100 protein-coding genes, 1 tRNA gene, 1 other RNA gene, 1 pseudogene and 1 riboswitch (2 of these 104 only partly in view) are annotated in these 115,343 nt (G+C 71.4%); of the genes and pseudogenes, 63 read left to right on the top strand and 40 right to left on the bottom strand.

All coding sequences use genetic code 11. The annotated features are described in order from the left end of the window. Positions 1-145 carry the 3' end of a DUF3145 domain-containing protein gene (locus AB5G72_RS06630; protein ID WP_067714234.1) on the top strand. It extends 365 nt beyond the left edge of the window, so the window shows 145 of its 510 coding nt (coding positions 366-510); its start codon lies off the left edge, out of view; it ends in the stop codon at positions 143-145. Positions 146-364: 219 nt separating this feature from the next. Here AB5G72_RS06630 and AB5G72_RS06635 read toward each other — a convergent pair whose 3' ends face one another. The 5 genes from AB5G72_RS06635 to aceE all read right to left on the bottom strand — a co-directional run bounded on the left by AB5G72_RS06635 (position 365) and on the right by aceE (position 7,538). Further along, the gene (locus AB5G72_RS06635) at positions 365-1,801 is read right to left on the bottom strand and encodes an acyl-CoA carboxylase subunit beta (protein ID WP_096905695.1); all 1,437 of its coding nucleotides are present in this window, start codon (positions 1,799-1,801) and stop codon (positions 365-367) included. Positions 1,802-2,056: 255 nt separating this feature from the next. After that, positions 2,057-2,308 carry a meromycolate extension acyl carrier protein AcpM gene (gene acpM / locus AB5G72_RS06640; RefSeq protein WP_067714230.1) on the bottom strand — a complete coding sequence of 84 codons (252 nt, stop codon included), beginning with the start codon at positions 2,306-2,308 and terminating at the stop codon, positions 2,057-2,059. Positions 2,309-2,410: 102 nt separating this feature from the next. Next, positions 2,411-3,337: an ACP S-malonyltransferase gene (locus AB5G72_RS06645; protein ID WP_440221272.1), complete on the bottom strand. Its 927-nt coding sequence runs from the start codon at positions 3,335-3,337 to the stop codon at positions 2,411-2,413. Between the two features lie 155 nt (positions 3,338-3,492). Further along, positions 3,493-4,737, bottom strand: a complete 1,245-nt coding sequence (locus AB5G72_RS06650) for a PucR family transcriptional regulator (RefSeq protein WP_159148116.1) — start codon at positions 4,735-4,737, stop codon at positions 3,493-3,495. Between the two features lie 5 nt (positions 4,738-4,742). Then, positions 4,743-7,538: a pyruvate dehydrogenase (acetyl-transferring), homodimeric type gene (gene aceE, locus AB5G72_RS06655; protein WP_132061884.1), complete on the bottom strand. Its 2,796-nt coding sequence runs from the start codon at positions 7,536-7,538 to the stop codon at positions 4,743-4,745. Between the two features lie 306 nt (positions 7,539-7,844). On the opposite strand from aceE, the gene AB5G72_RS06660 reads away from it, so the two are divergent. Together AB5G72_RS06660 and AB5G72_RS06665 are read left to right on the top strand one after the other, a co-directional pair. After that, complete coding sequence (locus tag AB5G72_RS06660) at positions 7,845-8,279, top strand: DUF3052 domain-containing protein (RefSeq protein WP_096905691.1); 435 nt, start codon at positions 7,845-7,847, stop codon at positions 8,277-8,279. Between the two features lie 97 nt (positions 8,280-8,376). After that, positions 8,377-8,449, top strand: a tRNA-Val gene (locus AB5G72_RS06665). 75 nt (positions 8,450-8,524) lie between these two features. Here AB5G72_RS06665 and AB5G72_RS06670 read toward each other — a convergent pair. The 3 genes from AB5G72_RS06670 to AB5G72_RS06680 are packed head-to-tail and all read right to left on the bottom strand — an operon-like array spanning position 8,525 to position 10,751. Continuing rightward, positions 8,525-9,550 carry an SURF1 family cytochrome oxidase biogenesis protein gene (locus AB5G72_RS06670; protein ID WP_154830960.1) on the bottom strand — a complete coding sequence of 342 codons (1,026 nt, stop codon included), beginning with the start codon at positions 9,548-9,550 and terminating at the stop codon, positions 8,525-8,527. A gap of 51 nt (positions 9,551-9,601) precedes the next feature. Beyond that, a complete protein-coding gene (locus AB5G72_RS06675) occupies positions 9,602-10,093 on the bottom strand; it encodes a low molecular weight protein-tyrosine-phosphatase (protein WP_256821474.1) in 492 nt (163 codons plus the stop codon). Beyond that, positions 10,083-10,751, bottom strand: coding sequence for an HAD hydrolase-like protein (locus AB5G72_RS06680; protein WP_301162368.1), 669 nt, complete (start codon positions 10,749-10,751; stop codon positions 10,083-10,085). The genes AB5G72_RS06675 and AB5G72_RS06680 overlap by 11 nt, the downstream gene beginning before the upstream one ends. Positions 10,752-10,837: 86 nt before the next feature. Between AB5G72_RS06680 and cobC the strand changes: the two genes are divergently transcribed. The 6 genes and pseudogenes from cobC to AB5G72_RS06710 all read left to right on the top strand — a co-directional run bounded on the left by cobC (position 10,838) and on the right by AB5G72_RS06710 (position 15,287). Further along, positions 10,838-11,962 carry an Rv2231c family pyridoxal phosphate-dependent protein CobC gene (gene cobC / locus AB5G72_RS06685; protein ID WP_440221273.1) on the top strand — a complete coding sequence of 375 codons (1,125 nt, stop codon included), beginning with the start codon at positions 10,838-10,840 and terminating at the stop codon, positions 11,960-11,962. Then, positions 11,959-13,116, top strand: coding sequence for a Nif3-like dinuclear metal center hexameric protein (locus AB5G72_RS06690; RefSeq protein ID WP_440221274.1), 1,158 nt, complete (start codon positions 11,959-11,961; stop codon positions 13,114-13,116). The genes cobC and AB5G72_RS06690 overlap by 4 nt, the downstream gene beginning before the upstream one ends. Before the next feature lie 11 nt (positions 13,117-13,127). After that, the gene (locus tag AB5G72_RS06695) at positions 13,128-13,859 is read left to right on the top strand and encodes a zinc ribbon domain-containing protein (RefSeq protein WP_440221275.1); all 732 of its coding nucleotides are present in this window, start codon (positions 13,128-13,130) and stop codon (positions 13,857-13,859) included. Positions 13,860-13,903: 44 nt separating this feature from the next. Next, a pseudogene (locus AB5G72_RS06700) lies at positions 13,904-14,539 on the top strand (histidine phosphatase family protein); the annotation flags it as partial. Between the two features lie 49 nt (positions 14,540-14,588). After that, an RNA gene (gene rnpB / locus AB5G72_RS06705) (RNase P RNA component class A) lies at positions 14,589-15,015 on the top strand. A 104-nt stretch (positions 15,016-15,119) separates the two neighbouring features. After that, a complete protein-coding gene (locus AB5G72_RS06710) occupies positions 15,120-15,287 on the top strand; it encodes an SPOR domain-containing protein (protein WP_132061872.1) in 168 nt (55 codons plus the stop codon). A 30-nt stretch (positions 15,288-15,317) separates the two neighbouring features. Here AB5G72_RS06710 and AB5G72_RS06715 read toward each other — a convergent pair whose 3' ends face one another. Further along, the gene (locus tag AB5G72_RS06715) at positions 15,318-16,982 is read right to left on the bottom strand and encodes a CYTH and CHAD domain-containing protein (RefSeq protein ID WP_440221276.1); all 1,665 of its coding nucleotides are present in this window, start codon (positions 16,980-16,982) and stop codon (positions 15,318-15,320) included. Positions 16,983-17,095: 113 nt separating this feature from the next. Between AB5G72_RS06715 and AB5G72_RS06720 the strand changes: the two genes are divergently transcribed. After that, the gene (locus AB5G72_RS06720; RefSeq protein ID WP_440221277.1) at positions 17,096-18,604 is read left to right on the top strand and encodes a flavin-containing monooxygenase; all 1,509 of its coding nucleotides are present in this window, start codon (positions 17,096-17,098) and stop codon (positions 18,602-18,604) included. A 62-nt stretch (positions 18,605-18,666) separates the two neighbouring features. After that, the gene (locus AB5G72_RS06725; RefSeq protein ID WP_440221475.1) at positions 18,667-19,485 is read left to right on the top strand and encodes an SDR family NAD(P)-dependent oxidoreductase; all 819 of its coding nucleotides are present in this window, start codon (positions 18,667-18,669) and stop codon (positions 19,483-19,485) included. Between the two features lie 27 nt (positions 19,486-19,512). On the opposite strand, the gene pip is transcribed toward AB5G72_RS06725, so the two are convergent. Both pip and panB read right to left on the bottom strand, forming a co-directional pair. Continuing rightward, on the bottom strand, positions 19,513-20,523 hold the full coding sequence (gene pip / locus AB5G72_RS06730) for a prolyl aminopeptidase (protein ID WP_440221278.1): 1,011 nt from the start codon (positions 20,521-20,523) through the stop codon (positions 19,513-19,515). A gap of 5 nt (positions 20,524-20,528) precedes the next feature. After that, positions 20,529-21,407, bottom strand: a complete 879-nt coding sequence (gene panB, locus AB5G72_RS06735) for a 3-methyl-2-oxobutanoate hydroxymethyltransferase (protein ID WP_067714199.1) — start codon at positions 21,405-21,407, stop codon at positions 20,529-20,531. Positions 21,408-21,606: 199 nt separating this feature from the next. Between panB and glnA (AB5G72_RS06740) the strand changes: the two genes are divergently transcribed. The 5 genes from glnA (AB5G72_RS06740) to AB5G72_RS06760 all read left to right on the top strand — a co-directional run bounded on the left by glnA (AB5G72_RS06740) (position 21,607) and on the right by AB5G72_RS06760 (position 28,028). Next, positions 21,607-22,947, top strand: a complete 1,341-nt coding sequence (gene glnA / locus AB5G72_RS06740) for a type I glutamate--ammonia ligase (RefSeq protein WP_067714196.1) — start codon at positions 21,607-21,609, stop codon at positions 22,945-22,947. Between the two features lie 11 nt (positions 22,948-22,958). Further along, positions 22,959-26,048, top strand: coding sequence for a bifunctional [glutamine synthetase] adenylyltransferase/[glutamine synthetase]-adenylyl-L-tyrosine phosphorylase (locus AB5G72_RS06745; protein ID WP_440221476.1), 3,090 nt, complete (start codon positions 22,959-22,961; stop codon positions 26,046-26,048). Between the two features lie 82 nt (positions 26,049-26,130). Further along, positions 26,131-26,502 carry a hypothetical protein gene (locus AB5G72_RS06750; RefSeq protein WP_241504659.1) on the top strand — a complete coding sequence of 124 codons (372 nt, stop codon included), beginning with the start codon at positions 26,131-26,133 and terminating at the stop codon, positions 26,500-26,502. After that, on the top strand, positions 26,499-27,464 hold the full coding sequence (locus tag AB5G72_RS06755; protein WP_154830951.1) for an endonuclease/exonuclease/phosphatase family protein: 966 nt from the start codon (positions 26,499-26,501) through the stop codon (positions 27,462-27,464). Before AB5G72_RS06750 ends, AB5G72_RS06755 begins: the two co-directional genes overlap by 4 nt. A 15-nt stretch (positions 27,465-27,479) precedes the next feature. Next, positions 27,480-28,028: a DUF732 domain-containing protein gene (locus AB5G72_RS06760; protein ID WP_440221279.1), complete on the top strand. Its 549-nt coding sequence runs from the start codon at positions 27,480-27,482 to the stop codon at positions 28,026-28,028. A 96-nt stretch (positions 28,029-28,124) separates the two neighbouring features. On the opposite strand, the gene AB5G72_RS06765 is transcribed toward AB5G72_RS06760, so the two are convergent. Next, positions 28,125-28,934, bottom strand: a complete 810-nt coding sequence (locus tag AB5G72_RS06765) for a DUF1206 domain-containing protein (RefSeq protein ID WP_317470778.1) — start codon at positions 28,932-28,934, stop codon at positions 28,125-28,127. Between the two features lie 45 nt (positions 28,935-28,979). Beyond that, positions 28,980-29,396: a hypothetical protein gene (locus tag AB5G72_RS06770; RefSeq protein ID WP_067714187.1), complete on the bottom strand. Its 417-nt coding sequence runs from the start codon at positions 29,394-29,396 to the stop codon at positions 28,980-28,982. 189 nt (positions 29,397-29,585) lie between these two features. On the opposite strand from AB5G72_RS06770, the gene AB5G72_RS06775 reads away from it, so the two are divergent. Beyond that, positions 29,586-29,990, top strand: coding sequence for a hypothetical protein (locus AB5G72_RS06775; protein WP_317470779.1), 405 nt, complete (start codon positions 29,586-29,588; stop codon positions 29,988-29,990). A 117-nt stretch (positions 29,991-30,107) separates the two neighbouring features. On the opposite strand, the gene glnA (AB5G72_RS06780) is transcribed toward AB5G72_RS06775, so the two are convergent. Beyond that, positions 30,108-31,541 carry a type I glutamate--ammonia ligase gene (gene glnA, locus AB5G72_RS06780; RefSeq protein ID WP_067714185.1) on the bottom strand — a complete coding sequence of 478 codons (1,434 nt, stop codon included), beginning with the start codon at positions 31,539-31,541 and terminating at the stop codon, positions 30,108-30,110. 219 nt (positions 31,542-31,760) lie between these two features. Here glnA (AB5G72_RS06780) and AB5G72_RS06785 point away from each other — a divergent pair, with 219 nt between their 5' ends. After that, positions 31,761-32,246, top strand: coding sequence for an RDD family protein (locus AB5G72_RS06785; RefSeq protein WP_069389424.1), 486 nt, complete (start codon positions 31,761-31,763; stop codon positions 32,244-32,246). A gap of 91 nt (positions 32,247-32,337) precedes the next feature. Here AB5G72_RS06785 and AB5G72_RS06790 read toward each other — a convergent pair whose 3' ends face one another. The 4 genes from AB5G72_RS06790 to sucB form a co-directional block, all read right to left on the bottom strand. Further along, positions 32,338-33,093: a DUF4191 domain-containing protein gene (locus AB5G72_RS06790; RefSeq protein ID WP_067714310.1), complete on the bottom strand. Its 756-nt coding sequence runs from the start codon at positions 33,091-33,093 to the stop codon at positions 32,338-32,340. Positions 33,094-33,178: 85 nt separating this feature from the next. Then, positions 33,179-34,195, bottom strand: coding sequence for a lipoyl synthase (lipA, locus tag AB5G72_RS06795; protein ID WP_440221280.1), 1,017 nt, complete (start codon positions 34,193-34,195; stop codon positions 33,179-33,181). 21 nt (positions 34,196-34,216) lie between these two features. After that, a complete protein-coding gene (gene lipB / locus AB5G72_RS06800) occupies positions 34,217-34,894 on the bottom strand; it encodes a lipoyl(octanoyl) transferase LipB (RefSeq protein ID WP_067714178.1) in 678 nt (225 codons plus the stop codon). A gap of 101 nt (positions 34,895-34,995) precedes the next feature. Continuing rightward, entirely contained in the window at positions 34,996-37,314 is a 2,319-nt protein-coding gene (gene sucB, locus AB5G72_RS06805) for a 2-oxoglutarate dehydrogenase, E2 component, dihydrolipoamide succinyltransferase (RefSeq protein ID WP_440221281.1), read from the bottom strand. A gap of 312 nt (positions 37,315-37,626) precedes the next feature. Here sucB and AB5G72_RS06810 point away from each other — a divergent pair, with 312 nt between their 5' ends. Continuing rightward, positions 37,627-37,992, top strand: coding sequence for an oxidoreductase (locus tag AB5G72_RS06810; RefSeq protein WP_317470782.1), 366 nt, complete (start codon positions 37,627-37,629; stop codon positions 37,990-37,992). Between the two features lie 29 nt (positions 37,993-38,021). Here AB5G72_RS06810 and AB5G72_RS06815 read toward each other — a convergent pair whose 3' ends face one another. After that, positions 38,022-39,536, bottom strand: coding sequence for a leucyl aminopeptidase (locus AB5G72_RS06815; protein ID WP_317470783.1), 1,515 nt, complete (start codon positions 39,534-39,536; stop codon positions 38,022-38,024). 142 nt (positions 39,537-39,678) lie between these two features. On the opposite strand from AB5G72_RS06815, the gene gcvT reads away from it, so the two are divergent. Continuing rightward, the gene (gcvT, locus tag AB5G72_RS06820; protein WP_061229909.1) at positions 39,679-40,791 is read left to right on the top strand and encodes a glycine cleavage system aminomethyltransferase GcvT; all 1,113 of its coding nucleotides are present in this window, start codon (positions 39,679-39,681) and stop codon (positions 40,789-40,791) included. A gap of 32 nt (positions 40,792-40,823) precedes the next feature. Beyond that, entirely contained in the window at positions 40,824-41,915 is a 1,092-nt protein-coding gene (locus AB5G72_RS06825) for a branched-chain amino acid aminotransferase (protein ID WP_096905672.1), read from the top strand. An 11-nt stretch (positions 41,916-41,926) separates the two neighbouring features. Here AB5G72_RS06825 and AB5G72_RS06830 read toward each other — a convergent pair whose 3' ends face one another. From AB5G72_RS06830 to AB5G72_RS06840, 3 genes are read right to left on the bottom strand one after another with little or no spacing between them, the layout of a single operon-like run. Further along, positions 41,927-42,703, bottom strand: coding sequence for an adenosylcobinamide-GDP ribazoletransferase (locus AB5G72_RS06830; RefSeq protein WP_120285787.1), 777 nt, complete (start codon positions 42,701-42,703; stop codon positions 41,927-41,929). A gap of 6 nt (positions 42,704-42,709) precedes the next feature. After that, positions 42,710-44,452 carry a nicotinate-nucleotide--dimethylbenzimidazole phosphoribosyltransferase gene (gene cobT, locus AB5G72_RS06835; RefSeq protein WP_313314648.1) on the bottom strand — a complete coding sequence of 581 codons (1,743 nt, stop codon included), beginning with the start codon at positions 44,450-44,452 and terminating at the stop codon, positions 42,710-42,712. 40 nt (positions 44,453-44,492) lie between these two features. Next, positions 44,493-45,194, bottom strand: a complete 702-nt coding sequence (locus AB5G72_RS06840) for a DUF3043 domain-containing protein (RefSeq protein WP_096905669.1) — start codon at positions 45,192-45,194, stop codon at positions 44,493-44,495. Positions 45,195-45,360: 166 nt separating this feature from the next. Here AB5G72_RS06840 and AB5G72_RS06845 point away from each other — a divergent pair, with 166 nt between their 5' ends. Beyond that, positions 45,361-45,708, top strand: coding sequence for a HesB/IscA family protein (locus AB5G72_RS06845; RefSeq protein ID WP_067714160.1), 348 nt, complete (start codon positions 45,361-45,363; stop codon positions 45,706-45,708). Between the two features lie 73 nt (positions 45,709-45,781). After that, a complete protein-coding gene (locus AB5G72_RS06850) occupies positions 45,782-46,759 on the top strand; it encodes a carbohydrate kinase family protein (RefSeq protein ID WP_069389661.1) in 978 nt (325 codons plus the stop codon). Between the two features lie 18 nt (positions 46,760-46,777). Here the strand turns inward: AB5G72_RS06850 and asnB are convergent, their stop codons facing one another. Next, on the bottom strand, positions 46,778-48,703 hold the full coding sequence (asnB, locus tag AB5G72_RS06855; RefSeq protein WP_067714154.1) for an asparagine synthase (glutamine-hydrolyzing): 1,926 nt from the start codon (positions 48,701-48,703) through the stop codon (positions 46,778-46,780). A 280-nt stretch (positions 48,704-48,983) separates the two neighbouring features. Here asnB and ctaC point away from each other — a divergent pair, with 280 nt between their 5' ends. Together ctaC and AB5G72_RS06865 are read left to right on the top strand one after the other, a co-directional pair. Then, the gene (ctaC, locus tag AB5G72_RS06860) at positions 48,984-50,051 is read left to right on the top strand and encodes an aa3-type cytochrome oxidase subunit II (RefSeq protein WP_335673110.1); all 1,068 of its coding nucleotides are present in this window, start codon (positions 48,984-48,986) and stop codon (positions 50,049-50,051) included. Positions 50,052-50,087: 36 nt separating this feature from the next. Beyond that, a complete protein-coding gene (locus tag AB5G72_RS06865; RefSeq protein WP_067714151.1) occupies positions 50,088-50,504 on the top strand; it encodes a cytochrome c oxidase subunit 4 in 417 nt (138 codons plus the stop codon). A gap of 101 nt (positions 50,505-50,605) precedes the next feature. Here the strand turns inward: AB5G72_RS06865 and AB5G72_RS06870 are convergent, their stop codons facing one another. After that, positions 50,606-52,228, bottom strand: a complete 1,623-nt coding sequence (locus AB5G72_RS06870) for an HNH endonuclease signature motif containing protein (protein ID WP_396444052.1) — start codon at positions 52,226-52,228, stop codon at positions 50,606-50,608. Positions 52,229-52,370: 142 nt separating this feature from the next. Here AB5G72_RS06870 and AB5G72_RS06875 point away from each other — a divergent pair, with 142 nt between their 5' ends. After that, positions 52,371-52,943 (top strand): DUF6512 family protein, encoded by a 573-nt coding sequence (locus AB5G72_RS06875; protein ID WP_268091937.1) that lies wholly within the window; start codon positions 52,371-52,373, stop codon positions 52,941-52,943. A gap of 84 nt (positions 52,944-53,027) precedes the next feature. Here the strand turns inward: AB5G72_RS06875 and AB5G72_RS06880 are convergent, their stop codons facing one another. Together AB5G72_RS06880 and AB5G72_RS06885 are read right to left on the bottom strand one after the other, a co-directional pair. After that, a complete protein-coding gene (locus AB5G72_RS06880; RefSeq protein ID WP_119192991.1) occupies positions 53,028-54,185 on the bottom strand; it encodes an acyl-CoA dehydrogenase family protein in 1,158 nt (385 codons plus the stop codon). A 148-nt stretch (positions 54,186-54,333) separates the two neighbouring features. Next, on the bottom strand, positions 54,334-54,858 hold the full coding sequence (locus tag AB5G72_RS06885; RefSeq protein ID WP_271799589.1) for a DUF3253 domain-containing protein: 525 nt from the start codon (positions 54,856-54,858) through the stop codon (positions 54,334-54,336). Between the two features lie 135 nt (positions 54,859-54,993). Between AB5G72_RS06885 and AB5G72_RS06890 the strand changes: the two genes are divergently transcribed. Continuing rightward, entirely contained in the window at positions 54,994-56,562 is a 1,569-nt protein-coding gene (locus AB5G72_RS06890) for an FAD-binding protein (protein ID WP_271799588.1), read from the top strand. 34 nt (positions 56,563-56,596) lie between these two features. Here AB5G72_RS06890 and AB5G72_RS06895 read toward each other — a convergent pair whose 3' ends face one another. The 5 genes from AB5G72_RS06895 to ctaE form a co-directional block, all read right to left on the bottom strand. Beyond that, positions 56,597-59,047, bottom strand: a complete 2,451-nt coding sequence (locus AB5G72_RS06895; RefSeq protein WP_440221282.1) for an AAA family ATPase — start codon at positions 59,045-59,047, stop codon at positions 56,597-56,599. Positions 59,048-59,142: 95 nt separating this feature from the next. Next, a complete protein-coding gene (gene qcrB, locus AB5G72_RS06900; protein WP_120285795.1) occupies positions 59,143-60,765 on the bottom strand; it encodes a cytochrome bc1 complex cytochrome b subunit in 1,623 nt (540 codons plus the stop codon). Further along, the gene (gene qcrA / locus AB5G72_RS06905; RefSeq protein WP_154830749.1) at positions 60,762-61,952 is read right to left on the bottom strand and encodes a cytochrome bc1 complex Rieske iron-sulfur subunit; all 1,191 of its coding nucleotides are present in this window, start codon (positions 61,950-61,952) and stop codon (positions 60,762-60,764) included. Before qcrA ends, qcrB begins: the two co-directional genes overlap by 4 nt. Then, entirely contained in the window at positions 61,949-62,833 is an 885-nt protein-coding gene (qcrC, locus tag AB5G72_RS06910) for a cytochrome bc1 complex diheme cytochrome c subunit (protein ID WP_440221283.1), read from the bottom strand. The genes qcrA and qcrC overlap by 4 nt, the downstream gene beginning before the upstream one ends. Before the next feature lie 56 nt (positions 62,834-62,889). Next, positions 62,890-63,501 (bottom strand): aa3-type cytochrome oxidase subunit III, encoded by a 612-nt coding sequence (gene ctaE, locus AB5G72_RS06915; RefSeq protein ID WP_067713706.1) that lies wholly within the window; start codon positions 63,499-63,501, stop codon positions 62,890-62,892. Positions 63,502-63,792: 291 nt separating this feature from the next. Between ctaE and trpD the strand changes: the two genes are divergently transcribed. Then, positions 63,793-64,851, top strand: coding sequence for an anthranilate phosphoribosyltransferase (trpD, locus tag AB5G72_RS06920; RefSeq protein WP_440221284.1), 1,059 nt, complete (start codon positions 63,793-63,795; stop codon positions 64,849-64,851). Here trpD and AB5G72_RS06925 read toward each other — a convergent pair. Then, entirely contained in the window at positions 64,838-66,469 is a 1,632-nt protein-coding gene (locus tag AB5G72_RS06925) for a DEDD exonuclease domain-containing protein (protein ID WP_440221285.1), read from the bottom strand. The genes trpD and AB5G72_RS06925 overlap by 14 nt on opposite strands. Positions 66,470-66,713: 244 nt before the next feature. On the opposite strand from AB5G72_RS06925, the gene AB5G72_RS06930 reads away from it, so the two are divergent. The 4 genes from AB5G72_RS06930 to AB5G72_RS06945 all read left to right on the top strand — a co-directional run bounded on the left by AB5G72_RS06930 (position 66,714) and on the right by AB5G72_RS06945 (position 70,335). Next, positions 66,714-66,842 carry a hypothetical protein gene (locus AB5G72_RS06930; protein WP_271799586.1) on the top strand — a complete coding sequence of 43 codons (129 nt, stop codon included), beginning with the start codon at positions 66,714-66,716 and terminating at the stop codon, positions 66,840-66,842. Between the two features lie 79 nt (positions 66,843-66,921). Then, a riboswitch (cyclic di-AMP (ydaO/yuaA leader) is annotated at positions 66,922-67,070 on the top strand. Between the two features lie 12 nt (positions 67,071-67,082). Then, positions 67,083-67,694: a C40 family peptidase gene (locus tag AB5G72_RS06935; RefSeq protein ID WP_271799585.1), complete on the top strand. Its 612-nt coding sequence runs from the start codon at positions 67,083-67,085 to the stop codon at positions 67,692-67,694. Positions 67,695-68,141: 447 nt separating this feature from the next. Beyond that, positions 68,142-69,065 carry an NlpC/P60 family protein gene (locus tag AB5G72_RS06940; protein WP_440221286.1) on the top strand — a complete coding sequence of 308 codons (924 nt, stop codon included), beginning with the start codon at positions 68,142-68,144 and terminating at the stop codon, positions 69,063-69,065. A gap of 136 nt (positions 69,066-69,201) precedes the next feature. After that, positions 69,202-70,335 carry a glycosyltransferase family 4 protein gene (locus tag AB5G72_RS06945; protein WP_271799583.1) on the top strand — a complete coding sequence of 378 codons (1,134 nt, stop codon included), beginning with the start codon at positions 69,202-69,204 and terminating at the stop codon, positions 70,333-70,335. Positions 70,336-70,369: 34 nt separating this feature from the next. Here AB5G72_RS06945 and AB5G72_RS06950 read toward each other — a convergent pair whose 3' ends face one another. Continuing rightward, positions 70,370-72,169: an AMP-dependent synthetase/ligase gene (locus tag AB5G72_RS06950; protein ID WP_271799582.1), complete on the bottom strand. Its 1,800-nt coding sequence runs from the start codon at positions 72,167-72,169 to the stop codon at positions 70,370-70,372. Between the two features lie 143 nt (positions 72,170-72,312). Here AB5G72_RS06950 and AB5G72_RS06955 point away from each other — a divergent pair, with 143 nt between their 5' ends. From AB5G72_RS06955 to AB5G72_RS06975, 5 genes are read left to right on the top strand one after another with little or no spacing between them, the layout of a single operon-like run. Continuing rightward, positions 72,313-72,774 carry an SRPBCC family protein gene (locus AB5G72_RS06955; protein ID WP_154830756.1) on the top strand — a complete coding sequence of 154 codons (462 nt, stop codon included), beginning with the start codon at positions 72,313-72,315 and terminating at the stop codon, positions 72,772-72,774. Beyond that, the gene (locus AB5G72_RS06960; protein WP_317470800.1) at positions 72,771-73,658 is read left to right on the top strand and encodes a hypothetical protein; all 888 of its coding nucleotides are present in this window, start codon (positions 72,771-72,773) and stop codon (positions 73,656-73,658) included. The genes AB5G72_RS06955 and AB5G72_RS06960 overlap by 4 nt, the downstream gene beginning before the upstream one ends. Positions 73,659-73,702: 44 nt before the next feature. After that, positions 73,703-74,443 (top strand): lysophospholipid acyltransferase family protein, encoded by a 741-nt coding sequence (locus AB5G72_RS06965; RefSeq protein ID WP_154830758.1) that lies wholly within the window; start codon positions 73,703-73,705, stop codon positions 74,441-74,443. Between the two features lie 6 nt (positions 74,444-74,449). Continuing rightward, complete coding sequence (locus AB5G72_RS06970; RefSeq protein ID WP_067713732.1) at positions 74,450-74,947, top strand: polyadenylate-specific 3'-exoribonuclease AS; 498 nt, start codon at positions 74,450-74,452, stop codon at positions 74,945-74,947. A gap of 36 nt (positions 74,948-74,983) precedes the next feature. Continuing rightward, positions 74,984-76,390 carry a class II 3-deoxy-7-phosphoheptulonate synthase gene (locus AB5G72_RS06975; RefSeq protein ID WP_154830759.1) on the top strand — a complete coding sequence of 469 codons (1,407 nt, stop codon included), beginning with the start codon at positions 74,984-74,986 and terminating at the stop codon, positions 76,388-76,390. A 42-nt stretch (positions 76,391-76,432) separates the two neighbouring features. Here AB5G72_RS06975 and pknB read toward each other — a convergent pair whose 3' ends face one another. Next, entirely contained in the window at positions 76,433-78,655 is a 2,223-nt protein-coding gene (pknB, locus tag AB5G72_RS06980; protein WP_440221287.1) for a Stk1 family PASTA domain-containing Ser/Thr kinase, read from the bottom strand. 131 nt (positions 78,656-78,786) lie between these two features. On the opposite strand from pknB, the gene AB5G72_RS06985 reads away from it, so the two are divergent. Next, positions 78,787-79,155, top strand: coding sequence for an Rv2175c family DNA-binding protein (locus AB5G72_RS06985; protein ID WP_067713740.1), 369 nt, complete (start codon positions 78,787-78,789; stop codon positions 79,153-79,155). Here the strand turns inward: AB5G72_RS06985 and mptB are convergent. Both mptB and AB5G72_RS06995 read right to left on the bottom strand, forming a co-directional pair. Then, positions 79,124-80,713, bottom strand: coding sequence for a polyprenol phosphomannose-dependent alpha 1,6 mannosyltransferase MptB (gene mptB / locus AB5G72_RS06990; protein ID WP_440221288.1), 1,590 nt, complete (start codon positions 80,711-80,713; stop codon positions 79,124-79,126). The genes AB5G72_RS06985 and mptB overlap by 32 nt on opposite strands. Positions 80,714-80,716: 3 nt before the next feature. Continuing rightward, a complete protein-coding gene (locus tag AB5G72_RS06995; RefSeq protein ID WP_440221289.1) occupies positions 80,717-81,796 on the bottom strand; it encodes a polyprenyl synthetase family protein in 1,080 nt (359 codons plus the stop codon). Positions 81,797-81,892: 96 nt separating this feature from the next. Here AB5G72_RS06995 and metF point away from each other — a divergent pair, with 96 nt between their 5' ends. After that, positions 81,893-82,870, top strand: coding sequence for a methylenetetrahydrofolate reductase [NAD(P)H] (gene metF / locus AB5G72_RS07000; protein ID WP_182635419.1), 978 nt, complete (start codon positions 81,893-81,895; stop codon positions 82,868-82,870). 27 nt (positions 82,871-82,897) lie between these two features. On the opposite strand, the gene AB5G72_RS07005 is transcribed toward metF, so the two are convergent. From AB5G72_RS07005 to AB5G72_RS07015, 3 genes are read right to left on the bottom strand one after another with little or no spacing between them, the layout of a single operon-like run. Beyond that, positions 82,898-83,626: an LppM family (lipo)protein gene (locus AB5G72_RS07005; protein ID WP_096905652.1), complete on the bottom strand. Its 729-nt coding sequence runs from the start codon at positions 83,624-83,626 to the stop codon at positions 82,898-82,900. Continuing rightward, positions 83,623-85,209 carry a phytoene desaturase family protein gene (locus AB5G72_RS07010; RefSeq protein ID WP_440221290.1) on the bottom strand — a complete coding sequence of 529 codons (1,587 nt, stop codon included), beginning with the start codon at positions 85,207-85,209 and terminating at the stop codon, positions 83,623-83,625. Before AB5G72_RS07010 ends, AB5G72_RS07005 begins: the two co-directional genes overlap by 4 nt. After that, entirely contained in the window at positions 85,206-85,793 is a 588-nt protein-coding gene (locus tag AB5G72_RS07015) for a GNAT family N-acetyltransferase (RefSeq protein ID WP_440221291.1), read from the bottom strand. Before AB5G72_RS07015 ends, AB5G72_RS07010 begins: the two co-directional genes overlap by 4 nt. Before the next feature lie 92 nt (positions 85,794-85,885). Between AB5G72_RS07015 and AB5G72_RS07020 the strand changes: the two genes are divergently transcribed. The 23 genes from AB5G72_RS07020 to AB5G72_RS07130 all read left to right on the top strand — a co-directional run bounded on the left by AB5G72_RS07020 (position 85,886) and on the right by AB5G72_RS07130 (position 113,370). Then, entirely contained in the window at positions 85,886-86,290 is a 405-nt protein-coding gene (locus AB5G72_RS07020) for an SAV_6107 family HEPN domain-containing protein (RefSeq protein WP_067713753.1), read from the top strand. A 177-nt stretch (positions 86,291-86,467) separates the two neighbouring features. Next, entirely contained in the window at positions 86,468-86,884 is a 417-nt protein-coding gene (locus tag AB5G72_RS07025; protein ID WP_096905650.1) for a DUF3040 domain-containing protein, read from the top strand. 437 nt (positions 86,885-87,321) lie between these two features. Continuing rightward, entirely contained in the window at positions 87,322-87,798 is a 477-nt protein-coding gene (mraZ, locus tag AB5G72_RS07030; protein WP_067713759.1) for a division/cell wall cluster transcriptional repressor MraZ, read from the top strand. Between the two features lie 170 nt (positions 87,799-87,968). Further along, on the top strand, positions 87,969-88,991 hold the full coding sequence (gene rsmH, locus AB5G72_RS07035) for a 16S rRNA (cytosine(1402)-N(4))-methyltransferase RsmH (protein ID WP_440221292.1): 1,023 nt from the start codon (positions 87,969-87,971) through the stop codon (positions 88,989-88,991). Beyond that, positions 88,988-89,791, top strand: coding sequence for a hypothetical protein (locus AB5G72_RS07040; RefSeq protein WP_259821351.1), 804 nt, complete (start codon positions 88,988-88,990; stop codon positions 89,789-89,791). The genes rsmH and AB5G72_RS07040 overlap by 4 nt, the downstream gene beginning before the upstream one ends. A 29-nt stretch (positions 89,792-89,820) precedes the next feature. Next, complete coding sequence (locus AB5G72_RS07045) at positions 89,821-91,719, top strand: peptidoglycan D,D-transpeptidase FtsI family protein (protein ID WP_440221293.1); 1,899 nt, start codon at positions 89,821-89,823, stop codon at positions 91,717-91,719. Between the two features lie 75 nt (positions 91,720-91,794). Beyond that, positions 91,795-93,354 (top strand): UDP-N-acetylmuramoyl-L-alanyl-D-glutamate--2,6-diaminopimelate ligase, encoded by a 1,560-nt coding sequence (locus AB5G72_RS07050; protein WP_269529423.1) that lies wholly within the window; start codon positions 91,795-91,797, stop codon positions 93,352-93,354. After that, complete coding sequence (locus AB5G72_RS07055) at positions 93,351-94,856, top strand: UDP-N-acetylmuramoyl-tripeptide--D-alanyl-D-alanine ligase (protein ID WP_317470809.1); 1,506 nt, start codon at positions 93,351-93,353, stop codon at positions 94,854-94,856. Before AB5G72_RS07050 ends, AB5G72_RS07055 begins: the two co-directional genes overlap by 4 nt. Next, positions 94,853-95,947: a phospho-N-acetylmuramoyl-pentapeptide-transferase gene (mraY, locus tag AB5G72_RS07060; RefSeq protein WP_259821346.1), complete on the top strand. Its 1,095-nt coding sequence runs from the start codon at positions 94,853-94,855 to the stop codon at positions 95,945-95,947. Before AB5G72_RS07055 ends, mraY begins: the two co-directional genes overlap by 4 nt. 5 nt (positions 95,948-95,952) lie before the next feature. Further along, the gene (gene murD / locus AB5G72_RS07065; RefSeq protein ID WP_440221294.1) at positions 95,953-97,461 is read left to right on the top strand and encodes a UDP-N-acetylmuramoyl-L-alanine--D-glutamate ligase; all 1,509 of its coding nucleotides are present in this window, start codon (positions 95,953-95,955) and stop codon (positions 97,459-97,461) included. 4 nt (positions 97,462-97,465) lie between these two features. After that, positions 97,466-99,196: a putative lipid II flippase FtsW gene (ftsW, locus tag AB5G72_RS07070; RefSeq protein ID WP_440221295.1), complete on the top strand. Its 1,731-nt coding sequence runs from the start codon at positions 97,466-97,468 to the stop codon at positions 99,194-99,196. Beyond that, positions 99,193-100,335, top strand: a complete 1,143-nt coding sequence (murG, locus tag AB5G72_RS07075; protein ID WP_317470812.1) for an undecaprenyldiphospho-muramoylpentapeptide beta-N-acetylglucosaminyltransferase — start codon at positions 99,193-99,195, stop codon at positions 100,333-100,335. Before ftsW ends, murG begins: the two co-directional genes overlap by 4 nt. A gap of 65 nt (positions 100,336-100,400) precedes the next feature. Beyond that, a complete protein-coding gene (gene murC, locus AB5G72_RS07080) occupies positions 100,401-101,852 on the top strand; it encodes a UDP-N-acetylmuramate--L-alanine ligase (RefSeq protein WP_440221477.1) in 1,452 nt (483 codons plus the stop codon). A 13-nt stretch (positions 101,853-101,865) separates the two neighbouring features. Beyond that, positions 101,866-102,792 (top strand): cell division protein FtsQ/DivIB, encoded by a 927-nt coding sequence (locus AB5G72_RS07085; protein WP_440221296.1) that lies wholly within the window; start codon positions 101,866-101,868, stop codon positions 102,790-102,792. A 206-nt stretch (positions 102,793-102,998) separates the two neighbouring features. Beyond that, entirely contained in the window at positions 102,999-104,207 is a 1,209-nt protein-coding gene (ftsZ, locus tag AB5G72_RS07090) for a cell division protein FtsZ (RefSeq protein ID WP_440221297.1), read from the top strand. Positions 104,208-104,218: 11 nt separating this feature from the next. After that, on the top strand, positions 104,219-104,941 hold the full coding sequence (gene pgeF / locus AB5G72_RS07095) for a peptidoglycan editing factor PgeF (protein WP_301162977.1): 723 nt from the start codon (positions 104,219-104,221) through the stop codon (positions 104,939-104,941). A gap of 47 nt (positions 104,942-104,988) precedes the next feature. After that, positions 104,989-105,717 (top strand): YggS family pyridoxal phosphate-dependent enzyme, encoded by a 729-nt coding sequence (locus tag AB5G72_RS07100; RefSeq protein ID WP_440221298.1) that lies wholly within the window; start codon positions 104,989-104,991, stop codon positions 105,715-105,717. A gap of 77 nt (positions 105,718-105,794) precedes the next feature. After that, complete coding sequence (locus AB5G72_RS07105; RefSeq protein WP_185951763.1) at positions 105,795-106,490, top strand: cell division protein SepF; 696 nt, start codon at positions 105,795-105,797, stop codon at positions 106,488-106,490. Between the two features lie 75 nt (positions 106,491-106,565). Further along, the gene (locus AB5G72_RS07110) at positions 106,566-106,865 is read left to right on the top strand and encodes a YggT family protein (protein WP_082923774.1); all 300 of its coding nucleotides are present in this window, start codon (positions 106,566-106,568) and stop codon (positions 106,863-106,865) included. 132 nt (positions 106,866-106,997) lie between these two features. Beyond that, on the top strand, positions 106,998-108,029 hold the full coding sequence (locus tag AB5G72_RS07115; protein ID WP_206474311.1) for a DivIVA domain-containing protein: 1,032 nt from the start codon (positions 106,998-107,000) through the stop codon (positions 108,027-108,029). Between the two features lie 163 nt (positions 108,030-108,192). Then, the gene (locus AB5G72_RS07120) at positions 108,193-108,405 is read left to right on the top strand and encodes a hypothetical protein (RefSeq protein ID WP_132063168.1); all 213 of its coding nucleotides are present in this window, start codon (positions 108,193-108,195) and stop codon (positions 108,403-108,405) included. Between the two features lie 284 nt (positions 108,406-108,689). After that, on the top strand, positions 108,690-111,899 hold the full coding sequence (gene ileS, locus AB5G72_RS07125) for an isoleucine--tRNA ligase (RefSeq protein WP_440221299.1): 3,210 nt from the start codon (positions 108,690-108,692) through the stop codon (positions 111,897-111,899). A gap of 13 nt (positions 111,900-111,912) precedes the next feature. Further along, positions 111,913-113,370 carry a DNA polymerase IV gene (locus AB5G72_RS07130; RefSeq protein WP_440221300.1) on the top strand — a complete coding sequence of 486 codons (1,458 nt, stop codon included), beginning with the start codon at positions 111,913-111,915 and terminating at the stop codon, positions 113,368-113,370. A 299-nt stretch (positions 113,371-113,669) separates the two neighbouring features. Here the strand turns inward: AB5G72_RS07130 and AB5G72_RS07135 are convergent, their stop codons facing one another. Next, complete coding sequence (locus AB5G72_RS07135; RefSeq protein WP_440221301.1) at positions 113,670-114,713, bottom strand: asparaginase; 1,044 nt, start codon at positions 114,711-114,713, stop codon at positions 113,670-113,672. A 162-nt stretch (positions 114,714-114,875) separates the two neighbouring features. Between AB5G72_RS07135 and AB5G72_RS07140 the strand changes: the two genes are divergently transcribed. Then, positions 114,876-115,343: the 5' portion of a hypothetical protein gene (locus AB5G72_RS07140; RefSeq protein WP_069389284.1), read on the top strand. It continues 33 nt past the right edge of the window; the window shows 468 of its 501 coding nt (coding positions 1-468); its start codon is at positions 114,876-114,878; its stop codon lies off the right edge, out of view.

Below are 115,343 nucleotides of genomic sequence, written 5' to 3' on the forward strand. Positions count from 1 at the left end.
GCTCCGGCATCTCATGAAGGCCGGCCCCGCCGCCTTCCATGCCGCGGTGGAGGACGAGCTCGGCACCGCCTGGGACCGCGCCCTCGAACCGCTGCGCGGCCACCCGGCCGCCGCCGAGGTCACCTGGCTCTCCCGGGTCGGCTGACCCACCGCACCACCGCACTCCCGCACTCCGGACAGCGCCCGCCCCAGTTCTCGGGGCGGGCGCTGACTCGTGTGCGCGACACGCTGGCGGCACCCGACACCGGCTGCGGGTGGCCACCGCGCCCTCCCGGGACACGACTGCGCCCCCTCCCGTCAGATCGGGGAGAGGGCGCAGCCGTCGGGTGCGGATCCTGCCCGAGGGGTTCCGGCCGGGGTCAGGTCACAGCGGGATGTTCTTGTGCTGGCCGCGGGTGTGCGCGGCCGCGTCCAGCGCCTCGGCGATGCGTCGGCGGGTGTCGGTGGGCTCGATGACCTCGTCGACCACACCGATGGAGACCGCGCGACCCACGCCACCGGCGATGGCCGCGTGCTCATCGGCCAGGCGGTCGTGCAGGGCCTCCCGCTCGTCCTCGGGTGCCGCCGCGAGGGTCCGCTTGTGGAGGATGCCGACGGCGGCCTTGGCGCCCATCACCGCGACCTCGGCGTCGGGCCAGGCGAACACGGCGGAGGCTCCGAGAGCGCGCGAGTTCATCGCGATGTAGGCACCGCCGTAGATCTTGCGGGTGACGAGCGTGACCCGGGCGACCGAGGCCTCGGCGAACGCGTGCAGCAGCTTGGCGCCGCGGCGCACCACGCCGTCCCACTCCTGCGAGACGCCGGGCAGGTAACCGGGGACGTCCACGATCACGACCAGCGGCACGCCGAAGGCGTTGCAGAGCCGGACGAACCGCGAGGCCTTCTCCGCGGACTCCGAGTTGAGGCAACCGCCCAACCGCAGCGGATTGTTGGCGATGACACCCACGGTGCGGCCGGACATCCGGCCGAAGCCCACCACGATGCTGGGCGCCCACTTGGCCTGCAGCTCCTCGAAGGTGGTGCTGCCATCGAGCTCCGAGGAGTCGAGCAGCCCGTGGACGAGAGGACGGACGTCATACGCGCGCTTCGGTGAGTCGGGGAGCAGGCCCGCAAGATCGGTGTGATCGCCCTCGAGGGCACGCGGGTCGAACTCGCCCTGCGCGGACAGCAGGGTCACCAGACGACGCGCCCGGTGCAGGGCATCACGCTCGTCGGTCGCGGCGATGTGACACACCCCCGACTTGCGGTGGTGCACGTCCTGGCCGCCCAGGCCCTCCATGTCGACCTGCTCGCCGGTGACGGAGCGGACCACGTCGGGACCGGTGACGAAGATCTTGCCGGCCGGCGCCATGATGACGACGTCGGTCAGCGCGGGGCCGTAGGCGGCGCCGCCGGCGGCGGGCCCGAGCACGACGGAGATCTGGGGCACGTGGCCCGACGCGCGGACCATGGCCTCGAATACGAGGCCGACCGCGTGCAGCGCCTCGACGCCCTCCGCGAGTCGCGCCCCACCCGAGTGCCAGACGCCGACGACGGGCAGATGCTCGTCGATCGCCACGTCGATGGCACGCACGATGTGCCGGCACCCGTCCAGGCCCATGGCACCACCCATGACGGTGGCGTCCGTCGCGTACGCGATGGTGGGTTCGCCGTCGATCAGGCCGCGCGCGGCCATGGCGCCGGAGGCGTCGGGCTCGGTGATGAACTCGAGCGAAGCCGGGTCGAAGAGGTTCTCGAGCCGGACGACGGGATCTCGAGGGTCGATCTGGGTGTTCTGGTCAACAGGGCTGGTGATGGTCATATGTGCAGTCCTTTCCTCGGCGCGTGTCCCTGGAAGGGAGAGCGCGCCTGCGATGGACCCCCGGACTGGCTTGTGGGCGATCGGCGTTCGGATCGGGACCCCCGTCCCGGTCCGGACCTCTCGCCCGGCACCCCGCGGTGAGCGGGGTGATCATTGTTGGGCCCTGTGTGGGGGAGGGGACGCGGGCTCGACGTGGTGCACCGACCGCACCTTCGGCCCTGACTGCGTCCCCGCCCCGGCACACGGGGCCGAGTGTCAGCTCTGGTCGAGCTTCTGGATGTAGTCGACCGCATCCTGAACAGTACGCAACTTGGCGAGGTCCTCGTCGGGGATCTCCACCCCGTAGCGGTCCTCGGTCTGCACGGCGATCTCCACCATGGAGAGCGAATCGATGTCGAGATCGTCGACGAAGGACTTCTCCGGGGTCACCTCGGAGGGTTCGATCCCGGTGACCTCCTCGACGATCTCCGCCAGTCCTGCGATGATCTCGGCCTCGGTGCGTGCCATGTGGTGTCCCTTTCTGATGGGTGGTGCCGTGCCCGGCGGGCGCGACGGATGGTCTGGTCGCGATCGCCGGCCGGGGCCGACGATCGGGGGTGGGAGGAGCGGTCAGGCGCCGCTGAGTGCGGGGACCGACTCGAGGGCGAGTTCGAGGTCCTCGGGGGTGGTCACGCCGTACCGGGGAACGTCACGCATCATGCGCTTGGCCAACCCGACGAGTGAGCCGGAGGGCGGCAGCTCGATGAACGCATCGACGCCCAACTTGAGCATCGTCTGCATACAGAGGTCCCACCGGACGGGATGGGTGATCTGGGAGACGACCCTGTCGAGGGCGTCGCGACCGGAGGTGACGACCATGCCGTCGGCGTTGGAGACCAGCGTCAGCTCCGGGTCGTTGACCTCTATCGTGTCGGCCAGGTCGCGGACCTCGTCGACGGCGGAGGCCATGTGGTGGGTGTGGAACGCCCCGGCGACCTCCAGTCGACGCAGGCGGGCCCGGCTCGGTGGATTCTGCTCCAGGGCGTCGCAGGCCTCGAGCGGGCCGGCGGCCACGATCTGGCCCGCGCCGTTACGGTTGGCCGGCTGCAGCCCGGCGGTGTCCAGCGACAGCAGGACATCGGCCTCGACCCCGCCCAGCACCGCGATCATGCCGGTGGGGCGCTCGGCACACGCCCGGGACATCGCGGCACCGCGGACGGACGCCAGACGCAGGGCGTCGGCTTCCGACACCACCCCGGCGATCGCCAGCGCGGCGATCTCGCCGATCGAATGGCCGGCCACCATCGTGTCGCAGGGCACCTGGCCGCGACGGCGCAACTCGGCGGCACCGAGCAGGGCCGAGGCGACGACGAGTGGCTGGGTCACCGCGGTGTCGGTGATCTCCTGCAGGGTCGCGGTCGTGCCGAGACGCTCGAGGTCGAGTCCGCTCGATGCGGACCACTCGTCGAGACGGTCCGAGGCACCGGGCAACTCGAGCCAGGGCGCGAGCATCCCGGCTTTCTGAGACCCTTGTCCAGGGGCAGTAAGGCAAAGCACGGGTATCAGAGAACACGCCCCGCCCCTCTTAGGATGATGTTCCCCAAGCCAGAAACACAGCCGGGATTTTGTACGATTCCCACAAATGACGAGCTGGCTGGTCGTCCATCTCCGGTCGGTTCGATTTCGTTACACCTTGTTACGGGAGTGATTGATTACGACTCCTGAGTGCTTCGGTCGGCGAACTTCCCGAGGACGAGGGCGATTCTCAGGACAAAAGCGTCCCTCGCGTTAAGCGGGTCGAATTTGGTGATTTGACTCACTCTCTTGAGGCGGTACCGCACGGTGTTGGGATGGACGTACAACTCGCGGGCACACGCCTCGACGTGCCCGCCGGAGTCCAGATAGGCCCGGAGGGTGTTCTCGACCGAGGTGTCTGCGCCCCTCAGCGGTGTGACGACTCGGTCGACCAACATCGTCGCCGCGCCCCGGTCGCCGGCGAGGACCCGCTCGGGCAGGAGGTCGATCGCCGCGACCGGTCGGGGGGCGCCGGGCCAGCCACAGACCGCCGCCACGCCGGAGAGCGCCTCGGTCGCGCTGTCCGGGGCCTCGGCGAGGGAGCTCACCGTGTGCCCGACGACGACCGGCGCGTCGGGTGAGAAGGAGTCGAGGACCTCGGCCGGGACGGCGGAGGAGGACTCGAGCTCCCCGGAGAGGATGACGACGAGGCGCGCGCCCTGTACCACGGCCAGTGCGTGGCGGCCGGCCGCGACCGCGGCTTTGTGCGCGGCGGGCACCGACGCCAGTCCGAGTTCCTCACGGGGCCTGCCGACGATCACCGTCGCCGCGGTGGTCGGGTCCCAGTTCAGGGCCGAGGCACCGGAGGCGAGGTCGGCATGACGATCACCGCGGACCACGGCGTCGACCAGCATCGCCTCCATACGGGTGTCCCAGGCTCCCCGGTTCTCCGCGGCGGCGGCGTAGACCGCCGCCGCGGTGAAGCCGAGTTCACGGCCGAACTTGAGCACCGCGGTGATCATGAGTCCGCGTTGGCGCTCGTTGTGGGTGATCCGTGGCATCACCAGCTCGAAGTACTCACACGTCGACCGGACGAGCTGGACCGTCTGCTGCAGGGTCAGCCCCTGGCCGAGCCCCTTGGGGAGCAACTTGAACCCCGCGATGGTGTCCGTGTGCGGGGCCTCGGGGTTGCGCATCCAGGTGACGAAGTCGCGCACCGCGCTCTGGATGATCAGCTGGATCTCGGCCCGCTGGTCGGCGGACAACTCGGCGAAGAACGCCAGATCCTGTTCCAACGCGCGGACCGCCTCGGTCGACAGGGTCCCCGAGTACCGGGTGATGCGCTTGAGCAGGGCATCGGAGACGGGACGATCGTCCGGCGGCGTCGCGGAGCGCCGCCGGACGGGTTGTGCGTCCCTCTCCCCGGTCCCGGGGTCGGCCATGTCTGTCACGCCACTCCGGGGTCCGTCGTCGGCTCGGGGGCGGCCATGACGTCGTCTATCCGGTACAGACGCGCCGCCTCGAGCAGGGTGGTCTTGTCGATGGTCCCCTCGCGGGCCAGGCCCGCGAGGACGGCCACGACGATCGACTCGGCGTCCGTGTTGAAGAAGCGGCGGGCCGCGGGCCGGGTGTCGGAGAACCCGAAGCCGTCACATCCGAGGACGGTGAAGTCCCCGGGGACCCAGGCGCGGATCTGGTCCGGAACCGCCTTCTGGAAGTCGCTCACCGCGACCTTCGGCCCCTCGGCCGACGCCAGTGCCGCGGTGACGAACGGGATGCGCGGCTGCTGATCGGGGTGACGGAGCTCGTGGCGCTCGCACTCGAAGCCGTCACGGGCGAGCTCCGTCCACGAGGTCGCCGACCACAGGTCGGCCGCGACGTCCCACTTGTCGGCGAGCATCTTCTGCGCCTCCACCGCCGCATACATCGCCACGCCGGACGCGAGGATGGAGGCCTTGTGGCTCCCGGCCTCCGCCGCGCGGAAGCGGTACAGACCGCGCAGGAGGGCGTCGACGTCCAGGTCCTCGGGCTCCGCCGGCTGCGGAACGGGCTCGTTGTACAGGGTGATGTAGTACGACACGTTGCGGTCGATGCCGTCGGTCTCGGTCTCGTGGGCCGCGCCGGGGCCGTACATGCGCTCGATGCCCGCGCGCATGATGTGGGCGACCTCGTACGCCCACGCCGGGTCGTAGGAGATGATCCCCGGGTTGGTCGCGGCCAACAGCGGGGAGTGGCCGTCCATGTGCTGCAGACCCTCGCCGGTGAGCGTCGTGCGGCCGGCGGTGGCGCCCAGCAGGAAGCCGCGGGCGAGCTGGTCGGCGGCGGCCCAGATGCCGTCGCCGGTGCGCTGGAACCCGAACATGGAATAGAAGATGTACAGAGGGATCATCGGCTGGCCGTGGGTCGCGTACGCGGTCCCGGCGGCGGTGAACTCGGCGACGGACCCCGCCTCGCTGATGCCCTCGTGCATGATCTGGCCGTCCTTGGCCTCCTTGTAGCTCAGCATGAGGTCGTGGTCCACCGAGGTGTAGTTCTGCCCGTGCGGGTTGTAGATCTTCAGGGTGGGGAACCACGAGTCCATGCCGAAGGTGCGGGCCTCGTCGGGGATGATCGGCACGAAACGGTCGCGCAGGGACTCGTCGCGCATGAGCTCCTTGGCCGTCCGCACGAGCGCCATGGTGGTGGCGACGGCCTGCTTACCCGACCCCTTGCGGAGTGACTTCAGGGCGTCGATGCCCGGCACGGCCAGGGGTGTGAAGGTCTGGCGCCGCTCGGGGACGTGCCCGCCGAGGGCGGACCTGCGGTCCAGCATGTAGCGGATCTCCGGCGAGTTCGGCCCCGGGTTGTAGTAGGGCGGCTGGGTCGGATCGGCCTCCAGCTCCTCGTCGGTGATGGGGATCTGCTGCTTGTCGCGGAACAGTTTGAGGTCGTCGAGCGTCAACTTCTTCATCTGGTGGGTCGCGTTGCGCCCCTCGAAGTTCTGGCCCAGCCCGAAGCCCTTGATGGTGTGGGCCAGGATGACCGTCGGCCGGCCGGTGTGCTCGAGCGACGCCTTGTACGCGGCGTGGATCTTGCGGTAGTCGTGCCCGCCGCGGCGCAGCGCCCAGATCTCGTCGTCCGTCATATCCTCGACGAGCTTGGCGGTGCGGGGGTCGCGGCCGAAGAAGTGCTCGCGGATCCAGGCGCCGTCGTTGGCGCGGAAGGTCTGGTAGTCGCCGTCGGAGACCGAGTTCATCAGCGAGACGAGTGCGCCCTCGGTGTCCTTGTCGAACAGGGCGTCCCATTCGCGACCCCAGACCACCTTGATGACGTTCCAGCCGGCGCCGCTGAAGTACGACTCCAGTTCCTGGACGATCTGGCCGTTCCCGCGGACCGGCCCGTCGAGACGCTGGAGGTTGCAGTTGATGACGAAGGTGAGGTTGTCGAGGGCGTCGTTCGCGGCGATCTGCAGCGCGCCGCGCGACTCGACCTCGTCCATCTCACCATCACCGAGGAACGCCCACACGTGCTGCTGCGACGTGTCCTTGATGCCGCGGTTGTGGAGGTAGCGGTTGAACCGTGCCTGGTAGATGGCGTTGATCGGCCCCAGACCCATCGAGACCGTGGGGAACTCCCAGAACTCGGGCAGCGAGCGGGGGTGGGGGTAGGAGGGGAGTGAGCGCCCCGGATGGCTCTTCTCCTGCCGGAACCCGTCGAGGTCCTGCTCCCGCAACCGGCCCTCGAGGTAGGCCCGGGCGTACATGCCGGGGGAGGCGTGGCCCTGGAAGTAGATGTGGTCGCCGCCGCCGGGATGGTCCTTGCCGCGGAAGAAATGGTTGTACCCCACCTCGTAGAGCGGGGCCGCCCCGGCGTAGGTGGAGATGTGACCGCCCACGCCGATCCCGGGCCGCTGGGCGCGGTGGACCATGATGGCGGCGTTCCACCGGATCCATCGACGGTAGGTCCGCTCCACCGCCTCGTCGCCGGGGAACTCCGGCTCGAGGCTCGTGGGGATGGTGTTGACATAGTCGGTGGACGTGAGGGCGGGCAGCGGAACACGCTGCTTGGAGGCTCGCTCGAGGAGACGCAGCATGAGGTAACGGGCGCGCTCGGGCCCGGCCTCGGCGAGCAGGCCGTCGAGCGAGTCCATCCACTCCTGGGTCTCCTCGGGGTCGGAGTCCGCCAGGTAGGAGGCCACCCCTTCCCGGAGAATCGGCACGTTGGTGGGTGCGGTCCCGTCCCGTGGGCCTTCGTTTCCGCTCATGCGTATCGTCCTCACTTCTGTGATTCGTACCGTGGTCGCCCGGTGGGGCCACCACATGTCGTGGTACATCGTCGGGCCCGGGCCGCGGCCCGCAGGTGTGGGCGGATCGCGTCGGGCTCGGGGCGGGCCACCGTAGGCCCACCGGTTCCGATTGTGCCCCAAAGCGTGACGCGCGACACCGTCGCCTGAGCCGACACACCGACAAATGGGCGGTAGTCGTTTCCCCGGCGGGTGTGCGCGGGTAGTGTTCCTGGTCAGCGAAAGACCCGAGAAGTAGCACGACGGAGTAGAGGGAGGAACACCACGGTGGTCGCCGCGGCGAACCAGCAGGACGGAGCGGACCAGGTAGCTGGTCAGCTCGAACTGACGGAGGGCATGCTCGTTCAGGAGGTCGGATGGGATTCCGACTGTGACGAGTCGATCAGCGAGGCCGTCGAGGACGCCGTCGGATCAGAGCTGCTGGAGGAGGACACCGATGAGGTGGTCGACGCGGTACTGCTCTGGTGGAGGGACGGTGACGGCGACCTGGTCGACCGACTCATGGACGTCATGACCCCCCTGGCGGACGACGGCTCGGTGTGGGTCCTCACCCCCAAGACGGGGCTCGACGGGCATGTGGTGCCCGCAGTGATCGCGGAGTCCGCCCAGACCGCGGGGATGCTGCAGACGCGCACCGCCGCGCTCGGGGACTGGGCCGGAAGCCGGCTCGCCCTGCGGAAGAACAGCATGCCCCGCAAGTGATCGCGGCACCCCGGACCCCTCGTGCGCCCCGGGGTGGGGCGCTGTCCCGGGTGGGATAATCTGACCGCACCGGCGCGATCGACGCGTCGGTGCGCACGCGCGCGTAGCTCAGCGGTTAGAGCTCTGGTCTTACACACCAGCGGTCGGGGGTTCGATTCCCTCCGCGCGCACCGATGACGAAGACCGACCGATGACAACCGGCCGATGACGACCGGCCGCACCCGGTGCCGAGGGCTCGGCGCGGGTCAGGTCCGGAGGCGGTCCGCTCGGCGGAAGGCCCTGCGCTGCTCGGCGTCGTTGCGGTCGCCGTAACGGGCCCGCATCGCGCGTTCACGGGCGGACGCCTCGTCGAGCTCGGTGGCTCCCCGGCCGCCGCCGTCCGAGCCGCCGCCCGACGCGTCACCGTTCGCGGGATCGCCGCCGCCGTCGCGGCCGAGGTCATCGGTGTCGCCACCCCGGGCGTCGGTCCCCGCGGTGGGCGTGGTGCCGTCATCCGGTGTCCCCGCCCCCTGATCGGCGTCGGCGGCCGCGACCTCGGCGTCGCGACGCCGGGCCCGGATCTCCGCCCAGGCGAAGTAGATGAGCGCGGCCGGGGCGAGCACGCCGAAGGCCAGCCACTGCAGTCCGTAGGACAGGTACGGGCCGTTCTCGATGCCGGGGATCGGGGCGGGGGAGAGCGATCCGGGCTGGCCCCCGGCCAGCTGCAGGTAGCCCTCCGACACGAGGTCGTGTCCGAGGGTGTCGCCGATGACGACCGGGTCCACCACGCGCACGGCGGGCAGTCCGGCCATCGGGACGGGCTCGGCCTCGCCGGGCTCGGTGACCCGCAGCCGGGCGGTGATCTCGACCTCGCCGGCGGGGGCGGCGGGATAGTCCGGTACCGCGTTGTTCTCCCCGACGAGCACGTATCCGCGGTTGACCAGCATGTCCGCGCCGTCCACGGGGTCGAACACCGTGAGAACCTGGTAGACCAGCTCGCCGTCCACCGACCGGAGTCGCAGCAGTGCCTCGGAGTCCGGTCGCCACTCCCCGGTGAGGGTGACCAGGCGCCATTCGCGCTCGGCGTAGGCCTGCGGGCCGTCCACCACCTGCGCCAGCGGCGCGGGTTCGGCCTCGACGGATTCGGCCAGGCGGGCGTTGCGGGCGTCGAGATCGTCGCTCTTGCCCAGCTGCCACGGGGCGAGCAGCGCGAAGCACGCCCAGGCGAACAGGGCCGCGGCGAGGACGCCGATCACCCATCCCGGGGTCAGGAAACGCCGCAGTATCCGCATGCTCCCAGGGTATCCGTCCCGGCGCGGCGGGTCCCGGGGCAGGTGTGCCCGCTACCCCGTGAGCTCGCGCACCTCGGCGACCAGCCCGGGCAGGGCCGCGGTGATCTGCAGGCGGGTGCGGGTGAAGCCGCTGTCGTCTCCGTAGTAGGGGTCGGCCACGTCCGCGCCGTCGGCGCCGTGCTCGTGTGCGCGGGGGTCGTACGACCGCAGCAGCCGGATCCGGGCCGGGTCGACCCCTGCCCGGTGCAGGTGGTCGCGGTGGCCGGTGTCGAGGGCCACCACCAGGTCGGCGTCGTGGTCGCCGGGGGACAGCTGCGAGGCCACGTGCCCGGTGTCGTAGCCGTGGGCTGCGAGCTCTGCCGCGGCGCGCGCGTCCATGCCGTTGCCGACGTGCCAGTCGCCGGTGCCGACGCTGGAGACGGTCACCCGGTCGCCGAGCCCGGCGTCGTGGAACGCCCGGCGGGCCATGACCTCGGCCATGGGGGAGCGGCAGATGTTCCCGGTGCAGACGAACACCACCCGCACCCGCGACTCACCACCCACGGATGATCTCCTCGAGCGCCGCGGTGTCGACGGCCGACCAGTGGGCGCGGTCCCACTCCTCGGGCCGCCCGTAGCCCCAGCGCACGATCGCGGTCGGGACGCCGTAGCGGGCGGCGCCCTCGATGTCGTGTTCGCGGTCGCCGATCATGAGTACCTGCCCGGTCCCGCCGCCGTCGACGGGCGTGGGGTCGACGCCCATCGCGGAGAGCGAGTGCGCGATGACGTCGGCCTTGGCCATCCGGCCGACGGAGATGTCCGCCCCACCGATGAACTCGAAGGGGGCGGCCAGGTCGAAGTGCCCGAGGATCCGGCGCGCGGCGACCTGGTCCTTGCTCGTGGCGACCGCCATCCGGTAACCGTCGACGGCGAGTCGGTCGAGCAGCGCGTCCATCCCCGTGAAGACGGCGTTCTCCAGCCACCCCACCTCGTCGTAGCGCTCACGGTAGGCCGCCACCGCCCGGTCCAGGTCGGCCCCGGCGAGGCCGAGCGAGGTCAACGTGTCGACCATGGGCGGGCCGGCGATGGAACGGATGTCGCGGGAGTCGTCCCAGCGCGCGCCCACCACGCCGAGCGCGTGGTGGAGGGACTTGGCGATGCCGTCGAGGGAGTCGGTGATGGTGCCGTCGAGGTCCACGAGGAGGATCGGGCGGTCGGTCATGCCGCCATCCTCCCAGAGTCCGCCGCGCGGGTTCCCCCGCCGGTCCGCGGCCGTGCGCCGCGCGTGGTCGTCCTACGCTTCCGGGAATGAGCGAGAATCCCGGACAGCGCCCCGACCCGGCGTCGTGGGCGGCGCTGCGGCACCACGGTGACGCCGAGCTGGTCCCCGGCGCCCTGGACTTCGCCGTCAACGTGCGCGGGTCGGGGCCGCCGGGCTGGCTCCGCGACAGGTTGGCGGCCCGCCTCGCCGACCTGGGGGGATACCCCGGGGTCGACGACGACGAGGCCGCCCTCTCCGCCGTGGCCGCCCGTCACGGGGTCGGACGCGACCGCGTCCTGCTGCTGGGCGGCGCCTCGGAGGGGTTCCACCTGCTCGCCGCGCACGCGGCCCGGAACCTGCTGCGAGCGGCGGTGGTACACCCGTCCTTCACCGAACCGGAGCTCGAACTGCGACGGGCCGGCGTGCCGGTGGAGCGGGTCCTCCTGCCGGTTCCGTTCGACCTCGATCCCGGTCTCGTTCCCGAGGAGGCGGACCTCGTCGTCGTCGGCAATCCCACCAACCCCACCTCGGTGCTGCACCCCCGGTCCGCCGTGGCGGCGCTGTGCCGGCCCGGACGGGTGACGGTCGTCGACGAGGCGTTCTGCGACATCCTCGCGGACGAGGCGGCCCACACCCTGGCCGGCGCCGACCTGCCGGGCCTCGTGGTGCTGCGGTCGCTGACCAAGACGTGGGCGCTGGCCGGCCTGCGTGTGGGGTACGCCGTCGGAGACTCGTCGGTGCTGGCCGATCTCGCCGCGCACCGTCCGCACTGGCCCCTGGGCACTCTCCAACTGGAGGCCATCCGGGCGTGCGTCGGTCCGGCGGCCGATCCGGAACTCCAGGCCGCGCGGGCGCAGGTCGTCTCCGAGCGCGACGCGATGGTCCGCGCCCTCGACGCCGCCGGGATCGAGGTGGCGGTGCCCCCGTCCGCACCGTTCGTCCTGGTCCGCACCCCGGCCGGGATCGACCCGGTCGCGTTCCGGACCGGGCTCGTGCGCCGGGGGATCGTCACCCGCCGCTGCGACACGTTCCCCGGCCTCGACGCCACCTACCTGCGACTGGCGGTGCGGCCGGGCACGATGGTGGACGAACTCGTCGGAGCCTGGCTCGGACAGGTCGCGGCACGGACAGGTCGCGCCGCGGCGGGTGAACAGGAAGGGGAGCGACCATGACCACCGGCAGGCCCACCCTGGCCGACGTGATCGACCTGTTGGAGCACGCCTACCCGCCGCGGCTGGCCGAGTCGTGGGACCGCGTGGGGCTGGTCGCCGGGGACCCGGCGGCCGAGGTGGAGCGGGTCGTGGTGGCGGTGGACGCCACCGACGCCGTGGTCGACCACGCGCTCGCCGAGGGCGCCGACCTGCTCCTCGTTCACCATCCCCCGCTGCTGAGGGGGGTGCATTCGATCGCCGCCGACACCCCCAAAGGGCGCCTGCTGCACAAGCTCATCGCCGGTGGATGCGCCCTGTACGCCGCCCACACCAACGCCGATTCGGCGCGACCCGGGGTCAACGACGCCCTCGCCGACGTGCTCGGCCTGACCCCCGGTCGCCCCCTGGCCCCCACCGGTGACGGCACCGTCGACCGGTGGGTGGTGACCGTGCCCGATGAGGACCTCGACGACCTGCTGAACGCGGTGTTCGCCGCCGGCGCGGGACGGATGAGCGGCTACACCGAGTGCTCGTTCTCCGTTCAGGGCACCGGCCGGTTCCGCCCCGGCGACGGCACCGACCCGGCCATCGGCACCATCGGCGAGCCCGAGCGGGTCTCCGAGACGCGGGTGGAGTTCGTGGCGCCGCCCGAGCTGCGATCCGCGGTGCGGCGAGCCGTCCTGGCCGGGCACCCCTACGAGGTGCCCGCCATGGACGTGTTCGTCAACCACGCCGGACCCGGGCCGGGGCCCGAGGACACCGGGCTCGGGCGGATCTGCGAACTCGACGCACCGATGACGCTTGCGCAGTTCACCGAGCTCGTGGCCGAACGTCTGCCCACCACCGAGTGGGGGGTCCGCGCCGCGGGCGACCCCGACGCCGAGATCCGGCGCGTCGCGCTGTGTGGCGGATCCGGCGACTCACTGTTGGGCGCGGCCCGCGCGGCGGGCGCCGACGTCTACCTCACCGGGGACCTGCGCCACCACGTCGTGGACGAGCACCTTCGCTGGGGCGGGCCCATGCTCGTCGACGCCGCGCACTGGGCGCTGGAGTTCCCGTGGTGCGCCCAGGCCGCTGCCCTGCTCGAGGAGGGGGCGGACCTCACGGCGACGGTGTGCGAGCAGCGGACGGACCCCTGGACGGTGGCCGCCGGGGGAGGGCGCGTACAGCGGTAGTCTTGGCACCCATGAAGGCCGATCCCCACGACCAGCGTCGACTCGTCGACATCGCCGACCTCGACCTGCGCCTGGCGAGTCTCGAGCACCGGCGGTCGCAGCTACCCGAGCAGACGACCCTGGACGAGCTGGAGGCCGAGCGGCGGGCCGCCACCGAGTCCGTCGCCCGGGCCCGGATCCACCTGGAGGATCTCGACCGCGCCCTCGCCAAGCTGCGGTCCGATCTGGAGGCCGTGCGCCGGCGCCGGGCCGCCGACTCTGATCGGCTGGCCAAAGGCGGCCTGTCCGAGCGACAGGCCACCGAACTGGACTACGAGCTGCGTTCGCTGGCCCGCCGCCAGGAGGCCCTCGAGGGCGAGCTGGGTGAGCTGGGCGAACGTCACGAGGCCATGGAGGCCGACGTCCGCCACTCCGGGGCGATCGTCACCGACCTGGACGCGCGGATCGGGATGGCCGCGACGCTGCGGGACACCGCTCTCGCCGAGCTCGAGGACGCGGTCACCGAGACGATGGCCGAACGGGCCCGCGACGCGGAGACCGTCCCCGCCGACCTCCTCGATCACTACACCCGTAGCGCCGCGAAGGCGGGCCGAGGGGCGGCGATCCTCAACGGAGGCCGCTGCTCGGCCTGCGCCATGGACCTCGACCGGAGTACCGTCTCGGCGTTCCGTTCCGCTCCCGCGGACGAGGTGCTGAACTGCCCCGAGTGCGGTGTGATCGTGGTCCGCACCGACAACTCGTGAGCGGCGGGCCGGGCTCCACCGGCGGGCCGGGCTCCACCGGCGGGCCGGGCTGGACCGGCGCCACCGGGCGTCCCACCCGGATCGTCCTGGCCCGTCACGGCCAGACCCCGCTGTCGGTGGACCGGCGCTATTCCGGGCAGGGCGACCCCGAGCTCACCGAGTTGGGCGTCACCCAGGCCGAGCGCACCGCCGCCCGGCTCGCGGCACTGCCGGATCTCGCGGCGGTGGTCTCCTCCCCGCTGCGCCGGTGTCTGGGCACCGCCGAGCGGGCCGCCGACGCCACCGGCGTGCCCCTGGTGGTGGACGAGGACCTCATCGAGACCGACTTCGGGGGGTGGGAGGGGCTCACCTTCCGGGAGGCCGCCGAGCAGGATCCAGACCTCCACTCGCAGTGGCTGAGCGACACCGCCGTCGCGCCCCCGGGCGGCGAGAGCTTCGCCGTGGTGCGGGCGCGCGTCGAGCGGGGACTGCGGCGCATCGTCGCCGACCGCCCCGGCGGCGTGGTCGCCGTCGTCAGCCACGTCACCCCCATCAAACTGGCGATCCGGGCGGGCCTGGGTGCCGGGGACGAACTGCTGTTCCGGCTGCACCTGGATCTCGCCTCCGTCTCCGACGTGCGTTTCTACTCCGACGGGCCCACCTCGGTGCATCTGGTCAACGACACCTCCCACCTCGTCTGAGCCCGCACCCCGACCGACCCGCGCGGGCGACTAGACTCCCTGGAGCGAACGAGTCGGCCGGACGGCCGCGGACAGGGGAACCGGCGCCACAGGCGACCAGGCCCCGGCCCGAGGAAAGTCCGGACTCCACAGAGCAGGGCGGTTGCTAACGGCAACCCGGGGTGACCCGCGGGACAGTGCCACAGAAAACAGACCGCCGCGCCTGCGGGCGCGGTAAGGGTGAAACGGTGCGGTAAGAGCGCACCAGCGCCCCGGGTGACCGGGGCGGCTAGGTAAACCCCGCCCGGAGCAAGGTCGAAGGTCGCACCGCTCGCGGTGCGGCTGCGCGGATTGTGTGCAGCGATGCACGGGAGGGCTGCTCGCCCGAGTCCGCGGGTGGACCGCTCGAGGTACCCGGTGACGGAGTGCCCAGATGGATGGTCGTCGCCCTCCGCCCGCGGAGGGCACAGGATCCGGCTTACAGGCCGACTCGTTCGCCCCATCCCCGGCAGGCGCCACCGCGGCGCGCGGTGGCGGGTCCGGACCCGGATAGTAGTGTCCGAGGTGACAAGCCCGTCCCGTCGAACCGAGGAGGCCCACCGTGTCGGACGAACAGTGGTACTACGACATCGCCACAGGTCAGGCGCAGCAAGGCAAGGTGACCAACTGGGACAACCGGATGGGCCCCTATGCCACGCGCGGCGAGGCCGAGGCGGCGCTGGCCAAGGCGAAGGCCCGCAACGAGGCCTGGGACGCCCAGGACGACTAGTACGAGCCCGGGAGGTCGAGCCGGGCCGTCCTACTTCTTCCCGCCCTTCTTCTTGTTCTTCTTGTCCTTTTTCTTCCGGCGCCGCCGTGCCGCACGCCGTGACTCGGACAGTTCGCGATAGGCGGCCGTGACCGCCGCGGCGTCGCTCTCGAACCCCTCGAGGGTGCGCTCGGAGAACGCCCGCTCGTGCTCGAAGAGCACGCCGAGGCCGAACGTCGACTCACCGGCGAACTCGGCCCGCCGCGCGATGCGCCGGATCCACTGCCGGGTGGTGACGCTGTCCTGGACCTCCCCGAGCACCGTGTGCAGCCGGTCGCAGGCCGTACGCAGCGGGGCCACCGTGAGGTCCTCCGTGTTCGGAACCGCACTGACGTTGCGGCGCAGTGCCTTGGCGCGCTTGCGCACGACGTGGGTGAGTTCCTCCCGCTGGGCCAGCGTCAGATCGAGGGAGTCCAGGTCGCGCTCGGTGCGAGTGCGGACCTTGGTGAACTTGGAGAACTGCCGGTCCACCCCGCGCAGCAGAGTCTCCTCGGCCTCGCGCCGCTTCCTACCGCCCTTCGACGGAGCACCGCCCTTCGACGACGCCCCGCCCCCCGCTGCGGCGGAGCTTGTTCCCGCGACGCGGACCAGCTCGTGGAGTCGGTCGACCACGTCGAGGTACCGGTCGGAGAGCAGCGCCGCGGTGACGCGTTCGCCCGCGCGCTGCTCCTCGAAGTCCAACTCGGTGCGCAGGAGATGCCGGGTCCGTGCGGTCACCACGTCCTCGGGGTAGTCGGCTGCCAGCGCCCCGAGTCGCTGGTCGACCACCTGGATGTCCCGGGCCTTGCCCAGCACCGCGGCGAGTTCCTTGAGTTCGGCGAGGAGCGCGGCCGGGTCGATGTCGGTGCCGGCGGTCTCCGCCCCGAGCTCGTCGGCGTACGAGCTGATGGTGCTCCGCAGGCCACGGACCGCGACGCGCATCTGGTGGACGCCCACCACGGTGACGCGCCGGGCCGCCGGATCGTGGTCGAGGAGTTGCTGCAGGTCCTGGACAAGGGCGTCGCGCACGGGCGAGACGCCGCGCTCGTAGAGGTCGGGGAGTGGGCCGATGGTGCGGGCGAGTTTGGACGACGACGACGAGGCGTGAGCCCCGGCGTCCGCGCAGGCGGCGGCGACGGTCGCGAGAAGATCGTGTGCATCGGGTCGCGCCGGATCGACCAGTTCGGTCTCCCATTCCCGCCATCCCGCCGTTGATCCGCCGGCGACGAACGACTCGGTGGAGACACGGTCGTCGCAGAACTCGATCACCGCGGCCCCGTCGGGGTCCCGCAGCGTGAGGACCTGCCGGCGGTTGTCGATGCGGGCGACGGGCTCGAGGGGCCGACGGCGGACCAGCCCGGCGACGGCCGTGACGAGCTCCGCGGGGACGACGTCGTCACGGGGGTCGCCGTCGCCGAGCGGGGCCTGCAGTTCGACGCGTCCCGCCCGGTCGGGCAGTTTGAGGTGCCAACCCTCGTCGTCCCCGCCGGTGCGGCGCCGGAGTGTGACCTTGTGCCGGGTGAGCGAGAGGTCGGCGGTGTCGTAGTAGGTGGCGGAGAGCTGGTGCTCCACCGGGACGTCCGCGACGAGAGGCGCCAGGGCGTCGACCGTGGGCAGCGGGGTGTGCTCGTCGACCTCGAACTTGCTCTCGACCTCGACGGTCTCGTTGATCGTCATGGTCCGGTTGTATCAGTAAAGGATGAACACCGGCAGTGAGCGCCGCCCCTTCCGGACTTACCGGCGGGTAAGGTCAGTGGCTACGGTCACACGTTCGTCGTAAGGGAGAGACTGTGGATCAGCCGAAGATCGTCGACGTCCTGGTGGTGGGGGCGGGGTTCTCCGGACTCGGTGCCGCCATCCGGCTCGCGCAGGAGGGCTTCGACGACCTCGTCGTCCTCGAACGCGGCCCCGACGTCGGCGGGACGTGGCGCGACAACAGCTATCCGGGCGCGGCGTGCGACGTCCCGTCCCACCTGTACTCGTACTCGTTCGCCCTCAACCCCGACTGGTCACGGGCCTTCTCGCCGCAGGGCGAGATCTACGACTACATCCGGAAGGTCACCCACGAGGCCGGCGTGCGCGAGAAGATTCGCTTCGGCGTCGACGTCACCTCGGTGGACTACGACGAGTCCCGCGGCCGGTGGACGGTGCGCACCAGCGAGGGTGAGTACGACGCCCGCGTGGTGGTGCTGGGCGTCGGCGCACTGTGCGAGCCCAGGCTCCCGGAGATCGACGGCATCGGCGACTTCGCCGGGCCCGTCTTCCACACCGCCCGCTGGGACCACTCGGTGACGCTGGCCGACAAGCGAGTCGCGGTGATCGGCACGGGCGCCTCGGCGATCCAGGTGGTTCCGTCCATCGCCCCGACCGTGGCGCACCTCGACGTCTACCAGCGCACCGCGCCCTGGGTCCTGCCCCGGATGGACCGGCAGTACCCCCGGTTCGAGCGGTCGCTGTACCGCCGGGTGCCCGGGCTGCAGCGCGCGGTGCGGGCCCTGCAGTACGCCAGCCGCGAGTTCCAGGTGGTGGGCCTGACCCGCACCCGCGCGGCGCTGGCACCCATCAAGGCGCTCGGACGGGCACACCTGGCGATGCAGGTGCGCGACCGTGCCCTGCGCGCGCGGCTCACCCCGCACTTCGAGATCGGGTGCAAGCGCATCCTGCTGTCCAACACCTGGTACCCGGCACTGTCCCGGGACAACGTCGACGTGGTCATCGAGCCGATCACCCGCGTCACCGAGGGCGGGATCGTCACCGGTGACGGAACCGAGCACCCCGCCGACGTCCTGGTGGTGGCCACGGGCTTCCACGTCACCGATTCACCGTTCTTCGAGCGCGTCCGCGGAACGGACGGGCGCACCCTGGCGGACAAGTGGCAGAGCGAAGGGATGGAGGCCTACAAGGGGACCACGGTCGCCGGCTACCCCAACCTGTTCGTCCTGGTGGGCCCCGCGACCGGACTCGGGCACTCGTCGATGATCTACATGATCGAGTCCCAGCTCAACTACCTCGTGGACGCGCTGCGCACCATGCGGGACCGCGGCCTGCAGACCGTCGAGGTGCGTGCGGCCGTCCAGCACGCGTACAACCGCGAACTGCGCGACAGCACCGGCGAGACCGTGTGGGTGACCGGTTGCCGGAGCTGGTACCTCGACGACAAGGGCAACGCGCCGGCCGTGTGGCCGGACTACACCTTCACTTTCCGCAACCAGACCCGGGAGTTCGACCTGAGCGCCTACCGGCGGACCGCGACCGACGCCACGGCCGCGACGCGTACCGGGCAGGAGGCCCTCCGGTGAGCGCCCCGATCGGCAGACTGTTCGGCACAGTCGGATCGCTGGCCCGCCGCCCCCGCTGGCGGATGGACGGCAAGGTCGTCGTCGTCACCGGCGCCGGCTCGGGGATCGGGCGCGAACTGGCGCGCGAGGCCGCGCGGCGCGGCGCCCGGTTGGCACTGAGCGACATCGACGCAGACGGACTGGCCCGGACCGTCGAACTCGCGCGCGGTGACGGCGCCACCGACGTGCACTCGCAGCGTCTCGACGTCACAGAACAGGCGATGGTCGCCGAGTACGCGGGGGCGGTCGCCGAGCACTTCGGCGTGGTCCACCTCGTCGTCAACAACGCCGGCATCGCGTTCACCGGGGCGGTCGAGCAGTCCGGCTACAAGGACATCGCCCGCGTGATGGACGTCGACTACTGGGGCGTCGTGCACGGCACCAAGGAGTTCCTCCCGCACCTCATCGCCTCCGGCGACGGCCACCTGGTCAACATCTCCAGCATCTTCGCGTTCCTGTCCGTGCCCACCCAGAACGCCTACAACGCGGCCAAGGCGGCGGTCCAGCAGTTCACCGAGTCCCTGCGGATGGAGATGATGGCGGCCGGGCACCCCGTCGACGTCACCTGCGTCCACCCGGGCGGGATCAAGACCGCCGTCGCCCGGAGCGCCGGCGCGGCCGAGGGGCTGGACAGCGCGAACTTCGCCGCGATCTTCGACGCGAAGTTCGCGCGCACCGAGCCGTCGACGGCCGCGCGGGTGATCCTCGACGGCGTCGAGCGACGTAGGGCGCGCGTGCTGGTGGGGGTCGACGCCCACCTGCTCGACGCCCTGGTCCGGCTGTTCCCGACCGGCTACCAGAAGGGCACGGTCGCGATGACGCGCCGCTTCGGGGTGGTCTGAGACGGGTGCGCGCCCGGCCCGGGCGCCTCAGGGCCGGAAGCGGTCCGTGGCCTCCAGCAGGTGGTGCGTCGTGCCGGGTTCGGCCATCGCGTGCCCCGCGTCGGGGACGATGTGCAGCTCCGAACCCGGCCACGCGGCGTGCAGCTCCCACGCGCTGGCGACCGGGCACACCACGTCGTAGCGGCCGTGGACGATCACGGCGGGCAGGTGGGCGATCCGGTCCATGCGGTCCAGGATCGCCCGGCCCCGCAGGAACGCGTCGTGGACGAAGTAGTGGTTCTCGATCCGGGCGAAGGCCAGGGCGAAGCGATCGAGGTCGCCGCCGGCGCCGGCGGGTCGGGGGAGCAGGGTCGAGGTGGACGTCTCCCACGTGGTCCACGCGCGGGCCGCCTCGAGTTCGACCTGCGGATCCCCGCAGTGCAGGAGCCGGTGGTAGGTCGCGACGTGGTCGTAGCCCGGCTGATGGACGGCGTCGGGGCCGTCCGCGGCGAGCAACGGCGCGAGGTAGCCCTCCCACACGTCCGGGAACAGGTGCGCGGCCCCACCGCGATAGAACCAGTCGATCTCGCTCGGGCGGCACAGGAAGACGCCGCGCAGGATCAGACCGCGGACCCTGGAGGGATGCTCCTGGGCGTACGCCAACGCCAGGGTGGAGCCCCACGAGCCGCCGAAGACCAGCCACTCCTCGACCCCGAGGTGCTCCCGCAGCCGCTCGAGATCGTCGACAAGGTGCCAGGTGGTGTTGACCGTCAGGTCCGCGCCGTCGGCGACGTGCGGGGTGCTCCGTCCGCACCCCCGCTGGTCGAGCAGGATGATCCGGTAGGCGGCCGGGTCGAACATGCGTCGGTGCTCGGGCGTCGTCCCGCCACCGGGTCCACCGTGGACGAACAGGACGGGGGCGCCGTCCGGGTTGCCGGAGCACTCCCAGTACACGTGCTGCCCGTCGCCCACGTCGAGCATCCCGCTGTCGTGGGGTTCGATGGCGGGGTAGGGGGCGCGGCGGGCGGCGCCGCGCCCGGGGTCGGTCGTCGGTGCCATCACGGTCAGAAGGAGTGCTCGGCGCCGGGGAAGGCCCGCGAGCGGACCTCGGTGCCGTACTCGCGGGCGGCGTCCCGCAGCGTGTCGGCCAGCTCGGCGTACCGCTTGACGAACTTCGCGGTGCGGCCCGTGCTGTGCCCGGCCATGTCCTGCCAGACCAGCACCTGGGCGTCGCACCCGTTGCCGGCCCCGATGCCCACGGTGGAGATCTCCAGTTCCGCGGTCACCTCCCGCGCCAGGTCGGCGGGCACCATCTCCATCACCACGGAGAACGCCCCGGCCTCCTGGACGGCGCGGGCGTCGGCGCGCAGCTGATCCGCCGCGTCGCCGCGACCCTGGACCCGGAACCCGCCCAGCCCGTTGACCGACTGCGGCGTGAAGCCGATGTGCGCCATCACGGGGATCCCGGCGTCGACGATCGCCTTGATCTGCGGGACCATCCGCACGCCCCCCTCGAGCTTGACGGCCTGGGCGCCGCCCTCCTTCATCATGCGGGTGGCCGCGGCCACGGCCTGCGTCGGCGAGGCCTCGTAGCTGCCGAACACCAGATCCGCCACGACCAGCGCCTTCGGGGCGCCGCGGGTGACGGCCCGCACCAGCGGGATCATCTCGTCCTCGGTCACCGGGACCGTCGTGTCGTAGCCGTAGACCACGTTGGCGGCCGAGTCGCCGACGAGCAGCACCGGGATCCCGGCCTCCTGGAACAACCGCGCGGAGACGAAGTCGTAGGCGGTGAGCATCGGCCACGGCTCGCCGGCGGCCTTGAGCTCGGCGAGGTGGTGCAGACGGGTGACCCGGGTCAGGCCCTGCGGCCCGTCGCCCTTCGGCGTCTGGTCCGGTGCGCCGCCGGCGCCGTAGACCGGGGAGTCGGGGGTGTCGCTCATGGGAGTGTGGCCTTCCTTCGATGACCTCGAGGCCGGCTGGAGCGCCGGTACCCGGGTGGACAGGGGGCGGTGACGTGCGCGGCGGGATCCGTGCGCTGTCGCGGACGAGTCTGCCACGACCGGCACGGAGGGGTCCGGTGGGCGTCGGGGCGGGCGGATGTCACACGCTCGTAACACGACAGGCACTAGGTTGGACCGCATGAACCGCCAGCAGGAGTACGTTCTCAGGACCTTGGAAGAGCGCGACATCCGGTTCGTCCGGCTCTGGTTCACCGACGTCCTCGGCACCCTCAAGTCGGTCGCCGTGGCGCCGGCCGAACTCGAGGGCGCCTTCGGGGAGGGGATCGGCTTCGACGGCTCCGCCATCGAGGGCTTCTCCCGGGTGTCGGAGGCGGACACCGTCGCCAAGCCCGACCCGTCGACCTTCCAGGTGCTCCCGTGGGCCCACGCCGACGGCAAGCAGCACTCCGCGCGCATCTTCTGTGACATCTTCAACCCGGACGGCAGCCCCAGCTGGGCGGACCCGCGGCACGTCCTGCGCCGCCAGCTCAGCAAGGCCGCCGACCTCGGGTTCTCGTGCTATGTCCACCCCGAGATCGAGTTCTTCCTGTTCAAGGACCTGGACACGGACGGCGCGGAGCCGGTGCCCACCGACAACGGCGGTTACTTCGACCAGGCCGTGCACGACTCCGCCCCGCACTTCCGGCGCCACGCGATCGAGGCGCTCGAGGCGATGGGCATCTCGGTGGAGTTCTCCCACCACGAGGGCGCCCCGGGCCAGCAGGAGATCGACCTCCGCTACGCCGACGCCCTGAGCATGGCGGACAACATCATGACGTTCCGCTACGTGGTCAAGGAGGTGGCCATGAACAACGGGGTGTGGGCGTCGTTCATGCCCAAGCCCCTGCGTGACCACCCGGGCTCGGCCATGCACACCCACATGAGCCTGTTCGAGGGCGACGCCAACGCGTTCCACGACCCGGACGACGAGTACCAGCTGTCCGATACCGCGAAGTCGTTCGTCGCGGGCATCCTCACCCACGCGCCCGAGTTCTCGGCGGTGACCAACCAGTGGGTCAACTCGTACAAGCGACTCATCGGCGGAGGCGAGGCCCCCACCGCGGCCACCTGGGGCCGGGCCAACCGGTCGGCGCTCGTCCGTGTGCCCATGTACACGCCCAACAAGGCGTCCTCGCGCCGCATCGAGGTGCGCAGCCCGGACTCGGCCTGCAACCCCTACCTGGCCTACGCGGTGATGTTCGCCGCCGGGATCAAGGGCGTCCAGGAGGGGTACGAACTGCCGCCGGAGTCCGAGGACGACGTGTGGACCATGAGCCGGCGCGAGCGGCGGGCGATGGGGTACACCGACCTCCCCGGCAGCCTCGAGCAGGCGCTGGACGCCATGGAGGAGTCGGAGCTCGTCGCCGAGGCGCTGGGCGAGCACGTCTTCGAGTTCTTCCTGCGCAACAAGCGGCGCGAGTGGCGCGAGTACCGCAACGACGTGACCCCGTACGAGCTGCGGCACTACCTCAACTTGTGACCGGGGGCGGCATCGTGAGCAGGGACTCCTCGCGCCCTCGGTTACCGAGCCCGGGCCGCCTCGGGCTGCTCGACGACCGGGCCGCGGACTGGCTCGACTACCTGGGGTGGACCGACGACGACGCGGTCCCGGTGCTGTGGTCGCTGTCCCGGGCTCCGGACCCGGACCTCGCCCTGGGAGCCCTGGTGCGGCTCCACGAATCACTCACCGCCGAGTCCCACGATGAGGGCACCTCCGCGCGCGCCGGGGCCGACACCGACGTCGCGGCGCTGGACGACGCGCTGCGGTCCGACTCGCGGCTCCGGGCGCGGCTGCTGGGGCTGCTCGGATCCTCGAGCGCGTTGGGCGACCACCTCGTCGCCGAGCCCACTCGGTGGGCGCTGCTGCGCGGAGGACTGCCGACGTTCGAGGACGTTCTGGCCGACATGCTCGGGGCGGTCGAGGCCGTGCCCGAGCAGGCGGTGGAGGGCGCGCCGCCGCCGTCCCAGAGGGAGGACCTGCGCAGCGTCGGGACGTACCGCGCCGGGGTCACCGGCGGCGCCGCCGTCAGCGTGCTGCGATCGACGTACCGCGACCACGTGGCGCTGCTCGCCGCGCACGACGTGGCCGGGTCGGTCGACGACGACGAGCCCGTCCTGCCGTTCACCGAGGTGGGCCGGCGCCTGTCCGACCTCGCGGACGCCGCGTTGACCGCCGCTCTCGCGGTCGCGGTGGCCACCGTCCACCCGGACTCGCCGATGCCGGCGCGGTTGGGCGTGGTGGCCATGGGCAAGGGCGGGGCGCGCGAACTCAATTACATCTCGGACGTCGACGTGATCTTCGTGGCCGAGCCGGCCGACGCCAGGACCGGCCGCGTGGCCGGGGAGTTGATGCGCATCGGGTCCATGGCCTTCTTCGAGGTCGACGCGGCGCTGCGCCCGGAGGGCAAGTCGGGCGAACTGGTGCGCACCCTCGACTCCCACACGGCCTACTACAAGCGGTGGGCCAAGACGTGGGAGTTCCAGGCCCAGCTCAAGGCGCGCCCCATGACCGGCGACCTGGCCCTGGCGGAGGAGTACCACGACACCGTCCACCCGATGGTGTGGACCGCCGCCGAGCGGGACGACTTCGTGCACGACGTGCAGGCGATGCGCCGGCGCGTGGAGGAGAACGTGCCCGAGGCCCTGCGCGAGCGCGAACTCAAGCTCGGACGCGGGGGTCTGCGCGATGTCGAGTTCGCCGTGCAGCTGCTGCAGATGGTCCACGGCCGCACCGACGAGGACCTCCGCGTCACCAGCACCGTCGAGGCGCTCGGCGCGCTGCGCGACGGCGGGTACATCGCCCGCGAGGACGGCGCGGAACTGCTCGCCGCCTACGAGTTCCTCCGCCTGCTCGAGCACCGCCTGCAACTGCAGCGCTACAAGCGCACCCACCTGCTACCGGAGGACGACGACGAGGAGGCCTACCGCTGGTTGGCCCGCGCGGCGCACATCCGGCCGGACGGGCCCAACGACGCCGCCCAGGTGCTGCGGCAGAGTCTGCGCGAGCTGCGCCGCCGGGTCCGCCGCCTGCACTCCAAGCTGTTCTACCGGCCGCTGCTGGACTCGATCGCCTCGTACGACGCCGAGGCCCTCTCGCTCAGCACGGAAGCGATGGAGCGTCAGCTGGCCGCCCTCGGCTTCGCGGCGCCCCGCAACGCGTTGGGTCACCTGCGGGCGTTGGCGGGACAGAGCAGTCGCCGCGGCCGTATCCAGGCGCTGCTGCTGCCCACGTTCATGGAGTGGCTCGCGGACACCGCGGACCCGGACGCGGGACTGCTGGCCTACCGGCGACTGTGCGAGGAGAACGAGGAGATCACCTGGTTCCTGCGCACCCTGCGGGACGACAGCATCGTGGCCCGCCGCCTCGTCCGGGTGCTGGGGACCTCGGCGTTCGTCGCGGGCCTGCTCATGCGCAACCCCGAGGTGATCCCCGACCTCACCGACGGCGCGCAGGGCCCGGTGCTCGTGGCCTCCAAGGTCTCCGACATCGCCTCCGCGCTCACCGCCTCCGCCGCCCGGCACCCCACTCCCGAGCGGGTCATCGCCACGGCGCGGTCGCTTCGCCGCGCCGAGCTGGCCCGGATCGGGGCCGCCGACGTCCTGCAGATGATCTCCGTACCCGATGTCGGGCGGCGACTGTCGGCCGTGTGGCGGGCGGTGCTCGAGGCGTCCCTGGCCGCCGTGGTCCGCGACATGATGCCCGAGGGCGGTGCGGCGCCGGCCCGCATCGCCTACATCGGGATGGGGCGGCTCGGCGGGGACGAGCTGTCCTACAGTTCGGACGCGGACGTGATGATCGTGTGCGACCCGGTCGAGGGCGCCAAGGAGGACGAGGCGGTCCGGTGGGCCACGCACGTGGCCGAGCGGGTGGGCAAGCTGCTGGCCTCGCCGTCGTCGGATCCCCCGCTGGACCTGGACGCCGACCTACGCCCGGAGGGCCGCAACGGCCCACTCGTGCGCACCCTGGCCTCCTACCGTGCCTACTACGCCAAGTGGGCCGAGACGTGGGAGTTGCAGGCGCTGCTGCGGGCCTCGTTCGCCGCCGGGGACCGCGAGCTCGGGCTTGATTTCCTCCACATGATCGACGAGTTCCGTTACCCGGAGCAGGGCGTGCCCCCGAAGGTCGTGCAGCAGATCCGCCGGATGAAGGCGCGGATCGACTCGGAGCGCCTGCCGCGTGGCGCGGATCCGGCCACCCACACCAAACTCGGCCGCGGTGGCCTGGCCGACGTGGAGTGGAGCGCCCAGTTGTTGACGATGCAGCACGCCGCCAGGGTGCCCGGGCTGCACACGACGTCGACCCTCGAGGCGCTCGACGCCGCCGCCTCGGCCGAGTTGCTGCCGGAGTCCGAGCGCGACGCACTGGTCGACTCGTGGCTCATGGCCGCCCACGCCCGCAACGCGTTGGTCCTGGCGCGCGGCAAGGCGGTCGACCAACTGCCGGGTCAGGGCTCGATCCTGGCGGCGGTGGCGATGATCTGCACCGGTTCGGCCGACGGCGCGGGGTTCCTCAACGAGTACCTGCGCGTGACCCGTCTCGGTCGCAAGGCGGTCGATCACGTGTTCTGGGGCGAGGACTGACGCCGGCCCCGGGGGTGGGCCAGGGCCGGGACCAGGGTCGTCCCTGATGCGGCAGGTGCTCCCACGCCGATAACCTGGGTCCATGCCTGTGACCATGAACCTCACCCTCACCCTCGACGGCGTGACCTACGGCGAGCTGTACGAGTTCGTCGACGCCGTCCGCGCCGCCGGGGTGCCGGCCGACGAGCGGGTCCGCTGCCTCGGTTCCGACGACAAGGGCGACCGCTTCGAGGTGGACCTCGGCCCGGACCGCCGCCGGGCAGGATCGGCCCGTGCGGCCTCCGGCGCGCTGGTGGGCCAGCCGGTGGAAGGTCCCGCCGCGCCCGGGGCTGCGTCGTCGTCCTCACCGACCGTGGCGTCGGTCGCCGAGACGGTGCGCTCGATGGTGCGTAACGGCGACGACCTGGACCGCGTGATCGCCGCGCTGGGGGACCTGCGCAAGTTCCTGCGTTGAGCCCTCGCCGCCCGGTCGCCCGGGCTGTCGCCGTCCTCGCCGCGCTCGTCGCCGGCGCGGGTGTGGCGCTACACCACTCCCGCTCGGAGATCCCGGCCGTGCCGGTGCTGGCGAGCTTCGCGGTCGCCGCCTGGGCGTTCTCCCTGGTGGCCCTGATCGCGGCACTGCGTGCGCGGTCGGTGCTGCTCGGGATCATCGCCGTCGTGTTGGTGGGTGCCGGGGTGGTCCAGTACGGGCCCCTCGTGGCACCGCCACGCCAGATCAACGACGACGAGGGCATCCCGATGCGGGTGATGGTGCAGAACCTCGAGTTCGGCCGAGCCGCCCCACACGACGTGGTCCGGGCCGTCCGCACCGGCGGGGTCGATCTGCTCATGACCGTGGAGACGACCCCGGAGGCGGCGGACGCGCTGCGCACGGCGGGTCTCACGGGGCTGCTGCCGCACGAGGCCGCCTCGACCGCTCCCACGACGCAGGGGGTCGCGGTGTGGTCGCGGTTCCCGCTCTCCCCGCCCGAGCGGGTCCCGGGCTTCAGCCTCGGGCTGGTACGCACCGAGATGGCGGGGCCGGGCGGCCCGGTGACGGTGGTGGCCGCGCACCCGGTGGCCCCGGTGTTCGACGCCCCCGCCGCCGTGGAGGAGGCCGATCGCCTGCGCTGGTACCTCGGCAGCCTTCCCGGGCCCGCGCCGGTGGTGGTGGGCGGGGATTTCAACGCCACCTGGGATCACGTGCGGTTCCGTGACCTGCGGGGCCTCGGCTACACCGACTCGGTCTCCGGCGGGAGTGACGGCTGGGTACCCACCTGGCCGGCGGGTCGACGGATCCCGCCGCTCATCGGGATCGACCACGTGCTGGCCCGCGGGGCGGTCGCGGTGGGGGACACGGACACCGTGGAGGTGGCCAGGACGGACCATCGCGGCGTGGTCGCGACGGTGCTTCTGCCCGCGCCGCGGGCTCGGTGACCTAGCATGCGCACCATGAGTTCACGCATCCGCCTGATCGCCAGCGGCGTCACCTCGGCCGCGGCGGTGGCCCTCCTCGCGGGGTGCGGCGGGGCGACGGTGGACGGTCAGGCCCCGGAGGTGTCCTCGGACCGGGCCGCGTCGGCCGCCTCGTCGTCGCCGTTCGCCGAGGAGCGGCCGGAGAAGCCCACCGGTCCCGTCGCGCCCCCTCCGCCGCAGTCGCCGGCGCCCGAACCGATGCCGGGGGAGCCCGAACCACTGCCTCCGCCCGAGGACGCGCCCGGACCCGAGCCGGAACCCGCGCCCGCGGAGCCCGCCCCGCCGGCTCCGGGTGCGGGGGACTTCGTCGCCCTGCTCGAGCGGCGGGGTGTCGTCCTGCCCGAGGGCGTGGACCCGGTCGCCACGGCCACCGAGGCCTGCGGCCGGTTCGACGGCGGGCAGCAGATGGACGAGGTCTCCGGATGGCTGGGTGAGCGGGCCCGCCTCGACGCGGACGGCCAGGGCTTCTTCCTCGGCGCCGCGGTGGGGACCTACTGCCCCGAGAACTTCCCCAAGCTCGGCTGAGGCACGCCCGGCCGGGTCACGCCCGGCCGGGTCACGCCCGGCGGGGGAGTGCTCGGCGGGGGAGTGCTCTGCCGTGTCACGCCCCGCGCGGCCGGGTCACATCCGGCCGTACCTGGCCCGCCCGATCGAATAGAGGCCGTACAGGGCGATCCCCGCGCCGGTGAGCACCAGCAGAAGCTGACCGAAAGGTTGCTCGCCGACCGCCCGCAGGGCGGCGTCCAGCCCGCCGGCCTTCTCCGGATCCGCGGTCACGACGGCCGCGATCACCAGGCCCCCGAGGATCGCCAAGGCGATGCCCTTGGCGACATACCCCACCCGGCCCGTGATGATCATGGCCCGGCCGACCTCCCCGGACCCGGTGCGTTCGAGGTCCTCGACGAACTTCGTGGTGGCCCCCTTGTAGACGTGGTAGCCGCCCACCGCGAGGATGGCGAGCCCGGCGACGACCAGGGCCATCTTCCCCACCCCGGAGCCGAGCAGCCCGGCCGTGGCTCCGGAGGCGGTCGCGGAATCGGACCCCCCGCCCCCGGAGGCGAACCGCGCGGTGGTCAGTCCCAGGACCACGTACACGGCCGCCTTGGCCGCGGCCTTGATCCGGTCAGAGGTCTCCTCGGACCCGAGGAACAGCTCGGTGATCTGCCACAGACCCAGCGCGAGGAAGCCCACGGCGCCGACCCATAGCATGACCTGACCGCCCGGTGCGCTCGCGATCTCCGCCAGCGCACCCGAGTTGGACGCCTCGCCGCCGCCCGACCCGAGTGCGATCCTGACGGCGATCCAGCCGATGAGCAGATGGAGCACGCCGTTCATGACGTATCCGGCGCGGGCCAGCCACTCGAGCGCGGGATGGTCGGCGGCGGAGCGCGCGGCGCCGGAGACGGTGGCAGAACGTATCGGGGAGTTCATGGGTGAACTCTCCCACGTCGCCGCGGATTCACCACTCGAACCCTGTCACCACTCGATCTCGCCGAGGACCTCGTTGCGACGGCGCAGTTCCGCCAGCCGCAGTTCGGCCGCGCGGTGCTCCTCCATCCGCATCCGCGCCTGTTCGGCCAGCGCGTCGGCCTCGACCTCGGCGAGCAGGAGCTGGAGTCGGTCCTTCTGCTCACGGAGCGTCTCCACCGAGGTGTCCATGGCGATGAGCTTCCGGGAACCGGCCACGGCGTGGAGGAAGGGGTTGCGCTCGAGGATCAGGCGCGCCTCCTCGGGGGCCAGCACCCTCGACAGTTTGAGCAGGACCGGATAGCCCTGCCCCTGTCCCTGCCGGTCGGTCTCGGGGTCGTGTCCGGGATCCAGTGCTGCGGCGACGACCTTGAGCGGCCGGGCCCGGGGCGAGGAACTCCGGAAGTCGAACTCGTCGGTGTCCATGTGGTCCGGCTCCTTCCCGGCGTCCTGTCCGGCAGTGGCTGCTTACCTGCCACCACCGTAGGCGTACCGGCCGGGACGGCCGGGCGGTTCAGGGTTTTTGCGCTCCGGAGGGGCTCAGCAGCTGTAGCGGGGTGTGCGGGACGACCGCGTCCCGGCGGTGTGCCCGCCCGGCGCCGATACACTCGAGCTGTGACTACCGGCAATGAAGGCGCAACCGACCTCGACTACCTGCTCCGCCAGATGGCAGAGGGCATCGAGCAGGCTCCCGTGAACTTCCCGATCACCCTGGTGATCAACGGGAACACCTGGGAAGGGAACCTCACCACCGAGGGTGAGTTCATGCGGATCCAGGCGGCCACCTTCGACGCGCTGACGGGTGATGAGAAGTCCGAGCAGGTGGCTGATGCCCAGGCCAGTGCATTCCGGCAGATCGGCATCACGAAGTACGAGGAGGCACTGGACGGGGAGGACAGGGTGGCCTCGTTCATCCACGTCACGGACGCCTGGCAGAGGGGAGAGAATGCTCCGATCCCGGTCATGCGCGTCCGGATCTCGTCGGTGGATGCGTGGACCTTCGGCCACGCGAGTAGCTAGAAAGGCGCCGCCCGCCCGGCCATCGAGGTGATGACCGCGCGGGCGGCGCCCGGCACTACGACCGAAGTCGATGCCCGCCCCGGCCTGCGCGGGGGCAGGTCAGGGCGGGCATGAGGGTCAGCAGTCGTAGTAGAGCTCGAACTCGTGCGGGTGCGGACGGAGGTTCACCGGGGCGATCTCCTTCTCGCGCTTGTACGAGATCCAGTTCTCGATGAGGTCCTCGGTGAACACGCCACCCTCGGTGAGGTATTCGTGGTCCTGCTCGAGACGGTCGATGACGGCGGGCAGCGAGGTGGGCGCCTGCGGGATGTCGGCGGCCTCCTCCGGCGGGAGCTCGTAGAGGTCCTTATCGACCGGGGCCATCGGCTCGATCTTGTTCTTCACACCGTCGATGCCGGCCATCATCATCGCGGCGAACGCGAAGTACGGGTTGCCGGACGAGTCGGGGCAGCGGAACTCGATGCGCTTGGCCTTGGGGTTGTTGCCGGTGATCGGGATCCGGACACACGCCGAGCGGTTGCGCTGCGAGTACACAAGGTTGATCGGGGCCTCGTAGCCCGGGACGAGCCGGTGGTACGAGTTGATCGTGGGGTTGGTGAATGCCAGCAGCGACGGCGCGTGGTGCAGGATGCCGCCGATGTAGTAGCGGGCGATGTCGGACAGCCCCGCGTAGCCGGACTCGTCGTGGAACAGCGGCTTGCCGTCCTTCCACAGCGACTGGTGGGCGTGCATGCCCGAGCCGTTGTCGCCGAAGAGGGGCTTGGGCATGAACGTGGCCGACTTGCCATTCTTCCAGGCGGTGTTCTTGACGATGTACTTGAACAGCTGGACGTCGTCCGCGGCGTGCAGCAGGGTGTTGAACTTGTAGTTGATCTCCTGCTGGGCGCCGGCCACCTCGTGGTGCAGACGCTCGAGCTCGAAACCGGCGTTGGTGAGATTGGTCGACATCTCGTCGCGCAGGTCGACGAAGTGGTCGTACGGGGCGACCGGGAAGTACCCGCCCTTCTCGCGGACCTTGTAGCCGAGGTTGGCCGAACCGTCGGCCTCCTGGGAGGCACCGGTGTTCCAGTGGCCGGCGCTGGAGTCGACCTCGTAGAAGCCGTGGTTCGTGCCGGAGCCGTAGCGGACGGAGTCGAAGACGAAGAACTCGGCCTCGGCCCCGAAGAAGCACGTGTCAGCGATGCCGGTGGAGAGCAGGTACTCCTCGGCCTTGCGGGCGACGTTGCGCGGGTCGCGGCTGTAGGCCTCACGGGTGAAGGGGTCGTGGACGAAGCAGCTGATGTTGAGCGTCTTGGCCCTGCGGAAGGGGTCGAGACGGGCCGTCGCGACATCCGGCAGGAGCATCATGTCGGACTCGTGGATCGACTGGAACCCCCGGATGGAGGAGCCGTCGAAGGCCAGGCCGTCCTCGAACATGTCCTCGTCGAACGCCGCTGCGGCGATCGTGAAGTGCTGCTCGTTACCCGGCAGGTCGGTGAACCGGATGTCGACGTACTCGACGCCCTCGTCCTTGACGTACTTGATGACCTCGTCCGGCGTGGAGAATGCCACGATTCGCTCCTCGTCTCTGAAGTGCGACGGGAAACCGGTGTCTCCCGTCGTGCGGTGACCTCACGATATGGGCGAGGTGTTGCCCGGCCGTCAAGCGAATGTTTCGCTGGTGTTACGTCACCGGCCGGGTGGGTCCCTCCCAATAGGGTCAGTTTAGTCACCCGAAGCGGGGTATCGCCGACATGGGGATCGGCAGGTCGCCCGGCTACCCTGGGCAGTATGCGTGACGTTGCGGGATCATGGTTGTCCGGCCCCACCTCCGGCAGTGGGCCGGAGCAGAAGTATAAGGGTGAGAATCTCGGTCTCCCGGCGTCCGGCGCGGGCTCGATCGCCCCGTTGGGCGTTCGTGTCGGCGCGCTGGCGGTGGACTGGTTCCTCGCCTACGGGCTGGTCGCCGTCATCGTGATGCTGCTCGGCCCGGAGACGCTGGGGGGCGACTCGTTCTCCGCCGTCTCCAGCTGGGCCGTGCCACTGCTGTGGGGCGTGAGCGGCGTGGTCTGCGTGTGGCTGTTCGCCCAGACGCCGGGGCAGGCGCTGGTCGGCATCGGCACGGCACGGGTCGACGCCGAGGAGCGGGTGGGTTTCGTCCGTGCGCTGGTGCGCGTGGTGTTCATCTTCTTCCTGCTGCCCCCGCTCATCCAGGACGAGGACGGACGCGGCATGCACGACCGCGCCACCGGCACCACTCTGATCCGTACCCGTTGATCCGTACCCGCTGACGAGACGACGCCCGCCGCCCGGGACGGGCGGCGGGCGTCGTGATCCCGGTGGCTGCGTCAGCCTGACGGCGGACGGCTCAGCCGCGGCGGCGGGCGCTGCGCTGGATGTTGCGCACCTTCGCGCCCTGGGGGACCGGGCCCTTGGGCATCTGGTTCTGAATGCCGGTCTTGGTGCTCAGCGCGCGGAGCCGGGTGTCGAGGGCGTCGACCTTCGCCCGGCTGATGTTCATCGGGTATCGGGTGAGCCGGCGGTTCAGCTTGCGCAGTGGCACCTGCTCGGGGGTCGCGTCCTGCTCCTCGCCGACGATCAACTCGTAGATCGGGGTGTCGCCGACGACCCGGGCGACCTTCTTCTTCTCCTGTGCCATGAGCGGCTTGAGCCGGCGCGGCTCGCCCTCGCCCACGATCACGATCCCGCATCGGCCGACCACGCGGTGGACCGCGTCGAAACTCGTCGTGGCGGCGACGGCCTGGTTGACCCGCCACCCGGACCGCAACTGGTCCAGGGCCCACGCGGCCGCGCCCGGCTGCCCCTCGGCCTTGCCGTACACCGTGTTCTGCACGCGGCGCGAGAAGATCACCATCGCGAGCATGAGGCCGGTGAGCACACCGAGGGGGAGCATCCACCACTCGCCGCCCCACAGCATGCCGAGGAGGAAGAACACGACCGTCGACAGGACGACCGCGCCGATCATCAGCGGCCACAGGAGCTTGTCCTGCTTGGACTGGATCTTCAGCGCCTGCCACATCTGGCCGCGCTGTTCCTTGCCCGCCTGCCGCCGAGCGGCCCGGGCCGCCTTCTTGTCCGCCTTGGTGAGCTCGCTCTTCGCCATGGTCATCAGGATACGTGCCCGCCACCGCGGTCCGGGAACCGCGGCTGACCCGAGGGGTGCCCCGCCCCGGCCGACTGTGGGCGGGTCAGACGCGGGCGCGCTCGCGGTCCAGGACGCTCGACGCCTCCTGGGACGCCGAACCCCCTGTCGTCAGCTGCTGCAGGTGCTCCGGAACCGCCTGCCCGCGGTGCTCCAGCGCCTGGACGTAGAGGCGGCCGGCTCGGTACGACGAGCGGACGAGCGGTCCGGCCATGACGCCGGCGAAACCGATCTCACGGGCCTGATCGGACAGCTCGACGAACTCCTCGGGTTTGACCCAGCGGTCGATCGGGTGGTGCAGCGGGCTGGGCCGGAGGTACTGCGTGATGGTGAGGATTTCGCAGCCGGCGGAGTGCAGGTCGCGCATCGCGTCGACGATCTCGTCGGTGGTCTCGCCCATCCCCAGGATGAGGTTGGACTTGGTGACGAGGCCGAAGTCGCGCGCGGCGCGGATCACGTCGAGGGAGCGGTCGAACCGGAACGCCGGGCGGATCCGCTTGAAGATCCGCGGCACGGTCTCGAGGTTGTGCGCCAGCACCTCGGGACGCGACTCGAACACCTCGGCCAGCTGGTCCGGGTCCCCGTTGAAATCGGGGATGAGGTTCTCGACCCCCGTGTTGGGGTTGAGCTCGTGGATCTTGCGGACGGTCTCCGCGTAGAGCCAGGCCCCGCCGTCCTCCAGGTCGTCGCGCGCGACGCCCGTGATGGTGGAGTAGCGCAGACCCATCTCGCGCACGGACTCGGCCACGCGCCGCGGCTCGTCACGATCGAGGGCGCTGGGTTTGCCGGTGTCGATCTGGCAGAAGTCGCAGCGGCGGGTGCACTGCTCGCCGCCGATGAGGAACGTGGCCTCCCGGTCCTCCCAACACTCGTAGATGTTGGGGCAGCCGGCCTCCTCGCACACCGTGTGCAGGCCGCCGGTCTTGACCAGCGTCTTGAGTTCCTTGTACTCGGGACCCATGGTGGCCTTAGTTCGGATCCACGACGGCTTGCGCTCGATCGGCGTCTCGGCGTTGCGGGCCTCGATACGGAGGAGCTTGCGGCCTTCAGGAGTCACAGTCACGGCCGCAAGCCTACGCGCGAATCACGCCACGGGCAGTCGGCCGTCCAGCGCCTCCACCATGTCGGAGGTGACCTGGTCCAGAACCTCCGACACCGGCACCACGCGACCGAGTTCGGCGCTGAGCGAGGTGACCCCGGCGTCGACGATCCCGCAGGGGACGATCCGCGAGAACGCGGTCAGATCGCAGTCGCAGTTGAGGGAGAACCCGTGCATCGTCACGCCCCGCTGGACACGGATCCCGATGGCCGCGATCTTGCGCTCGGGCCTGCCGTCCGAGGCCGCACACCACACCCCGGAGCGCCCGTCGACGCGCCCGGCCTCCACGCCGAGTCGCGCGCAGGTGGAGATGAGGGCCTGCTCGACACGACGGACGTACTCGACCACGTCGATGGGGTCGGTCAGCGCGACGATCGGGTACCCCACCAGTTGGCCGGGTCCGTGCCAGGTGATCCGGCCGCCGCGGTCCACGTCGACGACCGGGGTGCCGTCGGTGGGACGGTCGGACGGCTCCGTGCGTTTGCCGGCGGTGTAGGTGGCGGGGTGCTCCAGGAGGAGGATCGTGTCGCCCCGCTGCCCGTCGGCGCGCTCCTCGGCGAGGGCGCGTTGGAGCTCCCAGGTGGGGCTGTACTCGACGGTGCCGAGCCGACGGATCTCCGGGGGCGCCGGGTCACGGCGGAGGGACTGACCGGTGTGCGACATGTCCCCAGGGTAGGCCGAGGGGTGTGACGACGACGACGGGCGCCCTCCGTGAAGGAGGACGCCCGTCGCGGGGTTCAGCGGAACCTACCGATCAGCCGGCTTCACAGGTCGAGGTCACCGTCGAACTCGGCCTTCTCCAACCGGTCCTTCACCGTGGTGAGGAAGCGGCCGGCGTCGGCACCGTCGATCAGGCGGTGATCGTAGGTCAGCGGCATGAAGCCCATCGACCGGATGGCGATCGACTCGCCGTCGGCGTCGGCATCCACCACGGGCCGCCGCACGATCGCGCCGGTGCCGAGCATCGCCGCCTGCGGCGGGACGAGGATCGGGGTGTCGAACAGGGCCCCCTCGCTGCCGATGTTGGTGATGGTGAACGTGCCGCCCTGGAGGTCGTCCGGCGTGAGCTTGGACGCCCGCGCCCGCTCGGCCAGGTCGATGATCGCCTTGGCCAGCCCCGGGATGTCCAGGTCCTGCGCGTTCTGGATGACCGGGGAGAGCAGCCCCGCCTCGGTGTCCACGGCGATCCCGAGGTTCACCGACCCGTGGTAGGTGATCTCGTTGGTCTTCTCGTCGTACGACGCGTTGACGTTCGGGTGCGACACCAGGGCCTCGACGACCGCCTTGGCGTAGAACGGCAGGTAAGAGAGCTTGGCGCCGTGCTTGTCGGCGAACTGCTCCTTGACCTGCGAGCGCAGCTGCGCCACCCGGGTCATGTCCACCTCGAAGACCTGCGTGAGCTGAGCGGTCTGTTGCAGCGACTCACGGGTCTTCTGCGCCGTGATCTTGCGGATCCGGTTGGCCTTCTTGGTGGTGCCGCGCAGCTCCGCGAGCTCGGGCCGGACGCCGGCCTTCGACGGGCCGCCGCTGGGCGCCTTCTCCTCGGCCGGGGTCTCGGAACCGGAGTCGGAGCCCGAGCCCTCGGCCGCCGCGAGGACGTCCTGCTTACGGATCCGGCCGCCGATGCCGGTGCCCTTGACCGAGTCCAGGTCGACGCCGTGCTCCTGCGCGAGCTTGCGCACCAGCGGGGTGACGTACGGCGAGCTCCCGGACTTGGCGGCCGCCGCGGGCTCGGCCCGCTCGGGCAGGTCGCCGGAGGACGCGCCGTCTGACTTCTCCGACCCGCGCGGCTTCGCGGCCTTCTTCTCGCTCTTCTGCTCGGCCTTCTTCTCGGACGTGGACCCGGACTCGGCCTCCGCCTTGGCGGCGGCCTTCTTCTCGGTCTCGGGGGTGTCCTCGGGGACCTCGTCCTCGTCGGAGGCGTCCACGCCCTCGTCCTTGGCGTCGGTGGCGTTCTGCTCCTCGGCCGACTGTTCGTCGGAGTCAGAGTCAGAGCCGGAGTCGCTCGCGGCGTCGCCGTCGCCGATGATGGCGAGGGTGGCGCCGACGTCGACGGTCTCGTCCTCCTCGGCCACGATCTTCTGCAGGGTGCCGGCGACGGGGGAGGGGATCTCGGTGTCGACCTTGTCGGTGGAGACCTCGAGCAGGGGCTCGTCGACCTCGACGGTGTCGCCGACGGACTTGAGCCACTTGGTGATGGTGCCCTCGGTGACGGACTCGCCGAGTTCGGGCATGACGACGTCGGTGCCCTTGCCGCCGCCCCCGCCTCCGGAGGACTTCTTGGCCGGGGCGGACTCCTCGGCGGGCTCGTCGTCCGCGGAATCGTCCGCGGCATCCGACTCGTCGGCCTCGTCGGCCTGATCGTCAGAGTCGTCGGCCTCATCGGCGGAGTCGGAGTCGTCTGAGTCGTCGTCGGAGTCGCTCGCGGCGTCGCCGTCGCCGTCGCCGATGACGGCGAGGGTGGCGCCGACGTCGACGGTCTCGTCCTCCTCGGCCACGATCTTCTGCAGGGTGCCGGCGACGGGGGAGGGGATCTCGGTGTCGACCTTGTCGGTGGAGACCTCGAGCAGGGGCTCGTCGACCTCGACGGTGTCGCCGACGGACTTGAGCCACTTGGTGATGGTGCCCTCGGTGACGGACTCGCCGAGTTCGGGCATGACGACGTCGGTGCCCTTGCCGCCGCCCCCGCCTCCGGAGGACTTCTTGGCCGGGGCGGGCTCCTCGGCGGGCTCGTCGTCCGCGGAATCGTCGGCCTGGTCGGCCTCGTCGTCAGAGTCGTCGGCATCATCGGCCGAGCCGGAGCCGGAGTCGTCGTCGGACTCGTCCGAGTCGTCGGACCCGCCCGAGCCGTCGTCGATGACGGCGAGTTCCCCGCCGATCTCGACCGTCTCGTCCTCATCGGCGACGATCTTCTTCAGCGTGCCGGCGGCGGGCGACGGGATCTCGGTGTCGACCTTGTCGGTGGAGACCTCGAGCAACGGCTCGTCGACCTCGACCGTGTCCCCCTCCTTCTTGAGCCAGCGGGTTACCGTGCCCTCGCTGACGGATTCACCGAGAGCCGGCATCTGTACGGAGAAGGCCATGGTGTCGTGACTCCTCAAGAGTTCTCATTCGCTGCCAGCAAGCGCGGTCCGCGCCCGCGTGAGCGGCGTCGTGGGTGTGAGTTATCTGTTCGTCGTGTCGATCCGGGGCCGGATGCGCGGTGGCGCCCCCACCCAGGATCGTCGTCCATTGTGCCCTCTGCCACCTCTCGGCGTCGGCGGACGTGCCGATCCCGACCCCGGCCGGTACCCGATTCGCCGGTCGCCCGCAGCGTGACGGGCGTCGGGCGTCGGTACGATCGTGTCCCATAGGCGGCCCTCACCCCGTACGGGGGCCCGACGGAAGGACCGACGGTGGGTATCCGTGACCTGTTCGGGCGTCGTGGGCCTCGGGTCCCGGCGGATCCGGCCGATCTCGACCACCTGCGCCGGTGGTGCCGCACCCGCGTGGGCGTGGAGGCGTATCTCGAGCCGGAAACCCTCGTCTCGGTCCCCGGCCTGTGCCTGGTGGCCTTCGACGGCGAATGGACCCGCAGGCCGGTCGGCGACGTGGCCACCGCGCGCAAACTCGCCGCGCAGTTGAAGCTGCCCCTGTTAGACGCCGCCGTCCAGGGCTACCCCCAACGGATGCGCGACTACGAGGAGGTCCGCATCAAGCGTGAGCGGCGCGAGCGGGCCGAGCGCCTCCGCGACCGGCTGCGCGAGCCCGAGGGGGGCTAGCCGCGCTGACCCCGCCGCCCGCGGCCGACTCAGGCTCCGGCGGCGATGTCCTCGAGGACGGCGAGCATGGTCCGCACGGGCACCCCGGTTCCGCCCTTGGGCAGGTACCCCTCCGGGCCACCGTCGTTGTAGGCGGGGCCGGCCACGTCGATGTGCGCCCACTCGACGCCGTCCGCGACGAACTCGGAGAGGAACAGTCCGGCCGAGAGCATGCCGCCCCACCGGTGCGGGGTGACGTGGGTCAGGTCGGCCACCTCGGAATCCAGCCCGGCACGCAACTCCTCGGGCAGTGGCATCGGCCACCCGCCCTCGCCGACCGACCGGCTGAGGTCGGCCACCCGGTCGCGGAAGTCCTCGGTTCCCATGACACCCGGGGTCTTCTTGCCCAGCGCCACCATCTGCGCACCGGTGAGGGTGGCGGTGTCGATGAGATGGGACGGGGAGTCCTCGCAGGCGCGGACGATCGCGTCGGCCAGGATGAGCCGCCCCTCGGCGTCGGTGTTCTTCACCTCGACGGTCGTGCCCCCGTACATGGTCAACACGTCGCCGGGCCGGTACGCCGTCGACGACGGCATGTTCTCCGCCATGGGCACGGTCGCCACCACGGTGAGATCCAAGCCCAGCCGCGCGGCGAGGATGACGGTGGCGACGACGGCCGCGGCGCCACCCATGTCCATGGTCATCTGCTCCATGCCGGCGGCCGGCTTGATGGAGATGCCGCCGGTGTCGAAGGTGATGCCCTTGCCCACCAGGGCCACGGTGGGTCGACCCTCGGCGCCCCGGTGGGTGAGCCGCACCATGCGCGGGCCGCGGGACGAGCCGCCGCCCACCGCGAGGATGCCGCCGTAGCCGCCCTCGGTGAGCGCCTCCTCGTCCAGCACCTCGACCTCCAGACCGGCGTCGCGGGCCAGTTCGGCGGCCCGGTCGGCAAACGATCCGGGGAACAGCAGGTTGGGCGGGGTGTTGACCAGATCGCGCGCCAGCCCGACACACTCGGCGACGGTGGCGGCGCGGATCACGGCGTCGGCGCCGCCCTCGGCGACGAATACCTTCAGCGAATCGCTGTTCTCGTCGTCGTCGTCGTTCTTGGAGGTGACCTTGGCCGGGCGGAACGATCCGAGCCCCGCTCCCAGGGCCACCGGCTCCGCGCGCTCGGCGTCCAGCAACACCAGGGCGGACCCGAGTCCGCGGCAGGCGCGCGCGGCGGCGCCGGCCGCGCGGCGCAGGGACTCGTCGGACACCTCGTCGTCGGAGGACCCGAGCCCCACCAGCACCACGGACCCGGCCGACACACCGTCCGGCGCCGGGACACGGGTGGTGGAGGCGAGCTTGGTGGACGCGCCCACCGAGCGCGCGACCGCGGCGAGCGCCGCGGTGGCCTCACCCTCCAGGCCGGGGGCGACGACGACGGGCGCCGCATCCTCTCCGGCCCCGGCATCGGCCGCGATACCGACCACCACGACGTCGGCGTCCACCGGCGTCGTGACCGCCTCGATCGGGGCGAGATCAGGGCTGTGGGTGAGGATCGACTGCGCGGTCGGCATGAAGCGCTCCTGGGGGTCGGCGGGACGTACGGGAAGGGTCGTGATGCCCGGACGACGCGGCGGGACCGCCACGGCGAGGGCACCATAGTCTATCGACTAACGTGGGCAGGCAGCCGGACCGAAGAGCGCGAGGAGTGGCCACATGACAGACACAGGGGACCTTCACGAGGGACCACTGCACTCCCGCCACGTGGAGGCCGGCGCCACCTTCGCCCCGTTCGGCGGCTGGTCGATGCCGGTGCAGTACGCCGGCACCGTCGCCGAACACACCGCCACCCGCACGGCCGTCGGGCTGTTCGACGTCAGCCACCTCGGCAAGGCGCTCGTGACCGGCCCGGGCGCCGCGGAGTTCGTCAACTCGTGCTTCACCAACGACCTCGACCGGATCGCCGCCGGCAGCGCCCAGTACACGCTGTGCTGCGACGAGTCCGGGGGAGTGGTGGACGACCTCATCGCCTACCGGGTCTCCGACTCCGAGATCTTCCTCATCCCCAACGCCGCCAACACCGCCGAGGTGGTCCGGCGGATGCAGGCCGCCGCCGCCGAGCGGGCGCCCGGGGTCACCGTCACCGACGAACACCGTTCCCGCGCCGTGATCGCGGTCCAGGGCCCGCTCGCCGGAGAGGTGCTCGAGGCGGTGGGGCTGCCGACCGACCTCGACTACATGGCGTACGTCGACGCCGGCTGGAACGGACACTCCGTGCGGGTCTGCCGTACCGGGTACACCGGCGAGTACGGATTCGAGGTGCTGCCCGCCTGGGACGAGGCCGGCCCGATCTGGGATGCGCTCGCCGAGCAGGTGCTGTCCCGTGAGGGCGCCCTGTGCGGTCTCGGTGCCCGCGATTCGCTGCGCACGGAGGCCGGCTACCCGCTGCACGGCAACGAACTGTCCGTGGACCTCAGCCCGCTCGAGGCACGCTGCGCCTGGGCCATCGGCTGGGACAAGCCCGCCTTCTGGGGGCGCGAGGAACTGCTGCGTCAGAAGGAGGCCGGCCCCGCCCGCCGGATGTACGCGCTCGAGGTCACCGGACGCGGGATCCCGCGCGCCGGACAGACCGTGCGCGCCGGTGGACGCGACGTGGGCGTCACCAGCTCCGGCACGTTCTCACCGACCCTCAAGACGGGCATCGCGCTCGCGTTCATCGAGCTGGACGCTGGTCTGAAGAAGGGCGACGAGGTCGTCGTTGACGTACGCGGACGAGAGGTACCGTGCCGCCTCGCGGTACCCCCGCTCATCGAGATCCGCACCCGCTGACCCGCCCCCTTCCTCCAGGAACGAGACCCGCAATGTCCGAGTTCGACGTCCGTCCGTCCGCCTCGCCGAGATCGACCGCCGAGCGCGAGGCCATCCTCGCCGCCCCCGGCTTCGGCAAGCACTTCACCGACCACATGGTCACCCTCCCGTACTCGAACGGGCAGTGGGGCACCCCGGTCGTGGAGGCGTACGCCCCCCTGTCCATCGACCCGTCCGCCGTGGTCCTGCACTACGCGCAGACGATCTTCGAGGGCCTCAAGGCCTACCGGCAGGCCGACGACTCCATCGCCTCGTTCCGACCCGAGCAGAACGCCGCCCGATTCAACCGCTCCGCGGAGCGCCTCGCCATGCCGCAGCTGCCCGAAGAGCTGTTCATGGAGTCGTTGCGGCAGATCGTGGCGATCGACCGCGACTGGGTGCCCGCCGCCGGCGGTGAGGAGGCGCTCTACCTGCGGCCCTTCATGATCGCCACCGAGACCGGGCTCGGCGTGCGGCCGGCCGACGAATACCTCTACTCGGTGATCGCTTCCCCGGCCGGCGCGTACTTCTCCCGCGGCGTGGCCCCCGTGAGCGTCTGGCTGAGCACCGAGTACGTGCGCGCCAGCCCCGGCGGCACCGGCGCCGCCAAGTTCGGTGGCAACTACGCCGCCTCGCTGCGCGCCCAGGAGCAGGCCGCGGCCAAGGGATGCGACCAGGTGGTCTGGCTCGACGCGATCGAGCGGAAGTACGTGGAGGAGATGGGCGGGATGAACCTGTTCTTCGTCCTCGGCTCCGGCGACTCCGCCGAGATCGTGACCCCCGAACTGTCCGGCTCGTTGCTGCCGGGCGTCACCCGCGACAGTCTCCTGCAGTTGTCCCGCCACCTCGGCTACCCCGTGACCGAGCGCAAGGTCTCGGTGGACGAGTGGGAGTCGGGCGTGGCCTCCGGCGAGATCACCGAGGTGTTCGCGTGTGGCACCGCCGCCGTCATCACCCCCGTCGGGTCCGTGCAGCACTCCGGCGGCGGCTACACGGTGGGTGACGGCGGGCCGGGGGCGATCACCATGCGGCTGCGCGAGACGCTCACCGGTATCCAGCGCGGGTCCGTGGAGGACCCGTTCGGCTGGATGACGACGCTGGTCTGAGCCGCGCCCCGTCAGAGCAGGAGCACCGCCGCCACCAGCGCGGCGGCGGTGCCCGTCTCGATCACCGCTCCGAGGACGTCCCCGCTGATCCCGCCGAACCTGCGGACCGCGTGTCGGCCGAAGCCCGCCGCGGCGCCGTAGGCGGCGACGCCCGCCACGGCGCCGGCCGCGGGGGCCCACCACGTGGCGGCGGACCACCCTGACCCCGCCAGCGCGGCGCCCGCGGCCGCACACACCAGTCCGGTCACCACCACGGCGACGCGGGACTGGGAGCCGGCGACGAGCGCGCCGAAGCCGGTCGGCGACGCCGCGGGGACGCCCCGGCGCAGCAGGACGGCCGGTAGGCACCGCGAGAGGACGACGGCGGCGACCGGGGCGAGCCAGGCGCCCGAGTCGACCAGGGTGCCCAACGCTGCCACCTCGGCGAGCAGAACCAACACCAGGACGGCGGCCCCCATCGGCCCGACGGACCCGGACCGCATGATCTCCAGTGCGCGATCCGGGCCGGCGTACGACCCGAGTCCGTCCGCGGTGTCGGCCAGCGCGTCCACGTGCATCCCGCGGGTGAGGGCCAGAACGGCCGCCACCCCGATCACCCCGGACAGCAGCGCGCCGGCCCCCATCGCGTGCACACCGTGGGCCAGTGCGGTCGCGACGACGCCGCACACCAGGCCGACGACGGGCATCGCCGTCATCGCCCGGCCGGCCGCCGCGGAGTCGGGGACACCCGGTCGCCCCACGGGCAACACCGTCATCCACGACAACGCGAGTCGGACCGCGGCGAGCACGGCTCGTCAGTCCTTGCCGGTGACCCCGGCGTCGGCGAAGGTCGCCATCTGCGTGAGGATCGCGACCGCGTTGTGGACGACGGGAAGCGCGGCGACGGCTCCGCTGCCCTCGCCCAGACGCATCGAGTGTTCGAGGATCGGCTCGAGGGACAGGTAGGTCAGCGCGGCGGTGTGGGCGGGCTCGGCGCTGCGGTGGCCGGCCGTCCACCACTGGCGGGCGCCGGGGGCCAGGGCCTCGGCCATGAGCGCCGCGGACGTGACCACGGACCCGTCGAGCAGGCACGGCGTCCTGCGGATCGCTGCCTGGGCCAGGAACCCGGCCATCGCGGCGAGGTCCGCACCGGAGACCTTGCGCAACATCGCCACGGGATCCCGCAGATCGCCGGAGGCCCGGAACATCGCGTCCCGGATCGCCGCCGTCTTGCGCATCCAGCCCTCGTCGTCGATCCCGGTTCCGCGGCCGACCAACTCGACCGGCTCGCGACCGGTGACGAGGCACGTCAGCACGGTGGCCGGCGTGGTGTTGCCGATGCCGAGGTCGCCCGCGATGAGCAGGTCCGCCCCGGAGTCGACCTCCTCGTCGGCGATGCGACGACCGGCGGCGATCGCGGCCCGCACCTCCTCGGGGGTCAGGGCGTCCTCCCTGTCGATCGACCCGCTGGAGCGGCGGATTTTGTGGTCGTCGAGCCCTCCGGGACGCTCGGCCGACATCGCCATGTCGGCCACCCGGACCGTGGCGCCGGCCATGCGGGCGAGGACGGACACCGCCGCGCCGCCGCCGACGATGTTGTCGGCCATCTGCAGCGTGACCTCGCGCGGGAACGCGGACACCCCGTGTTCGGCGACGCCGTGGTCACCGGCGAACACCACCACCCTGGCGCGGTCGAGCGGGCGGGGCGGGCACGCCTCCTGGCACGAGGAGACCCACACGCTCAGCTCCTCGAGCCGACCGAGGGACGTCGCGGGCTTGGTCAACGTGAGATGCCGGGCGCGGGCCTCCTCGGCGACGGAGTGGGACGGCGGGTGAACCGGGGGGAAGGCGACGGGGTCGTCGTAGTACGACACGTCGCCCAGGCCGGGGAAATCGTGGGGGACGGTATCGAGGTCCCGGGGCGCGGCCTCGGCCTCGGGCGCGCCGGCGGCGGCCACCGTCGTACCGGTGGCCACGGCGGCCGCCCCCGTCCGGGCGTCCGGGGTGCGAGTGGCGCCACCGGCGGTCGGGTGCACGGCCTCGAGGGGGAGGGGGCGACCGGCGACGACGAGGACCGCCGAGTCGCACACCCCGGCCAGCCGCCGGTTGAGCGAACCGATCACATCGGCGAACACCCGACCGGAGAGCGTGTCCGGCACGACTCCCAGACCGACCTCGGGGGAGACGAGAACGAGGGTGCCGGAGTGCTCGGCGACAGCGGTGACGAGGGCGTCCAGGTCCGCTGCGACCGCGGCACCCCCGTCGGTCCAGCCGAGGGTGGCGTCCATCCGACGCGTCAACCAGCCTCCGAGGTCGTCCACGAGGACCGTCGAGGTCGGGTGGTCGGCGAGGACCCGGACGATGTCCTCCGTCTCCTCGGTCACCCACCGGGTGGGCCGGCGCTCGCGGTGGGTCTCGATCCGCGCGGCCATCTCGTCGTCCCCGGGGTCGCGCCGGGCCGTGGCGACGTACACGACGTCGTCGTCGGTGGCCGCGGCCACCGACTCGGCGTGGGCGGACTTGCCCGAGCGGATACCACCGAGGACGAGCAGGCGCATGGGGGTCAGGCCCTTCCGGGGATCAGTGGCTCTGGACGGGTCAGATGGCGTCGCCCGGGCGGACCCGGGGGCGGGGGGTGCGGAGCATGCGGGGCTGCGTCGCACGCATGACGGCGTACCACCCCATGCCGAAACCGGTGTCGTCGGTGGACGGGAACCTCTCGCGGACCGCCTTGTTCACGGTTCGTCCGAGGAGGATGCCGTCGACGACGACGACCATGATGAGCACCAGGAAGAGGGTCTGGCTGTAGACCATGAGGGTCGGGTTCGGGATGAGCTGGAACACGATCACGAACAGGGCGAGCGGCATGAACCAGTTGATGAGGCGCCGGTGGGTGTCGACCCAGTCGCGCGCGAACCGGCGGACCTCTCCGCGGTCACGGGAGAGCACGTAACGGTCGTCGCCCTCCATCATGAGCTGGCGGCGCTCCTCGCGCGCGGCGCGCTCGCCGGCCCTGGCGGCCCGACGCTCGTCCTTGGTCATGGTCGCCTGGGCGGCCTTCTTGCGCTCCTTGGCCTCTTTGCGGGTGACCGGCGCGGTCACCGGACCCTGGCGCACCCCGCGGGCGCGCTCCTGGTCGCGACGACGGGGCGTCGGCTTCCCCTTGCCCGCGGGGCGGCGCGGGTCGCCGGAGGGCTCGGAGGCAGCCGCATCCGCGGACGCGGACGCGGGCCGCCCCTCGGGGGCGGGGGAGCCTTTGCCGCTCTCGTCGTCTCTGGAGCCGAATGCACGCAACTTCACACACCCAGGCTAGGCGATCGACACCGGCGCCGGACATTCACCCATGGGCGACAGCAGGCGTATCGTGTGCGGGGGAACGGGTGCCGGGGAATAGAGGACTCCCCGGTGGGCGTTGAACCTTTCACGACGCCCCCGAAGCCCTCTTCCGATCGCAAGGAGAACCGACATGACCACTGCGGAGAACACCGCTACCGGCGTACTGCTCACCGAGGCAGCCGCCGCCAAGGCCAAGGCCCTGCTGGACCAGGAGGGTCGTGACGACCTCTCGCTGCGCATCGCCGTCCAGCCCGGTGGCTGCGCGGGCCTGCGCTACCAGCTCTTCTTCGACGACCGCTCGCTCGACGGTGACGTGGTCGACGACTTCGGCGGCATCAAGCTCGCCGTCGACCGGATGAGTGTCCCGTACCTGACCGGTGCGTCCATCGACTTCGTCGACAGCATCGAGAAGCAGGGCTTCACCATCGACAACCCGCAGGCCACGGGCTCCTGCGCATGCGGCGACTCGTTCAACTGACGCCGCGGTCGCACTGACGACCGGGCGACCCGGGCCGATCACCGATCGGTCCGGGTCGTCTACTGTCTGGGGCATGCCCGTCGTCATCACAGGTTCCATCGCCACCGACCACCTCATGACCTTCTCGGGTCGCTTCTCCGAGCAGTTGCTGCCGGACCAGCTCGCGCACGTGTCGCTGAGCTTCCTGGTGGATTCGCTGCAGATCCGCCGGGGCGGGGTCGGCGGCAACATCGCCTTCGCGCTCGGCGTCCTGGGTCGGCGACCCCATCTGGTGGGGGCGGCGGGCGAGGACTTCGCCGAGTACCGCGACTGGCTCGAGCGGCACGGTGTCGATTGCTCGGCGGTCCACATCAGCTCTGCTCTGCACACGGCGCGGTTCGTGTGCACGACCGATTCGGAGATGGCGCAGCTCGCGTCGTTCTACCCCGGCGCGATGGGGGAGGCGGCGACGATCTCGCTGGCTCGCCTGGCCGACCGGATCGGCCGTCCGGACATCGTGCTCATCGGGGCCAACGACCCCACGGCGATGCACTCCCACACGATGGAGTGCCGCGAGCTCGGTCTGGACTTCGCCGCCGATCCCTCCCAGCAGCTCGCGTTCCTCGACGGGGACGCGGCCGGTGAGCTGGTCGACGGGGCGCGGTACCTGTTCACCAACGAATACGAGTACGAGCTGCTGCTCAACAAGACCGGGTGGTCGGCAGAGGAGCTGGACGCCAAGGTCGGCACCCGCGTCACCACCCGGGGTGGGAAGGGCGTCGTGATCGTCGAGCAGGGCGCTGAGCCCATCGAGGTCGGGATCGTGCCGTCGGACAACCTGCTGGATCCCACGGGGGTCGGCGACGCGTTCCGGGCGGGCTTCCTCTCCGGTGTCCTGGACGGGTTGTCGCTGGAGCGTTCCGCCCAGTTCGGGGCCCTCATCGCCACCCACGTCCTGGAGACCACGGGCACGCAGGAGTGGACCATCGACCCGGCCGCCGCCCGCCGCCGGCTCGTCGACGCCTACGGGGACGAGGCCGCCGAGGAACTGTCGGCGCTCCTGCCCGCCTGACCGTCCCGCCGCCTCTTGCTAGAGGCGGACGGGGTACTCGCGCTGCTCGATGTCCGGGGTGATCCGGCCCTCGACGAAGATGCCGTGCCAGATCATGAAGCACAGCATGGTCCAGATGCGACGACTGTGATCGGATTCGCCGCGGCGGTGCTCGTCGAGCATCCGCAGTACCGCGGCCTTGTCCACGAACTCGTCGGTGCCGGACGCCGCCACGTGCTCGCGTGCCCAGTCGTGCAACTCCGGCCCGGCCAGCCAGTGACGGGTCGGGACGGGGAATCCCAGTTTCTTCCGGTGCAGCACGTGGGCGGGGACGATCCGTTCGAGGGCCTTGCGCAGTGCGTACTTGGTGGTGCCGTGGGCGACCTTCTCGGTGTGGGGGAGCCGCGAGGCGACCTCGTAGACCTCACGGTCGAGGAACGGCACCCGTAGCTCGAGGGAGTTGGCCATCGTCACCTTGTCGGCCTTGACCAGGATGTCGCCGCGCAGCCACGTGAACAGGTCCAGGTGCTGCATTCGCGCGACGGGGTCCCATCCGCGGGAACGCTCGTAGATCGGCGCGGTGACGTCCTGGTGGCTCCACTCCGGTCGGTAGTCGCGGAGGACCGCCTCCACCTGCGCGTCGGAGAAGGAGCGGGCGTTGCCGTAGTACCGGTCCTCGAGGCTCATCGAGCCGCGGTGCAGCAGGCTCTTGCCCCGGGTGCCCTCCGGGATCCGGGTGCTGAGTCTGCCCAGCGCACGACGGATCCCACCGGGGACCTTCTCGAACGGAGCCAGCGACAGGGGCTCCTTATAGATGGTGTAGCCGCCGAACAGCTCGTCCGCGCCCTCACCCGAGAGGACGACCTTGACGTGCTTGCGCGCCTCGCGGGCGACGAAGTACAGCGGGACCAACGCCGGGTCGGCCACCGGTTCGTCGAGGTACCAGATGATCTCGGGGATCGCGGCGGCGAACTCCTCGGGCGAGACCACCTTGACGATGTGCTCCACGCCGATCGCGGCGGCCGACTCGGCGGCGACGTCGATCTCCGAGTACCCCTCGCGCTCGAAACCGGTGGTGAACGTCAGGAGGTTCTCGTTGTGGCGTCGCGCGAGGGCGGCGATGGCGGTGGAGTCGATGCCCCCCGAGAGGAACGAGCCGACGGTGACGTCGGCGCGCATGTGCTTGGCGACCGAGTCCTCGAGTGCGGCGGCGATCTCGTCGTAGCGGCGCTCGGCGTCGCCGTCGGCGACGGGCACGACGGGGAACGTGGGCTCGAAGTAGCGCTGGATCACGGGCTCGGTGCCGGGGGTGACCGTGGCATGGCATCCCGACTCCAGGCGCCGGACGCCCCGGGTGAGGGTCTCGTCCTCCGGGACGTACTGGAGGGTGACGTAGTGCTGGAGGGCGCGGGTGTCGAGGGAGGTGTCGACGACGACGAGGTCGATCAGTTCGGTGACCGACTTCTTCTCGCTCGCGAACACGGTTCCGCCGGGTCCGGTCGCCATGTACAGGGGCTTGATGCCGAAGGGGTCCCGGGCGACGAACAGCGAACGCTCGACGGTGTCCCAGATCGCGAAGGCGAACATTCCGCGGAGCCGGCGGACGGCCGAGGGGCCCCAGTGGTGGAACGCCACGACGATCGGCTCGCCGTCACCCTCGGTGGCGAACACGGCACCGTGCTCGCGCTGCAGCTCCTCGCGGAGTTCGAGGTAGTTGTAGATCTCCCCGTTGAACACCAGCGCGTAACGGTCCGGCTGCTCGGGCGGACCCCAGCGGAGCGGCTGGTGAGAGTGCGCGATGTCGATGATCGACAGGCGGTTGAACCCGAAGGCCATGTCGCCGTCGACCCAGGTGCCCACCTCGTCGGGGCCGCGGTGGCGCTGGCACCCCATGGCGCCGAGGACCCGCGCCTCGTGGGTACGGGCGGAGCCGTCGGGGGTGATCAGACCAAGCAGGCCACACATGCGTCGGGTACCTCGTCCATCGTCGTCGGGGCGTCAGCGGTGACCCGCCCGAGCGGGTCGCGACGCGATCGAATACTACTGGTCGGCGGAACCCCTCCGGCCCCCCGCCGACGGCGTGGGGGAGCGGGCGGGTGAATTGCCGGACCCGCGGCTTCCATTCTGAGAGCCGTGGTCTACTCTTTTAAGGTGTCCCGGCCACGTGGTCGGTGCCGCTGATCAGGAAGGCGTGATGGTGGAACAGCGTGACGGGCGTCGTCGGACGCGCAGGGCGACACTCGCGATGTCTCTCGGCACATTGGGCTTGCTGTTGTCCGGTTGTAGCCTCCAGACCGACAACAAGTGGTGGAACCAGACGATGAACTTCGGCTTCCCGACCGGGATCACCCCGGAGGGCGTCGCGATCCGCGAGTTCTGGACGGGCACCGTCATCACGTCGCTCATCGTCGGCTTCTTCGTGTGGGGCCTGATCTTCTGGTCGATGGCGTTCCACCGCAAGCGGAAGAACGACGACGGCGAGTTCCCGCGCCAGACTGCGTACAACGTGCCCCTGGAGCTGATCTACACGGCTGCGCCGTTCGTGATCATCTCCGTGCTCTTCTACTTCACCGTGGTCACGCAGAACAAGGTGCTCGATCTCCGTCCGCAGGAGGAGGTCGGCGTCAAGGTCGACGTCACCGCCTACCAGTGGAACTGGAAGTTCGGCTACAACAAGGTCGACGTCGCGGGGGCCAGCATCGAGGACGGCACCAACGTCGAGGCGCAGCGCGCGGCCGAGGAGGCCGGTGTGCTCTCCGACGAGGTCCGTGAGGCCCTGGGTCAGCAGGGTGAGCCGGCGGCCGGCGGCCCGATCCACGGTCGTCTTGCCGAGGACAAGTCGTACCTCCACTACAACAACATCGAGACCGTCGGTACCTCAGAGGAGGTTCCGGTCCTGGTTCTGCCGACCGACACGCGCATCGAGTTCCGCCTCGCGTCGGCCGACGTGGTCCACTCGTTCTGGATCCCCGAGTTCATCTACAAGCTCGACGTCATGCCGCACCCGGGCAAGAACCAGCAGTTGAGCATGTTCCAGATCGAGGAGATCGATCGCGAGGGTGCGTTCGTCGGACGCTGTGCCGAGATGTGCGGTGTCTACCACGCGATGATGAACTTCGAGCTGCGCGCGGTATCGCCGGAGGCCTTCGCCCAGTACATCCAGTTCCGTCAGGACAACCCGACCGCGTCCAACGCGGAGGCGCTGGAGTCGATCGGCCAGGACCCGTACTCGACCTCCACCGCACCGTTCAAGACCGGACGCAGCGATACCCGTGACCAGAACAACATCATCGAGACCGCGTCGGGCAACTGACGGTTCTCCCGGTATCACGCGAAGGATTCCTGAACGATGAACGCAACAGTACGAATTTTCGACGCCCTGTTTATCTTCCTGGCCGTCATGGGTATCGCGTACGCCTACCTCACCGGTACGTCTCGGACGGGCGTCGAGTGGGTCGGCGCCACGGCCTTCGTGCTCTCGGCCGGCCTGAGCCTGCTGATCGGTGGTTACCTCCGCTTCGTGGCGCGGCGCATCAGCACCCTGCCCGAGGACTTCGAGGAGGCCGAGGTCTCCGACGGCGCCGGCGAGCTCGGCTTCTTCAGCCCGCACAGCTACTGGCCCGTGCTGGTGGCCTTCTCGGTCTTCATTATCGGCTACGGAGCGGCCTTCTGGAACTGGTGGGTGCTCATCGGCGGCGCCGTCGCGCTGGTCATCACCGCCTGCGGCCTGGTCTTCGAGTACCACTGGGGACGCGAGAAGCACTGACCGTCTGACCGTCTTCCACCGGGGCCCGGTGTCGCACGCTGCGACACCGGGCCTTTGTGCTGTCGCCACCAGGGTGTCGGCCCGGGCTCGCCGCGCGCCGGTCAGAAGGGTGGTGGGTCGGGGTCGTGGTGGTGGTCGGGTGGGGTGTCTGGTGGTGGGGCCATGGTGTTGGCTTTGCGTTCGGCGGCCAGGCGTAGGGCGCGTCGGTACCAGTGGGTGCTTTGTGGTCGGGGGTTGAGCCAGGGGCGGCGTGGGGGTGGGATGTCGGCGTCGGGGTCGGCCCTGGTGTCGGTCGCAGCCCCGGTGTCGGTCTCGGTGGTGTGGCGGCGCCAGCGGGCGAGGGGGCCGTCGGGGTGGGTGGTGAGCGTGTGTCCGGTGTCGGTGGTGATGGTCAGGGTGCCGTCGGGGGCGAGTTGGTAGTGCCAGTTGTGGAAGGTTTTGAAGCGGTGGTGGTTGCGGCACATGGCGGCGAGGTTGTTCTCGATGGTCAGTCCGCCACGGGTGGGATCTGTGTGGTTGAAGGGGCGGACGTGGTCGATGTCGCAGGCGTCGGCGGGGACGGAGCAGCCGGGGTGGCGGCAGGTGCCGTCGCGTAGGCGGATGCGGTGGGCCAGTCGGTCGCTGATGCGATAGCGGTGGGCGTGGTGGGGGTTGTCTGCGGCCCCGGGTGCGGTGTCGGGCACGGTGATGGTGGCGCCGGTGCTGCGGGTGAGTAGTTCGATGAGGGCGTCGATGGTGGCCGGGCCGCCTCGGGGGAGGTAGACCTCGGGTTCGCCGTCGGGGCCGGGGGGTGCGAGCACGGTGATGGTGGGGCGGATCTGGGTGGCCGGCGGGCGGTGACCCGCACCCGTGCCCGCCCCGGCGCCCCTGCCTGCGTCGGTGTCGGTGCTGGGGTGGCCGAGAAGGGTGGCGACGAGGGCGTCGGCGCGTAGTTCGTCCATGCTGCGGATGGTGTCGGTGTCGAGGGTGTGGGCGCCGTGGCGGCGGGTGGTCTCGACTCGGGTGCGGGTGTCGCGGTGGCGTTGGTCGGTGGCCCTGGTCTGCAGCAGGGTGTGGATGGCGAAGGCTTCGGTGGCGGTGAGGTGGGCGGTGAGGTCGGCCATGCCGTCTGGGCCGCGGCGCAGGGTGACGCGGCGTTCGCGGACCGCGGCGGTGCGGCGCAGGCGTACGCCGTCTGGGTCGTGGGCGGCGATGATGCGGTCGGTGTGGGACAGGATCGCGTCGCGTCCGGGGCGCCTGCCGGCGGCGAGGGCGGCCAGGAGCCAGTCGATGACTTCGCGGTGGACGGCGTCGCGGTGCAGGGAGTCCACGGTGCGCATGTGGCGTGCGAGCAGGGTGGCGGTGGCTTCGTCGAGTCGGCCGGTGTCCATGGCCTCGACGAGACAGGGGAACTTGGTGACCAGGGTGATGGCCAGGGTGAGCAGGCTGCGGGCGCGGTTGTGGTGCACGCCGTAGGCGGCGACGATCTCACTTGTGGCGATGGTCAGTGGGTCGATGACGGCGTGTTCGGGGCGTTGGTCCAGGCCGGGGCCGTAGCCGGCGGCGATGTCGCGCAGTTCCTGTTCTTCGCGGCAGGTGGCCCACAGGTCGTGGCAGGCGCGCAGTCGGGCGGCGGCCGCGCGGTTCTCGGCGTTCAACGCCGCCAGGGCTGCGGAGCTGGCGGCGGTGACGGCGGGACTGCCGGCCACCGCTCCGGCATCATCCCCGGTGGTCGTCTCCCGCATGTGCACCCCCTTTCCGGCGGTTGACCGCACGACCCTGATTCGCCTGTGTGTTCGATTGGGGAAACACTAGCAAGCAGGTCCGACACACGGCTCTGACCTGGGAAGACCGGCGGACTGCGCCGGTCGGTGCGAGGATGGGACCGTGTTGGACACGGATGCCGTCGTCTCGGTGAGTTGGTGGGCGGTCATCCCGCTGATCGTCGTCGGCTCTGTGCTCCACTTCGCCTACGACTGGAGCGGGCACCACCGGGTCGTGGCCGTGTTCGCCGCGGTCAACGAGAGCTACTGGGAGCACATCAAGATCGCCGCCTGGCCGACCATGGTGCTGTACGCGGCCCTCTTCGTGCTCGGGGGCGCCTCGCAGCCGTCCTTCGTGCCCGCAGCCACTGTCGCCCTCTATTCGATCCCGGTGACGATGATCGGGGTGGTCTTCGCCTATAAGGCGGTCGCAGGTCGCAATGTGCTGTGGGTGGACATCGCCGTGTTCGGCCTGTGTATCGCGCTCGCCCAGGCGATCTTCGTGAGTCTGCTCAACGGACTGGAGGCGGACGTCCTCGTCGTCGTCCTCTCGGTCTTCTACCTGGCGGGCATCGTCGCCGCCTACGTGGTGTTCACCCTGAGGCCCCCCGCCGAACCCGACGTCTTTATCGACCCCACGACATACAGATACGGGGTCGAGGGGCACGCCGACTACGAGGCCGCACCCGAGGGCTGACGGGCGTGGCGCAACCCGTCGGACGCCTCGGGCCCCGTCCGCGGGGAGCGGACGGGGCCCGACGGAGCCAGGGTGTCGTGGGACCTACAGGCCCATGTCCTTGGCGATGATGGACTTCATGACCTCGTTGGTGCCGCCGTAGATGCGGTTGACGCGGTTGTCCGAGTACAGGCGGGCGATCGGGTACTCGTTCATGAATCCGTAACCGCCGTGCAGCTGGAGGCAACGGTCGATGACCTCGGCGGCCACCTCGGTGCAGAACAGCTTGGCCGAGGCCGCCTCGGCGGCGGTGAGCTCGCCCTCGTCCAGCGCCTCGAGGGCGCGGTCCGCGACGGCCTGCGCGGCGTCGACCTTGGCCTGGCACGCGGCCAGCTCGAACTTCGTGTTCTGGAACGAGGCCACCTCCTTGCCGAAGACCGTGCGCTGCTGCGTGTACTCCTTGGCGAAGCGCACGGCGGCCGCGGCCTGGGCGTACGCACCGTAGGCGATGCCCCAGCGCTCGGACGGCAGGTTCTGCCCGAGGTAGTAGAAGCCACGGTTCTCCTCGCCGAGCAGGTCTTCGACCGGGACCTTGACGTCGGTGAAGGACAGCTCGGCCGTGTCGGAGGTCTTGAGTCCGACCTTGTCGAGTTTGCGGCCCACCGCGTAGCCCTCGAGCTTGGTGTCGACGGCGAGCAGCGAGATGCCGAAGCGGCGGTCGTCCTCACGCGGGGGAGCGGTACGGCAGGCCACGATCACGCGGTCGGCGTGGACGCCGCCGGTGATGAACGTCTTGGCACCGTTGAGGACGTAGTGGGTGCCGTCCTCCGAGAGCTTGGCGGTGCTCTTCATGCCGGCCAGGTCGGACCCGGTGCCGGGCTCGGTCATCGCCAGCGCCCACATCTCCTCGCCGGAGACGAACTTGGGCAGGTAGCGCTGCTTCTGCTCCTCGGTCGCCAGGGCCTTGATGTAGGGGAGCCCGAGCAGAACGTGGACACCCGAACCGCCGAAGTTCACACCGGCGCGGGCGGTCTCCTCGGACTGGATGGCCTCGAACTTGTGGGAGTTGATCCCCGCGCCGCCGTACTCCTCGTCGACGTTGATGCCGAACAAGCCGAGGTCGGCGAGCTTGTAGTAGAACTCACGCGGGACGATGCCGGCCTCGAACCACTCCTGGAAGTGGGGGGTCACCTCGGACTCGATGAAGTCACGGAGGGTCTGGCGGAAGGCCTCGTGGTCTTCGTTGAACACAGTGCGGCGCAAGTGCGTGCCTTTCCGTTGGACGGTCTGCTCCGGTGGCAGGCCACCGTGGAGGGGAGCGGAGCGTCAGGTTGGTGTACTCCTACTGGTGAGTAGCCTACAAGAGTTCGAACTCTCTCACCCGCCCGCCGGCCCGTCCGACGCCGCGACGTCACCCCGTCGGCGGAGTGAATTCCAGGCCGTCGTCGGCGATCAGCCTGATCGGCCCGGTCACCTCACGTCCGGTGACCCGCTCGCCACGCTGGGTCACCGCCACCACGCCATCCTCGCGGAGGTCGAACGCGACCTCCCGGGCGACGGGCATGAGGTCGCGCCAATGATCCCCACCCGCCACCCGGGCCGCATCCGACGGGCAGATCGACCCCTGGCCGCGCGAGCGCAGGAGCGTCCTGATCGTCGCGGCCAGTCGATCGCGTGTCCCCTCCCGGGTGGGTGCCCACCACGGGTCGCCGCGCTCACCGAGCGCGACCTTGGCGTCGTGCACCATCACCCGGGCGGCATCGCCTTCGGTCTTGACCAGCCGGCGACCGGTCATCAGTGCCCGGACGAGCTCCGAACGGAGCTTCTCGGGGATGGACGGATCCGTCGCGCGCCACCGCCGGCCCCCGACCACGATGTGGCGACCGTCCTCGGTGTGCTCCACGCCCGCGCCGGTGTTGTCGTCTCGATCGGTCACACCCAGATCCTGCACCGCATCCCCCTCGTTACCCACCGATCGGCGATCGACGGTCTCGCGTACCGCGCCGGTGTTAGGGTCACTACAGGAACTGGAACGTGTTCCACCGGAGCTGGATGACGACGAGGGGCTGCCGTGACGGCGCAGGACAACACATTCGACGCGGAATTCGACGTGGTGGTCGTGGGGTCGGGGGTGGCAGCCCTATTCGGTGCCGCGACCGCCGCCGCCCGAGGTCTGTCGACCTGCCTGATCGAGAAGACCGACCGCTTCGGGGGGACCTCCGCGTACTCCGGCGGCGCCGTGTGGCTCCCTGGCAACTCCGTCCTCGCCCGGGACGGGATCGAGGACTCCGTCGAGCGGGGGCGCACCTACTTCCGCGCCGTGGTGGGGGACCGCACCGCCGCCGACGTCCAGGACGCGTTCCTCAACACCGGGCCGCAGGTCGTCGAGTTCCTGCAGGACGAGCTGGGTATCCCGACCCGCTTCCAGGCCTTCCCCGACTACTTCGACGCCCCGGGGCGCCAGGAACTCGGCCGGAGCATCTACCCCAAGCCCATCAAGGGGGAGGAGGTCGGCGACCGGGCGACCGACATCCGTCCGCCGGTTCCGGCTGACCAGTTCGGCGCGGACGAGGACACCACCAAGCTCGAGGGCGGCAGGGCCTGGGTGGCGCGGCTCGTGCTCGCCCTCGACGCGATGGACACCGCGGAAACACGACTGAACACCGCGGCCGAGGAACTGGTCCGCGACGACGACGGACGGGTCGTCGGGGTGGTCGTGAACGGTGTCTCCGGCCGGCAGGTGCTGGGCGCACGCCGTGGGGTACTGGTCGCCGCCGGCGGATTCGAACGGTCGGCGGACCTCCGCCGTCGCTGGCAGGACATGCCCACCGCCGACTGGTCCTCGTCCCACCCCGCCACGGGCTCGGGCGACGCCGTCCGCATGTTCGAGCAGGTCGGCGCGGAGCTGGACCTGCTCGACCAGTCCTGGTGGTGCCCCGCCACGCTGTTCCCCAACGGGCACGCCGCGTTCACCCTGGGCTTCCGCTCCGGGATCATCGTCGATGGCACCGGCCGGCGATTCGCCAACGAACTGCTGCCGTACGACCAGATGGGGCGCAAGATGCACGCCCGCATGGCCGACGGTGCCGGTGACGAGTTCTGGTTGGTGTTCGACGACGCCGAGGCCGGTGGCTACCCGGCGATCTGTATCCCCGCACCCGAGCCCGACGCGTTGCGCGGGGCCGGCCTGTGGCACACCGCGGGATCCGTCGAGGAACTGGCCGAGGCCACCGGGCTCGATCCCGCCGCGTTGCGCGAGAGCGTGGACCGGTTCAACGGCTTCGCCGAGCAGGGGCGCGACGCCGACTTCGCCCGCGGCGAGGACCCTTACGGGCGGTTCTTCCTGGGTGCCGCCACGGCCGATCAGTGCCTGCGACCGGTCGGCGGCGAGCGATTCCACGCCGTCCGACTCGTCCTCGGCGACCTCGGCACCAAGGGCGGTGCGGTGATCGACGCGAACGGCGCCGCGCTCGACGCGGACGGACGTCCCATCCCGGGTCTCTACGCCGCCGGCAACTCGTCCGCGTCGGTCTCCGGTGAGGCCTACCCGGGGCCGGGTGTGCCCCTGGGGTCCGGGATGACCATGGCGTACCGGGCGGTGGCCGACATGGCCGGACAGGCCCTCCCGATCGCTCCCTGAGCACGGCGACGGCGCCGGCGACGAACCACCCCGGTCAGCGGCCGGCCCAGGCGAGGAAGTCCGCGGCCGCGATGACCGGTGTGCTCCACTTGTGGGCCGCCCTCGCCTTGGTCGACTGGCTGCCCGGCTCCGCGACCACCAGGGCGTCGCAGCGACTCTTGGTGACCGCACCGACGGGCAGCAGGCCACGGCCGAGGGCGAGGGCCTCCATCTCGTCCCGGGACACGAGGACGCCGCTGCGGTCCAGGGCGCTGCCGGAGAAGCACACCCGCGTCCCGGGCCGCAGGACGTCCGCCGCGCCCGCCTCCGGCGGAGCCTCCAGCCCCGGCGTCAGGTCCGAGCCCACGATCTCGGAGGCCAGCCGGAGCCGCTCCAGCACGTCGGCGGTCATCGGCACCCGCTGCGCGGCGCGTCGGATCTGCCCGGCGACGAGTCCGCGCGCGCTTGCCCGGAGATCGCGGTCGCCAGGGGTGACGATCTCGTCGTCGTCGGCCCCGGCCCCCGGACGCCCACCGCGGCGGGGGCGCCCCAACAGAGCGGCCCCTACCTCGGCGCTGATACAGAGCATCGCCGACAGTTGGGGGAGGACCTCGGAGGTCGGTGGGCGGACGTCGGCGTCGCGGCTGAGCAGGTAGCCGACCGCGGCCTCGTCGACGAGGTCGGCGTCGAACGTGCCGGCCGCCGCGTCATCGAGGTGCAGCCGCCCGTGGGCCTCGAGCGCCACCCGCGCACGCGCGAGGGCCGATCCGGAGCGGCCACGTGCCCGCTCACCCGGGGTGAGGGCGTCGGTGGGGATGTCGACCCCGACCGGCAACGGCACCGTGCCTCCCAGGCGCGCGAACTCGGCGTCCAGTCGACCGAGAGTGACGTCGAGGTCCACGCCGACCGGGGTGTGCCCGTCCACCAGTGGGGCGACCATCGACCACGCCTCGAGGAGCGTGGGGGCGAGAAGGACATCGGAGACGGTGATGCCGTAGTCCGTCCGCGCCCGGGCCAGGTCGCGCTGGGGATTGACCAGCGTCGTCACCGCGGTGCCGTCGGGGAAGGCGATGGCGAGCTCCACCGGCCGGGGCCGGGACCGGGGCCCGTCCTCGCCGACGGACACCACCGCGACAGCGCAGTAGCGGCGGGCCGAGGGCCCACCGTCCGGCGCCCGCAGGAACCGGATGATCCGCCGGTCCGTCTTGAGGTCCACGGGCAGCACCGGCCGGGTGAGGACGAGGCCTTCCAGAGACCGACAGCGGCTCAACGCCACGTAGAGCTGCCCCGCCACGAACGTGCCGTCGCCGAGGTCCACGACGACCCTGTCCAGGGTCTGTCCCTGGCTCTTGTGGATGGTCACCGCCCAGGCGAGGGTGAACGGGAACTGGGTGAAGGACCCGACCACCTCGTGTCGCATACCGCCGCCGTCCGTCACCGGTCGGGTGACGTCCCAGGTGTGGAGCGCGACCTCGGCGACCTCACCGCCGGTGAATGCGACGACGACGACGGGTCCTCGCTCTCCGCGGTCGCCCCGTCGCCCGAGGGTCACATCGAGCACTCGTCCGATGGATCCGTTCACCCAACGGTCCGCCGGGTCATTGGTGAGCATCATGACCTGCGCGCCGACCTTGAAACCCAGTACCTCCCGGGTGGGGAGCTCGAACCCGGTGAGATCGCCGGTGAGCGTCGCCTCCATCGCCAGTTCCGACCCGGACAGCCGATCGACGCGGCGTTGGTTGTGGCTCGCGGCCCTGCGATTGGTGGTGGTGAGCGTCAGCCAGAACTCGTCGTCCGGCGGATCGAAGTCCGGGTCGGTGCGGGAGTTGAGCCGTTCGCGCGCCGGGCCGACGAGAGCGCCCTCGCGGATCGAGTTGAGGATCGCGGTGAGGTCGGGATCACCGGACTGCCGGAAGACATGGGTGAGGTCGACGGTGGGGAAGTGCTCGGGGTGGTAGCGCTCGGCGGAGAAGAAGTACGGCGTCGGGTAGGTCGCCTCGAAGGACGATCTCTCGGAGGCCGTCACCACCGGCGGTAGCTGGAAGAGGTCACCGACGAGGACGAGCCGGACGCCCCCGAACGGCATCGTCGGGTCCGGGCCGAACCTCTCGAGCGCGATGGCGACCATGTCGAAGACGTCGGCCCGCAACATCGACACCTCGTCGATGACGAGCGTGTGGGCGCCGGCGAGGGCCTGGGTGAATCGCCCGGGACGGTAGGCGCTGCTGCGCACGTGGTCGACCGTGTGGTCGGGGTGGAAGCCGAATAGGCGGTGGATGGTGTATCCGCCCACGTTGAGGGCTGCGATCCCGGTGGGCGCGGCGACGAGGGTGGGGTGGTCGGTCTCGGCGAGGAACCGGCGGATCAGGGTCGACTTTCCGGTTCCGGCCCTACCGGTGAGAAAGAGATCGTGTCCCGAGTGCAGAAGGTCGAGTGCGCGGTCGACCTCGTCGGTGAGCACGAGTCCTCCGCGTCCGGGGCCCACCGGCATCCGATCGTCGCTCATCTGTGCCTCCCATCGGCCGCGACGGCTGGCTTCCGACGACCGCGGGCCGGACCTCCAGGTGGAGATCCGGCCCGCGGTCGGGTGCTGTCGGGGAATCAGTGCCCGTCGTGGCGACGAGTCCGGTTCTCCTCCTGCAACGTGGTGAGCATCGAGTGCTCGCGGTGGTGCTTGTCGTGGTCGGCGTCCTCGAGCAGACGGGCCTCCTCGACCGGATCGGCCTTGAGAGCGCCCCGCGGGGGACGGCCGGCCACACCGAGCTGGTTCATCTTGGTGGGCACCTTGGCGCCGGCGTAGGCGAGCGGAACGGCATGGCCGTGCTCGTCCATCTCGCCGAGCGGCTGGTGCACCTCGATGAACTCGCCCTGCGGCATCCGCATGATGATGCCGGTCTCGATGCCGTGCTCCAACACCTCGCGGTCCGCGCGCTGGAGACCCAGGCACAGGCGGTAGGTGGCGAAGTACACCAGCGGCGGCAGGACGATCAGGCCGATTCGACCCGCCCACGTCGTCGCGTTGAGCGAGATCGAGAAGTGGTACGCGATGAGGTCGTTGGCACCCATGAGCACCAGGATCACGTAGAACGTGATCGCCATCATGCCCGCCGCGGTGCGGACCGGCACGTCGCGCGGACGCTGCAGCAGGTTGTGATGCCCCTTCTCGCCGGTGAGCTTCGACTCGATCCACGGGTACGCGAACATCAGCGCGACCATGGCGCCCAGCATGACGGCCACCCAGGTCGTGGCGGTCACGGTGTACGGGCCGAGGTAGAGCTCCCAGGCCGGCATCACTCGCGCGCCGCCCTCTGTCCACAGCATGTACCAGTCGGGCTGCGAGCCCGCCGAGATGTGCGACGGGTTGTATGGCCCGAGGTTCCATATCGCGTTGATCGTGAACAGGCCCGAGAAGAGCATGAGCATGCCGACGGTGATGGCGCCGAAGGCGATCGACTTCACGGCGAAGACCGGGAGGATCCGGACACCGACGACATTGTTCTCCGTGCGGCCGGGCCCGGGGAACTGCGTGTGCTTCTGGTACCAGACCAGCGCCAGGTGAGCGGCGATCAGCGCGAGGATGATCGCGGGGATGATCAGCACGTGCAGGACGTAGAAGCGCGGGATCATCAGTTCGCCGGGGAAGTCCCCGCCGAAGATCATCCAGTGCATCCAGGTGCCGATGACCGGCAGGCCGACGATGATGCTCGAGGTGATCCGGAGGCCGGTGCCCGAGAGGACGTCGTCCGGCAGGCCGTAGCCGAGGAAGCCCTCGACGATGCCCAGGAGCAGCAGCACACAACCGATGACCCAGTTGGCCTCACGCGGGCGACGGAACGCGCCGGTGAAGAAGATGCGGATCATGTGGACGACCATCGAGGCGACGAACAGCAGCGCCGCCCAGTGGTGGATCTGGCGCACGAAGAGTCCGCCACGGACCTCGAACGAGATGTTCAACGCCGTCTCGTAGGCACGGGAGATCTCGATGCCGTTGAGCGGTGCGTAGGCACCCTGGTAGATCACCTTCGACAGGGACGGGTCGAAGAACAGGGTGAGGTAGACACCCGAGATCAACAGGATGATGAAGCTGTACAGGGCGATCTCGCCCAGCAGGAAGGACCAGTGCGTCGGGAAGACCTTGTTGATCTGCCGGCGCAGGCCCTTGGACATGGTGTACCGCGAGTCCAGGCCATCGCCCAGTGCCGCGAGTCTCGTGTTGTTGCTCATGAACGACGCTCCCAGAAGGCAGGTCCGACCGGCTCGATGAAGTCACCGTTGGCGACGAGGTAACCCTCGCTGTCGACGGCGATGGGCAGCTGCGGTAGTGCACGGGCGGCGGGGCCGAAGATCGGCTTCGCGTACTCGAGCGCGTCGAACTGCGACTGGTGGCACGGGCAGAGGAATCGATGGGTCTGCTGCTCGTACAGCGACGTGGGGCAGCCGAGGTGGGTGCAGATCTTCGAGTAGGCGTACAGGTCGCCGTAGTTGAAGTTCTCCTGGCCCTTGCGCTTGGTCACGCGGGCCGCGTCCTCGGGACGGAAACGGATCAACATGACCGAGTTGCGCGAACCGTGGATCGAGTGCATGTGCTCCTCGAAGTTGCCCAGGGCGCTGGCGGGGAGGGGGAAGACGGACTCGAGGCCACCGGCGGACAGGTCGTCCACACGGATGCGCTCGAGGCGACCCTCGCCGGCCGGCGGGTGCCCGTCGGGGTAGACCTTGCCGGTGTCGCGGCCGAGGTAGACCTTCTCCGGCGGGAGGCCGTCGGGACGGGTGTCGGACGCCAGGGTCCACCCGGTGGTGTGCAGCGTGCCGTCACCGGCGAGGGTCATCTCCCCGCGCTTCCACGGGTTCTTGATCATGCCGCCGAGCGGCAGGATCGCGGAGAGGCCGATGAGCCCCACACCCGCGCCGAGGAAGCCGCCCATGACCTTGCGGCGGCCGAGGGTGGAGGTCTTCCACGAGTCGTTGAGCTCGGCGACGAAGGTGCGCCGGTCGAGATCGTCCGAGGCGCCGTCGTGGCGGGTCTGGACCGAGATCTCCTCGGGGATGAACTTCTTGGTGAACTGCACCGCGCCGAAGCCCAGGAACAGGATCGACAGCCCGATCGTCAGGCCGAGCAGTGGCGTGTAGGTCATGTACAACCAGTAGCCGTCCTCACCCTCGCCGCGGTACTCCCACGGCCAGAAGATGTAGACGACGGCGAAGGCGAGGCCGAACAGTGCCGACAGCGCGAACCAGGTGGTGACGGTCAGCGCCGCGCGCTTCTCGGCGCGGGTGGTGGTGCCCTCCGGGAAACGGGCCTCGCGGAACCGGACGTCGACCTCGTCGAGTTCGGTGCCCATGCGCACGAGCTCGGCATCGCTCATCCGGTCGAGATCCGCAGGGGACGGGTTCTTCGGGGTCTCACTCATGAACGGGATCCGATCCACAGGGTCGCACCGATGAGGGCGACGATGCCGACAAGCCACATGGCCACACCCTCGGTCACGGGACCGAGGCCGCCGAGGCCGTAGCCTCCGGGCGAGACCTTGCTGTCCGCGTCCTTGATGAAGGCGATGATGTCCTTCTTCTCGTCAGGCGTGAGCTGGCGGTCCGAGAACTTGGGCATGTTCTGCGGACCGGTCAGCATCGCCTGGTAGATCTCCTGCTCGTTGGCAGGATCGAGCACCGGGGCGTACTTGCCCGCCGACAGCGCGCCGCCGCGCCCGGTGAAGTTGTGGCAGGACGCACAGTTGAGGCGGAAGAGCTCGGACCCACGGGCGATCTCCTCGGCGCGGGCCTGACCGGAGGCACCGCGCAGCGACTCCTGGGCGATGGTGCCGTCCGGGTCGGTGACGACCTCGGGGCCGCCACCGTAGAGGTCGACATACGCTGCGAGCGCGATGATCTGGTGCTCGCTGTAGCGGGGCTTCTTGCGCTCCGCCTGGGCCTCGTTGTCCGCCGCCGGCATGCGGCCGGAGTTCACCTGGAAGTACGTCGCTCCCGCGCCCGTGCCGACCAAGGATGGACCGCGGTCCTTGACGCCTTGGAGATTTATCCCGTGGCAGGTGACACAGGAGACCTCGTAGAGCTGCTTTCCGTCGGCGATGAGCGCGGCCTGGTCCTGTTGAGCCGTCGCGACCTGTGGCTCGGGCATGACAGCCGTGGCGACAGCGCCCGCCCCGACGAGGCCGCCCGCGATGACTAGCGCGCCGACTGCCTTCCGGCGACGCTTCGTGGACACTGGGCGCGCTGGAGCCACAACGGGGTCCAGCGACGGCGTATCGGCAGCGGGTGGGAGAGGAGAGTTCATTGTGAGTTCCCTTTGGAGTTGGGACCCGCTGGACACAGCGTCCTGCGGCCAGCTGACTACTGAATGAAGTAGATGGTGACGAAAAGTCCGATCCAGACCACGTCGACAAAGTGCCAGTAATACGACACGACGATGGCGGCTGTGGCCTGCGCCGGCGTGAATCGCGACATCGTGGTCCGCATGACCAGTACGACGAACGCCAGGACGCCCGCCAACACGTGAAGCCCATGGAAACCGGTGGTAATGAAGAATACCGACCCGTAGACGCTCGACGAGATCGTGACGCCCTCGAGGTAGAGCATCACGTACTCGTACGTCTGTCCGATCAGGAACACTGTTCCCATCAAGGCGGAGATCATGTACCACCTGCGGAGTCCGAAGACGTCACCCTGCTCGGCGGCGAAGACGCCCATCTGGCAGGTGAACGACGACGCCACCAGGATGACGGTGATCGTCAGGGCGTACGGCACATTGAGGTGTACGGGATAGGAAGGCCAGTCACCTCCCGAGTTCGCCTTGGAGACGAAGTACATCGCGAACAGGCCCGCGAAGAACATCAGCTCCTGGGACAGCCAGACAATGGTGCCCACACTGACCATGTTCGGCCGATTCAGCGAATGAACACGCTGGGCCATGGCCGATCCTGAGTTATCTACTGCGCTCGTCACGTGGCCAAGTATGACCCCTGAGGAGGGACGAGTCTGCACGGACCCCCGAAATCGGCGTGTCTGTCCAGCGTTTCCGCAGGTCGCTTCGGAAACTCTCAGGGCAAGGGTCGGTATTGGTCCCCCTTGCAGGGGCTATCAGGGCACTCTCAGGCGAGCACCGGCCGCTCGCCGCCGCCGGAGTGCAGGGTGTCAGCGCACGGGCCGGGTCGGAACAGTGGCACGATTGACGACGTGCGGGCGGCGCCCTGTGGGGCGTGTCCGTTTCCATGACACCAGAGGAGGTCGGGACACGTGGGCAGTTCGGCAGCGTTCGACGGGGGCCGGTCGTGGCCCGGGGTTCTCGGCACCCTCACCGCGGGCGGGGACCTCGATCCCGCGGAGGCCGGGTGGGCGATGTCCCGGATCATGGAGGGTGTCGCCACCGACGCTCAGATCGCCGCCTTCGGGGTTGCCCTCAAGATGAAGGGCGTCACCGGTCCGGAGCTCGATGCGCTGGCCTCGACCATGCTCGACTACTCCCGTCGGGTGCCCACTGATCGTCCCTGCGTGGACATCGTCGGTACCGGTGGTGACCGCCAGGGCACGGTGAACATCTCGACGATGTCCTCTCTCGTGGTCAGCGCCTGCGGCGTGCCCGTGGTCAAACACGGCAACCGGGCGGCGTCGTCCAAGAGCGGCGGTGCCGATGTGCTCGAGGCACTCGGGGTGGCGATCGACCTCGGCCCGGAGGACGTCGGGCGGTGCCTCGACGAGGTGGGCGTGGCTTTCTGCTTCGCGCCCGTGTTCCATCCCGCGTTGCGTTTCGCCGCGACGCCCCGGCGTGAGATCGGGATCCCGACCGTCTTCAACATCCTCGGTCCGCTGACGAATCCCGCGGCCCCCGCCGCGAATCTCATCGGCTGCGCCTTTGAGGGACTGATGACGGTGATGGCAGAGGTGTTCGCGCTGCGCGGCAGGTCGGCGCTCGTGGTGCGTGGGTCGGACGGCCTCGACGAGATCACCATGACCGGTCCCACCCGGGTGCTGCGGGTCTCGGACGGTCATGTGGACGAGGATCAGGTCGAGCCCGCCGACTTCGGGATGAGCACCTGCTCGATCGAGGAGTTGCGGGGCGGGGACGGCATCCACAACGCCGGGGTCGCCCGCGATCTCCTCGCTGGAGCACGGGGCCCGGTCCGCGATGCGGTGCTGCTCAACTCCGCGGCCGCGCTGGTGGCATTCGACGGTCTCGAGCGTGGTGCCGACCTGGTGTCTGCCATGCGGGCCGCGGTGGACCGAGCCGCGGCGGCGATCGACGACGGCGAGGCGGCGCGGCTGCTCGAGAAGTGGGCCGGGTTCAGCGTGAGCTGACGAGTCCAGTCCCGCGGTGCTCGGCGGCGGCGCTCTCTGCCAGGGTCGCCCAGCCGGTCAGCGTGTGCGCCCCGTCCAGGGGGAGCGTCCAGCAGCCCTCGACCGAGACGATGCGTGTCCGGGTCGAGTCGATCCACCGGTGGACGTTCCGGATCTGGGCGGCGGTGGCACCGGCGAAGGGCCCGGGTCCGGGCTGCACGGTGGTCGCGGCGGCCCGGAGTCCGTCGATGACGGGCATCGGTGCCGCTCCCGGCGGGACGACCCCGGATCCGGCGAGTCGACCGTGGCGCACCACCGCGACCGCCCACGTCCGGCGCGGCGACGGCTGTGCGAGAACGATCTCGGGCAGCGAGGCCGTTGCGGTGAGTTCCTGCCGTTGGGAGAGGACGCGCACGAGGGCCGCGGTCCTGTCGCGGAGCCGGGCCGCGCGTTCGAACGCGCCCTCGGCCGCGAGTAGCTCCACCCTGTCCACCAGATCCCGCAGGGGACCGGAGTCCCGTCCCTCCGCCAGCGCCGCCCAGCGATCGGATCCCGGGGCGGTGCCGAGCACGCCGAGGAGATCCTCCCAGGCGGCCCGGGCGTCCTCGGCGCGCCGGAAGGGCCCGATGGCGGCGGGGTCGTCCGGGGTTCTCACGACCTTCGGGCGGGTGGCGCGGCCGGTGGGGGGCGTGAGCCACCAGCCGCGGCGAGGGCGCCGCGACCGGGTGTTGAACGGTGGTTGAAGCGAGTCGATGAGCTGTTCCTCGACGGTCCACGCCTCAAGGAGGTGGGCGCACGCGACCGAGTCGATGGAGTCGGCCAGCCCGACCATGGTGCGCATCCGTCCGCGCGTGTCACCTCCGGAGTAATAGGACCGGGCCCGTCTGCGGACCGCACCGGACGAGCCGACGTACAGAGCGCCACCGGCGTCGTCCCGGAACACGTAGACACCGGGCCCCTCGGTCAATGACCCGGTCATGGCGGCCCGTCGCCTCACCTCCGGGGAGAGGCGACCGTCGTAGGCCCGTAACTCCGACAGGGTCGAGACCCCGCAGTCGCCGACCCGCGAGATCAGTGCGTGGAGCACGTCGACCGTGGCGCGGGCGTCCTGCAGGGCCCGGTGATTGGGCTCCACGGTGGCCCCCAGGTGCGCGGCGAGGACTCCCAACCGGTGGCCTCGTGTCTCCCCGCGGTGCAGCACCCGCCTCGCGAGAGCCAGGGTGCAGAGCGACGGGGGATCGGGCCACGGGTGCCCGGTCGACGCGGCGGCGGCCCGCAGGAACCCCAGGTCGAACCGCGCGTTGTGGGCGACGAGGACGGCCCCGCGGGAGAATTCGAGAAACGTCGACATCACCTCGCCGAGACTCGGGGCACCGACGAGGTCGTCCGGAGCTATCCCGGTCAGTCTGCTGATGTGGCCGGGCAGGGCACCGTCGATCGAGACGAACGTCGACAGCTCCGCCTGCACCTCGCCGCCCCGAACGCGTACCGCGCCGATCTCGGTGATCTCGTCGCTTCCGGTCCGGGTGCCCGTCGTCTCCAGGTCGACCACGACGAACGTGACGTCGGACAGCAGAGGCTCGAGATCGTCGAAAGCTGCCTGCACCCCGGTCGAGACGGGGGAGGGGGATCGGGGCATGCCGGAGACGGTAGCCCCGCCCTCCGACACGGCCGGCCCCGCCGTGGTTGTCGGACCCTGTCCCTAGGGTGCCCCGCAGTACGACCACCCCGGGCCCGTATCGCGGCTCGATAACGAACGGGCAACACGCCCAGGACGAAGTGTGAGGTAGATCATGTTCACGATGGATTGCGTTCGGTGTCCCGCGGGACCCGCCGCGTGTGACGGGTGCATCATCGCTGTTCTCGACGCCGGAAAACCGCAGGTGGACGAGCTTTCTCCGAAGTCGTGCGGGTATGTTCTGGACCCGGAGGTTCGCGAGGCGATCGACGTCCTGCGCGAGGTCGGAATGGTCTCCACGGTCGAGATTCTGGGGGCTGACGTCGCCGCGTGAGCGATGAACTGGACTTCGACGAGACGGTTTCGTAACCTTTTCGAGACCTCGGAAGTCATCGCCCGCCTGCCGGTGGGGAGCCGGGGTCACACCTAAGCGCCGAAGGGCGCACCGGGGAACCAAGATCCACTGGGGTGAATCGCACGAGGGCCTACAGGTCCGAAGCGTAGGACAGACTTCCGTGTCCGAACCCGTCAGCTAACCCGGTCGGTGCCGCAGGAAGAAAGAGGAACAGTCTTCGTGGGAGCCCACAGCATCAAGACCAGCTCGACCGGCCGCCGTGTCGCCGCCGCCGGCCTGCTCGCAGCCGGAGCCGCTGTCGCCGGTTCCGGAACCGCCGCCGCCGCACCCGTCACCGTCGACGTCCCCGTCGAGCTGCGGCTGCCCGGCGTGCCGAACCAGGTCTCGTTCGACCTACCGGAGGGCATCGAGCTCCCGGCCGGCTTGGCCCAGGCCCAGGCACAGGCGGCGCCCGTCGAGTTCGCCGCCCCCGCGCCGGTGGTCTCGACCGGCCAGCGCATCCTCGACGCCGCCACCACCCGGGTCGGCTCGCCCTACGTCTGGGGCGCTACCGGCCCCAACTCGTTCGACTGCTCCGGTCTGACCTCGTGGGCTTACAAGGAGGCGGGGATCTCCATCCCGCGCACCAGCCAGGCCCAGATCGGCGGCGGCACCCAGGTCTCCAAGGCCGACCTGCAGCCCGGCGACATCGTCGCCTTCTACAGTGGCGCCAGCCACGTCGGGATCTACGCCGGCAACGGCCAGGTCGTCCACGCCCCGTCCTCGGGCACCTCGGTGAGCTACGCGCCGGTGGACTCCATGCCGTTCTACGGTGCGACCCGCTACTACTGAGTCGGGTCGCTCCCCGAACCTCCGCAGACCCCGTCGGCGTCCGGTCTCGAACCGGTCACCGGCGGGGTCTGTCGTCTGTAACATCCCCTCTCGGGTACCCGATTCCACCGTAGGCGTCGGCTGGGCGCCCGCGCCCTGCGTGACCCGGATCCGAGAGTTCGACGACACCAGATGACCCGCAGCCTCAGCGTGCTCGCGATCGCAGCGACCGTGACCACCTCGTTGACCCTCGGTCCCGCGCCGGCCGGAGCGCAGACCACCACCCCGGACCGGTCGTCGCCAACCGCGACCACGGCGCCTGTCCCGGGTCCGGTTACCCCGCCTGATCAGGTTTCGACTTCTCCCGCTCCGTCGTCGACCGCTCCGTCGTCGACCGCTCCGTCTTCCCCCGCTCCGTCGCAGACTGCACCGTCCACCACGCCATCCGCCACGGCGGTGCGCGGCGAGATGAGCGAGGACCTGGCGGAGCTGGCCCGGTTGTCCGAGGAGGCGGGAGCATTGGGGGAGCAGCTCTACCTCGCGCGCGGGGAACTGGACCGCGCCAACGGGGAGCGCGTCCGCCTCGAACGGGCCGCCGGGGTCGCAGCCGGACGGTCCGCCCTCGCGGACGGCACCGCGCGCCGGGACCAGTCCACCGTCGATCACCTCGCGACCATGCGGTACCGGGGCGGGGACACCGGCGCCACACGGGCGGCAGTGCTCGCCGAGAGCCCCCGGGACCTGGTCCACAGGCTCGACACGCTGCGCCGACTGTCCGGGGCCACCACGAGTGCACTGGACGCCTCCAGAGCGGCGTCCCGGGATGCGGTGCAGCTCAGGGAAGAGGCCGCGCGTTCCGCGGCCGAGGCCCGGGACGCGGCCCGCGTCGCGCAGGAGCGAACCGACGCGCTCGCCCGCCGAACCGAGGAGATGCGGGTACGGATGGACGAGGTCCGTCGCCGGGTCGACGCACTGTCGGACGCACAACGGGATCTCTGGATCGGTGGACCGGTGGTGCCGGAGGGGTACGTCGCCCCGCCGGCGGACGACGTCAATTCCGCGGCGCTCCGAGTCGCACTCTCCCGGCTGGGCGCGCCCTACTCGTGGGGCGCGACGGGCCCGTCCGAGTTCGACTGCTCCGGTCTCATGGTGTGGTCGTACGCGCAGGAGGGCAAGGCGCTGCCCCGGGCGAGCCAGGCGCAGGCGGTCGCGGGCGCCCCGGTGGCGATGAACGACATCCGGCCCGGTGACCTTGTCATCTACTTCCCCGGCGCCACCCACGTCGGGATGTACGCCGGCGACGGTCTGGTCCTGCACGCCCCGACCTACGGTGTGCCGGTCCGCCTCGAGCAGGTCGACGCGATGCCGATCCACGGGATCCGCCGCTACTGACCCCGGCCGACCCGGCCAAGCACGGCCGCCCCGCGCAGACACCGGCCGTCCCCGATCGCGCTCCGCCCCTTCCCGACGAGGACGACGCACCGGGCGGGGCCGAGGCGGGCCGGGTTGTGTGGCAGGCTCGGAGCCGATGACCAAGACGCTGTTGATCACCAACGACTACCCGCCGCGCCCGGGCGGGATCCAGTCGTACCTGGAGACGTATCTGAGCCACCTGGACCCGACGGACGTCGCGGTGCTCGCCTCGACGTTCCGGGGTGGCGAATCGGCGGAGTACGACGCCGCCAAGCCCTATCTGGTGGAGAGGGTGCCCACCGAGGTGGTGCTCCCCACGCCCGACCTCGCGGCACGCGCACGAAGGCTCGCCTCGGACTTCGGCGCGACGACGATCTGGTTCGGGGCCGCCGCCCCCCTCGCCGCCATGGCGCCGGTGCTACGGCAGGGCCCCGTGGACCGCATCATCGCGAGCACACACGGACACGAGGTCGGCTGGTCGATGCTGCCGGGCTCGCGCCAGATCCTGCGACTGATCGGCGAGTCCACCGACGCGGTCACCTACGTGAGCGACTACACACGGAGGCGGTTCGCGGCGGCGTTCGGCCCCCGCGCCCGCCTGGTGCACCAGCCGGGTGGCGTCGATACGGAGAGGTTCCGGCCGGATCCCGCACGGCGAAGGGCGATCCGCGACCGTTACGGACTCGCGGACCGCGACGTGATCGTGTGTCTGTCCCGCCTCGTGCCGCGGAAGGGCCAGGACATGCTCATCCGGGCGATGCCGGAGATCGCCCGGCGGGTGCCCGGGGCGGTCCTCGTCGTCGTCGGCGGTGGGCCCTATCGGCGCACGCTGGAAGGACTGGCGCGCCGCCTCGGGGTGGCCGACCGGGTCGTCTTCACCGGCCGCGTCCCCGCGGACGAGATCGTCGACCACCACCGACTGGCGGACGTCTTCGCGATGCCGTGCAGGACCCGAGGGGGAGGGCTGGACGTCGAGGGGCTGGGAATCGTCTACCTGGAGGCGTCCGCGTGCGGGGTGCCGGTCGTGGCGGGCCGGAGCGGCGGTGCCCCGGAGACGGTGCGCGACGGCCGGACCGGTCTCGTCGTCGACGGGACGTCACAGGGCGAGGTCGCCGACGCCGTCGCCGGCCTCCTCGAGGACCGGCCCAGGGCGTCGGCCATGGGGGTCCGCGGCCGCACCTGGGTGCTGGAGAACTGGCGCTGGGAGGACCTGGCCCGGGACATGGAACGCGTGCTCTCGGGGGAGTGACCCGCGAGAGCACGCGTTCCGACGCGCAGTCCGATCAGGCGTAGAGCGACTCGATCTGCTGGGCGTACTTCTGGTGCACGACGTTGCGCTTGACCTTCAGGGACGCGGTGAGCTCACCGGTCTCCTCGGTAAACTGGTCCGGGAGGACGTGGTACTTCTTGATCGACTCGGAGTGAGACACGCTCCGGTTCGCCCGCACCAGCGCCTGGTCCAGGTGCTCGATCAGGTCGGCGTCCTTGAGCAACTCGTACAACGAGCCGGACTTGTCGTGGTGGGTCTTCCACCGTTCGACGGCCTCCGGGTCGAGGGTCAGCAGGGCCGAGACGAACGGCTTTCCGTCGCCCACGCACACCGCCTCCGCCACGAGCGGGTCCGCACGCAGAGCGTCCTCGAGCTGGTTGGGAGCCACGTTCTTCCCGCCGGCCGTGACGATGATCTCCTTCTTGCGGCCGGTGATCGACAGGTACCCGTCCTCGTCCAGCGAACCCAGGTCACCGGTGCGGAACCAGCCGTCGCTGAAGGATTCGGCGGTCGCCTCCTCGTTCTGCCAGTAGCCGGAGGCGACGACGGGCCCGCTCACCTCGACCTCACCGTCCTGCGCGATCCGGACCGCGCAGCCGGGCAACGGCTGGCCGACGCTGCCGATCCGCATCCGCCCCGGGGTGTTGACCGTGATCGCCGCACAGGTCTCCGTCAGGCCGTAGCCCTCGAAGATGTTGACCCCGATGCCGTCGAAGAAGTGGGTCAGGCGCTCACCCAGGGCCGCGCCGCCGGAGATGGCGACCTCGCAACGCCCACCGAGCGCGTTGACGAGCTTGGCGTAGACCAACTTCGAGAAGATCGCGTGGCGCAGCCCGAGCAGCGGACCCACCCGGCCGTCACCCCGGTTGGCCTTGGAGTACGCGACCGCGGTGTCCGCGGCCTTGTCGAACATCCACGCCTTGACCGCGCCACCGTCCTGCGCGGTCGCCTGGGCCTTGTTGAAGACCTTCTGGAACACGCGGGGGACGGCCAGGATGTAGTGCGGCTTCATCTCGCCGAACGTCTCGACCAGGTTGGTCAGGTCGGCGGAATGCGCGATGGTCACGCCGGCGTGGAAGCCGGCGTAGGTGATGGCGCGGGCCAACACGTGGGCCAGGGGCAGGAACATCACCGAGGTGGCGTCGTCCCGCAGGACCCCGCTGAACGGCGTCTCGAGCACGGCGAGCGTCTCGGACATGAAGTTGCGGTGGCTGAGCATGACGCCCTTGGGGCGGCCCGTGGTCCCCGAGGTGTAGATCAGCGTCGCGGGGGAGTCGGCGCGGACCGAAGCCCGGCGCTCGTCGAGCACCGAGACGTCGACCGAGGCCCCCTCGGAGGCGAGGGTCTCCAGGACCGGGGTCGCACCGTCGATCACCAGGACGTCGGCGACCTCCAGGCCCTGCACGCCCTCCCGGGCGGTGGTGGCGTGGGTGTCGTTCTCGACGATGATCAACCGGGCCGCGGAGTCCTCCATGATCCAGTGGATCTGGTCGGCGCTGGAGCTGTCGTACACGGGAACGGTGACCGCGCCGACGGCCCAGATCGCGAAGTCGATGAGATTCCACTCGTACCGGGTGGAGCTCAGGAGGGCGACCCGATCGCCCGCCCGGACACCGAGCGCCACCAGTCCGCGGGCGATCGTCCGGACCTCCTCGGCGAACTCGCGGTTGGTGACGTCCGTCCACCGACCGTCGACGGGCTTCTGGAACGCCACGTTCTCCGGGGTGTTCTCCGCACGGTCGTATGCCGACTGTACGCAGGACCAGTCGTCAGGGACGGTGAAGTTGGCGGGTACCGCGACGTATTCGCGCAAAGGGTCCTCCCGGTGGAGACGTTCAGAGTATGTCGGTGACCACACACACACTATCGCCGGGACCACACGGTGGTCACGTCGCCTGCCCTCCGGGCGCCGCGGGTGGGGCGCATCGCGGAGCGGGATATGTGAAGCTTGTGGGTATGAGCGAGCACGACGGCGCCCCCGAGGTGTGGCCGACCAGAGACTCCACGGTGGTCGACGCACCGGTGGAGGACGTCATGGCGGTCATCTCCGACTTCGCCGCGTATCCGGAGTGGTCCGCGTCGATCCGCGCGGCCGAAGTGCTCTCCACCGGTCAGGACGGCCGTCCGGACCGGGTGCGGTTCGAGCTCGAGGCGGGCGCGATCGTCGACGAGTACGTCCTCGTCTACTCCTGGTCGGCGGACGACCGCGGTCTGGAGTGGCGGCTCGAGAGCTCGGCGTTGCAGAGGGCCCAACGGGGCTACTACCGGCTCGAACCGGTGGAGGGCGGCACGCGTGTGGACTACGAACTCGAGATCGAGCTCACGGTCCCGGTGATCGGGAGCCTGCGCAGCCGCGCCGAGCGGCGTATCCTGGGCGACGCGCTGAAGGAACTCAAGCGCCGGGCGGAGTCGCGGTGAGCAGAACCCGTGTCGTCGTCGTCCTCGGGGGAGATCCCGAGGACCGCGCAGGCGCCACCGCCGACCTGCTCGCGGACCCCGGCTGCACGGCGTTGATCCTGACCGGCCATCCCGATGCCGTCGATCCCCGTCTCGACGTCTCGGAGGACGGGCCCGTCGAGGTCCGGGTCGACGACCCGACGGCAAGGCTCGAGGCCTACCGGTCCGGCGCCGCCGATCCGGACGACGACGTACTCGCGGCGCTCGCCGCCGGAGGGGACACCCCACTGGCCGCGGTGCTCGGGTGGGAGTACGCGCGACGGGCCGCGTCGTCCGAGTACTGGGACGTCGTCGTGGTCGAGCTCGACGGGGACCTGACCGCGGTGCGCCGGCTCGCGGCGGCCGGGGAACTGGCCGCGTTCGTGGAATCACGTTGGCCCGCCAATGTGCGCTTCGCCTCCATGGCGGCGGGCGGACGCGCCGACGTGCGGGTGCGGGAAGCGCACAGACTCGCGCTGCTCGCCGGTGACGTGGCCGGCTTCCTCGCCGGGAGGATCGAGACCATCGTGGTGGGGTCCCCGGCCGGCTCCACGGCTGCCATGGCGACCCTGGCCCGCGGCGCCGTCACCCCGGTGGTGGCGCCCGACGGCGAGGGCGGATACCGGGTCGAGTACCCGGCCCCGACCCGCCCGTCCGCGCCGGTCTCGGTCGAGGGGGACCGGCTCCGCCTGGAGTTCGACGGGTTCCGGGCGGTGGTGGCGCTGCCGCCGCTGCTGCGCCGGTGTGTGCTCACGCAGTCCGTCTTCGAGCGCGACGCGGGTCGACTGGTGATCAGCTTCCTGCCCGACCCGGATCTGTGGCCCCCGAACCTCGTACCGTCCGGATCTGCGGACCGCGCCGGGTAGTATCCGCATTCGTCGACAGCTATCACAAGAGGACCGGTGACCCGTTGCTGTACTACCTGTTCAAATACGTGCTCATCGGCCCGTTCCTACGTCTGACGAGTCGTCGGGTCGTCACGGGACGCGAGCACTTCCCCGAGCGCGGTGGCGCCCTGCTGGTCGGCAACCACGAGTCCGTCGCGGACTGGTTGTTCACCCCTCTGCTCCTGCCCCGCCGGGTCACCTTCCTGGCCAAGAGCGACTACTTCACCGGAACCGGTGTCCGCGGCATGCTCAGCCGGTGGTTCTTCGCCGGCTCGGGCCAGCACCCGATCGACCGCACCAACGCCGACGCCGCCCAGGCCGCCCTCGACGCCGGGCTCGAGGTCCTCTCATCGGGGGAGATCCTGTGCATCTACCCGGAGGGGACGCGCTCGCCGGACGGCCGTCTGTACCGCGGGAAGACCGGGCCCGCCCGCCTCGCACTCCGGGCCGGGGTGCCCATCATCCCGGTGGGCGTGACCGGGACCTCCGAGTACGTACGCCGGATCTCCCGGTTCCGCCCCGGGCGGCGCACCGAGATCCGGGTCATGCTCGGCGAGCCGCTCGATCTGTCCCCGTGGGCCGGGCGCGAGGGGGACCGGGACGCTGAGCGCGAGATCACCGACGAGCTCATGCGGCGGATCCAGGCGCTGACCAATCAGGAGTACGTCCACGACACGTATGGCGCCGAGATGAAGAAGCGCTACGAGGCGGTGCGCAAGGCCGGGCGGAACCTGCTCGACCACCCCGTCGAGGGACAGCGCTGATCGCCGGTGCGCTACTTCTACGACTGCGAGTTCATCGAGGACGGCACGACGATCGAGTTGGTCTCCGTGGGGATCGTCGCCGAGGACGGCCGGGAGTTCTACGCCGTGTCCACCGACTTCGACGCCTCGGCGGCCGGGCCGTGGGTGCGGCGCAACGTCCTTCCGAAGCTGCCCAACCCGTCGTCGTCCGCGTGGATGTCCCGGAGCCGCATCCGGGACGAGCTCTACGAGTTCGTCACCGCGCCGCCCACCGGCGGGGTCGAGATGTGGGCGTGGATCGGGGCGTACGACCACGTGGCCGTCTGCCAGCTGTGGGGCGACATGACAGCCCTTCCCGCCGCCATGCCCCGGTTCACGCGCGACGTCCGCCAGCTCTGGGAGACCGCCGGCAAGCCCGACCTGCCCGCACACCCGGGAGGGGAACACGACGCCCTCGCCGACGCCCGCCACGCCGCGATGCGCTTCCGCGCCATCGCGGCGAAGTCGCCCCACCTGGGTCTCTGAGGCCCGCTCCGCCGGTTGTGGCGTATCGTCGCCGGGGTGAGCAACTGGACAGTCGACGTCGACATCGCGCAACTCCCCGACCTCCCGCCGCTCTCCGCGGACCTGGATCGGCAGCTGGCGGACGCCCTCTCGCGGCCCGCCCTGCAGCAGCCGTCGTGGGATCCCGGTCACGCCGCGGCGATGCGCAAAGTGTTGGAGAGCGTGCCGCCGATCTGCGTCGCCTCCGAGGTCGAGCACCTCTCCGATCGCCTCGCCGACGTGGCGCACGGGCGTGCGTTCCTGCTCCAGGGCGGTGACTGCGCCGAGACGTTCGAGGCGAACACCGAGCCGCACATCAAGGGCGTGATCCGCACCCTGCTGCAGATGTCGGTCGTGCTGACCTACGGTGCGTCGATGCCCGTGGTCAAGGTCGGCCGGATCGCCGGCCAGTACGCCAAGCCCCGCTCGGCGGACCGCGACGGAACCGGGTTGCTGTCCTACCGCGGCGACATGGTCAACGCGCTCGAGCCGGACGAGGCGGCCCGTGAGCACGACGCCTCCCGGCTCGTCCGTGCCTACGCCAACGCGGCCGCGGCGATGAACCTGGTCCGTTCCCTCACGGCGTCGGGCACCGCGGACCTGCATCGCGTCCACGAATGGAACATGGAGTTCGTCGCGGGCTCGCCCGCTGGTGCCCGCTACGAGGCCCTCGCCGCCGAGGTGGATCGTGGCCTGCGCTTCATGGACGCGTGCGGGGTCTCGGACCAGAACCTGCGCTCGGCCGACATCTTCTCCTCCCACGAGGCGCTCGTCCTGGACTACGAGCGGGCCATGTTGCGCCTGGCCGACGACGGCACGGGCCTGACCGGCGACGCCGAGCAGGGGTTGTACGACCTGTCGGCGCACTTCCTGTGGATCGGGGAGCGGACCCGCGGCATCGACGACGCCCACGTGGCGTTCGCCTCGCTCATCCAGAACCCGATCGGTCTGAAGATCGGCCCCACCACCACGCCCGAGTTGGCGGTCGAGTACGTGGAGAAGCTCGACCCCCACAACCGGCCGGGTCGACTGACGCTCGTCTCCCGGATGGGCAACGATAAGGTCCGCGACGCGCTGCCGCCGATCGTCCAGGCCGTCGAGGCGACCGGCCACAAGGTCATCTGGCAGTGCGACCCCATGCACGGCAACACCCACTCGACGTCCAACGGGTACAAGACCCGCCATTTCGACCGGATCATCGACGAGGTCCAGGGCTTCTTCGAGGTCCACCACGCTCTCGGTTCCCACCCGGGTGGCATCCACATCGAGCTCACCGGTGAGGACGTCACCGAGTGCCTCGGCGGTGCCCAGGACATCTCGGACCTCGACCTGGCCGGCCGTTACGAGACCGCCTGCGACCCGCGCCTCAACACCCAGCAGTCGCTCGAGCTCGCCTACCTCGTGGCGGAGATGCTGCGCAGCTGACGCCGTAGGGGCCGGCCTCTCGCCCCGGAGGCACGGCCGGCCCTAGCCGAGCGCGTCGATCTCGACCTCGCTGCCCCTGGCCACCACCCGGCCGGGCAGCGGGGTCTGGCCGTAGACGATCCCCCTCGACGTCCCCGAGTCGATGGTGGCCTCCAGCCCGGCGTCCTGCAGCGTCCGGCGCGCGTCGGAGGCCCGCGAACCCAGCACCACCGGGACGGTCACCGCGTCCGACGGGACGACCCGCAGCACCGCGTTCGACGGGTCGAGCCGGGTCCCGGCCGGCGGGTCGGTGCGCACCACGCGGCCGTCGGAGATCTGACGATCGGTCACGGGTGACTCGCGGACGATCGTGAACCCCTCGTCCTCGAGGATCCCGGTCGCCTCGTCGAGGGGCACGTCCCGGAGGTCCGGCACGGTCAGTGCATTGGAGACGAGCAGGACGACCCCGTCCCCGCGGGACACGTCGGTTCCGCTGTCCGGGTCGGTGCCCACGGCCACGCCGCCGTCCACCTCGTCGTCGTAGACCCGTCTGACCTGTGACACGGTGAGGCCCGCGCCCTCCAAGGCCGCGCGCGCCTGGTCCTCCTCCAGGCCCACGACCTCGGGGACGGCGACGGGTGCGGGGCCGGAACTGGTCACCATGGCCACCCGGGTGCCCACGTCGACGGTCGTGCCCGCGCCCGGCTGGAGGGAGACCACCTGGCCGACGGGTACCGAGTCCGAGTACTCGTTCCCGCCCCGGACCGGTTCCAGTGAGTTCTCCCGCAGCGCTGCGGACACGGCGTCCACCGACCTGTCGGCGCCGACCTCGGGCACCACGGGGCGACCGACGGACACCAACACATCGACGGTGTCGCCGCGCGGCACCCGCTCGCCCGCCGCGGGGTCGGTGCCCACCAGCGCGGACGGGGGGACGTCGTTGCTGAAGGCGTCGCGGGTCGCGGCGGCCAACCCGACGGCGTTGACCGCCTCGGTCGCCTGCCCCACCGACATACCCTGGACCGACGGCACCTCCACGAACCGGCCGGAGCCCAGCCACCAGCCGGCCACGGCCAGGCCTATCGCGGCGGCGAGCACCACGATGAGCCACAGCATGCCGCGCTGGCGGCGGGGCCGGATGACGTCCCGGTCGGGCGCGGGCTCGAGGTCGCCGGGGGGATAGTGGCCCGAACCCGCGCCGTGCCAGTGCGCAGGAGCGGGACCGGCCCCCGCTCCCGCCCCGGGATCCGCCGCCGCCGGGGCCACCATGGTGTCCACCCGCGTCGGCGTCGGCCCGTCGCCCCGGCGCAGCGCCTCCCCGCTCTCACGGTCGGCGGCGTCGAACTCCGATTCCCCGCCCGGTGTCGCCCGCGCGGCGTTGGCCCGAGCCCGCGACCACGAGGACTGCCGTGGTGCCGGGACGACATAGTCGGGGAACCGGCCGATCCTGGCGGCCTGGTCCAGGTCCCGCAGCATCTCGCCGGCGTCGGCGTAACGGTCCTCACGGCTGCGTCGCGTGGCGCGCAGGATCAGGTGGTCGAGGTCCTCGGCCACGGTGTCGGACTGGTCGGACGGGGCCGGCACGTCGGTGTCGAGGCGACGGTAGGCCACGGCGATGTTGTTGTCACCGCTGAACGGTGGCTCCCCGGTGAGCATCTCGTAGGCGAGAACGCCGAGGGAGTACAGGTCGGACCGGGCGTCGGTGTCGGCGCCGGAGATCTGTTCGGGGGACAGGTAGGCCGCCGTGCCCATCACCACGCTGCTCGAGGTGGCGCGGGACTCGGCCACCGCCCGGACCAGGCCGAAGTCGGCGAGTTTGACCGCGCCGTTCGTGGAGATCAACACGTTCTCGGGCTTGATGTCGCGGTGCACCAGCCCGGCCTGGTGGGCCTCCCGCAGGGCGCCGAGGAGCGGACGCAGGACGGCGGCCGCGGCGTACGGGGGCATGGGGCCACGCTCGTCGAGCAGCTCCCGCAACGTGCCTCCGGGCACGAGTTCCATCACGAGGAACGCCGTGTCGGCCTCGACGCCCTGGTCGAAGACCTGGACGATGCCGGAATCCGACAGTCGGGCCACCGACCTGGCCTCGAGGGTGAAGCGGTCCACGAACGCCTTGTCCCCGGCGAGGGTCGGATCGAGCAGCTTGACGGCGACGTGGCGGTCCAACCGCTCGTCGGTGGCCAGGTGGACGGTGGACATCCCGCCGCGGGCGATGACGGCGTCGAGCCGGTATCGCCCGTCGAGCAGGGTCCCTGGGCCGGGGGGCTTCCCGTCGTAAGTGCTCATGTCGTCCATTCTGCCCCTCCCGTCCCGTCCGCGGTACGTCCCTAGCGGACGGGGTCCGTAGCCCGACGCCGTCGGCCGCGCCGGCACCGCCGGTGGGGCCCGGGCGCACCCGTGGGACTAACCTGGGTGGCGTGAGTACTGTTCCGCACGCCGACGACGTCCTGCCCGCCGACGTCGAGACCATCAACCTCCCCGCGGTGTCCGAGCGCCTGGGCATCCCCGTGACCCGCGTGCACGATCTCCTGCGCGACGGGACCCTGCTCGCCGTGCGGCGAGCGGGCATCGTGGTGGTGCCGGCGACCTTCCTGGATGACGACGACGAGGTCGTGCGCTTCCTGCCCGGACTGGTCGCGGTCCTGAGGGACGGCGGCTACCGGGACGAGGAGATCCTGCGGTGGCTGTTCGCCGAGGACGACAGCCTGCCCGGCCGGCCGGCCGACGCGCTACACGGTCACCGCGCCCGCGAGGTCATGCGGCGCGCCCAGGCGATGGCGTTCTGACCCCGGCGGTCGCGCGCCGCCACCACCAGACCGCGGCGAGGGATGCCGCGAGGGCCGCCCCGACGAGCGCGGGGCTGTAGAGGCTGGTCGACCCGTTGGGTCCGATCGCCATCACGAGGAAGACGGTCACCGCCACGGCGGCCGTGGTGGCGCGTCGACCGGGTCGGGCGGCGACCCAGAACGCCGCCACCCACACGTAATACCAGGGCCAGGCCAGCGAGTTGAGCACCACGAAGGCCAGCAGCGCGACCATGATGCCGCGGAGCGCCGAGCGGGTGTCACGCCGGTGGAGCCACCACACCACGACGAGGGTGACCCCCAGGACCACGCGTCCGACGCGGCGGGTGACCGCCAGGACGTCCTCGAATCCGGGGGTGTCGACCACGGCGTGGACCAGGTGCGCCGCGGCGGTGGGCGCGCTGAGGTAGTTGATGACCCGGTCGGAGACGGAGATCGCGTCCAGCCAGCCGAACCCGGTGCCCGCGGCGAGGGTCGCCAGGGCGAACGCGACGGCGGCGGCCCCCGCCGCGGCCCCGGTGTCGACGAGGGCGCCGACGAGGGGGCGCCGCGCCCCGGTCGACGCCCGCCGCCGGTCCAGGGCGATCCACAGCAGGAACGGCGCGACGATCACGGCGGTGGCCTTGAACGCCACCGCGATCCCGATCGCCGCCCCCGCCCACGCATAGCGCCGGTCGAGCGTGAGGACCACGGCGCCGACGCACGCCACCAGCGGGAAGATCTCGTTGTGCAGCCCGCCCGCGAAGTGGATCACGGACAGCGGGGAGGCGCCCGCCATCCACACCGCCGCGCCGGCGTCGACTCCCGCGCGGCGGGCCAGGGCGACCACGAGCGCGACGAGCGCGGCCAGTGCGGCGAGCACCACCACCCCGAGGATGACGATCCCCACCGCCGGGTGGCCGCCGGACAGCGCCACGATGACGCGCATGAGCAGCAGGTGCAGCGGGCCGTAGGGGGTCGCGGTGGACCGCCAGTCCGGGCTGACCTCGTCGGTGAAGGGGCCGGGGTTGGCCTCCGGTCCGTGGTGGTACGGGTCCACTCCCGCGGCGGCCATGGCGCCCTGCGCCAGGTAGGACCAGGCGTCGCGGCTGAACAGGGGGACCGCGGGCAGCAGTGGCGCCGACCACAGGGCCGTGGCCCACACGGCGTCCCGGGTGGGGAGGCGGCCCGAGACCGCCCGGGGGCCGAGCGCGAGCCACGAGGTGACCAGCAGCGCGACGCCCGCCCAGCAGAGGATGAGGGCGAGGGCCTCACCGTGGCCGAACGTGTACCCGGGCAGCCCCACCGCGACCGCGACGCCGCCGTCCACGGGCAGGGCGCCCGCGCCGAATCCGGCGATGGTGAGCAGGACCGAGCCGAGGACGCCGCGCCACAGTGCCGGACCGGAGGGGCCGTTCAGGGCGGCGCGGGCCGAGGCGGTCGTCGCGGTGGTCGCCCGGCGGATCCGCGACGATGGTGTCGACGGCGACGGCGACGGTGATGATGACGGTGACGACGACGAGGTGGTCGCCTCCGGCCGGGGTCCGGTCGCTCCGTGCACGGATCAGGCCCGCCTGCGGGTCGCGGCCTCCGCCAGTGCCCGCAGGGTGTCCCGCCCGTGGTCGCTGATCGCGTCGGAGGCCACGGCGTCCAGGGCGCGGGTGGTCAGCGCGTCGATCTCGGCCTCCACCGAGACCACGGCACCGGACTCCACGAGGACGGCGCGCGCGCGTTCGAGCGTGGCCGCGTCGGGTTGCGTCCCGAGGACGCCGAGGAGGAACTCGGCGTCCGGGCGGGGGGCGAGGGCGGTCGCACGGGCGAGCAGCAGGGTGCGCTTGCCCTCCCGCAGGTCGTCCCCGGAGGGCTTGCCGGTGACCTCCGGGTCGCCGAACACGCCCAGCATGTCGTCCCGCAACTGGAACGCCTGGCCCACGGCCACCCCGAACTCCCGCAGGGCCGAGACGGTCTCCGCCCCGGCACCCGCCAGCTCGGCGCCGATGTGCAGTGGCCGCTCGACCGTGTAGGCCGCGGTCTTGAAGCGGTTCACCCGGGCCGGGGTGAGCTCGTCGGTGGCGCCCGAGGCCTCGGCGAGGATGTCGAGCATCTGCCCCGACAAGACCTCGGTCTTCATGGCGTACCAGGGACCCAACGCGCGGGCCAGGGCCTCGGGAGGCACCCCGCAGGACACGAACATCTCGTCGGCCCACGTCAGCGCGAGGTCGCCCACGAGGATGGCCTGGGAGATGCCGTAGCGGGCCGCGTCCCCGTCCCAGCCCTCGTCGCGGTGCGCGGCCTCGATCGTCCGGTGGACGGTGGGGCGGCCTCGCCGGGTGTCCGAGGCGTCCACGATGTCGTCGTGGACCAGCGCGCAGGCCTGGATCAGCTCGAGGGCGGCGCAGGCGGTGACGACCTCGTCCGGGGCGGGAGCGTCCGTGTCGCTCGCGGCGGCCCAGCCGGCCAGGGCGAACCGCGGTCGCATCCGTTTGCCGCCGTCGAGGACGAAGTCGGAGAGCAGGCCGGCCAGGCGGTCGACCCGCTCGTCTATCCCCGCCACGACCGTGCGCCGTCCGTCGATGAGTCGGCGGAGCGCGTCGAGGACGCGTTCTCCGTCGTCGGGGCGAGTCGCCGAGACCACGGGCACCATCCCTTCCGGGCGCCGGTGTCCGGCCGCCCTCGTCGCCGACGATCCTAGTCGTCGGGCGGCGGCCGGACGTGGCGCGCGTCGGGCTACCCTGGTCGGGTGACCCAGCTACCCGACTCCGACCCGACGGACGGCGGCCGGCACCCGAGCATCGTGGAGCGGATCGCGACGTCGACCACCCCGAGGGTTCCGTTCTCCGTCGAGTTCTACCCGCCGCGCGACGAGGCCGCCGAGGAGCGACTCTGGCGCGCCGCCACCGTGTTCTCCGACCTCGGGGCGGCGTTCGTCTCGGTCACCTACGGGGCCGGCGGATCCACGCGGGACCGGACGGTCCGGGTCGTCGAGCGGCTCGTCCGCGAGACCGACCTGCTGCCGATCGCGCACCTGACGGCGGTGGACCACACGGTCGCCGAGCTCACCGACATGATCCGCATGTACGGCGAGGTCGGAGTGTCCAACATCCTCGCCCTGCGCGGGGACCCGCCCGGGGACCCGCTGGGCGAGTGGACGGCTCACCCCGAGGGGTTGCACTACGCCGAGGAACTCGTCCGTCTGATCCACGAGGTGGGGGACTTCCACGTCGGGGTGGCGTCCTTCCCCGAGGGGCACTACCGGGCCCGGGACCTCGAGCACGACTCCGAGATCCTGGTGAACAAGCTCCGGGCCGGCGCCGAGTACTCGATCACCCAGATGTTCTGGGACGTGGAGCACTACCTGCGCCTGAGGGATCGCGCCGTCGCCGCCGACCCGGAGCAGGGCGCCAAGCCCATCATCCCCGGACTCATGCCGGTCACGAGTCTGCGGCAGGTCCAGCGGATGGTCGAGCTCTCGGGCTGCGCCCTGCCCGACGACCTGGCCGAGCGACTCCGGACCGCGGCCGGGGACGGGCCCGAGGAGAACCGGGCGGCGGTCCGTGAGGTCGGGATCGATCTCACCACCCGCATGTGCGAGCGTCTGATCGTCGAGGGTGTCCCGTGCCTGCACTTCAACACCCTGAACTTCTCCAAGGCCACCCACGAGGTCCTCACCAACCTGTCGATGGCCCCCGCCCCCGGGGTGGCGGCCGGCAGGATCTGATCCGCCCCGGTGGGGGTGCGGCTCGGGTCAGCGCACCAGCCGGTCGGCACGGGCCCTGGACGTCCGGGCGGCCAGGATCGTCCCGATGGACACCAGCAGGGCGGCGCCGATCCCGACGATCATCCACACCGCGAACCCACGTGCGGCCGGGTCAGGATACGACGACGAGGCCTGCATCCGCGTGATGGACCCCGGAGCCGGGGACCAGCTGACGGAGTTGCCGGCCCCGATGGTGCCGTTGGTCTCCTTGATGCGGTTGGGGAAGGTCAGGTCGACCCGGGTGGTCGCCGTCTCGGCGCGGTCGGCGGGCAGCAGGGACAGGTCCACCGATCCGCTGAACGACACCGTGTCGCCGCTGCGGCGGAAGCCCAGGCTGTACGGCCGTGCCCCCTCGATGTCGATCGCGAGGGTGAGGGTGTCGACCTCCGCGAACGTCAACTGGGTGAAGTAGATCTCGCGGCCGGTGAAACCGTCCGCTGAGTAGGGGGTGATGCGCACCTTCTGCTCGAGCCCGGACGGCGTGGTGATCCGGTCGAGCGCGGCCGCCTGCGCGGGCTGGTCACCCGCCACGAGGATCCGGCCGGAGACGGTGTCGTCTTTGCGGACGCTCATCTGGGCGTTCAGCTGGAGGCACCCGGACAGGAGCACCAGGAGGGTGGCCAGGGCCGTGAGGCCCGCCAGTCGCCGGGGCAGTCGGGAGCGGCCACTGCTCGTGGGGGCGTTCGCTGTCGGATGGGGCGGGGTCACGGCGGTCATTGTGCCCGTGATCCCTGCCGTCGCCGCGCCGACCTGCCGAGTCGGCGGGTCACGAGCCGCGCCACCGTCCTGCCGCTGGTCCCGATCACACCGCCACCGGGGTGGGTCGAGGCCCCCGCCAGGAACACGCCGTCGGCCCCGGGCACGGCGTGACCGCGCAGATCGGGGTGGGGACGCATCGGCAGCATCTGGTCGAGGGACATCTCCACGTGCATGACGTTCCCGCCGATCAGCCCGAGTTCGGTCTCCAGGTCCTCGGGGGTCTGGACGTGACGGTGGACGATCGAGTCGGCCAACCCCGGCGCGAAGCGGTCCGCGACGGCGATGATCCGGTCGGCCTCCGCGGCGCCCTCCTCCGACCAGCCACGGCCGTCGGCCAGGTGGCGCGGGTGCCACTGTGACCACAGTGTCAGCTCGTGGCGGCCCTCCGGAGCCAGCGAGGGGTCGAGCGCGCTGAAGCTCATCGCCAGGACGGCGGGATCGGCGTCGAGGCCGCCCGCGGCGGCGACGCCGTAGCGGCGATCGAGGTGCCGTCGGTCCGTGACGAGCAGTTGCAGGCCGTGGGCGCTGGTGCTCGTGGGTACGCCGGGATACGTGGGCAGTGCATCGGTCCCGAGTCTGACGGCCATCCCCAGTCCGAAACCGGGCCTGATCCGCCGCCGCCACCCGTCCAGCGTCGCCGCCGGGAGTTCGCCGGCGAGGAGGTCCAGGGTCGTGTGGACGTGGCAGGCGGCGACGACGGCCGAGCAGTACAGGGATCGTCCGCCCTCGGTGTCGACGCGCCACCCCGAACCGGAGCGCCGGATCGAGGTGGCCCCGGCACCTGCGGTGACCGTCCCCCCGTGCGCCCGGACGGCGGCCGAGAGGGACTTCGCGAGCGCGCCCGAACCGCCGATCGCGCGCCCCGGCGGGACTCGGTGCATCAGGGCGGCGAACCCGATCATGGGGGCTGTGGCGGGGTGGGACATCGGCGGTCCCGACTGCGCGCCGAACCACGACAGTGCCGCCTTGAGGCGCTCCGAGGTGAACATCGCGTCCAGCAGCGCGTCACCGGAGGACAGGAAGGTCTGGACCGCGCCGAACGGATCGCGCAGGTCGTCGGCCCCGAGGAACGCCGAACCGAGACCCGGAGCGGTGGGGCGGACCGCGAACCCCTTCATCATCCGTCCCGCCAGGACGTCCCACCGGCGGACGAACTCCCGGTACGCGCCGGCGTCGGCCTCACCGCAGGCCGCGGCGATGCTGGCGCACGTGGCGTCGAGGTCACGGTGGAAGACGATCGGTGGCGCGTCGGATCCCGGCGGGGCGGGCGCGAAGCCCCACGGGTCGCAGTCCACGTAGCGCAGTCCGTGGGCCTCCAGCCCGAGCTCTTCCGGGATCCCGGTGTGGCGGATCATCAGATGTGCCGAGGACCCGCGGTCGGTGCGGTGGCCCGGGTACCGTTCGACCGTCGACGTGGCGCCGCCGATCACCGTGTCCCGTTCGACCACGTGCACGTCGAGCCCGGCGCGGGCGAGATAGGCGGCGCACACCAGTCCGTTGTGGCCGGAGCCGACCACCACCACGTCCTGCCGGGGGGTCACGTCCGATCTCCGTTCCCGGCGAGCGGTAGCGATTGGGCCAGGACGGCGAACGGTCTCGCGTCCCCCTGGAACCGATACGAACGCAGCACATCGGTGAACCCCAACGACCGGTACAGGCGCCAGGCCGCGTTGTCCTCGCCGTCGACCTCCGGGGTCGACAGCAGCACCGTGCTCTCCGGCCGGTCGGCCAGGAACGTCCTGACGAGGGTCGCGCCGATGCCGCGCCCCTGCAGTCCCGGCGAGACGTGCAGCTCGGTCAGTTCCACGTAGTCGGGCGGGAGCTCACGGTCCCGGTCCCGCAGTCCCCGGGAGACCTGGTCGTACCACCACTGCCCGGGAGCGCCGTGATAGCCGTAGCAGATGGCGACGAGCTGCCCCCGGGTCTGACCGAGCAGGCGTCGGCGCGGGGCCTCGAACGCGGCCACACCCGACCAGCCGTCCCGGTAGCTGTGCTCCATCCACGCCGCGGCCCGGGAGCGGACCACCTGCGGCGGGTAGCCCATGGCGTCGACGTAGACCCCCAGAGCCTCGGGCAGTCGGTCTCGGAAGTCGGCTGCGTCGAGCCGGGTGATCACGGTGTCCATCCACCCCATTTGATCACGGGCGCGGATACGGGGCGTCCGGATGTGTCGTACCCCGGCGATACCGTGCGCGCAGAAGGGGAGGTGCAGGGGAGATGGACACCAGGAACAGGATGCGGACGGCCGGCGGGGGAGCGGTGGGAACCCTCGGACGGGCGAGCCGTGCGGAGCTGCACCGTGGGCGCGCGATCGCCGCCGCTGCTCCCTCCGAGCGGTTCCTCGAGTCGTACCGCGCCGCGAGGTACGCGGCCGGGGCCCTGCTGGCCCCCGGGCCGCGGCGGCGCGGTCCCGCGGACGTCTGGCACCGGCTCGCGGCGGAGGTGCCGGAGCTGGAGCGGTGGGCGACCGCCTTCAGTGGGTACTCCGCTCTGGCGGCGGCGGTCGAGGACGGGCTCCCGCGTACGGTCTCGGATCGGATGGCGGACGATTTCCTGTGGGCGGTGGGACGGTTTCTCGACCTGGTGGACGAGCGGTTGGGGGTCCTCGGCCCCGCCGCCTGAGGGGCCGGGCGGTGAGACGGGGGAATCCTCAGGTCTCAGAGGGGAATCCCGGTGGTACCCGCCGCGTTGCCCTCGTATGATGGGGGGAACCCTGACCGGCTGATCCCCATCCACGGTTGGTGCGAACCGACCGAGCCGGCCGCGCTCGTTCGTCACGAGCATCTGAAGGAGGTCGAAGTGCCCCTGTCCGAGCACGAGCAGCGCATGCTCAAGGAAATCGAGAGCGCGCTCTACGCCGACGACCCGAAGTTCGCGTCGTCTGTCCGAAAGACCGGTGCGACCGGTGCTCGTCGTCCGGCGGGCCTGGTGGTCGCGCTGGCGATCCTCGGTGTGGCGCTTCTGATCGGCGGGCTCGCCCTCGACTTCAAGCCCGGCGGCTTCCCGGTACTGAGTCTCGTCGGGTTCCTGGTGATGTTCGCGGCGGGTGTCCTCGCGCTGCGGTCCACGCCGTCGCACGGCGCCGCCGGCGCCAAGGGCACCGGCGGACCCCGGGTCCCCGGCACCGGGCGGACATCGGCCAAGCCCGCCGACGGGCGGAACTACTCCTCCCGCATGGAGGACCGCTTCCGCCGACGATTCGACCAGGAGCCCTGACCGGCCCGTCCCACGGCCTTTCGACGAAGGGGTGAGCGCACACGCGCTCACCCCTTCGTCCATTTGTCTGACGCTCTCGGGCCGGCAGCCCAGAGCCCATCGCGACCCAGAACGTCCGTCCCCGCCGAGATGCCGGCGCTCCGTCCTTCCTCCCCACCACGCCCCACCCGTGCTCCCCACATCTCCCCACAGAGGCCAGCTCGGCTGCCACGTGAGCCGTCTCAAGTCACATGAGTCCCAAAAGACTCGCGGAAGTGGGCTCCCTCCGGGCTGTTGATCCGGTGTCGGGACGGCGACGGCAGGGTCCCTATGGCCACTGAACTGCGGTGATGTGAGGCGGTGGGGCGAAGTGGGGCGCAGGCCTTGTTTGTGGGGCGTTGTGGGGTAGAGTGGGGCACGCAAGGAGCTCGATGGGCCTGGACCCCAGGAGGTGGCGGGTGACCGACACCGATCTCGTCGACTCCGGACGTGAACGAGCCTTCGTCGGGTACGGGACACACCGTCCCAAGCTCGACGACAAGGGGCGGCTGACGATCCCCGCCAGATTCAGGCCAGGCCTGGCGGACGGGGTGGTGGTGTGTGGGTGGTTCACCAACACGCTCTCGGTTTTCCCTGAGGACGAGTTCGACGCGCTGGTCAGAAAGGTCCGGCCGACCGCCAACCTCAGCGAGAGGCACATGGCGTTCTTCCGGCTCCTGGTGAGCGGCGCGGAAGTCCAACAACTGGACTCGCAGGGACGGATCTCCATCCCGGCGAGTCAGCGGAACTACGCGGGTCTGGACAAGGACTGCGTCGTCAACGGCCTCGGGGAGCGTCTCGAGGTCTGGGACGCCGAGGCGTGGGACCGCTACAGCGAGGAGAACCTACCCGTGTTCTCCGAGATGGAGGGCACCTCGCTCGGGATCGAATTCTGATCCGGGGAGAGGACGGACACGAGCAAGCGAGAGCACGACGGACGGAGCCCCCCGGCCCCTGCCCGGCACCACCCTGACGTACTTCCCCAACGCCAGGTGGGTACCGGACGGGGACCAGGGGGCTCCACCACAACCGGAGCACCGACGACTTCCGGACGCGAGGAGGCGAGATGGCAGACGAGTCCGACGCCGACCGCGACGCCACGCGCTCCGGGCACATACCCGTCTTCCTCGAGCGGACCATCGAGCTCTTCCGGCCCGTCGTCGAGGCGGCCGCGCAGGAGGGTCGCGTCCCCGTCATCGTGGACGGGACCCTCGGGCTCGGGGGGCATTCCTCCCACCTGCTGGCCGAGTTCGGTGAGTTGCGCATCCTCGGTGTCGACCGCGACCCCGAGGCCCTCGAGATGGCGACCCGTCGCCTCACGGCCTACCGCGACCGGTTCACCCCGGTGCACGCCCGCTTCGACGATTTCGATCGCGTCGTGGCGGCCCTCCCCGGGGAGTCCCGGGACGAGGCGGGCCCCGCGATCGACGGGATCCTGCTCGACTTCGGGGTCTCCTCCATGCAGCTCGATGTGGCCGAGCGAGGTTTCGCGTACTCCGTCGACTCCCCGCTCGACATGAGGATGGACCCCACCACCGGCCCCACCGCGGCCGACATCCTGGCCGACTACCCGCGTGACGACCTCGCCCGCGTCCTGCGCGTCTACGGCGAGGAGCGATTCGCGCGACAGATCGCCGCAGCGATCGTCCGCCGCCGGGACACCGACCCCGTCGTGACCAGCTCCCAACTCGTCGAGCTGCTCTACGACACCATCCCGCAAGGTGCCCGCCGGACCGGCGGACACCCGGGCAAACGCGTGTTCCAGGCCCTGCGCATCGAGGTCAACGCCGAGCTGGAGGCCGTGGAGAACGCGGTGCCCGGATACCTGGACCTGCTCCGCCTCGGCGGCCGTGCGGTGTTCATGTCCTACCACTCCCTCGAGGACAAGATCGTCAAGCGCGAACTGGCCACGCGGACCGCATCGCGGACGCCGGCGGGCCTACCCGTGGAGCTCCCCGGCCACGGTCCCGAGTTCGAGGCGATCACCAGGGGAGCGGAGAAGGCCTCACAGGAGGAGATCGACCACAACCCGCGCTCGGCCTCGGTGCGCGTGCGATGTGTCCGCCGTATCGACGGGAGAACCCCATGACGAGCACGATCGACACGCCCGGCACCGCCGGCGGGCTCGACACCCGCCCGGCGACGACACCGGGCGTCGACGCGCCCGCACCCGCGGGACGACCCGTCGGCCTTCGACGCAAGCCCGTCACCCGCTCGGTGCGCGGCCGCCGGACCGTGGTCGTCCCGGCGGAACGTCTGAGTCCCGCCGAGCTCGCCGCGAGGGTTCCCTTCGTCGTCGTCCTCCTCCTGCTCATCGGCGCGGGGGTGGGCGGCACCCTCCTGCTGTCCGCGCAGACCACCCAGGACACCTACGACCTCAAGAACGCCCGCGACGCCAATGTGGAGTTGGTGGAACGGATGGAAGCCCTGCAGGCGTCCAACGAACGCGCCCGGTCCGCCGAGGTGCTGGCGCAGCGCGCGGAGAAGCTCGGCATGGTCGGAGTCGCCAGCGCACCCATCCTGACCAGGGGATCGGACGGCGTGCTAGAGATCGTCGGCGAGCCCGAGGCGAAGCTCGGCGCGCCGATCAAGCCGCTGCAGCCCGCTCCGGTAGCGTCCGGACCGTCGAGGTCGTCCGACCGGGACGGATTCGACGCCCCGCCCGCGCAGGCGCCCCAGGACCGCACGCCCCGCGGGGTCGCCCCCGTTCCCTATCCGCCCCTCGCAGCCCCTCCGTCCCCGGTCGCCCCACCGCCCGCCATGGCCGAGTCCGCCCCGCCGGCTCCCGCCCCACAGGCGGACCCCGCGCCCGACCTCGTCCCGCCGGCTCCGGCACCGCCCGGTGAGGACGTCGCGACCCTCGCCCCGGTGCCCGGACCGCTCTTCTAGACACCCGAACCCCGAAAGGCCCGCTGGAGATGACCGAACGACGCAGCCCGGGAACGGGCGCCCGGGTCCCCTCGGGCGCCACGCGCGGCACCGCGCCGGGAGCCGGACGGCCACCGAACCGGTTCGGCAGGGTCCTCACCGCCTCGGCGACCGAGCGACGCTTCACCTTCATGCGCTCCGCCTTCGCGATGATCATGGTCATCGCGCTGGTCAAGCTCTTCTGGGTGCAGACCCTCGGGGGAACGGAGCTCGCGGCCCGCGCCGAGAGCCAACGCCAGGTCCACGAGGTCCTGCCCGCCACGCGGGGAGCGATCGTCGACCTCAACGGCGACCCCATCGCGTTCACCCGCGAGGCCCGCGATCTGTCGATCCAGCCGCTGGTCGAACAGCGCAACGCCGAGGCGCGACGGGAGCTCGACAGCACCAAGCCCACCTGGGACGAACTGGTCGAGGAGATCGCCGACGAGTTCGAGACCGTGCTCGGTGACGCCGTCGACCGCGACGAGATCGAGGCCAAACTCACCTCGGAGGGTGGCTTCACCTATCTCGTCCGCAACGTCGACGTCACGCTGGCCAACGCCATCACCCGCGAGTACCCCATGATCGGGGCCGAGCGGGTCGACATCCGTGAGTACCCGGGGGGCGCGCTCGCCGCGAACGTCGTCGGTGCGACGACGAAGAGCGACGAGGGCAAGCTGATCGGGCTCCAGGGCATCGAAGCGCACTTCAACGACGAACTGGACGGGGAGGACGGGCGGCAGACGTTCGACCGGGCCCAGGACAACACCGTCATCCCGGGCACCCTGCGCAACGTGACCGAGCCGCGCGACGGCGACACCATCCGCCTCACCCTGGACGCGGACCTGCAGTGGCACGTGCAGAAGGCCGTCCAGACCGCCAAGGACACCTCCGGAGCCGAGACCGCGTCCGCCGTCGTGCTCGATGCGCGCACCGGTGAGGTCCGCGCGATGGCCAACGACAACACGTTCAACCCGGCCGTCGGGGTCGGTGCCGAGCTCGAGCGGGGGGCGGACCTGGGCAACCCGGCGATCACCTCGCCGTTCGAACCGGGCTCCGTGCAGAAGATCATCACCGCCGCCGCCGCGATCGAGGCGGGGCTGACCGATCCGAACGAGGTCCACTCCGTGGACGGCAGCATCCGCATGGAAGGTGTCACCGTCTCCGACGCGTGGCAGCACGGCCCCACCCCGTACACCACCACCGGCATCTTCGGGAAGTCCTCCAACGTCGGCACACTCATGCTCGCCCAGCGGGTGGGCAAGGAGCCGTTCTCCGAGTACCTCGACAAGTTCGGCCTCGGCCAGCGCTCGGGGATCGAACTCGCCGGGGAGTCCGAGGGTCTGGTGCCCGACCTGCAGAACTGGCAGGGCGGCACCTTCGCCAACCTGCCCATCGGGCAGGGCCTGTCCATGACCACCCTGCAGATGGCGGGCATCTACCAGACCATCGCCAACGACGGTGTCCGCGTGCCGCCGCGGATCGTCGCCGAGCGCGTCGGCCCCGACGGCGAGCGCACCGAGACCGAGCGTCCCGAAGGTGAGCGGGTCATCAGCACCGAGACCGCCCGCACGGTGCGGGACATGTTCCGCTCCGTCGTGCAGTCCGGGGGCACCGGCCCGCAGGCCGCGGTCGCCGGCTACCAGATCAGTGGTAAGACCGGCACCGCGCAGCAGATCGACCCCGGGTGCTCCTGCTACTCCAACTCGCGCTACTGGATCACCTTCTCCGGCATCCTGCCCGCCGACGACCCGCGGTATGTGATCGCGATCATGCTCGACGCCCCCTCGCGCGGCGTGCTCGGGGCCTCCGCGGCCCCGCTCTTCCACGACATCGCATCGTGGCTGGTCAATCGCGACAACATCCCGCCGTCCGCCCCCGCGCCGGAACTGGTCCTGCAGGCGCGGTGATCAGCGTCCGGCAGGGTAGCGTGTAGCGGGTTCACGGGAGGGTAGCGAGCAAGGAAGGCGGGGCGAGGACAGGCGATGACGACAGCGCGAGAGCTGGCAGACGCGGTGCGGGCCACCCTTCTCGGCGACAGGACCCGGGGTGGTGACGACCTCGTGGGTGCAACGATCCGCGCACAGGACTGCGGCCCCGGGATCCTCTTCGCGGCACTGCCCGGCACGCGGGTCCACGGCGCCTCGTTCGGCGCCACCGCGATCGAGGCGGGCGCCGACGCCGTGCTCACCGACCCCGAGGGTCTCGAGATGATGGCCGCCGTGGCCGACCGGGTCCCCGTCCTCGTGCATCCGGACCCCCGATCCGTCCTCGGCGCGGTGTCCGCGGCGGTCGCGGGAGACCCCTCCGCCGCACTCGACGTCGTGGGGATCACCGGGACGTCCGGCAAGACCACCACCTCCTACCTCGTCGAAGCCGCGCTCGAAGGCGGCGGCCATGTCGCGGGCCTCATCGGCACCACCGGGAGCCGGGTCGACGGTCGGGCGCTGCCGAGTCGCCTCACGACCCCCGAGGCCCCCGAGTTCCAGGCCCTCCTGGCCCGGATGAGGGATGAGGGGGCCCGCGCGGTCGCGGCCGAGGTCTCCAGCCACGCCCTGCGGCTCGGGCGCGTGGACGGCACCAGGTTCGCCGTGGGTGCCTTTCTCAACCTGACCCAGGACCACCTGGATTTCCATCCGAGCATGGACGACTACTTCCGTGCCAAGTGCCGTCTGTTCGACGCCGAGGCCGACCCGGGGTCCGCGGTCCGCCCCGCCGAGCGGGCCGTCGTCGTGGTGGACGACGACTGGGGCCGGAGACTGCTCGGGATGCGGCCGGACGCGGTCACGGTCTCCGCCGAACCCGGGGCCGACGCGGACTGGACGGCGGGGGAGTCCGCGACCACCGATCGCGGCACCCAGACCTTTACCGTGCACGGCCCCCGCGGGCTGACCGCCGACGTCGAACTACCGCTGCTCGGCCGGTTCAACGTCGCCAACGCTCTTGTCGCACTGGCCGTCGTCGATGCCCTCGGCTCGGACGTGGCAGGCGCGGCGGCCGGTCTGGCGCGCGTCCGGGTCCCCGGCCGGCTCGAGCCCGTCGTGCGGGGCCAGGACTTCCGGGTGCTCGTCGACTACGCCCACAAGCCCGGCGCGGTCGCGGCGGTGCTCCGGTCGGTCCGCGCGCAGACCGAGGGCCGCATCGCGGTGGTCCTCGGTGCCGGTGGTGACCGCGATCCGGGCAAGCGCCCGCTCATGGGCGCCGCCGCCGCCGAGGTCGCCGACCTGGTCGTGGTCACCGACGACAACCCGCGCAGCGAGGACCCGGCCGAGATCCGCGCGGCGGTCCTCGCGGGCGCCGAGTCCGCCGCCGGTGACGACACCCTGATCGAGGAGGTCGGTGACCGGGGAGCGGCGATCGCCACGGCGATCGACTGGGCCCGCACCGGGGACGTCGTCGTGATCGCCGGCAAGGGCCATGAGACCGGTCAGGAGAGGAACGGGACCGTGTTCCCGTTCGACGACCGCACCAGAGCCGCCGAAGAACTCATCAGACGACTCGGATACGCCGCCCCCACGGGCGAGACGGAGGACAACGCACCATGATCGACCTCACCCTCGGCGAGATCGCCGGGATAGTCGGCGGTCGGTTGGTCGGTGGAGACCCCGCGTCGGCCGTCACCGGTTCCGTGGAGTTCGACTCCCGCCGGATCGGGGAGGGCGGGCTGTTCCTGGCCCTGCCCGGGGAGCGCGTCGACGGTCACGACTACGTCGCCCGCGCCCTCGACGCCGGGGCCGCCGCGGCACTCGTCGCCCACGAGGTGGACGGGGCGGACGGCGCGCAGATCGTCGTGCCCGCGGTCGACCGGAGGCAGACCAACGCCATGGCGCTCGCCGCGGACACGGACGGCTCCGGCGCGTCGGTGCTCGCCGCGCTCGGCGCCCTCGCCCGCGCGAGTGTCGACCGGCTGGTCGCCGACCACGGTCTGGTCGTGGTGGGGGTGACCGGTTCGTCCGGCAAGACCAGCACCAAGGACCTCATCGGCGCCGTGCTGTCCGCGGCCGGCACGGTCGTCGCGCCACCCGGATCGTTCAACAACGAGATCGGGCATCCCTGGACCGCGCTGCGCGCCGACTCCGGCACCGACTTCCTCGTCCTGGAACTCAGTGCCCGTGCGCCCGGGAACATCCGCGAGCTGGCGGCCCTGGCACCGCCCCGGATCGGCGTCGTGCTCAACGTCGGCACCGCACACCTCGGCGAGTTCGGCTCGCGAGAGCTCATCGCCGCCACCAAGGGCGAACTCGTCGAGGCCCTCCCGGACGCCGCCCACGGCGGGGTGGCCGTCCTCAACGCCGACGACGAGCGGGTCCGGACCATGGCCGCACGCACCGCCGCCGAGGTGGTCTCCGTGGGGGTGGAGGGAGCCGCGGACGTCCGTGCGGAGCGGGTACGGCTCGACGACGAGGTACGCGCCTCCTTCCGTCTGGTCACCCCGCGGGGTGAGGCCGATGTGGCGCTCCGTGTGCACGGGGAGCACCAGGTGGGCAACGCCCTGTCGGCGGCCGCGGTGGGTCTCGCGTGCGGGATGTCGGTCGAGCAGGTGGCCGCGGCCCTGGGCACCGCCCAGGCCGCGTCCGTCCGAAGGATGGACGTGCGGATGACCGCCGACGGCGTCACCGTCATCAACGACTCGTACAACGCCAACCCCGATTCGATGCGGGCCGCGCTAAAGTCCCTGGCCGTCATGGCCCGCTCCGGCGGCGGCCACCGGCGGACCTGGGCGGTGCTGGGGGAGATGGCCGAACTCGGCGCGGACGCGGTCACCGAGCACGACCTGCTCGGGCGCTTCCTCGTCCGCCTGGACGTGTCCCAGCTCGTGGTCGTGGGCCTGGGCCGTCCCCAGCGGGCGCTGTTCCAGGGCGCGATCCAGGAGGGCTCGTGGGGTTCCGAGGCGGAGCACGTCGCCACCGCCGAGGAGGCCGTGGCGATCCTGGACGAGCGCGTGGAGCCCGGCGACATCGTCCTGGTCAAGGCCTCCGCGGCCGTCGGTTTGTGGAGCGTCGCCGAGCACCTGCTCGCGTCGCGTGGTGAGGAGAACCAGTCATGACCCAGATCATGATCGCAGGCATCGTCGCCTTCGTCGTGAGCATCTTCCTCACACCCCTGCTCATCATCTACTTCCGGCGCAAGGGCTACGGCCAGGAGATCCGTCTCGAGGGACCGCAGTCCCACATGAGCAAGCGCGGCACGCCCAACATGGGTGGCGTCGCGATCCTCACCGCCGTGTGGCTCGGGTACATCGTCGCCGGGGTGATCGGCCAGGTCACGGTCGGTGGGGGCGGCTTCACCGCCTCGGGCGTGCTCGTGCTCGGCCTGGCCACCGCGCTGGCGGTGGTGGGGATGGTCGACGACGGACTCAAGGTCTTCAAGCGCCACAACAAGGGCCTGGGCATCCTGTCCAAGACCGCCGGCCAGGTCCTCGCGGCCCTCGCGTTCGGCATCCTCGTGCTGCAGTTCCGCAACGACGACGGGCTCACCCCCGCCAGCACGTCATTGAGCTACGTGCGGGACTTCGTCGCGGTGAGCTTCCCCGTCGTCGTCTTCCTCGTCTTCATCGTCGTCCTCGTCTACGGCTGGTCCAACGCCGTCAACTTCACCGACGGCCTTGACGGCCTCGCCGCCGGGTCCATGGCGATGGTGATGGGCACCTACGTGGTGTTCACCTTCTGGCAGTTCCGCTACTCCTGCTTCTCCACCGCGGAGGGCGTCGACCTGTCGGGCTGCTACCAGGTCCGTGACCCCCTCGACCTCGCGGTGGTCTGTTCGGCGGCGCTCGGCGCCTGCCTGGGCTTCCTGTGGTGGAACGCGGCCCCCGCGAAGATCTTCATGGGGGACACCGGGTCGATGTTCCTCGGCGGCATCGTCGCGGGCGTGTCCGTGGTCTCTCGCACCGAGCTGCTCATGGTGGTCGTGGGCGCCGTGTTCGTCATCGAGTTCGTCTCCGTGCTCATCCAGGTGGCCGCGTTCCGCACCACGGGCCGTCGGCCGTTCCGCATGACCCCCATCCACCACCACTTCGAGAACGGCGGCTGGGCCGAGACCACGGTGACCATCCGGTTCTGGCTGCTCGTCGCGATCTCCTGTGGTCTGGCGATCGCACTGTTCTACGGCGACTGGCTCGCGAGCTCGACGGGATGACCGACATGACCGACACGACCCACACCGCAGGTACCGCCGGCACGGCGGCCGACGCCGGTCCCGACGTGCGCGAGCTGACCGGCTCCCGCGTGCTGGTCCTGGGCGCGGGCGTGTCCGGCCCGGGCGCGGTCCGCATCCTCCACGCGCTGGGCGCCGAGCCGGTCGTCGCGGACTCCCGTCCCGAGGCCATCTCACGACTCCGAGAGGCGCTGCCCGACGACATCGGGTGTGCGGGCGTCGACCTCGACCGCGCAGCCGAGCTCCTCGACGGATCCGATGGTCCGGGCCGTGTCGACCTCGTCATCACGAGCCCGGGCTGGCGGCCGGACTCGCCGCTGCTGCTGGCCGCCGCCGACGCCGGGGTTCCGGTGTGGGGTGATGTCGAACTGGCCTGGCGGGCCGACGCCGCCGAACTGTTCGGGCCGCGACGCACCTGGCTCGCGGTGACCGGCACCAACGGCAAGACCACCACCACCTCGATGCTCGAGGCCATCTGCCTGGAGGCCGGGATGGCCGCGCGCGCCTGCGGGAACATCGGGCTGCCGGTGACGGACGTCCTCCTGGCCGAGCCCCGCGTCGACGTGCTGGCGGCCGAGCTGTCCAGCTTCCAACTGCACTGGGCGCCGAGTTGCCGCCCGGACGTCGGGGTGGTGCTCAACGTCGCCGAGGACCACCTCGACTGGCACGGCTCCATGCAGGCCTACGCCGAGGCCAAGGCCCGTGTCCTCACCGGCCGCGTGGCCGTGGCCGGCGCCGACGACGAGATCGCCGCGCGCCTGCTCGCCGCCGCGCCCGCCCCGACCGCGATCGGGGTGCGCCTCGGTGCGCCCGGTCCGGGGGAGTGTGGCGTCGTCGACGGCGTTCTCACCGCGCGGATCGGCGGTGGTGACGACGACGAGGTGGCGCTGCTGCCCGCAGCCGACGTCCGCCCGGCCGGGCCCGCGGGCGTGCTCGACGCGCTCGCCGCCTCGGCCGTCGCCCTCTCCGTGGGCGCGCGACCCGAGCACGTGGCCGCGGCCCTGCGGGGCTTCACCGTGGGCGCACATCGCGCGGAGCCGGTCGACACGATCGACGGGGTCGCCTACGTGGACGACTCGAAGGCCACCAACCCCCACGCCGCCCGGACCTCGCTGCTCGCGGGCGGGACGATGGTGTGGATCGCCGGGGGCCTGCTCAAGGGCGCCGACGTGGAGCCGCTGGTCGCCGAGGTCTCGGGCGTGCTGCGCGGCGTGGTCCTCATCGGCCGCGACCGTGGGCGGATCGCCGAGGCATTGGCCCGACACGCGCCGGCGGTGCCCGTCGTGGAGCTGGCCTCGGGAGACGATGACGATGCCGCGGGTCCCGACGAGCCGCAGCAGACGATGGACCGGGCGGTCGCCGAGGCCGCACGGATGGCCACCGGAGGCGACACCGTGTTGCTCGCCCCCGCGGCCGCGTCGATGGACATGTTCACCGACTACGGTCACCGCGGGCGCAGCTTCGTCCTCGCCGTGGGCCGCGTGGCCGGGAGGTAGGGCAATGGCAACCGACAAGGCAGCGCGCCAGAAGCCGGTGCGTGAGAAGCCGGTGCGTGAGAAGCCGGTGCGTGAGAAGACACAGCACGAGCGCGCGGACACCGAGACGCGACCGGACCTGCTCGGGCGGATCGCCGCACCCCTGGCCGCCATCAATCGCGCGCCCCTGACCTCGTACCACGTGGTCATGGTGGTCACCGCCCTGCTCACCGTCATCGGATTGGGCATGGTGCTGTCCAGCTCCAACGTGCTCGCCTTCTCCGGCGGCGGCACGCCGTTCGACATCTTCCTGCGCCAGGCGCTCTTCGTCCTCATCGGCTGGGTCGGTTTCGTCACCGCGCTGCGCGTCCGCATCGAGCTGGTCCGGGCCGCGGCGTTCCCGCTGCTGCTGGTCGCGATCGGACTGCTCGTGGCCGTGCTGATCCCCGGGGTCGGGTCCGAGATCAACGGGTCGAAGGGCTGGATCGACCTGGGGCTGTTCTCGATCCAGCCCGCGGAGATCGCCAAGTTCGCCTTCATCCTCTGGGCGTGCTCGGTGGTCGCCAAGCGGATGCGCACGGGGTACTGGCTCGATCTGCTCTTCCCGGCCGTGGTCGGCTACCTCGTCGTGGCGGTCCTCGTCGTCGTCGCCCCCGACCTGGGCATGGCCACCGCGGTGACCATCGCCTTCCTGTGTGTGCTGTGGTTCTCCGGGTACCCCACCCGGCACTTCGTGTGGGTCATCGCGGTCGGCGTCGTGGTGTTCGGCGTACTCGCCGTGGCGTTCGCCTACCGCTTCGAGCGGATCCGGACCTACCTCGACACCTTCCGGGGAGATTTCTCCAACCCCCAGGGCGCGGCCTACCAGTCGTACCAGGGCATGCTCTCGCTGGCCGACGGCGGATTGTTCGGCGTCGGGCTGGGGCAGTCCAGCGCCAAGTGGTTCTACCTGCCCGAGGCCACCAACGACTTCATCTTCGCGATCATCGGCGAGGAACTGGGCTGGTTCGGGGCCGCGGTCGTCGTGTCGCTCTACCTCACCCTCGGGTGGGTCGGCATGCGCGTCGCGCTGCGGTCGGTAGACCCGTTCCGGCGCCTGCTCGCCGGCACCGTCACCGCGACGATCGTCATCCAGGCCTTCATCAACATCGGGTATGTGGTCGGCCTGCTGCCGGTGACGGGTCTGCAGCTGCCCCTGATCTCCAACGGCGGCACGTCGGCGGTCGTCACCCTGACCTCGCTCGGGCTGCTCGCCAACTGTGCCCGCCACGAGCCGGAGGCCATCTCCGCGATCCTCAGCTCCCCGTCGCGGCGCCGGCGCAGCTGGCTCGCGCTGCCCGACCCGCGGCCCTACACGCCCGAGCGGCCGGTCCCGGCCTCCGCCACGCCCGGACGGTCCAGCGCCGGCACCCGCCGGTTCGGGGACCCGGTGACCAGGCCGCAGCCGCCGCGGACCGCCGGACCCGCCCCACGCGACAGGTCCGCGGGCGCCCGCCGCACGGCGCAGCCCGCCCCCGTCCCGCGGCCGCCCCGGGGGGCCCCGAGGCCGCCGGCGTACGAGACGATGCCCATCCCCGCCGAGGCCGCGCGGGACCGTCGTCGCGGCGCCACCGCGATGACCGGCCGCACCGCCCGGCCCGTGCGCGGACGGGAGGCCGAGCGTCGCCAGCCGCGTCGCCCGGCCCCCGACGCCGGCTCCCGGCAGAGCCCCGGCGCCGGTCGCCCGAGCCCGATCCACCGGGGACGGGAGCGATGAGCGCCCCACGCTCCGGCGGGCCCTCCGTCCTGGTGGTCGGCGGCGGCACCGCCGGTCACATCGAGCCGGCGCTCGCCGTCGGCGAGGCCGTCACCGCCCTCGATCCCACCGCGCGTGTCACCGCGGTGGGCACGCCGCGCGGGCTCGAGACCGAGCTGGTCCCGCGCCGGGGCGTCCCCCTCGAACTCGTGGACCCCGTCCCGCTGCCACGCAGCATCGGCGGCGACCTGTTCCGACTGCCCACCCGACTGCTCCGGGCGGTACGGGGCGCGCGGGACGTCCTGCGTCGCACCGAGGCGGACGTCGTCGTCGGGTTCGGCGGCTACGCGTGCGTGCCGGTCTACCTCGCGGCGGCGGCCCCCCTCGGCCGGACGGGCGCCGGCGGGCGGCGTCGGATCCCGATCATCGTCCACGAGGCCAACTCCCGCGCCGGCATCGCCAACAAGCTCGGCGCCCGGTTCGCCGTCGCCACCCTGGCCGCCGTCACCGGCTCGGGCCTCGACGCCCGCGTCGTGGGCAATCCCGTCCGGCGTTCGGTGGCCACCCTCGACCGCGCGGCACTCCGCGCGGAGGCACGCGCCGCCTTAGGCCTCGACCCCGACGCCCCCACCCTGCTCGTGGTGGGCGGCTCGCAGGGCGCGCGCTCGCTCAACACCGCGATGGCGGGCGTCGCCGAGGAGTTCTCCCGCGCCGGCGTCGGCGTCCTCCACGCCGTGGGCCCCAAGAACGTCGCGGACGCCCCCCGGGTGCCCGCCGACGGCACCCCGTACGTGACCGTGCCCTACCTCGACCGGATGGACCTGGCCTACGCGGCCGCGGACCTCATCCTGTGTCGGTCCGGAGCCATCACCGTCGCCGAGGTCTCCGCCGTCGGACTGCCCGCGGTGTTCGTCCCGCTCCCGCACGGCAACGGTGAGCAGGCCCTCAACGCCCGCGACCTGGTCGCCGGCGGCGCCGCACTCCTCGTGGAGGACGGCGCACTGACCACCGACTACCTGCGGACCGAGGTCCTGCCGCTGCTGCTGGACCGCGGCCTCCTGGACTCGATGTCCGCCGCCGCAGTCAGCGGCGGCTCCCGAGACGCGGCGGAGGTCGTGGCGCGGATCGCGCTCGACGCCGCCGGAAAGGCCCCTCTTTGAACGACCAGACCCCGCCGACCACGGCGTCCGTCGATGACGTCCCCGCCACCCTCACCCGCGTCCACATGATCGGGATCGGCGGCGCCGGCATGTCCGGGGTCGCCCGGATCCTGCTCGATCACGGCGTCGCGGTCTCGGGCAGCGATGCCCGCGACTCGGCCGACCTGCGGGCCCTGGCCGACCGGGGCGCGATCGTGCGGGTGGGGCACAGTGCCGAGGCGCTCGGGGCCCACGGTGCACCGCCGGAGATCGTCGTGATCTCCAAGGCCGCGATCCCCGCCGACAACCCCGAGCTCGCGGCCGCGAGGGCCGCGGGTATCCCCGTCGTCACGCGGTCGCAGGTGCTGGGACACCTGGCACGGTCGGGCCGCTCGATCATGGTCTGTGGCACGCACGGCAAGACCTCGACGACGTCGATGCTCATCGCCGGCATGCTCGCCGCCGGCTCGGACCCGTCCTTCGCGGTGGGCGGCACCGTCCTGCAGTTCGGGACCAACGCCCGCGGCGGCAGCGACCCGGTGTTCGTCGCCGAGGCCGACGAGTCCGACGGCTCGCTCGTGCACTACGACCCCGACGTGGTCATCCTCACCAACGCCGAGCCCGACCACCTCGACCACTTCGGCACCGCCGAGGCCTACTACGAGGTGTTCGACACCTTCCTCGCCCGCATCCCCGCCACCGGCGCGCTGGTGGTGTGCCTGGACGACAAGGGCGCCGCCGAGCGCGCCCGGCGGGCCGCGGCGGCGGGCGTCCGCGTGCTGGGATACCGGACCTCCGACGGGCCGGTCTCCGATCTGCCGGTGTCGGGTGAACTCTCGGCGATCGTCGTCGACTCCGCCGGCACCCGCGCCGACCTCACGCTCGACGGCGTCCCCCACGGCGAACTGCACGTCGGGACCCCCGGCGAACACATGGCGCTCAACGCCCTCGCCGCCCTGCTCGCCGCGCGCGAGGTGACCGCCGCCGACGGGATCGCCGCCAGCGGCATCGGCGCCTCCGGGTTCGAGACCGACGGGTTCCTCGCCGGCCTGTCCGGTTTCGGGGGAGTGGGACGACGATTCGAACCCAAGGGGGAGGCCGTCGTCGGAGGCGGGCGCGCGCGTGTCTACGACGACTACGCGCACCACCCGACCGAGGTCGCGGCGGTCCTCGGCGCGGCGAGGGAGATCGTCGAGACGGACGGCGGTCGACTGGTCGCCGTCTTCCAGCCGCACCTGTACTCGCGGACCCGCATCTTCGCCGAGGAGTTCGGCCGGGCGCTCTCGCTCGCCGACCGGGTCGTGGTGCTCGACGTCTACGGCGCCCGCGAGCAGCCCGAACCCGGCATCGACGGCGGTTCCGTCGCGCGGCACGTGACGGTCCCCGTGCAGCACGTGCCCGACCTGGACTCCGCGCTCGTCGCCGTGCTCGGGCTGCTCGAGGCCGATGACGTGGTGTTCACCCTCGGCGCGGGGGACATCACCACGCTCGGTCCGCGGATCGTCGCCGGCCGGGGTCCGTCGGGCCAGGGTTCGTGAGGAGGGCCGCGCGGTGACCGACGTACCCGGGGACCGTCCGGACGACGCACCCCTCGATGCACGTCCCGGCGGGCCGGACGGCACGCCGGATGACGGGCCGGGCCACCCGACCGCCGACGGGGGAGCGGGGGACCGGGCGTCCGAGGGCGGCCCGGAGGCCACGTCCACGGATGACCCGGACCGCCGGCTCGCCGCGGCCACCGTCCGCAGCTCCGACGAGCGGGTCCGGCACTCCGACCCGGCCGTCCGCGCGCGGCTGCGGCGGCGCCGCCGACGCACCAACCGCATCTACGCCGGACTCGGGGTGGCACTGGTGGTGCTGCTCCTCGGCTACATCGCCCTGTACTTCCTGCCGGTGTTCTCGGTCCGCGAGGTCAGCGTCGAGGGCACCCGGACGATCCCGTCCGAGGTGGTGACCGAGCGCGCCGCCGTGGTCCCCGGGACCCCGCTCCTCCAGGTGGACACGCACGCCGTCGCGCGGCGGGTGGCCGGACTCCCGCGGGTCGACCAGGTGACCGTCAAGCGCGACTATCCCTCGGGGCTGCGGATCGAGTTGATCGAGCGCACCGCCCTGGTGGTCGTGGAGGTCGGCGGGACCCAGCACCTCGTGGACGCCCAAGGCATCGACTTCGGCCCCGGTGAGCCCCCGCCCGGCACGCCCCTGCTCACCGTCGGGGACGCGGCCGGCGCTGACCTGCCGTCGATCGTCCGCGATCTGGCGACCGTGTTCGCCGAGGTGCGCGGCACGGCGGGTCAGGAGATCGCCTCGGTCGAGGTGGAGACCCCCGCGTCCATCGTCCTCACACTCGCCGACGGGCGGATCGTGGAATGGGGCGCGGCGGGGCGGGATCACGAGAAGGCCGTCGCCCTGCAGATGGTGCTCGAGCAACCGGGCCAGATCTGGAACGTGTCCAACCCCGCGCTGCCGGCCTCGCGGTAGCCCGGTCACGGGCCGGTGGACACGACACGCCCGCGAGCCTCGTGGACGCGCGGGGCTGCTGGACCTACCGTGTGTGCAGACGGCGGAAAAGGCCTCTGACCAGCAAGTTTAACCCTCAACTAGAGGGTGAGACTTTAGGCTCGCGGAACTTTCGTCGAGACAGCATGCAACCGAGCACGACACCCCCATAGGAAGGCCGGGCCTCGATGAGCTCACCGCACAACTACCTCGCAGTCATCAAGGTCGTCGGGATCGGCGGCGGCGGCGTCAACGCGGTCAACCGGATGATCGACGAGGGGCTCAAGGGCGTCGAGTTCATCGCCGTGAACACCGACGCGCAGGCCCTCCTCATGTCGGACGCCGACGTCAAGCTGGACGTCGGCCGCGAGCTCACCCGCGGGCTGGGCGCCGGCGCGGACCCCGAGGTCGGTCGCAAGGCCGCCGAGGACCACAAGGACGAGATCGAGGAGGTCCTCAAGGGGGCCGACATGGTCTTCGTCACCGCCGGTGAGGGCGGCGGGACCGGCACCGGCGGCGCGCCCGTCGTGGCCGCGATCGCCCGCAAGCTCGGCGCCCTGACGGTCGGCGTGGTCACCCGCCCGTTCTCGTTCGAGGGCAAGCGCCGCGGAGGCCAGGCCGACACCGGCATCGACCAGCTCCGCGAGGCCTGCGACACGCTCATCGTGATCCCCAACGACCGCCTGCTCCAGCTCGGCGACGCGGGCGTGTCGATGATGGAGGCCTTCAAGACCGCGGACGAGGTCCTCCTCAACGGCGTCCAGGGCATCACCGACCTCATCACCACGCCCGGCGTGATCAACGTCGACTTCGCCGACGTCAAGGGCGTCATGTCCGGGGCGGGCAGCGCCCTCATGGGCATCGGCTCCTCCCGCGGGGAGGGACGCGCGTTCAAGGCCGCCGAGGCCGCCATCAACTCCCCGCTGCTCGAGACCACGATGGAGGGCGCCAAGGGCGTCCTCATGTCCATCGCGGGCGGCAGCGACCTGGGTCTGTTCGAGATCAACGAGGCCGCCACGCTCGTGCAGGAGGAGGCGCACCCGGACGCCAACATCATCTTCGGCACCGTCGTGGACGACTCGCTCGGAGACGAGGTCCGTGTGACCGTCATCGCCGCCGGGTTCGACGGCGGGTCCCGTCCGGTCACCGCGGGCGCGGGACAGTCGCGTCGCGGCCGCCACCACCTCGACGACGACGAGTCGGTCCCCGGCGCCTCCGGCGACACCGGCGGTGCCTCCGAACTCGGCTCGACCCCCCTCGACGGCCGCCGCCGCGAGGAGTCGGCCTACCCGGGTCCCGCCTCCTCGGCCGGCAACGCGGCTCCGGCCGCGGGATCCTCCTCCCGCCGCCGTGACGAGGACGACGACATCGACGTGCCGCCGTTCATGCGGCACTGACGGTCCGTTCCATGGCACCCGACGGCACGGGGCGCGTACGCCGGGTGGTCACCGACCGCCGGGGCGGCGCGTCGACCGGAGATTTCGACTCGTTCAACCTCGGCGACCACGTCGGGGACGCCCCGGCGGCGGTGGCCGCCAACCGGGCGCGGCTCGCCCGTCGACTCGGCCTGCCCGCGACCGACGTCGTGTGGATGGACCAGGTCCACGGCACCCGCATCGCCCGCGTCACCCGTCCGACGGGCGGCCCGGTCCCGGCCACCGACGGACTGGTGACCGATCGGCCGGGCCTGGCGCTGGCGGTACTCACCGCCGACTGCGTCCCGGTCCTGGCCGCGGACTCCGAGGCCGGGGTGATCGGGGCCGTGCACGCGGGCCGGGTCGGCGCCGTCGGCGGGATCGTCCCGTCGCTCATCGGGGCCATGACCTCCCTGGGTGCCCGGCCCGAGCGCATCACCGTGCTCCTCGGACCCGCCGCGGCGGGGGAGCACTACGAGCTGCCCCCCGAGATGGTGGACGAGGTCGAGGCCGCTCTGCCCGGCAGCCGCGCCCGGACCGTCGCGGGGACCCCCGGGGTGGACCTCCGTCGGGGCATCACGCGCCAACTCGCCGGGCTCGGCGTCACCCGCGTCGACTCCGACCCGCGCTGCACGATCGCCGAGGAGTCACTGTTCTCCTATCGTCGACAGGGGCGGACCGGGCGCCAGGCCAGCGTGATCTGGCGGCAGCAGTAGAGACCCGGGGCCGGCGCACCCGCCGGCCGGGAGGAGGAAGAGCGGACATGACCGATCCCAGGGCGGACGAACTCGCCACCAGACTCGCCGCGACCCGGCAACGTCTGGACGCGGCGCGGGCGGCCGCGGGACGGACCGATGAGGTCGACCTCGTCGTCGTCACCAAATTCCACCCCGTCACCGACGTCGTCCGGCTCGCCCGCCTCGGGGTGCGCGACGTCGGGGAGAACCGCGTCCAGGAGGCCGCGGCGAAGGTCTCCGATCTGGCCGCCGCCGACGCCGAGCTGGCCGCGGCGGTGCGCTGGAACATGGTGGGTCACATCCAGTCCAACAAAGCCGCTGCGGTGGCCGGGTGGGCCGACCGCGTCCACTCCGTCGACTCGGCCAAGGTCGCCGACGGCCTCGAGAAGGGCCGCGCCCGCGCCGCCGGGGAGCGCGACGACGTCACCCCGCTGCCCGTCCTGCTCCAGCTGAGCCTGGACGGTGACACCTCGCGCGGCGGAATCGCTCGTGAGGACCTGCCCGGCCTCGCCGACCACGTGGCCGGTCTCGGCCACCTGCGCCTGGCCGGGCTCATGGTCGTCCCCCCGCTCGAGGGCGGGGCGAGCGCCCACTTCGCCGACGCCGCCGAGGTCGCGGCCGCGCTGCGCCGCGATCACCCCGACGCGGTGGAGTTCTCCGCCGGGATGTCCGGGGACATCGAGGAGGCGGTCGCCGCGGGTTCGACCTGCGTGCGTGTCGGAACGGCCATCCTCGGCCCCCGACCAGTAGTTTGAGAGCCAGCCTCGCGGGGACACCCGCCCGCGAAGAACACACGCCCGCGACGACCCCGTTACCAGGAAGGTCCCGGAAGATGAGCGCAATCGCCCGGTTCAAGGAGTACTTCGGAATGGCGCCCGTCGCGGCGTACGACGACGAGTACCTCGACGACTACGACCGGCCCGTCCACCACGACGTGCGTGCCCCCCGCGGCATCCACGAGACGGACGACCTCGGCCCGATCGCCCGCGACCGTCGGGACGACTACGGCTACGCCGCCGACCGGTACCTGGAGGAGCCCGCCCCCCGAACCCGGATCGCCGACCTCGACCCGGTCGACGAGCGCCCGGTCGCCCCGCGCCGCGGTGACATTGACGAGCCGGCCCCCCGCCCGCGCCGCTACCACGCCGCCGAGGCCGGGGCCCGCGCCACCCTGCGCGGCGTTCCCGCCACCCGCGGCGCCGTCGCGCTCGCGCCCGAGGAGGACTTCGTGGAGGACGGACTGGTGACCGTGCCCGAGACCGTTGTGGAGCGCCCCCGCGGCTTCGGCGACGGCAAGAGCCTCGGCGAGCACTTCCGCGCCGGCCGCGCCGTCGTGCTGGACCTCTCGACCATGGCCTCCGGGGATGCGCGCCGCATGGTGGACTTCGCCGCCGGACTCGTCTTCGGCCTCGACGGCCGCATGGAGAAGGTCGCCGACCGCGAGCGGACCTTCCTCCTGCAGCCCGCCGGCATGGACCTCACCGAGGCCGAGGTCCGCGACGCCGTCAACGGCGCCTTCCGGCGCTGACGCAGCCGACCCCGTTGACCACGGCCGACAGGACGCCGGTGACGGCGCGACGTCGCGGGCCAGTAGGGTTACACCGTGCGTGAAATCCTGCTGGTCCTCTACATCATCACCCAGATCTTCTGGTACATGCTCCTCGCCAGGATCGTGGTCGAGATGATCGCCTCGTTCTCCCGCGGGTGGAGCCCCCGTGGCGTCCTCGCCGTGGTACTGGAGTGGCTGTTCACCGTCACGGACCCGCCGGTCAAGGCGCTGCGGAAGGTCATCAAGCCCGTGCGCCTGGGCCAGATCTCGCTGGACCTGTCGGTGCTGGTGCTCTTCGTCATCATCATCGTCATCCAGGTGATCCTGCGTGGCCTCATGATGAGCGTGGCGTGAGGCCCCGTTGCGGCCGCTGGTGACGCGCGGGCCGATTGTGACTAGATTGGCCACCGTTAAGGTAGTAATGAAGTCGCGGGTCCGGTGCGACAACGCCGGGCCGGCACCCGAGACGACCACGAGGGGTATCCCATGCCGTTGACTCCAGCCGATGTGCACAACGTCGCGTTTTCCAAGCCGCCGATCGGCAAGCGGGGCTACAACGAGGACGAGGTCGACCAGTTCCTCGACCTGGTCGAGACGGAGCTCGCGGAACTCGTCTCGGACAACGAGGACCTCCGCCAGCGGGTGGAGGAGCTCACCAAGGATCTCGAAAAGGCGCGCAAGGCCGCCGACGAGTCCGGCAAGTCCTCCGGCGCCGCCACCGGCGGCTCGGGCGCGGCACAGCAGCCGGCCGCCCCGGCGCCCGCGCCGACCCCCGCGCCCGCACCTGCTGCGGCCGCCGCGCCGACTACCCCGACTCCCGCCGCCGCTACCCCGTCGCTGGGCAAGAGCGAGGACGACGGCGCCGCCAACAACGAGACCCACCTGCGCGCCGCCCGCGTCCTGGCCATGGCCCAGGAGATGGCCGACCGGCTCACCGGCGAGGCCAAGAAGGAGTCCGACGGACTCATGGCCAAGGCCCGCAGCGAGTCCGACCGGCTGGTGGGCGACGCCAAGTCCCAGTCTGATCGCCTGGTCGGCGACGCCAAGTCCCAGTCCGAGAAGATGGTCGGCGACGCCCGCAAGGAGGCCGACAAGATCCTCACCGAGGCCAAGAGCAAGTCCGACGGCATCGTCAAGGACGCCCAGGCCCGGTCCGAGCAGCAGGTCAAGGAGGCGCAGGCCAAGGCCGACGCCCTGCAGGCCGACGCCGAGCGCAAGCACACCGAGATCATGGCCACCATCAACCAGCAGCGTGGCGTGCTCGAGAGCCGGATCGACCAGCTGCGGACGTTCGAGAAGGACTACCGCAGCCGCCTCACCAGCTACCTGGAGAACCAGCTCTCGGAGCTCGGCAAGACCGGATCGGCCGCCCCGGCCGCCCCGGCGGCCACTGCGGCCTCGTCCACCCCGGGCGGCCCGGCGGCCTCGTCCGCGGCCGGCGAGGGTACCGGCAGTGCCGGCGCCCCCGGCTCGTCCGACCAGTCGGCAAAGAAGGACGGCGGTCACCGCGCCGAGTGATCCACTCCGCGTGACCGATGCGGTCCCCGCCCCTGCCCAAGGGTGCGGGGACCGACGTATATTCGGGGTGGGGGACGGGGCCACCGACGGTGCGACCCCCTTTCCCCATCGCACAGCTCCCAGAATTCGCCCAACACCAGGATTCGCCCACCAGGAGGCACGGATGCTCGTCGCCGCGCTCGGACTGACGGTCCTCGGTTTCGCCTTCCTCGTGGCGGCCGTCGCGACAGGTCAGATCGGGTGGGCGTGGGCGTGCATCCTCGTCGGGGCCCTGGGGCTCATCCTGCTGCTGGTCGACCTGGTCCGTGGGCGCGCCGAGCGCGACCGCGAGCCGCGGATGACCTCGGAAGAGGCGGACGCCCGCACCGACGGGTAATATCGGAACCTGTCCGGCCGTGAGCCGGACGCGCGGAGATCCGGCCATCACCGGGGAGTGCTCGGAAGAACGGTGGGACCCCGCACGGCGGGGACCGCTCAGTAGAACCGAACGGGGGAGCCCGTCACAGCCCGACCCACGAGTGGGCGTCGCACGTCGTCGCCAAACGGGGTGGTACCGCGGACGGAACGCGCCAGACGCGATCCGGTTCGTCCCCGAGCGCAGGCCTGACGGCCCCACGGATGCGAACTCGTGCGGGCCCCGTACGCGAGGAGTCCGCCGACATGAGCACCGAACCCGTAGCGACCGAACGCGCCGACGGCGAGCCCGCTGCCACCGGCAGCGCGTACCCCGTGCTCGATCTCGCCGGGGGCGCCACGTCCCAGACGCCGTCGTTCCCCGCCCTCGAGGAGACGGTCCTGCAGCGGTGGGACGAGCGCGACACGTTCCGCGAGTCCATCCGTAACCGTGCGGACGCGCAGGAGTACGTCTTCTACGACGGGCCCCCGTTCGCCAACGGCCTGCCCCACTACGGTCACCTGCTCACCGGGTACGTCAAGGACGTCGTCCCGCGCTACCGCACCATGCGTGGGTACAGGGTCGAGCGCAGGTTCGGCTGGGACTGCCACGGCCTGCCCGCCGAGCTCGAGGCCGAGAAGCAGCTCGGCATCACCGAGAAGTCCCAGATCCTCGACATGGGCCTGGCCGAGTTCAACAACGCCTGCGAGATGTCGGTGCTGCAGTACACCGACGAGTGGGAGAAGTACGTCCACCGCCAGGCCCGCTGGGTGGACTTCGACAACGACTACAAGACCCTCGACATCGACTTCACCGAGTCCGTGCTGTGGGCCTTCAAACGGCTCTACGACAAGGGGCTGATCTACAAGGGCTTCCGCGTGCTGCCGTACTCCTGGTACGAGCAGACGCCACTGTCCAACCAGGAGACCCGCCTGGACGACGCCTACAAGATGCGTCAGGACCCGGCCGTCACCGTCGGGCTGCCCCTGGAGGCCCCTCAGGACAGCCCGTTCCACGGCGCCGAGGCACTGGTGTGGACCACCACGCCGTGGACCCTGCCCTCCAACCTCGCCGCCGCCGTCCACCCCGAGATCGACTACTCGGTGGTCCGGGTCGACTCCGGTGAGTTCGCCGGGCGGAGCTTCGTCATCGCCGAGGCCCGTCGCGGCGTCTACGCCGCCGAGTTCGGTGAGGACGCGGAGGTCGTGACGACCGTCAAGGGCTCTGAGTTGGTGGGCCTGCGGTACACCCCGCCGTTCGACTTCTTCGCCGGTCACGCGGGTGCGCACGTCGTGCTCTCGGCCGACTATGTCACTACCGAGTCCGGTACCGGCGTCGTCCACCTCGCGCCCGCCTTCGGTGAGGAGGACAAGGACGCCTGCGACGCCGCCGGGATCGAGCTCGTCATCCCGGTGGGCCCGGACGGCAAGTTCACCGCCGAGGTGCCGCCGTACGCCGGCCAGCTCGTCTTCGACGCCAACGCGCCCATCTCCCGCGATCTGCGGGCCGATGGCCGGTTGATCCGCCACGAGACCATCGAGCACTCCTACCCACACTCCTGGCGCTCCGGCCAGCCGCTCATCTACATGGCGCTGCCCGCGTGGTTCGTCAAGGTCACCGCGTTCCGGGACCGCATGGTCGAGCTCAACCGCGAGCACATCACCTGGATGCCGGAGCACGTGCGCGACGGCCAGTTCGGCAAGTGGCTCGAGGGCGCCCGCGACTGGAACATCAACCGCAACCGCTACTGGGGCGCCCCGATCCCGGTGTGGGAGTCCGACGACCCCGCCTACCCGCGGGTCGACGTCTACGGGTCCCTCGACGAGTTGGAAGCCGACTTCGGCGTCCGGCCCACCGACCTGCACCGCCCGTACATCGACGAGCTGACCCGGCCCAACCCGGACGACCCGACCGGCAAGTCGACCATGCGCCGCATCCCGGACGTGTTCGACTGCTGGTTCGAGTCCGGGTCGATGCCGTTCGCCCAGGTCCACTACCCCTTCGAGAACAAGGAGTGGTTCGAGACCCACAACCCGGGTGACTTCATCGTCGAGTACAACGGGCAGACCCGCGGCTGGTTCTACACCCTGCACGTGCTGGCCACCGCGCTGTTCGACCGTCCCGCGTTCACCCATGTCGCCGCCCACGGGATCGTCCTGGGCAACGACGGTCTCAAGATGAGCAAGTCCAAGGGCAACTACCCGGACGTCAACGAGGTGTTCTCCCGCGACGGCTCGGACGCCATGCGCTGGTTCCTCATGAGCTCGCCGATCCTGCGGGGCGGCAACCTCGTGGTGACCGAGCAGGGCATCCGCGAGGGCGTCCGCCAGGCCATGCTGCCGCTGTGGAACTCCTACAGCTTCTTCCAGTTGTACGCCTCCCGCCGGGCCACCTGGCGTACGGACCCGGAGCACGTGCTGGACCGCTACATCCTGTCCCGCCTGGCGTCCACGCGCGACGCCATGACCGAGGCGCTGGACGCCACCGACATCGCCGCGGCCTGCGACGAGCTGCGCCTGTTCGCCGACGCCCTGACCAACTGGTACGTCCGCCGGTCGCGCTCCCGGTTCTGGGCCGGCGAGGACAGCGGCCAGGATTCCCGCGACGCCTTCGACACCCTCTACACGGTGCTCGAGACCACCATGCGCCTCGCCGCGCCGCTGCTGCCGCTGATGAGCGAGGTCGTGTGGACCGGGCTCACCGGTGAGGAGTCGGTGCACCTGGTGGACTGGCCGGCCGCCGACGAGCTGCCGCACGATGCCGACCTGGTCGAGGCGATGGAGGCCGTGCGCGACGTGTGCTCCACCGTGTCCTCGATCCGCAAGGCCAAGCACCTGCGGGTGCGCCTGCCGCTCAGCTCGCTCACGGTGGCCATGCCCGACGCAGAGCGGCTCCAGCCGTTCACCGGTCTCATCGCCGACGAGGTCAACGTCCGCGAGGTGAGCCTCACCAGCGACGTGGCCACCCACGGGCGGATGGAACTGGCGGTCAACGCGCGCGCTGCCGGCCCGCGGCTGGGCAAGCAGGTCCAGGCCTGCATCAAGGCCGCCAAGTCCGGTGACTGGACCGAGACCGACGGCGTCGTGGTCGCCGGCGGCGTCGAGCTGCAGGAGGGCGAGTACGAGCACCGGCTCGTGGCCGCCGATCCCGAGTCCACGGCGGCGCTGCCCGGCGGTGCCGGCCTGGTGGTGCTGGACCTGACGGTCACCGAGGAGCTCGAGGCCGAGGGCTGGGCAAAGGACCGGATCCGCGAGATCCAGGAGGCCCGCCGCGGTGCCGGTTTCGACATCTCCGACCGCATCCGGGTGCGCATGGAGGTGCCGGCCGCCCGCCGTGAGTGGGCGGACCGTCACGCGCAGCTCATCGCCGGCGAGGTGCTGGCCACCGACTTCGCCGTGGTCGACGCACTGGACCCGGCAGACGGGGACCCGGTCGACCTCGCCGAGGGCGTCCGGATGACGCTGGCTCGGGTCTGACCGGCGGCTCGTCATGGGTGGCGGGCAGGACCGCTGGGTCCTGCACGTGGACATGGACGCGTTCTTCGCGTCCTGCGAGCAGCTGACCCGGCCAACCCTGCGGGGTCGGCCGGTGCTCGTGGGCGGTCAGGGCGGCCGCGGTGTGGTGGCGGGGTGTTCCTACGAGGCGCGAGCCAAGGGTGCCCGCTCGGCCATGCCCTCACACCAGGCGCGGCGCCTGGTGGGGCCGGGCGCGGTGTTCGTCTCGCCGCGGATGCCGGTCTACCGGGCCCTGAGCCGCCGGGTGTTCGAGGTGTTCGCCGAGCACGCGCCGGTCGTGGAGCAGATCTCCGTGGACGAGGCCTTCCTCGAGCCACCGGAGCTGCGGGGCGCCGACGCCGACCGCACCCGACAGTGGGCGCATGAGTTGCGTGCCGCCATCCGTGCCGCGACCGGGCTCCCGGCGTCGGTGGGGGCGGGCGCGGGCAAGCAGTACGCCAAGATCGCCTCGGAGCTGGCCAAGCCGGACGGTGTGGTGGTGGTGCCACGCCGCGACCACGCCGAGGTGATGTTCCCGCTTCCGGTGCGGAGCCTGTGGGGAGTGGGTCCGGTGGCGGGGGAGCGGCTGGCGCAGTTCGGGGTGGCGACCATCGGCGACCTCGCAGCGATGGACGACGACGACGTGGCCCACGCGCTCGGCAAGACGGTCGGCCCGGCGATCGCCCGGATCGCGCGGGGGTACGACGACCGGCCGGTGCACGAGCGGGCCGAGGCCAAGCAGATCAGCGCCGAGAGCACGTTCGCCGCCGATCTCACGACGTCGGGTCAGGTCGCGGCCGCGGTGCGGCGGGCGGCCGAGGCGGCGCATCGCAGGCTGCTCTCCGACGGCCGTGCGGCGCGGACGGTGACGGTCAAGGTCAAGCGCTCGGACTTCACCTCGATCACCCGCTCGTACACGTTGCCGGTGGGCACCACGTCGCTGGAGACGATCATCGGGGTGGCGCGCTCGCTCGCCCCGGACCCCGTCGACTTCGGGGCGATCCGCCTGCTGGGCGTGGGGGTGTCCGGCCTCACCGATCACTACCAGGACGCGCTGTTCGAGCAGGAGTTCGTCCCCGTGGACCGATCGGGACACGACGACGACGACGAGGACCTGCCCGACATCGTGGGGGTGGGCACCACCGTCACCACCGACGAGTCCGAACCGGGCGACGACGTGACCGGACCCGCGGACGAGGGGACGGCCGACGGACGGGCGGCGGGGGAACTCCCGGCGATCGGGGCGTGGCGGCAGGCCGGGCATCAGCGTTTCGAGACGGGCGCGGATGTGCGACACCCGGAGTTCGGGCACGGCTGGGTCCAGGGCTCGGGCCACGGGCGGGTGTCGGTGCGGTTCGAGACGGCGGCGACGGGCCCCGGTCGGATGCGCACGTTCGCCGAGGACGATCCGGACCTCGAGCCCGCGGACCCGCTGGACTCCCTGGGGTGGTGACCCGGCGGCCCCGCGCCGGCCCGCCGACGCCCGGCCCTGCTGCAGCCGCTCCTCGGGATGGCGCCTCGCCCCCGCCGACGCCCGGCCCTGCTGCAGCCGCTCCTCGAGATGGCGCCTCGCCCCCGCCGCGGGGCACGCGAGACGCCAAGGGCGCGTGCGGCTGCGGCGGGGCGGGCAGGGCGCCAGCACACCCCCGGCTGACCGCGCTGCCTCTCTGCGCTGCCCTGCGCGGTGTGAACGCCCGCCGGCGCCCCGCCAGCCCCGCAACCGCCGGCCCCGCAACCGGCGACGTCTGCTCGTCAGCTGTAGAGGTGGTAGCGCCCCCACTTTCGGCGCACCTCTGCGGCCGCACCGTCGCCGCCGGCGCCGTCTGCACTGCCCGCGGTGGACAGCAGCGCGGCGAGCAGGACCCGGGCTCGCCCGGATCGCAGGTATCCGCAGCTCAGCACGCCACGAGCGGCGAGCTCCGCGCCACCGCCCGGGCCGCCGTAGGTCGAGGTCGCCTCACCCCGCGGCACCCGGCTGGACGCCACCACCACGATGTCCGGCCGGTCGTCCGCCAACCGTGCGACCGCGTCCGCGACGAGTGGCGGCAGATTGCCCGAGCCAGAGCCTTCCAGCACCAGCCCGCGGGCACCGGCGTCGACGGCGGCCCACACCGCGACCGCGTCCGCGCCGGGCGGGCACGCCACGACGTCGACGCGGGTGTCGGTGAAGCGGGCCCGGCCGGTGAGGGTGGGGCGTTCGAGCTCCGGGGGCAGGTCCTCGACCGGGTGCTCGGGCGAGTTGCGGGCGAAGGCGACGGGATCGGTCGTGTGCCATTTACGTACACCGCGGGCCTGCAGGATGGCCCGGCCCAGGACCACCAGCACGCCCAGGTCGCGGGAGACGGGGTCGGCGGCCAGCAGGACGGCGTCCAGGAGGTTGGCAGGCCCGTCGGCCCCGGGATGGTCGGCCGGGAGCTGGGCCCCGGTGAGCGCGACGGGCCGCGGGTCGTCGTGGTGCAGGTCGAGGGCCATGGCGGTCTCCTCGAGGGTGTCGGTCCCGTGGGTCACCACGACCCCCGACACCGACGGATCGGACAGCGCGTCACCCACCGCGTCGACCAGCAGGTCCCACTCGGCCGGGCCGAACGTGGAGGAGTCGGCGTCGAGCACGGCGCGCGCGCTCACGGTGATCTGGTCCGGCAGCACCGCCCTCAGGCCGTCGAGCATGGCCTGCGTCGCGGGGTCGGAGTCCCCGGCCACGACCGCTCCCTCCGGCGTGGTCGAGGCGGTGATCGTGCCTCCCGTGGTGCAGATCACGATGTGGGGGGTATCGGTGCTGGTCTCGGCGCTGGTCACCCGCTCCACAGTGGTGTGCGGGCGGCCCGGCGTCAACCTTCCCGGCCGCTGACGATGGAACAATGGCTCATCGATGTTCGTTGGGCCGGTGACCCGGCCCGGAGCCATGCCCGGCTCGGTACCGCATGCCCGGTGCCGCACATCTCGACGAAAGGACCCCGCGTGAGTCTTCGACGGACCATCGCCGCAGTCTCCCTGTCCGCCTTCGCACTGGGCGGCCTCGCCGCCTGCGGAAGTGACGACGACGGCCCCGGGCCCCGGGGCACAGCAGCCCCCGCGCCCACTACCAGCGCCCAGGAGACCACTATCCCCACCGCCGAGGAGCTGACCCAGCTGCTCGACCGGGCCTCCGACCCCGCGGTGCCGGTGGAGGAGAAGGTTGACCTGGTGGAGGGGGGCGCGGAGGCGCCCGAGATCTTCGACCAGATCGCCGCCCTCAAGGCCGAGCAGGGCGCCGACGTGACGATCACCGGCGCGGCGGAGGGGGACATCCCCGGCACGCTCATCGCCAACGCGGTGATCTCCCAGCCGGGCCAGGAGGACATCAACGTCCAGGCCCAGTTCATCAACCAGGGTGGTCAGTGGCAGCTGCAGAAGGCGTTCGCCTGCGCGCTCATCACCAATGCCGGG

This window comes from Dietzia sp. MNB45, assembly GCF_051994785.1.
In the GTDB taxonomy this organism is placed as follows: Bacteria; Actinomycetota; Actinomycetes; order Mycobacteriales; family Mycobacteriaceae; genus Dietzia; species Dietzia kunjamensis.

Bases quoted from the DNA above. Each gene is read 5' to 3' on its own strand.
- AB5G72_RS06635 (WP_096905695.1), bottom strand. From the start codon at position 1,801: ATGACCATCACCAGCCCTGTTGACCAGAACACCCAGATCGACCCTCGA.
- acpM (WP_067714230.1), bottom strand. From the start codon at position 2,308: ATGGCACGCACCGAGGCCGAGATCATCGCAGGACTGGCGGAGATCGTC.
- AB5G72_RS06650 (WP_159148116.1), bottom strand. From the start codon at position 4,737: ATGGCCGACCCCGGGACCGGGGAGAGGGACGCACAACCCGTCCGGCGG.
- aceE (WP_132061884.1), bottom strand. From the start codon at position 7,538: ATGAGCGGAAACGAAGGCCCACGGGACGGGACCGCACCCACCAACGTG.
- AB5G72_RS06670 (WP_154830960.1), bottom strand. From the start codon at position 9,550: ATGCGGATACTGCGGCGTTTCCTGACCCCGGGATGGGTGATCGGCGTC.
- AB5G72_RS06680 (WP_301162368.1), bottom strand. From the start codon at position 10,751: ATGACCGACCGCCCGATCCTCCTCGTGGACCTCGACGGCACCATCACC.
- cobC (WP_440221273.1), top strand. From the start codon at position 10,838: ATGAGCGAGAATCCCGGACAGCGCCCCGACCCGGCGTCGTGGGCGGCG.
- AB5G72_RS06690 (WP_440221274.1), top strand. From the start codon at position 11,959: ATGACCACCGGCAGGCCCACCCTGGCCGACGTGATCGACCTGTTGGAG.
- AB5G72_RS06695 (WP_440221275.1), top strand. From the start codon at position 13,128: ATGAAGGCCGATCCCCACGACCAGCGTCGACTCGTCGACATCGCCGAC.
- AB5G72_RS06715 (WP_440221276.1), bottom strand. From the start codon at position 16,982: ATGACGATCAACGAGACCGTCGAGGTCGAGAGCAAGTTCGAGGTCGAC.
- AB5G72_RS06725 (WP_440221475.1), top strand. From the start codon at position 18,667: ATGGACGGCAAGGTCGTCGTCGTCACCGGCGCCGGCTCGGGGATCGGG.
- pip (WP_440221278.1), bottom strand. From the start codon at position 20,523: ATGGCACCGACGACCGACCCCGGGCGCGGCGCCGCCCGCCGCGCCCCC.
- panB (WP_067714199.1), bottom strand. From the start codon at position 21,407: ATGAGCGACACCCCCGACTCCCCGGTCTACGGCGCCGGCGGCGCACCG.
- glnA (WP_067714196.1), top strand. From the start codon at position 21,607: ATGAACCGCCAGCAGGAGTACGTTCTCAGGACCTTGGAAGAGCGCGAC.
- AB5G72_RS06750 (WP_241504659.1), top strand. From the start codon at position 26,131: ATGCCTGTGACCATGAACCTCACCCTCACCCTCGACGGCGTGACCTAC.
- AB5G72_RS06760 (WP_440221279.1), top strand. From the start codon at position 27,480: ATGAGTTCACGCATCCGCCTGATCGCCAGCGGCGTCACCTCGGCCGCG.
- AB5G72_RS06765 (WP_317470778.1), bottom strand. From the start codon at position 28,934: ATGAACTCCCCGATACGTTCTGCCACCGTCTCCGGCGCCGCGCGCTCC.
- AB5G72_RS06770 (WP_067714187.1), bottom strand. From the start codon at position 29,396: ATGGACACCGACGAGTTCGACTTCCGGAGTTCCTCGCCCCGGGCCCGG.
- AB5G72_RS06785 (WP_069389424.1), top strand. From the start codon at position 31,761: ATGCGTGACGTTGCGGGATCATGGTTGTCCGGCCCCACCTCCGGCAGT.
- AB5G72_RS06790 (WP_067714310.1), bottom strand. From the start codon at position 33,093: ATGGCGAAGAGCGAGCTCACCAAGGCGGACAAGAAGGCGGCCCGGGCC.
- lipB (WP_067714178.1), bottom strand. From the start codon at position 34,894: ATGTCGCACACCGGTCAGTCCCTCCGCCGTGACCCGGCGCCCCCGGAG.
- sucB (WP_440221281.1), bottom strand. From the start codon at position 37,314: ATGGCCTTCTCCGTACAGATGCCGGCTCTCGGTGAATCCGTCAGCGAG.
- AB5G72_RS06815 (WP_317470783.1), bottom strand. From the start codon at position 39,536: ATGCCGACCGCGCAGTCGATCCTCACCCACAGCCCTGATCTCGCCCCG.
- gcvT (WP_061229909.1), top strand. From the start codon at position 39,679: ATGACAGACACAGGGGACCTTCACGAGGGACCACTGCACTCCCGCCAC.
- AB5G72_RS06825 (WP_096905672.1), top strand. From the start codon at position 40,824: ATGTCCGAGTTCGACGTCCGTCCGTCCGCCTCGCCGAGATCGACCGCC.
- cobT (WP_313314648.1), bottom strand. From the start codon at position 44,452: ATGCGCCTGCTCGTCCTCGGTGGTATCCGCTCGGGCAAGTCCGCCCAC.
- AB5G72_RS06845 (WP_067714160.1), top strand. From the start codon at position 45,361: ATGACCACTGCGGAGAACACCGCTACCGGCGTACTGCTCACCGAGGCA.
- AB5G72_RS06850 (WP_069389661.1), top strand. From the start codon at position 45,782: ATGCCCGTCGTCATCACAGGTTCCATCGCCACCGACCACCTCATGACC.
- asnB (WP_067714154.1), bottom strand. From the start codon at position 48,703: ATGTGTGGCCTGCTTGGTCTGATCACCCCCGACGGCTCCGCCCGTACC.
- ctaC (WP_335673110.1), top strand. From the start codon at position 48,984: ATGTCTCTCGGCACATTGGGCTTGCTGTTGTCCGGTTGTAGCCTCCAG.
- AB5G72_RS06865 (WP_067714151.1), top strand. From the start codon at position 50,088: ATGAACGCAACAGTACGAATTTTCGACGCCCTGTTTATCTTCCTGGCC.
- AB5G72_RS06870 (WP_396444052.1), bottom strand. From the start codon at position 52,228: ATGCGGGAGACGACCACCGGGGATGATGCCGGAGCGGTGGCCGGCAGT.
- AB5G72_RS06895 (WP_440221282.1), bottom strand. From the start codon at position 59,047: ATGAGCGACGATCGGATGCCGGTGGGCCCCGGACGCGGAGGACTCGTG.
- qcrB (WP_120285795.1), bottom strand. From the start codon at position 60,765: ATGAGCAACAACACGAGACTCGCGGCACTGGGCGATGGCCTGGACTCG.
- qcrA (WP_154830749.1), bottom strand. From the start codon at position 61,952: ATGAGTGAGACCCCGAAGAACCCGTCCCCTGCGGATCTCGACCGGATG.
- qcrC (WP_440221283.1), bottom strand. From the start codon at position 62,833: ATGAACTCTCCTCTCCCACCCGCTGCCGATACGCCGTCGCTGGACCCC.
- AB5G72_RS06925 (WP_440221285.1), bottom strand. From the start codon at position 66,469: ATGCCCCGATCCCCCTCCCCCGTCTCGACCGGGGTGCAGGCAGCTTTC.
- AB5G72_RS06940 (WP_440221286.1), top strand. From the start codon at position 68,142: ATGAGCGAGGACCTGGCGGAGCTGGCCCGGTTGTCCGAGGAGGCGGGA.
- AB5G72_RS06945 (WP_271799583.1), top strand. From the start codon at position 69,202: ATGACCAAGACGCTGTTGATCACCAACGACTACCCGCCGCGCCCGGGC.
- AB5G72_RS06955 (WP_154830756.1), top strand. From the start codon at position 72,313: ATGAGCGAGCACGACGGCGCCCCCGAGGTGTGGCCGACCAGAGACTCC.
- pknB (WP_440221287.1), bottom strand. From the start codon at position 78,655: ATGAGCACTTACGACGGGAAGCCCCCCGGCCCAGGGACCCTGCTCGAC.
- AB5G72_RS06995 (WP_440221289.1), bottom strand. From the start codon at position 81,796: ATGGTGCCCGTGGTCTCGGCGACTCGCCCCGACGACGGAGAACGCGTC.
- AB5G72_RS07005 (WP_096905652.1), bottom strand. From the start codon at position 83,626: ATGACCGCCGTGACCCCGCCCCATCCGACAGCGAACGCCCCCACGAGC.
- AB5G72_RS07015 (WP_440221291.1), bottom strand. From the start codon at position 85,793: ATGGACACCGTGATCACCCGGCTCGACGCAGCCGACTTCCGAGACCGA.
- AB5G72_RS07020 (WP_067713753.1), top strand. From the start codon at position 85,886: ATGGACACCAGGAACAGGATGCGGACGGCCGGCGGGGGAGCGGTGGGA.
- rsmH (WP_440221292.1), top strand. From the start codon at position 87,969: ATGGCAGACGAGTCCGACGCCGACCGCGACGCCACGCGCTCCGGGCAC.
- AB5G72_RS07040 (WP_259821351.1), top strand. From the start codon at position 88,988: ATGACGAGCACGATCGACACGCCCGGCACCGCCGGCGGGCTCGACACC.
- AB5G72_RS07045 (WP_440221293.1), top strand. From the start codon at position 89,821: ATGACCGAACGACGCAGCCCGGGAACGGGCGCCCGGGTCCCCTCGGGC.
- AB5G72_RS07050 (WP_269529423.1), top strand. From the start codon at position 91,795: ATGACGACAGCGCGAGAGCTGGCAGACGCGGTGCGGGCCACCCTTCTC.
- AB5G72_RS07055 (WP_317470809.1), top strand. From the start codon at position 93,351: ATGATCGACCTCACCCTCGGCGAGATCGCCGGGATAGTCGGCGGTCGG.
- mraY (WP_259821346.1), top strand. From the start codon at position 94,853: ATGACCCAGATCATGATCGCAGGCATCGTCGCCTTCGTCGTGAGCATC.
- murD (WP_440221294.1), top strand. From the start codon at position 95,953: ATGACCGACACGACCCACACCGCAGGTACCGCCGGCACGGCGGCCGAC.
- ftsW (WP_440221295.1), top strand. From the start codon at position 97,466: ATGGCAACCGACAAGGCAGCGCGCCAGAAGCCGGTGCGTGAGAAGCCG.
- murG (WP_317470812.1), top strand. From the start codon at position 99,193: ATGAGCGCCCCACGCTCCGGCGGGCCCTCCGTCCTGGTGGTCGGCGGC.
- murC (WP_440221477.1), top strand. From the start codon at position 100,401: ATGATCGGGATCGGCGGCGCCGGCATGTCCGGGGTCGCCCGGATCCTG.
- ftsZ (WP_440221297.1), top strand. From the start codon at position 102,999: ATGAGCTCACCGCACAACTACCTCGCAGTCATCAAGGTCGTCGGGATC.
- pgeF (WP_301162977.1), top strand. From the start codon at position 104,219: ATGGCACCCGACGGCACGGGGCGCGTACGCCGGGTGGTCACCGACCGC.
- AB5G72_RS07100 (WP_440221298.1), top strand. From the start codon at position 104,989: ATGACCGATCCCAGGGCGGACGAACTCGCCACCAGACTCGCCGCGACC.
- AB5G72_RS07105 (WP_185951763.1), top strand. From the start codon at position 105,795: ATGAGCGCAATCGCCCGGTTCAAGGAGTACTTCGGAATGGCGCCCGTC.
- AB5G72_RS07115 (WP_206474311.1), top strand. From the start codon at position 106,998: ATGCCGTTGACTCCAGCCGATGTGCACAACGTCGCGTTTTCCAAGCCG.
- AB5G72_RS07120 (WP_132063168.1), top strand. From the start codon at position 108,193: ATGCTCGTCGCCGCGCTCGGACTGACGGTCCTCGGTTTCGCCTTCCTC.
- ileS (WP_440221299.1), top strand. From the start codon at position 108,690: ATGAGCACCGAACCCGTAGCGACCGAACGCGCCGACGGCGAGCCCGCT.
- AB5G72_RS07130 (WP_440221300.1), top strand. From the start codon at position 111,913: ATGGGTGGCGGGCAGGACCGCTGGGTCCTGCACGTGGACATGGACGCG.